This is a genomic window from Vibrio vulnificus CMCP6, assembly GCF_000039765.1.
Classification (GTDB): Bacteria; Pseudomonadota; Gammaproteobacteria; order Enterobacterales; family Vibrionaceae; genus Vibrio; species Vibrio vulnificus_B.
On sequence record NC_004459.3, the window covers coordinates 2,707,424 to 2,822,766 of the forward strand.

A 115,343-nucleotide genomic window follows, 5' to 3' on the forward strand; every position below is an offset into this window, starting at 1 on the left:
GGTACCTCAGCAATCCGCCAGCCGTCTGGCCGACAATTGGACGCCAGTGATCAAAGCACTCAGCGAGGATATCGGGCTCGAGATTGTTTTTGCCACCGCCCCCGACATTCCGACGTTTGAAGCACGCCTCAATGAGGGCCATTACGACATCGCTTACATGAACCCTTATCACTATGTGGTGTTCCACCAGCAAGTTGGCTACCAAGCCATCGCCAAAGCCAAAGATACGTTGATTTATGGCTTAATTGTGGTGAATGCCAATGACGCCATTAACACCATTGCTCAGTTGAACGGACAAACATTGGCGTTTCCGTCACCAGCCGCTTTTGCTGCGACGATACTGACGCAAGGGTATTTAAACCAACAAGGTATTGAATATCAGCCCAAATACGTTTCATCCCACGACTCTGTCTATCTCAATGTAGCGCGTGGCTTATTACCTGCTGGCGGTGGCATTGCCAGAACACTGAACGCCGCTCCTGCCGATGTTCGTCAGCAATTAAAGATACTTTGGACCAGCGATGGCTACACGCCACACCCTATCGCCGTAAAACCGAACCTTGATGCAAACACCGTATTGGCGCTGCAAAACGCCCTGCTCAATCTCAATCAGCGCAACGGGAGAGAGTCATTGTTGAGCCCACTCAAGATTTCTGCGTTTGTCGCGGCGCAAGATTCTGATTGGAACGATATTCGCCAGCTCGATATTAAGTTACTGACGGACTAAAGGTATCTCGCCAGGAGGTCATTATGTCTTTTCGAATTAAAACCATCATCGGCATTGCCTGCATTGAAATCATCATGTTGATGCTGCTGGTTTTCAGTGCCATGAACTTCATGCGCCAATCAAATCAAGAGCAGTTTATTCAAAAAGCCAATGCCACCTCACAGATGTTTGCTCGTGCATCCAAAGATGCCCTACTTTCCCTCGATCTCGCCACTTTGGATGATTTGACTCAAGAAATCCTCTCTCTTCCAGACATCCTCTATGTGGATATCCGCAACAACGATCAGCAACTGGCGTTTGCAGGTGCTTTGCCAAAAGTGAGTGCCGATTGGCAAGCCGATGACCACGTCAGCTTAGGCGATTTGGTGTTTGATGTGAGTGAAAAGATCACCGTCGATGGCCTAACCTATGGTGAAATTCGCATGGGTTTTAACACCACGGCGATTCAAACCGCGCTTGATGAAGCGAGCAAAGCCATCGTCCTTATCGCCGTATTAGAGATCATTCTTGTTGCTCTCTTTTCCTATTTTTTAGGGAGTTATCTCAGCCAAAATCTCTATCAACTCACTCGCGCGGCAGAGCGCGTTGCCAATGATGGCCCCGGCTTCCAACTTCAACTCAAGGCGAAAGATGAAATCGGCAAAGTGGCCGCCGCGTTTGACTCCATGTCGCATAATCTCGCCACCAGCTACCAAGAGCTTGAGCAAGCCCGGACCCAAGCTGAGCTCGCCAATGAATCGAAAAGCCGCTTTCTGGCCTCCATGTCTCATGAAATTCGCACGCCGATGAATGGAGTGCTTGGGCTACTCGGCATTTTGGGTGAAACCAAACTGGACAACCATCAGCAAAACCTTGTCCATACGGCGAAAGAATCTGGCGAGCTGCTGCTTTCCATCATCAACGACATTCTTGATTTCTCTCGCATGGAAGCCAATACACTGATTCTTTACCCTCGCCCGTTTGAGCTAAAAAGCTGCGTTGAGGAAATCGTCAACAGCTTTGAACCCCTCGCCAAAACCAAAGGGTTGTACTTGTCTCTCACCTTCAACGATGAGTGTGACTACGTGGTGGTGGGTGACTCAAACCGCTATCGCCAAGTGCTGCTTAACTTGCTCGGCAACGCCGTCAAATTTACCCAAAAAGGAAGCGTGTCCCTTCATGTGACGACACAAAACGAAGGCGATAAGCTCTATATCCGCTGCGAGATCAACGACACCGGTATCGGTATTGCGCCCGATGCCATGGCCATTTTGTTCGAAGAGTTCACCATGGTCGATCAGGGCTATTCACGGACTCGCGAAGGCTCGGGGCTTGGCCTTGCGATTTGTAAACGTCTTGCTCAATTGATGGAAGGTGAAATCAACGTTGAAAGCGAAGTGGGAAAAGGCTCTTGCTTTGTGTTTAGTGTGGAAATGCCACTGGCAGAACATGACACTGTCACGCAACAGGCTCAGCCTGACAATGATAGCGTCTGCACATTGCTTCAAGGCAAACGCATCTTGGTAGCGGAAGACAACACCGCGAATCAGATGGTGATTAAAGCCATGTTTGAGCGCCTTGGCGTGGCGATCGACTTAGCCAACGATGGTTATGAAGCGGTGAGCATGGCATCAAATCACCACTACGACATTATTTTTATGGATATTTCGATGCCTGGCAAAGATGGCATGCAAGCGTGCAAAGAGATTCGTCAATTGCCCGATGCCAAACAAGCAGCAACGCCCATTATTGCGCTTACCGCACACGCGCTATATGGCGATAAAGAGAAGTTTCTTCGCTCTGGCATGAATGGCTACCTCTCTAAGCCGCTACGTAGCCGTCATTTAATTGAGGAGTTGAACAATATTTTAAGCGCATCCAATCACCACGATACTGCTCATAAGCCCCTTGAAACGGAGAAAACCAATCATATGCAGATCACCTTAACGTCAGAAAAAAACACCACCGCCCCATTGGTGGATGAATTGATCATTCAACAAATGATTCGTGACACCAGTGCTGAGGTGATGCCGATGCTCATTGAGCATTACATTGAAGAATCGGAGCGGCGCTTGGTGAAGATTGATCAGGCGATCGCTCACAGCGATTTTCAACAACTGGAGTTTGAGTTACACACGCTAGGCAGTTCATCACTGGCGCTGGGCAATCGACGCTTATCCAACCTAGCCAGAAAGCTTGAGCGGCTGTGCGTGGCAAAGGAGTATGACGCTGTGATGGAAGACGCGTCTGGTATTGCTCAGCTAGCACACGATTCGCTGTCTGCACTAAACGAGCGCAAACAACTTGGGTTTGTAGAGCCAAACTCAATTTAACGCGTTGAATATTGCTGTCCTAATACGAGATCGCACAACAACGATTTGAAAAAATTTCAATCAAAAATAGTCGCTTAACCCAGCAAAGCGCCACCCATGTGCTAAAACTATTATTAATATACGAGCAACAGACGGTGACATGGGTAAGGAGAAGAGATGCGAGCAAAAGTACTGTTAGTCGAGGATTCCACTTCACTTGCCATTTTATATAAGCAATACGTCAAAGATGAGCCCTATGATATTTTTCACGTAGAAACCGGACGTGACGCGATTCAGTTTATTGAGCGCAATACGCCTCAACTGGTGATTTTGGATCTCAAGTTGCCCGATATGTCCGGGGAAGATGTGCTCGACTGGATCAACCAAAACGATATTCCGACCGCGGTTATCATCGCCACCGCTCATGGTTCCGTTGACATCGCCGTCAGCTTAATGAACAAAGGGGCGGAAGATTTTCTCGAAAAGCCAATAAAAGCCGACCGTTTAAAAACATCCATTGCCGTTCATCTAAAACGCGCCAAGTTAGAGCATTTGGTTGAGAACATGCAATCTCGCTTCGACAGGCCACGTTATCATGGCTTTATCGGCGCGTGCCTGCCAATGCAGGCCGTTTATAAAACCATTGATTCCGTGGCACCAACCACCGCCAGTGTTTTTATCAACGGAGAGAGTGGCACAGGGAAAGAAGTGTGTGCTGAAGCGATCCACAAACAGAGCCTACGCAAAGAGCAGCCCTTTATCGCAATCAACTGTGGGGCGATTCCTCGTGACTTAATGGAAAGCGAAATCTTTGGTCACTTAAAAGGGGCGTTTACTGGAGCGACAACCGACCGCAAAGGTGCGGCAATGCTGGCCAACGGCGGCACGTTGTTTCTCGATGAATTGTGCGAAATGGAACTGGAGATGCAGAAAAAACTGCTGCGTTTTCTTCAGACTGGTACCTTCACCCCACTCGGCGGCAGTAAAGAAGTCAAGGTGGATGTTCGCATCATCTGCGCCACCAATCGCGATCCCCTCAAAGAGGTCGAAGAAGGCCGTTTTAGGGAAGATCTCTACTATCGTGTCCATGTGGTTCCCATTGAAATGCCGCCACTTAGAGAACGAGGTAATGACATTGTTGAGCTGGCCAATCACTTCCTCAAAACTTACGCCAAAGAAGACGGCAAAAAATTCAACTCAATCAGCAAAGAAGCGCAATCAATACTCAAAAAATACAACTGGCCGGGCAATGTTCGTCAGTTGCAAAACATCATTCGCAACATTGTCGTTCTCAACGATGACAACCAACTGAATGTGGAACATTTGCCGGCTCAGCTCACCACCAAACCGCAAACCGTCAAAGAACCCGCTAAACTCTCAACCCCACCTCAACCTGCTCAAGCGGTCATACACGAGATGCACAACGGACATGAGGCGTTAAACCATCATTCGCTTGAGACGCAAACATCCAAGGCCAATCCACTCACCCACAATGCGTTCCACCATTCTGACGGCAGTATCCGTCCAATGTGGCAAATCGAACGCGAAGCGATTCAAAACGCTATCGCCTTTTGCGATGGCAACGTGATCAGTGCAGCGGTGATGTTGGAACTAAGCCCCTCGACGGTGTATCGCAAAAAACAAGCGTGGGAGGCAGAAGAAAATGCCTGACGACAACAAAGCCACACTCGGCAAAAAACGCCCAGCCAAAAGTCATCGCGTCGGGAAAGAGATATGGCTGCTGCTCGACTCTCTCGTTTACGGAGGGATTGAAAGCCATGTGATTGAGCTCGCTTCGGCACTCAAGGCTCAGCATTATTCGGTACGTGTTTTATTAACCAACAAATATGTCCGTCGCCCACCGATTATGCAGCAGCTCAGACAGCGAGGGATCCGCGTTAACTACATCTCTCAGTTATCCGGTAATCACCCCATGCCCATTATGCAGTTAGCCGTTGCGCTAAAGCGCTATCGACCCATCGCCGTACATACCCATGGCTACAAAGCCAATATCTACGCGCGCTTAGCACGAATGATGAGCTTTCCGCATCTGCGTTTAGTCAGCACCTATCATGCAGGAGAAAGTAAAACGGGTAAGCTGTGGTTGTACGATTGGGTCGATCGCCTGACCAGCTTCATTAGCGATCATCGCTTTGCCGTCAGCGATGCTATTCTTCACTCTTTGCCTTTTGCTGGAGAGCGAATCAACAATTTTGTCCCGGTATCAGAGCTGGCAAAATCGCATCAGAATTGTTCGCAACACATCGGCTTCGTTGGCCGTTTGAGTTACGAAAAAGCCGCCGATCGTTTTGTCGAATTGGCGGAGCACTTTCCTTCCCTGATCTTCCATCTGTACGGTGACGGACCAGAACGCGAGCCGTTGGAGACGTTAGCGAACGACAACGTCGAGTTTTCTGGGTTTGTCAGCGACATGACGAAGGTTTGGCCTAAGATTTCCGTGTTGATCATCCCTTCTCGCTTTGAAGGCCTACCCATGGCAGCGTTAGAAGCCATGGCAAACGGCGTCGCTGTCATTGCGATGAATGTCGGCCAATTAGGCCAACTTATCGAACATGGTCAAAACGGTTTTATTGCACAAACAGAAGCAGATTTGGTGGCGCATTTGCAGAGTTGGTTGGAGATGCCGTCCGCGGAACAGCAACGCCTACTGTTTCAGGCGCGCGAGACCATAATGCAACACTATTCGCCTCAAGCTGTTTTGCCGCAAATTCTCTCGTCCTATCATATCGACAACGCTTTTCCCAATTTGAGAATCAAATTGACGCCTCACCATTAGCCAACAAGAAATGCTCGATTTTTCAGTGAGATAAATCGAGTATTTCTTTGGCACTGCCATTGCACTCCCTAGCTAACATGAGAATAAATCGTGGATAGGGAATCACAATGACAACAAGAACACCCATTTTATTTGTCCACTATGGGGATAACTGGATCCGAGGCAGCGAGACAACACTCATCCATCTACTGGCAACGTTAGACACCCAACAGTTTGAGCCTATCGTATGGTCAAATTGTCAGCCTCTGCTCGATCATTTCGCTCAATGTGGTATCACCACCTATCAAGACCCATTTTCGGTATTGGGTGTCATAGGGGCAAACAAGTTTAACCCCCTCAACACGATGAAATTGGTCGCCCGGGCGATCACCTTAATACAACGCCACCATGTTTCGCTTATCCACGTCAACAGTGGCGCGCCTTGCCAATGGATGAGTATTGCTGCACGACTTTGTCACTGCCCACAGCTGCTTCAACTCCATGGCGACTACCCACTCCGCGAGCGCTTTTTAATGGGCTTTCATCTCGCCGATAAAATTGTTTGCGTAAGTAACGCCATTAGCCAAGCAATGCAAAGTGAAGGGCTCACACTGCCTCAATTGAGTGTGGTGCACAACGGCGTGGGTTTGCCTTCCTCATCACTTGACACTTCCCTCAAAACTCAACTTTCGATTCCACGCCAAGCCTTTACCTTCATCACGATTGGCTCCTTGATCGCGAGAAAAGGCGTGGATCGTTTGCTCAAGGCGCTCTATCTGCTGAAAAAAAATGGCGAGAAAGCCCATTTAGTGATCATTGGCGATGGCCCTGAACGTATAACCCTTAAGCACTTGAGCGAGACATTGGGACTAAGCGAGCAAGTGCACTGGTTAGGCGAAAAAGCCAACGCCGCCATGTGGCTGAAATCCGATGCGGATGCTTTTGTTAGCGGCGCTTACCAAGAGGCGTTTGGATTGGTGATTGCAGAAGCCATGATGGCGGAGTTGCCTGTGATTGCCCCACGCACTGGAGGCATTCCCGAATTCGTTTCTCATAACCGAAATGGGCTGCTGTATCACAACAGCGGCGTATTTTCACTGGTGCAAGCCATGCAAACGCTGATGCTGAATCCGGCGCTGAGTCACAAGCTCAAACAAACTGCCTACGTGGATGCGCATGAAAACCTGACGATTCACTGCAACACCCAAACGTTGCAAGCGCATTATCTCGCCTTGATGAAGCGCGACCAACCCGCCCCTCAATGGCGTGCGATGCTGCGTCCCCTTCTTTACTTCTTTCGTCGTAAGGAGCTGCTGTCATGAAACAGAACGTGTTAATTTTTGATCCCATAAGCTATCTAGGCGGGTCTAAAATCGCCACACAAGAGATGCTGCACGTCGCCAAACAGCGCTCAATCCATTTCTATATCGTCACCGCTAATCGCGATAACTGGCAAAGCGCATTGGCTCATGGCAATTGTTCAGTCTATTCATACCCGACGATAGCCATGTTGCTCGCGGAACAAGGGTTAAAGTACTGGCTGCTGCAAACCTATCATTGGCTGGTTTTGCTGGTGATCACTTTGCGTTTGCCTAAGATCCATCGGCTCATGGGCATTTCTGGCCCAGGGCTTGATATGCCACTTTATCTTTTCAAACTCATGTTCAAAACACCGATTACTCAAGTGATTCATGGCAAAGTGGCGCGGTCGCGTTCAATTGGCTATTGCCTCTCGGTAGCGGAAAAGGTGTTTTATCTGCCTTGTGCGAAAAAAAGCCTCTTCGGGGCGCTGTGTCGCTACTACGAAAAAACAGCCCCCTCAATGGCCAACACAGACCGAGCTAGAATGGTGTTTGAGCGCAACAACTTTGTCCCTTTTACCAATGGATTAAGTGCAGAGCAGTGGCCAACAGAGTGCGATGCACAATCGGATCAACTCTTTTGGGCGGCGTCATTACTCAAATGGAAGGGGCTTGATTTGCTGGTTGAGGCATTAAAAATTCATCCTCAAGACATCGACTGCCACGTTTGCTATATCCAACCTCAGCAGACTCAACTGGCGGTAAGTGAACCGGATCTCACCCTCACGCGCTGCCATTGGTATCAACAGCCAAGCCATCTTGATCATATCCGCTCACAGTGCTCAATCTTTATTTCCACCAGCCAAAATGAGCCTTTTGGCTTATCCATTCTCGAAGCACTGGCTGCGGGTCTGTGTGTGATCATCCCCGACGATGGTGCTTTCTGGGCTGAAAAACTGACAGATGGCGAACACTGCATTAAATACCAACCCAATAGTGCAAAAGATTTGCGGCAGAAAATTGAGCTGCTGCTCGCCTCACCCTGTAACCGTCAACGTTTATCACGCAATGGCAGAACCTTAGCCAAGCTCTATCGTTCCGATCTTTGTTACCAGCCAATCATCGATTCATTAGGGGGAAAACTCACACGCAATGTCATCCCACTTAGCCGTACTCGACAAAAAGGTGCGCTATGAGATTACAACAACTGCGCCACTCCCGTTCACTGCAAAATATGTCACTGTTTGGCGTGGCTCTGATTTTACAAAAAGGCGCGGCACTGTTGATGCTGCCCATTATGGCGCACTATCTTTCCACCACTCAGTTGGGCACGTTGGAGTTATTGGCGTCCATTGGCACCTTTTCCGCGCTGATGGTTTCGCTCTCCTTGCATGAAGTGCTTTACCGTTTCGCAGCCCCCTGTGAATCGATGAATGAGAAAAAGCAGGTGGTGAATCAGGTCTACTCGCTCGCAGCGATCATCGCGCTGACGTTTTTCTTACTCGCTTTCGCCATCGTCCAAAACATCGCGTGGAATGGAGAACTCAACAGCATCACACTGTCACTTCTGTTCGCCTGCATCAGCCTTGAATGTTTGATTGCCATCGGCACCGCTTGGTTAAGAATTCAAGATGACAAAGCCAAAGCGCTGGTCACGATAACGCTGAGTGCGCTCGTTCTCCAGCTCTCTTGTGTATTGCTGGTGCTGCACTATCGGCCGAGTGTCACTGGACTATTGCTTTGCAGCTTACTCAGCGCACTTTATCAATGCGTAGCGCTGCACTGGCTAAATCGCTATCGGATCGCTTCCATCTCATCGGCGCAGCTTAAGCGCTGGTTGCACTACGCCGCACCGCTGATGCTCTCCGCATTGCTGGCTTTTACGTTAAATGGGGCAGAAAGATGGTTTATTGGTGGGTTTTCTTCTCTTGCTCAATTGGGTATTTACGCGATTGCCGCGAAATTTTCGCTCGCCTTGTGTATTTTGGTGCAGCCTTTTGGCATGTGGTGGATGCCAAAACGTTTCGAATGCCTTGCCCACTCAGGCGAGACGAAAGCCGTCAAGATCAGTCAATGTGGGCTGGTGTATATCTCACTGCTTGCGGTCGCGGTATTTGCAATTGCAAAAGTGTTTGTTCTCTACGCCTTACCCAGCAGCTTTGCTTCTGCGATCACCTTTTTAGCATTGCTCATCCCAGCGGCGATGTTCAAAGAAAGTTATGAGCTAGTGAATCTCGGCCTACTCTATCGTCATCAAACTCGGCAGTTGCTGATACTGAATCTGGTCTGTGCGCTGTTGGCCGTGAGTTTGTTTTGGGGGCTGTCATCCTTTGGCGTGGTCGGTGTCTGCTTTGCCCTTGCGATCACGCAAGGTGTGCGAGCTATTGGCGTGATGGTGTTAAGCCAACGAGCCTTTGCTCTTCCATGGCAGTTTTTCCGTCTGGCGATGATTTTTCTCTGCGCGTTAATTGGCGTTGGCGCACTCTATTTCGCAAGCGACTGGCTAACGGGGGCTGTTTCAATCTTACTCTGCTTGGGCGTGATCATCGTGTTGGCATGGCCGATTCTGCACTTTCAATCCACCCCACGAGAATCCACCCAACAAGGCTTGCAGGCAGCACCGTCATTGAACGCCCATGAGGAGGCGTTATGACCGTCACCCCTCGCTACCCACATCTGGCGTTTGTGCTGACACTTTGTATGGTGGTGGCGCTGGTATGGGCTTGGCAACCCAACCCACTTGTGGTGGTAGCGCTTTGCTTACTCCCTATCGCAACGCTTTATGTGCTCAATCAAACCTTTTGGTTGGTACTGTTGTTTGTGGTGTTCTCTTTTTTTCGTATCCATGAAGCCATTCCACAGCTCTATTCTCTGAAAATTCCCTTATTGCTTTCATTTGGCGCTTTGGCGGCATTGGGCTGGCATCTTATCATTACACGACAGTTGAAGCCCTACTGGCACCCTGTGATGAACTGGTTAGTCGCCTTTTGGCTTGTGGTTGTCATTGGTCTTTTCTTTGCAGGCAATCGAGGAGTGGCATTTGGCGCTTTTTCCAGTGTCTACTGGAAAATCATGGTGATGACCTTAGCCATCATGTGGCTCGTCACCAGCGCTAAACATCTCAACATTATTTCGATTACCATCACGCTCTCTGGCTTACTGATTGGTTGCGTGGCACTGAGTAACGCCATGCAAGGGATTGGCCTAGTGGAAGGCTCACGAGTGACCATCGGGCGCGATCTGGGTTCTATGCTTGGTGATCCAAACGACCTGGCGTTAGTGCTGATGTTTCCATTTGCGTTTAGCGTTAGCTTAAGTTTTCATCGCAGAACCCACGTGGCGGTGCGCCTTCTCGCGGGCGTGACGTGTGCGATCCTTTTCCTGGCACTACTGGAAACACAAAGCCGTGGTGGGTTGCTCGGTGCCATGGCGGTTCTGGGTTACTTCGCCAACAAAACCATTCGCAATAAAACGGTGCTGATCCTCCTTGGGTGTGTGGCCAGTTTGCTTCTCTATGCGGTGGCGGGGATATCCGATCGCGCTTCTGGCGGCTCAGCCGAAGAAGGCATTGATGCTTCAGCCATGGGGCGACTCTACGCTTGGGAGGCCGCTTTCAAAATGGCATTGGCCCATCCTTTACTTGGCGTCGGGTTACAAAACTTTTACTACAACTATTTCTTCTACAGCCCGCACTGGGATGGGCTCAATCACGCCGTACACAGCACTTGGTTTGGCGTACTTGCCGAAACAGGGTTTGTTGGCCTAACTCTGTTTCTTGGTCTCATTGTTTGCTTAATCAAAACCTCTTTGCACTCTATTCGGCAAATTCACTGCCAAAAACCGACCGCCATTGATATTGCCGCCAACGCGGTCTTTGCCGGGCTTTTGGGAACGATCGTCTCCGGTACTTTTCTCACCCAAGGGTTTACTTGGCCAATTTATATTCTTACCGCCCTCACTATCGCCATCAGCCACATCATTAAAATTGATTCTCAAAATGAGAATGCCTAAACACCAACGCAGCAGCAAACGCTAAGCTATTGAATTATCGATAATCTCCAAGTGGCATAGTTGTTGATACAAAAGCTTAGAGAACAAATAACATTCAATGTTCGGTAGGAGGCGTTATGTTGGTGAATAAATCACAACTCGGAGTCAAACCAGATAGCGAGAAAAACACGAAAACCTTTCAAGGAAGCGACGTAAAATCTTGGCTCAAACATCATCCCAATCCTCTTATGCGAGCGCTTTTTCGCACACTCAAACAGATCCGTTGTGCCAACTTACCCACACCACATTTTTACAATGCCTTGCTCTACCGTTTGATGGTGTTGCTTCGCCAATCAAGCGACTATGTGTATCGCACCTTCATCACCACGCCAGCATTCAAAGGCAGGGTCAAGGCATGCGGCAAACAGCTCTACTTGTATGGCGGATTACCGCTCATCACCAACAATGTTCGTATCTCCATGGGCGATGACTGTAACCTTTCCGGTCAAGCAACCATCACAGGCTGCAGCTCTGTCAAAGAGCCTCGATTGAACATCGGCAATCGTGTCTCGATTGGCTGGCAAACCACCATCGCGGTGGGCGACCTGATCACGATTGAAGACGACGTCGCGATCGCCGGACGCTGCATGTTTTTTGGTTATTCAGGCCACCCCTTAGATCCCAAACGTCGTGCCGCGGGTGAAGGCGATGATCCCAGCCAGATTCGCCCAATTACCCTACAACGCGGCAGCTGGATTGGCAGCAACGTGATGATCATGGCGGGCGTCACCGTCGGAGCTGGCAGTGTGATCGCCGCAGGCAGTGTGGTGACACATTCTATTCCTGAAGGTGTGATCGCAGGCGGTAATCCCGCCCACGTGATTCGTTCATTGAACATACCTCGTTGAGGAGAGCATCATGAATGACATGATTGTTTTTGCTGAAGACTTTGGAGGGCTGCCCTCTTCAACGCAGCACATCGTGCGACAGCTCGCTAAGCGCCATCGCGTTTTGTGGGTCAATTCGATTGGCCTTCGTCAACCCAAGTGGAGTTTAAAAGACGCCAAACGTCTTTTGGCCAAACTGTTTGCCATCGCGTTACAAAAACGTCAGCCCTTTGTCGAAAACGATGGGAATGGCGAAAACGGCGAAAATAGCGAAACGTTTGATGAGCCCAATACGGTTTCAAGCAACATCGAGATCGTCTCTTTCCTGACTATTCCTGCTCCCTCCAGTCGCTGGGCTCGCTGGTTGGCGAAAAAGATGCTGACGCTACAGTTGCAACGAAAACTGAAACAATTACGAATGCACGATCCGATCTTTTGGACTTCACTGCCAACGGCCGCCGATTTACTCGACAGTTTTCCGCTGTTTCGCTCGGTCTATTATTGTGGTGATGATTTTGCATCGCTGGCTGGCGTAGATCATCATACGGTGAGCCAACACGAAACGAAGCTCGCACAGCGTTGCGACTGCATATTGGTGGCTAGCCAGCGTTTGTTGGAAAAATTCCCGGCGCAGAAAACCTTCTTACTCCCTCATGGCGTCGATCTTGAACTCTTTACTCGCCCAGCCCATCGCGCCGATGATTTGCCCACAGGCTTTACCCATTTATGCGGTTTTTATGGCTCACTCTCTCAATGGCTGGACTACCCCTTAATTGAACGCGTTGCCTCTCAGCTACCACACTGGGGCTTTGTGTTCATTGGCCCCTGTGAATTTGATAGTAATCCGTTACCCAAGTTGCCAAATGTGATTTATCTCGGGAAGAAAGCGCACCATGCACTGCCTCGGTATTCACAACATTGGGATGTCAGTTGGTTGCCTTTTGTCATCAACCAGCAAATCAAATACTGCAATCCATTAAAGTTATTGGAATATTTGGCGGCAGGCACGCCTGTACTGAGTAAAAACTTTCCCGCAGTAGAGAAGTTTTATAGTCATCTTTGGTTGGCTGAAAACGCACAAGAAATGGTGACGCTACTGCTCACATTACAAAGCCAACCCAAAGCACGCCATCCACTCGATAAGCAGCTAAGCCAGCAAAGCTGGGAAGCGCGCGCTCGTTACGTTGAACATTTGGTGGAACAGCTATGATGGGACTAAAACTGCGCCTCTATTCCATTTTGGTGGCCGCATGGCGACGTCGATACGTTATTGTAACGCCCATTGTGATTTTGCCAATCGTCGGTGCGTTGATTGGTATGACTGCGACGCCGATTTACCGCTCACACACCAGCATGCTGATCCAAGAAACCGCCAAAATGAATCCGTTTCTTGAGGATATTGCTGTCTCCACCATGCTCAAAGATCGCCTAAGTGCCCTCAGCACCTTGCTAAAAAGCCGCCATGTACTCTATTCCGTGGCCAAACAAGAGGGGCTGATTGATGACAACATGACCACCGCCGAGCAGGACCGCATCATTCATCAACTCGCTGGAAAGCTCAACGTTCAGCAGTTAGGCAAAGATTTTATCCAGATTGAACTGGTCGCCAACTCGCCCAAAGGCATGGCTTCACTGCTCTCGGCAGTCAGCGATCAATTTATCGACCAACTGTTGGCTCCAGAGCGTTCGTCCATCCGCGATTCCAGCGAATTTCTCACCGTACATATTGAAAAACGCCAACAAGAGCTGTTCGCGGCTGAGCAAGCGTTGGCAGACTTTCAAAACCAATATTCTGCCGACACACCAGCGATGCAAGCGCAGAACTTAACGCGCTTGGCTTCTCTTAAACAGAGCCTTGCAGAGAAAGAAGCCGAGCTTGCTGGTGTGGAAAAAACCTTAGGTTCGCTTGACCAACAATTGTCGAAAACCAACCCTGTGATTGGCAAAATTGAAGAACAAATTATCACCATCCGCAGTGAACTGGCCTTGCTAAGTGCTAAGTACACCGATCAGCACAGCTCTGTTCAAGCCAAAATGCGCGAGCTTTCGCGCTTGGAACAAGAGCGGCATCAACTGCTGAGTAACCGCAGTGTAACGCTCAATAGCGCTCAACTATGGGATATCGCCAGTAGCACCATCAACGATACCAATGACAGCCAGCCGCTTTTGGTCACTCAGCTGCAGCAGTTGCAGGTGATACGAGGCCGTTATGAAGCACTGAACGAAGAAACCCTCAGCCTCGCAAACATGATTGGCGAGCTGGAACAAAAAGCCAATCACTTCGGCAATACCGCGAAAGACATCACACGGCTGGAGCGCGACGTCACCGTGAAGCGCCAACTGTATGAAGAATTGGTTCAACGTTATGAAATGGCGCAACTGACAGGCTCATTAGGCATTTTTGAGCAAAATAAACGTGTGAAAGTGATCGATGTCCCCTACACGCCATCTTCCACCGCCAACTTGCCTGTGATTCTCTTCGTGCTGGCAGGGCTATTTGGCGGCATCGCACTCGGCGCAGGCATGGCGATCTTCTTTGAGATCTTTGACTCAACCATACGCAGTCAACAACAGTTACGCAGTCTCATCAATGTGCCCGTTTTAACGGTGATTCCTCGTATTCGTGCCCCGCGTAACTGATCCCACTGAATATCACGCCTCGCCCACCACAGCATCCGCTTCGGTGGGCATTTTTTAATCGCTCGTCAAAGCGATTCTCAATATGAGAACACTACAGCCAATCGACATAACTCCATGTTTTAATTCAACTAAATCGTTGGCACACAACCTGCTAAATCCCTTAAGCACTACGCGACGCTTTACGTTAATCAGTTGAAATGGGGATAGGCCATGAACAAAGATAAGCCGAGAAAAACCATTTTTCATGTTGTTCAACATCTCGCTCCCGGCGGCTTAGAAACGCTCGTCCTGGACATGATGAATGTCTGCTCGACGGATCACGATGTCTACATCATTAGCCTAGAGGGCACAAAGCAAGATGCGGTATTGCATTGGCCTAAGCTGCGCAAGTACGCTCGCCAATGTGTCTTTCTCGACAAAGGGACCGGTATCCGCGTTCAGACCATTCACTATCTCGTTAAGTTGTTTCGCCAGTTCTCACCCGATGTGGTTCATACCCATCATATTGGTCCGTTACTGTATGGAGGGATCGCGGCTCGTTTAAGCGGCGTTGCTTGCCGCATTCATACTGAGCATGACGGTTGGCACCTTACCCAGACCAAAAACGCGTTATTGCAAACATGGGCGTTAAAACTGGTTCAACCCATCTTGGTGGCCGACGCAACCGAAGTAAAACTGAGCATTGAACAACATCTGCATCATGAAAACATCATTACCATTAAAAACGGTATTGATTGCGATTACTTTGCCCCTGCAGATAAAACGTGGGCTCGTAAGCAGTTAGATCTGCCATTGGACAAGCGTATTGTCGGTTGTGCAGGAAGGTTGGAATCGGTGAAAGGTCAGCAGTGGCTGATACAAGCGCTGCCCATGCTGCCTCACAATGTGCACTTGGCGATTGCTGGTCATGGCTCTTTACGCCAAGAGTTAGAGCGTTTGGTATTTACCATGCAACTGCAAGATCGCGTGACGTTTCTTGGCCTTTGCTGCACGATGCCGACTTTTTATCAATCGCTTGATCTTTTCTGCTTACCGTCACTCAACGAAGGCTTTCCTCTTTCGACGCTAGAAGCGCAAGCGTGCAACGTTCCGGTGGTTGCCACCAGCGTAGGCGGCACCCACGAAACCTTATGCCCCCATTTAAGTCGGCTCTGCCCTCCTGCTGACGCCGCTGCGTTAGCGCAAGAAATCAATGCGTTATTGGTCATGGACCGATCTGCTTTTGCCCACACTTTGCGTGATTTTGTCGTTCGTCATCATAATATTCGTCACATGGTGGCGCAGTACAACCAATTGGCATTAGGAGCATCTCTATGATGGCAACATTGAGTTTCTTTGAGTGGATGATGGCGGGCATTTTTGCAACATCAGCCAGCTTGATTGTTTACCACCACGTCGGCTATCCGGTTTTACTTAAATGGATGGCCGGACGAAAAAAACAGGCGTCGAACCTGAGTTCAAACACTCTCCAACGCCATTATCTCGTGCAGCAAAAAGACAAGATGTTACCCAGCATTACGATTGTTATTCCTGCCTATAACGAAGCGCATTGGATCGCCGACAAAATACGTAACCTTGCGAGCCTAGATTATCCAGCCGACAAGCTACGCGTGGTCATCGCATGTGATGGATGCACCGACAACACCGTTGATATTGCTCAAGACACCATCCAAGAAGCGATTTGTTCCGAGATGCTGTTCGAAATTCACGACTATCCCGTCAACCGAGGTAAGGTGGCGGTGATTAATGACGAAGTTGCTCAAATCAGTAGCGAGATTACGGCGCTCAGTGACGTCTCAGCATTGATTTCCGTCGATGCATTGCTGCTGGCCGCCGCGCATTTTGAACAGCAAGAAACTGGCGTGGTCAACGCCAGCTATCGCATTTGGTGCCATGAAAATTCGGCAGAGAATGCCTATTGGCAGTATCAAACTCGCATCAAGGCGACAGAGTCTTCAATCGGTTCAAGTATTGGTTCACACGGCGCCTTCTATCTTTTTCGCACTAAGTTATTTACACCCCTGAGCAGCAATACCATTAACGATGATTTCATTTTGCCAATGAGCATCGTGAAACAAGGTCATAAAGCAGACTATGAGACGGAAATGGTGGCACTTGAGCTTGAACGCAGCGAGCTTCAACAAGATTATGCGCGCCGTTTACGCATTTCTGCGGGCAACATGCAACAATTGATCGCATTGGCGGCGTTACTCAATCCAAAATTTGGGGGAACCGCTTTTACCTTCTTTTCTGGCAAAGGGCTCAGACTGCTTACCCCTTACTTAATGCTGCTGTGTTTGATCACGTCATTGTGGCTGATGCAGCATGTCATTTTTGCCGCGTTATTGGGTTTACAGTTGGCCATCTATCTCGGTGCGATGCTTGGCCACTGCTGGCCGACTGCGGCCAAATTCAAACCAATCAGACTGATCCACTACCTCGTCACAGGCCACCTTGCCAATTTACTCGGCGGCTTGCGCTATCTGCTGGGTAAAGAAAATGGACACTGGACTCGAGTTCATCACGATGGAGAACGCTCATGAAACGTAACGGCTTATTTGAATCGCACATCTTTCGAGCAAAACGTCTGTTCGACCTAGTGTTTGCCTCGTTAGCATTGCTCGTGACCTTGCCTCTCTTTCCTCTGATTGCACTGGCAATCAAAGCCACCTCGAAAGGCAACATCATCTATAAACAGTTGCGTGTCGGACGCTCGACCCCCGAGAAAATGGAACTGTTCGAGATCATGAAGTTTCGCACTATGTACTGCGATGCAGAATCACGCTCTGGCGCAGTGTGGGCAACGGAAAACGACCCAAGAATTACCCCTGTGGGCCGATTTTTACGCAAAACGCGCCTAGATGAATTGCCGCAGCTATTTAATGTTTTAAAAGGTGAGATGTCTCTGATTGGCCCAAGACCTGAGAGACCCGATTTTTATCAGCGCCTTGAACAAGAGATCCCCTATTTTGCCGATCGCACCTATGGGGTTTTACCCGGAATAACAGGGCTTGCACAAATCAATCAAGGCTACGACACCAGTATTGAAGATGTTCGCCGAAAAGTGGGGTTTGATCATAGCTATGCGTTGAGCCTCAATTCCTTCTCTAACTGGCTGCAGACAGACATAGCCATTATCGTCAAAACCATCATTGTGATGGTGGATGGACGAGGTCGTTGAGCTAGTTTTGCCAGCGCTGACGCATCTTTTCTATCGTCTGTGCTGGCACATCATGAATCGAGCCATATTCACCTGTGCAGACAAGAATCTCCACGCTGAAACCATGGCGCTCTGCAAAACGCAAGTAAGACTTCATTTCCCAGTGCTGAACAAAGGTATTGCTCACAATCACCGCTCTGCCCTGTTTGAGGTATTGGCACACTTTGTTTAAACACCAACGATGGGCTTGCTCTAAGCGCGTTGGGTCAAATTGATAGCGGCCTTGCTGATCGACAAAATACATGTCTGTCTCGAGATGAACGGCATGCGTTTGCTTCGCAAGTTGTTGCGCCAGCGTACTTTTACCAGAACCTGGTAATCCGCGAATGAGTGTCAATTTGGCTTGTTGAGACATAGCGAGTAGAGATACAGAGAGTAGAAATAAAGCATAAGGCGGACATATTATCAGTTTTTGTCGCGGTATTCTCGTTAACAAACAGAGAGCGTGCCGCTGTGAAGTTCATTTGGGGTTATGGAAATAAACGCGTGCCTTCAGTGTGGCTAAACGCGCTTGGCTGCGCGCCAATATTTCCTGCTGCTGCGCTGCGTTCGATTGCGTCCAGCCTAAGATCTCGTTTAGGTGCCGACCGCAACCTAAACAGACATCTTCCTCATTCAAACAACAGTGCCGAATGCATGGATTATCGAATCGTCGCTCTTCCATATCCGCGCCACCTCAATTGCAAACCTCACTAAAGTATCGTTCAATTTTGGCACCACGTCTTTTTCATCCACCAGTTCGAGCTAAGCCATTGCTCAAATAGTGTCTCAATGCTCAATAAAAGTGTGATCAATGGCTGCACTTTAAAAGATAGCGTCTCCTCATGCCTTGTATTTCAGTATGTGGCCCCAATAACATGTGCAAGCGAGATAAAACAAATGCTTTGTCTACTTGAGTAAAAGTAGCTTATCCAACGATTTTTGATTCACCGCAATGCGGTGCTTCGCTAGCCAGATTTAGTATTACGCTTCATTTTAGAAGCCATTTTCAAAGGTAAATTTTATGTCTGATGCACCTACTACCGTTGAATACGCAGTAGAAACTGTTCAACCTGTTGTTGAATCTACAGGTTCAGTTTGGGGTTATGTGATTGGCGGTATCGCGGTTGTCGCGCTGATCGGCTATTTCGGCTTCAAAAAGCTCAACAAGCCTGCTTTCATCATCAAGCAAATGCGTCGACGCAACCAAAAAGAGATGAAAAAACAAGGTATCGAAAGCGCAGAAGCCATGGTCGACCTTGATCTTCTTTTAGATGCCGTTGAGGAATACGCAACAGAGAAACAGATGAGTGGTACTCAGATGGTGCAACTGCTTGCGCCTATGAATGACAAGTCAAAGATCAAATCTGCGACGGATTTGTACAACTCAATGGCGTACATTGCTAAGAGCATTGATAACGTCTCACTTGCAAAATCCCTACAAGGCAAAGGCAAACAAGCGCGCTCAAGCTCTGCGCTTATGGCCGGCCTACTTAAACGTGCAGGTGTTTAAGCGACGCCTTATTCGTCAATAAACGAATCACAAAGACAAAAAGGCATCTTGTTAGATGCCTTTTCTATTTAATGAGAGCGCAAAACAATTCCACTACTGCATAGAATGTAAGCCGATCATATTGCCTTCCGAATCCTGCACTAACGAGATAAAGCCGTACTCGCCGATGGCCATTTTCGCTTGAACGACAACGCCACCATGTTGCGTTGCTCTCTCCTGTTCAACCGCACAGTCTTCACAAGAAAAGTACACCAGCGTACCGCCTGCTCCGGCGCTAATACCGTCCATTTTCACTAATGCTCCACTTGCGCCATAGCTTTCCATATCCGATGGGAAGAACCACATTTCTATATCTGTTCCTGTCGGATCCATCATTTGTTCAAACGTGACTTGAAAAACCGATTGATAAAAATGTTTGGCTCTCTCTACATCATCAACATAAATCTCAAACCAACCGATGGGATTCTTATCCATTTTGCCTCCTACACGTTGTTATGTTCGCCATAACACTAGTCGATGAGGACCTAATTGCCAGTTTTCTACGTCTTAATAATGAGCATCCCGCCTATTACATTCATACATTCACTTAAACTAATATAACCATCAACAAAGCGCTGCTTAGAACAATTACGCTCGCTATGAACATTGCAATTGAACATTGTTTTATTAATTGTTAAGGTCGCCTTCTCGATTCACCATCTTCATAGAAAGTACAATGAAAAGAAAAACATTGACCACAGTAGCACTGCTACTGACCCTTAGCGCAGCTGCACACGCAAACTCTTTTGGCAAATACTCTTACATCGGTGTCGGTCTGCAATACAGCGAGCAGAAGAATGACAGTCTAGGATCATTTCTAGGCTCTGAGTTCGATGGTAAAGGCTCAAGAGATCTTTTTGGTGTTAACTTCACTGGTAGCTATTCACCCGTTACCATGGATGCTTATGTCAAATACGAGTTTGAAGGTACCACATCAGGAAATACCGACATCTCCAGCTCGTTTGCTGGCTTAGGCGGTTACAACAATTTCAATACCACTTCGCTTTTCTACACAGTTGGTGTCAGTAAATACGACGTAGAGCGTGAATACAGCTCCCGTGAAGGTTCTGCGAGGTTCCGAGAGTTTGGCCCGGCAGCCGATCTCGGCGTGAGTTTCCAGCTTGCGCCCTTTTTAGCCCTCACGCCAAGATATCGAATTTCTTATCTTGACCAAGATGTAATGAATGACTTCAAACTCACTGGGCAGTTTATGTTTGGATCGACTTTCTCGTTAGAGGTATCAGCAGGCTACAATACCTACCGAGATTCTGAACAGTTTAATGGGCAAACCGCGGTAAAATTTGCTTTTTAGCGGCAAGATCCAACGCACTCTTCGCACGCGAAAGACAAAAAAAGAGCACCTCGATGGGTGCTCTCTCATTATGAAACCTAGCCGTTATAGCCCGCCTTCCTGCTGAGCTTGCTTTACTAATGCCTGACGTTGAGTTTCCTTATCTGTTACCACTTTATTTTCCTTTTCCTGAGTTTGTTCAACAGCTTGTGGAACAAATACAAAGTACTTATTAATAGTCATCTTAAGAACCTCGGTTGTAATTTAAATCACCTTCCCGGTAAGCATTTAACAACATCGACTCACAAACGAATCGACTCCATGTTGGCGGTTTCAAAAAATAGAGGATGTTTAAATATTAAACATCCTCCATATGCACGCTAATTATAGGATGAGTTCAGGGGCGTAGATAGACAAAGTGAGACTTTTGACAACATTTTTACGAAATACCGCCTTTCATGTTGAATAAAAACACTACCTTCATCAAAGATGTACACTTTTTGAGATTTATTTAGCCGACATTTTATGTATCCATCCCCACCAACTGACATTGTAGGCAGAGACAAACAGAAACCATTGGAGGTTCTTATGCAACAGAAACTCGGTCATGTCATGTCATTCAGCAGAATGTTCTCTTTCGTCGCTTTTCTTACCGCAACGTTTGCGTGGATATTGAGTATGTATGCTCTGTTTACGGTTTCTATCGTTGCTTTAGTTGTGAGCTTATTGCTCTACCTTCGCGACAAGTTCATCGAAAAATACCATTCCAGCACATCCAAAGAAAAGCGTGCGTAAGCTTGTTCATTAGCTTTAAAAGTCATTCAAGAAAAAAGGATGTCACTTGGACATCCTTTTGCGTTTTATTGGTTTACTAACGATCTATTAAACGTCGTAAGTCGTCGACGCTGTGTTACCGCCGGTACCGGTCCAGTTGGTGTGGAAGAACTCACCACGCTCACGGTCGATACGCTCATAAGTGTGAGCACCGAAGTAGTCACGTTGTGCTTGCAGTAGGTTTGCAGGTAGACGCGCAGTTGTGTAACCGTCTAGGAACGTCAGTGCAGACGTTGTACATGGCATTGGAATGCCCGCTTCTAGCGACTTCGCCGCCACTTTACGCCATGCCACTAGGCTGTTTTGTAGGATGCCTTTGAAGTAGTCATCAGAACCTAGGAACGCAAGATCTGGGTTCGCTTCGTACGCATCACGGATATTGCCTAGGAACGCAGAACGGATGATACAACCACCGCGCCACATGAGTGCCACGTTGCCGTAGTTGAGATCCCAACCATTTTCATTAGACGCTTCACGCATCAGCATAAAGCCTTGAGCGTAAGAGATAATCTTAGATGCTAGAAGCGCTTGACGAAGTGCGTCAACCCACTCTTTCTTGTCGCCTTCCACTGGAGTAATGGTCTTGCCAAATAGCTTCTCAGCTTCAACACGTTGATCTTTCAGTGCCGATAGGCAGCGAGAGAATACTGACTCAGAGATAAGCGTTAGAGGAATACCAAGATCCAGTGCGTTGATGCCTGTCCATTTACCAGTACCTTTTTGGCCAGCCGTGTCGAGGATCTTTTCTACTAGTGGCTCGCCATCTTCGTCTTTGTAGCCAAGGATGTCAGCGGTGATTTCGACTAGGTAGCTGTCTAGCTCAGTCTTGTTCCAATCTGCGAAAACGGCTTGCATCTCGTCTGCAGACATACCAAGGCCATCTTTCATGAACTGGTACGCTTCGGTGATCAGCTGCATGTCGCCGTATTCGATGCCGTTGTGTACCATTTTAACGAAGTGACCTGCACCATCGTTACCAACCCAATCACAGCAAGGCTCGCCAGCGTCAGTTTTTGCAGAGATACCTTGGAAGATAGGCTTAACCGCTTCCCATGCTTCAGGAGCACCGCCAGGCATAATAGAAGGGCCGAAACGTGCGCCTTCTTCACCACCAGATACACCAGTACCGATGAAGTGGATGCCTTTTTCACGCAGCGCCGCTACACGACGGTTGGTGTCTGGGTAGTTCGTGTTACCACCGTCAATGATGATGTCGCCTTTATCAAGAAGCGGTACAAGTGCATCAATAAACTGGTCCACTACCGCGCCAGCACGAACCATCAACATCACTTTGCGTGGTGTTTCCAGTTTCTCAACCAGTTCCTCAAGTGAGTATGCGCCAATGATGTTGGTGCCTTTCGCTGGGCCTTCTAGAAACTCATCTACTTTCGCCGCAGTACGGTTGTGAGCCACCACTTTAAAGCCGTGGTCGTTCATGTTCAGGATAAGGTTTTGACCCATTACTGCTAGGCCAATTACACCGATATCACCTTTCATTGTTTCTCTCCAATATATTTCTTTCTGCGACGGTTAAGCGATTTTCGCTGCTGCGTCTAAATCTAAATACCATTCCGTCAGCCCTGCTTTCGCATGAATTTTTGCTGCCGGGTAAGGAAGTTCTTCCGCTGGATTGCTGTTGATCTCTTCAACAATGTCCGCTTTACCTGCACCCAGTACTAAATAGCTAATGCGTTTAGCCGCTTCCAGTACACGTGCCGTTTTCGAAACGCGAATTTGTCCAGATTCCGGATGAGAAGCCAATACTGACAGGTTCTCATCGTCATAATTCGTTTGACCTGGGAAAAGCGACGCCGTGTGACCATCTGCGCCAACACCAAGCAAAATCCAATCGAACACAGGTGTGCCATTATCGGTTGGAATAACGTCTGCCATTTCTTTTGCAAAACGTGCCGCTTCCACTTCTGGCTGTTCTTCGCCACGGATGCGGTGGATGTTTTCTGCAGGAATGCTCACTTGGCTCAATTCTCTTAGTTTAGAGAATAAAAGGGCATTCGCTTCACCGTAGTTGCTCTCAGCATCGTCTGGTGCCACGCAGCGTTCATCGCCCCACCAAAAATGAAGATTTTGCCACTGAATGGAGGTTGCGTACGTCTCTGATGCCAAAAGCTTAAACAGCATTTTAGGCGTGCTGCCACCAGAAAGTGAGATATGAACAGGTCGGCCCATTTCGCTAAACGCTTTCATGTCGTTTGCTAGGCTTTCTACTACCTGCTCTGCTGTTTGGTAGATCTTGTGATTGATCATAGTTCGCAGTAGTCCGTATCTGTTAGGTTTTTGCATGGGAAACGCCACGCGCGATCATCACGCTGCAGCAAATCGTCCGACTCTTTTGGCCCCCAAGTACCGCAAGCATAACCAAAGAGTGCTTGTGGATCTTGTTTGAAATCGAGGATAGGTTGAACGTATTTCCAACACGCTTCGACCGCATCGCTGCGAGCAAACAGCGTTGCGTCGCCGTTTAACGCATCAAGAAGCAGACGCTCATAGGCGGTCAGCATTTGCGTCTCTTGCAACGAAGCATAATGGAAGTTCATCTTCACTTCTTTGGCTTTAAAGCCTGCACCGGGTTCTTTCAAACCGAAGCTCATTTGAATGCCTTCATCAGGCTGAATACGAATGATCAGTTTGTTTTCTGGAGCGTTTTGGCCAAATACCGGATGCGGTGTTTGTTTGAAGTGGATAACCACTTCTGTCACGCGAGTTGGAAGACGCTTACCCGTGCGCACGTAGAATGGTACGCCATTCCAACGCCAGTTATTGATGTACGCTTTAAGACCAATGTAAGTCTCGGTACGAGAATCGTCCGCTACGCCGTTTTCTTCACGGTAGCCAAGCAGATGTTGTCCGCGCACGTCTGATGCGGTGTATTGACCCAAAACTAGGTTGTTACGCAGATCATCTTCCTCAAGCGGTTTTAAACACTGCAGAACTTTCACTACTTCATCACGCATGGAATCGGCGTTAATTTGTGCTGGCGGCTCCATGCCCACCATCGCCAACACTTGCAGTAGGTGGTTTTGGAACATATCGCGCACAGCGCCGGAGCCGTCGTAATAACCACCGCGCTCTTCCACACCAAGGAATTCGGCACCTGTGATTTCCACATAATCAATGAAGTTGCGGTTCCACAGAGGTTCAAACATGGCGTTAGAGAAACGGAAAACAAGTAAGTTTTGTACGGTCTCTTTTCCAAGGTAGTGGTCGATGCGATAGATCTGATGCTCTTGGAAGCAATCGTGTATTTCTTTGTCGAGCTGACGTGCCGAAGCCAAATCATAACCAAACGGTTTTTCAATGATCAGGCGCTTCCAACCATCCTCTTCACTATTGAGACCGTGATGAGCAAGGCTTGCAGGAATAACACTGTAAAGGCTTGGCGGTGTGGCCAGATAAAACAGTGTATTACGTTGTTCGAACTGGTATTGAGCGGCCAATTCATCTAAACGTACAACCAACTTCGCGTAGTCTTTTGTGTCTGACGTGTTGATGGCTTGATAGTGAAGATGGTCGATAAATGAATCCAGAATAGCTGGTTCCGTTTTCTCCATTTCCTGAAGAGAGCGCTTTAACTTTTCGCGATAAGATTCATCGCTGTATTCAGTGCGGCTGACACCTAAAATAGCAAAGTTTTCTGGTAGCTGCTTACTTGCGTAGAGGTGGTATAAAGCAGGGATCAACTTGCGATATGTTAAATCACCTGAAGCACCAAAAATTACGATGCTGCTGTTTTCTGGTATTACCATCATCTTTCCCTTAAAAACGAGGTACTTGTTGTGTGCCTGGATACGGCTTAAAGGATGAGCCCACCCTATCAGTGACACCTAAAAATTGATAATCGGCCCTGCCTATTCCACTAATAGACAAAACCTTACAAAACAGTGAGTGTGGGTTGGTAATAAGAATGATTTGCCCGACACGGGGGCGTATTGTCTACGACAATTTGACATACATCAATAGTTAGAATCGCAATCGTTTAAATTATGACTCGAAAATGACATATCTATTTGTTATTAAAAGATTATTTAATTTAAAACTGATTAGACCAGTTTAATTGAAATGTGGGCAAATAATCAGCAAATATCCGCCCAAATGTAATCCATTGCACGATAAGTAACAAAAACACCGCTCACATATTAAATTTGCCGCATAACCAGCAAATTAACGATGAACTTTGCGATACGTTCGTTCAGGGCGACCAACCGTACCGTAATTCAAATCGGCAGCAAGCTCACCCGAGCTGATCAAATATTCAAGATAGCGCCTTGCCGTGGTGCGACTGGCCCCGATTTGCTCCCCCGCTTCGTCTGCAGTATAGGAAACCTCGCCTTGAAATAAGGTTCGAATTTTATCAAGGGTAACCCCATCGATACCTTTGGGTAGCCGATTGGATACGCTTTCCTGCGTACTGCTTGCTTGCAGCATTTTATCCACCAAGCCTTGATTAAGGTCGGACACGGTTCCCAACTGCACTCGTTGCGCACGGTATTTGTTCAAAGCACTTTCCAGCCGCGGAAACATCACGGGTTTTAACAAATAGTCCACCACACCGCCACGCATTGCGGTTTGTAGCGTTTCCACATCTCTTGCTGCGGTAATCAAAATAACGTCACAATGACGATTGCTGCCGCGAATTTGATTGAGGATCTCCAACCCACTGCCATCAGGAAGGTAAACATCGAGCAAAACCAAATCAGGCTCGAACACGGACAACTGCATTTCGGCTTCGGCTTGTGTGGTCGCAATGCCAATCACCTCGAAACCATCCATTTGCTGCAAATACTTATGATGAAGCTGAGCAATCGCCATATCATCTTCAATTATCATCACTCGGGTATCGGCATTCATCTTTGTTCTTCCTTGGGTAAATAGACCGTCATTCTTGTGCCAAATTTGTCATTCTCAGCCATCTCTATCGAGCCGCAATAACGTGCGGCTAATTGATTGACTAAGTAGAGCCCAACACCCCGAGTGCTGGTCGCTTTGCTCGAGATCCCTTTCTCAAGCAGCTGCTCGGTGGAAAATTGTTTGGGCAAACCACAACCTTGATCCTGCACTTCAAGAATCACTTCCGTTCCGTAGTCACTGATGGAAACTTCAATGGTTCTGCGTGAACGGGCAAAATTGCCTTCTTGCGCGATCGCGCTCATGGTCGCGTCAAAAGCGTTATCAATCAGGTTACCGAGTATTGTCGTGATGTCTTCTGGGTTCAGCCAAGCACTTAGCGGCTCTAAACGAGCCCCTTCTTCAACCACTAACTCTAAGCCAAGCTCACGCGCGCGTTCCGTTTTTCCTAGCAGCATGCCCGCGACCAACGGATCTTTGATGGTATCGCGTAGAAACTCGATCAACCCCTGATAGTGCGCCGTCTCCTGCCCGATAAGCTGTTGAACCGCATCAAGCTCGCCCATCTGAACTAGGCCACTGATGGTATTAAGTTTGTTGCGATGTTCATGCGTTTGTGAGCGTAATAAATCGGCATACTCTTTGGTTTGAGAAAGCTGTTCAGTGAGCTCAGAAATTTCATCACGCAAACGAAAACTGGACACCGCGCCGACAATCTTTCCCTCTACGTAAACCGGGCTTCGGTTGGCAATCAACCTCTTTTGGTTGAGGTAAAGTTCAATATCGTGATCTTCTTGTCCCGTTTCTAATACACGGTACAGATCACTGGCGGGCAACGCATCAGAGAGCGGTTTGTTCAGCACTTGGGCCGGATCTAACCCGAGAATCTGCGCTGCACTGCGGTTGATGGAACGCAGCACGCCACTCGAATCAATACTTAACACCCCTTCTTTAATGGTGCTCATGGTCACATCAAGCTCACCATATAACCGACCAATTTCTTCCGGTTCAAACCCCAAAATCGCTCGCTGAAATTTACGAGAAGCGTAATTGGAAACCAAGGCATTCGCAGCAACCACCAGTAACGTCATAGCAATTAAAAACCACGCAAATGGCTCTATTCTGTCTTGTAATCGATCCAGCAGATAACCCACAGAAACCACACCGATCACTTCACCCGCCGAGTTAAAAACCGCTGCTTTGCCACGCACCGAATAGCCCAGTGAACCTCTTGCTGTCGAGATATACGCTTCGCCTTCTTCCAATGCTCGGGCGTTATCACCACCACGCATCGGCAAACCAAGGCGTTCATCAACGGGGTGGATCAACCGAATACCTTCACGATCACCCACCACAATGAAGGCTGCGCCCAATGCTTGGGTTAGTTCTCGAAATTTTTGCTGATAGGTGACATCGTCACGATTTTCGATCAACTCGATAACCGTCGTAGAGGTAGCAAGAAATCGCGCGACACCGAGTGCCTTCTGCCCCATTTCTTGCTCTTGCGAGTATTTGAGGTAGGCAAAGCCCGCTGCTACGAGGATAAGCAACTCAATTAATCCGGAGAGCGTCATAATGACCAGCATTCTTTTACGAAAACTGATGCTTTGCCACGTCATGCTTACCTCTTTGCACCACTTAAAAACATCGAAAACTCAGTTAACTTAACACCGTTTTAACATGCAAGCTCTTACCACCCTCCGGAAGTGTGAATCGCAAGAAATAAATCCTCGTGAAATGACTATTTATTATCCTGCAAGTAATACCTCTCAAATGTGAGAAGTGGATTTTAAATAAACAACAAGTTACATAACCATCGAACCAGTTATTGATCTAGATCACTGCGAATTTAGCTAAATTTGAGGTCTTTTTAGGGCGTAGGGCGTATACTTTTTGGGCAATGAAGCAACATCAAACTTGATTACAATAATAACGACAAGGTGGTGTCAATTGATAAGGAACGATCAATATGGAACGCGATACCTTTGGAATTTGTCTGAATAAGGCAATGCTGTCGAAGAATATGCATTCAACATTTACACACGTCAGGGCTTATGAAAAAGACGAACGGAGTCCGAGTGACCTGAAAGTCCTTTTATCATTCCCGCAAATGAGCGGACGGGATCTGTTGCAGACCATGCAAGGTTCTCGACAACTTGAATGGAGAGCAGAATTCTTCTGCCCTTCCATGAAGTAAGATAGCTCGCCTCTACGCAAAATAGCACAGCTTTCGGGTTGTGCTTTTTATTATCTGTACCTTGCCCATAATAAGTTCCAATTTGCATAGGTGAGGCTTCATGTTTTAATAGACACATTTCCTTACCAAGATAGCAACTGCTCATTTCGCAATCTTGGCGAAAAGATAAACCCACAACTTAACAGTGGATCACAATTACTATATATTAGAGTCATTACTCTATTTTGCGATATCCATCATGAAACGACACAGTAAGCTATTGATGATTGGGCTGCTCTCGAGCTCCATATCGCTCGCCTGTCAGGCGGCACCCATTACCTTCCAGCAGGCATGGCAACTTTTGCAAGAAAACAACCACTCTCTTGCAGCGCAACGCGCCAATGTTGAAAGCCAGCAACATATGCAAAGCGCCTCCAGCAGTTTAAATCTGCCTTCTATTAGTGTTGGCGCTAATTACACTCGACTAGACACCGATGTCACTGTATCTGGACAACAACTTCTCGACAGCACAGGCCAACATATTGCGGTTCCACCTGCCTTTCAACCCATTTTTGGGGCGTTGGCCAATACGACGTCTACCATCACAGAGCGAGATATCTTTACTTCTTCGATCCGTGCCATTTGGCCAATTTTCACTGGCGGTCGAATTTCCGCAGCACAAACAGCAGCGGAAGGGAAAACCGATGAAGCCAGAAGCCAACTGGCGATGGAGACACAAGCGAGATACGAGGACTTAAGTAAATACTATTTCTCGGTCGTGTTAGCCAAGGAAGTCTTACAAACACGTCAAGCGGTGGAACAAGGCTTAACACAGCATCGAGATTTCGCTATTAAGCTCGAAAAACAGGGCCAGATCGCCCATGTTGAACGCTTACAAGCAGAAGCGTCACTGGATAAAGCTAAGGTCGAGACACGAAAAGCCCAAAGTAACCTCGATATCGCACAATCAGCCTTGAGCAAAATCTTGGCACAAAATGACATGGTCGAACCCGCGGAAGGGCTCTTCATCAACCAACATCTTCCTCCACTCACCGCCTTTACTGAGCAGACACTCGCCACCTACCCAGGCTTGGATTTACTCAGTGCAAAAGAGAAACAAGCCAGCGCGCTGATCAAGGCTGAAAAAGGGAAATACTACCCTGAGGTCTATCTTTACGGTGATTACAGCCTTTACGAAGATGATTCGTTAGCCAGTGAGATGAAGCCGGATTGGCTGGTTGGTGTGGGCGTGAATATTCCACTATTGGAAAACACTGGCCGCAGCGACAAAGTGAAAGCTGCCAACAGTATGGTCTCTCAAGTTCAATCTCTCAAAGCACAAGCAAAAGAAGATCTTTCGGTACTGGTACAAAAAACCTATTTGGAAGCGCAACAAGCCATCGACGAAGTTATCGGCCTTGAATCAAGTATTCGCCTAGCCAAAGAGAACCTAGATTTAAGAGAAAAAGCGTTCAAACAAGGCCTATCCACTTCTTTGGAAGTGGTTGATGCGCAGCTCTATTTCGCGAGCGTCGAAACCCAGCAATCTGCTGCACGATTTCGCTACCTACTCTCTTTGACCAAGTTATTGGCGCTCAGTAGCGAAATGAACAGCTTCAATCAATATCAATCTTCTGCTTACCAACCGACTCAAGAGGCGTCGCTATGAAATCATTTAAACCTGTTTTGCTGTCACTGTGTGCTGTCGGTGTCGTGAGCTGGGTCGGTTACAGCTTTTATCAAGCCTATCAACCAGAACCAGTCCGCTTGCAAGGCATGATTGAAGCACAACAGTACAGTATTTCGTCTAAAGTACCAGGCCGTATCGACCAAGTCTTAGTACGGAAAGGGGAAAATATCACCAAAGGCCAACTGGTTTTTACCCTGCATAGCCCAGAAATCGAAGCCAAGCTCGAACAAGCGAAAGCCGGTGAAAAAGCGGCTGACGCCCTCGCTCAAGAAGCCGAAAAAGGGGCTCGTAGCCAACAGATTCAAGCCGCGAAAGACCAATGGCTAAAAGCCAAAGCCGCTGCAGACTTGATGGAGAAGACCTACCAACGCGTCAACAATCTGTATAACGATGGTGTTGTTGCAGAGCAAAAACGCGATGAAGCCATGACACAATGGCAAGCCGCCAAGTACACCGAAAGCGCAGCATTTCAAATGTACGAAATGGCAAAAGAAGGTGTCCGCGACGAGACCAAACTAGCAGCCGCTGAAAAAGCGCGCATGGCAGCAGGCGCTGTAGCGGAAGTCGAAGCCTACGCCAACGACACTCGCATCGAGAGCTGGTTTGATGGTGAAGTATCACAAGTGCTATTGCAAAGTGGCGAGCTTGCACCTCAGGGCTTTCCTGTCGTCACAGTGATCGATACACAAGACGCTTGGGCGGTGCTGAATGTTCGAGAAGACCTACTGAAACACTTCCAAAAAGATCAAACCTTTTCAGCCTACCTACCTGCGCTGGACAAAAAGATCGAGTTTAAGGTGAGTCACATCGCTGTGATGGGTGATTTCGCGACATGGCGCGCAACCGATGCCTCCAAAGGCTTTGACCTGCGCACGTTTGAAGTCGAAGCGCGTCCAGTAACGCCGGTAAACGATCTGCGCATGGGCATGAGTTTAGTGGTTGAGCTGTAAAGGTTAGCCAATGAAACCACAACTCTCACAATTGCATGTGTTGAGACACGACAAATGGTTGTTGTCGTGTCTCACTTGGATCCCTATCCTGCTAGCGCTGTTGATTTGGGGCGTGTTCTCAGCGGGCATCGCTCGAGATTTGCCTATCGGCGTGGTGGATAACGCACACAGCACACTCTCGAGAAAGCTAACTCACATGCTGGATGCGTCATCCACGATGAGTGTCGACTATCAGTTTAGCGATGTACTGCAAGCCAAAAATGCCATGATCGAAGGAAAGGTTTATGCCTATGTCATCATTCCGGACCATTTCGATCGCGATATCTACCTGAAACGCGCACCACAAGTCTCGGTGTTTTATAACAGTCAATACATATTGATTGGCCGTTTGATCAATTCTGCCGTAGTGCAAGCCCAAGGCTTCTTTAATGCAAGCCTTGAGACCATGAAATCCTTGAGTCATGGCAATAGCACGGTACAAGGCGCTTTGGGGAACGCTGTCACCATTTCCACGCAAATTTCCCCTTTATTTAACCAAAACACCAACTATGCACAGTTTTTGGTTTCTGCTGTCGTACCGGCGATTTGGCAAATCATGATCGTTGTCTGTTCCATTCTAATTCTCGCCGCCAATTTGCGTGTGTATGCGAGAAAACCGGAACATCTTGATCGATGGCTGGGTACTCAACCATTCAAAGTCATCAGCAAAACACTCGCGGCTTACCTGCCCATCTTCCTCTTGCATGGTTTTGCTTTCCTATTTTGGTTCTATTTCATGCTTGATTGGCCATTCCAAGGCCATTTACTTCCGATCATGATCGCCCAGTTAGCCACCACCATCGCTTGTATGATCATGGGCGCATTCTTTTTCTTCATGACATTGGATGCAGCGCGAGCCATGAGTTTCGCGGGCGCGTTTACTGCCCCAAGCTTAGCGTTTATGGGCATTACTTTCCCAGTTTCAGACATGGGTTCATTGGCGCAATTTTGGCGTAGTTTGCTGCCTATCAGTCACTACATCGAAGTACAAGTCGCACAAGCCAGCTACGGGACGAGCGCGTTAACTTCGCTCACTCATTTGCTACCTATGGTCGGTTACGTACTGCCCGCCTTTTTGGCTGTGGCGCTGGCAAAACGCCATCTAAAGAAAACGGAGGCGACAAATGTCCCTGTTTGAGTTGTTCAAAGCGGAGATAAAAGCCCTTTTCACCAACCCGGTGGTGACACTCACCGTCTTTGGTGGTGTGGTTTTCTATTCATTCCTATACCCGCTTCCGTACGCGAATCAAACCCCTCGGGAACAGACAATATCCGTCGTAAATCTCGACATGAGCGCCACGAGTCTCAAGCTGGAACGTATGGTCGATGCAACACCACAAGTGCATGTTGTCCGTCGCGACTATACGATTGAAGCGGCAAAACAAGCGTTCCTAGAGGGAAAAATCAGCGGCATATTGGTAATTCCAGAGCATTTTTATCGTGATTTGTTGCTTGGAAAAAGCCCGACACTCTCCTATGCAGGCGACGCCTCTTACTTTTTGGTCTATGGCACGGTGGTTGAAGGTCTGGCCCAGACCGGAGGCACTTTAGCTGCACAAGTGAAAGTCTCCAAACTGATCATGGACGGTGTGCCCCTTTCTCTGGCAGCCAACCAATACAGTGCGGTAAAGCTAAATCTGAAACCGACCTTTAACCCTACCATGGGATACGTTGAGTATGTTGTGCCCGCGGTGTTTGTGCTGATCCTTCAGCAGACCTTAATCATGGCGGCGGGTTTGATGGTTGGCACGCAAAAACATGGTCACGGATACTGGACTAGCCAACCTCGTTGGAAGCTACTCGCTGTTAGAACTCTGGTATTGGTTGGTGTGTACTACCTTTTAAGCGCGTACTATTTTGGTGCCAGCTTTACCATGCATCAGGTCAACACTTTAGGCCACGCTACCCAGCTGTTGGCGCTCTTGTTACCCTTCCTCATCGCGTCGTGTTTGGCTGGCTATTGGTTGGGCGAGCTGTTGCCGCGACGAGAGCTTGTCACCCTCGTGGTGCTGATTAGCTCAATGCCACTGATCTTCTTAGCAGGTTTCATTTGGCCTGTAGAGATGATACCAACACCGCTACTATGGCTAGCACAACTGAGCCCAAGCACCAACGCGATCAAAGGATTCTTAGCCCTCAATCAAATGGGCGCGAGTTGGCAACAAATCGCCAACTATTGGAGCACCTTGTGGTTAGTGGCCGCGTTTTGGTTGGTACTTTGTCTCTTCCAAACCGTTCAACAACGACGCGCAGCTAAAAGACTGGTTTAACGGTCTAACACCCGACCATTGATATGCAAAAAGGCTCACTAATTTGAGCCTTTATCAATTGTGAGACAGGTAAAGATCGAGTGACTTAACACTTCTCACAGTAAAAACTTCGATCCATTGAGAATATCTATAAGTTATAAACCACACATAATGATAAGTAGAAGAGCGACCATTTTTTATGGAAAAGGATATCCATTCATCGATTAGTCGTTTTAGCCAACTTATTGATTCTCTCTACCAAGCTCCTGTTCATCCTCGTGGATTCGAACCGTTTCTAGAGCAAATGGTGGGCGAATTTCGTTTGGCCGACGCAGTCTTTCATATTCAGTCAAACTACCGCGGAGAGCTGGTTTCAGGCTGGATGGCCGGCCCACAAATTGATGCCGTCATTGAATACATAGAGCAAGACCTCGCGCGCGGCAATATCATTAACGACTTCATCGCCACAAACCCCATCGGGCGATTTTATTCTTTAGATAAACATATCGGTAGACAACACGACTTAACCCCGCAAGAGCAGAAAGTCGAAGACTGGTTTGACCGCCACGGTTTTTGCGATGTTGCTACCGCTTTGATTGGCCATGCAGATGGCAACATTGCCTTCCTCACTGTGCATCGAAACCAAAGTGAGTCACCACTGGATGAAACCGAACTTTATCTATTGGAAAAGCTGGTCCCTCACATTCAACGTGCCTTTACGCTTTATCAGCAGTTCAAAACCTCACAGCAATACACTAATAATCTTACCCAAATCATCAGCCAGTTGCCTCACGCAGCGCTGCTTTATGACAGCAAAGGCGCTTACGTTGCCGCTAATCACAAAGCGAAAGATCTCATCGCGTTGCAGGAAAACGTTAAGTTGTTACCTAGTGAGCTCAGCTTCCGTGACGCCAGATTACGCCATGAGTTTCTGCTCAATATTCAAGAAACACTGCATCTTGTCAGAGTCAAAAACCAGGATGCGTGTAAGGTGATGCATCTGTCTTCACAACGTGGTGGGCTAACGCTACTGTTTGTCGCAATCGGCTTGGAAGCGCAAACTATTCCACAAGGCTATCCTCTCGCCGCGGAATCCAATCAGCTTATGGAAGAAGGCATTGGCTGCATCATTTATCTCTACGATAGAGAAAAAAGTGCGACACTCAACCCGACTCTCCTCAAGCCGATTTTCAATTTTACCGATGCGGAAACCGAAGTTTGCCAATTGTTGACGTTAGGCTACAGCCGAGATGAAATTGCTCAACTCAGTTACCGCTCTCCTCACACCATCAAAGATCACATCAAATCTATCTACAGTAAAACCGGCACAGGCAAACAATCTGATCTGATTGCCACCATTCTGACCAGTCCAGCACATACCCCCTAAATGGGGGATGTTTCATATTGACAAAATGAATTAATGTAAGTGCAAATATTCACTGATTTTTTAGCGTAGATGGCTGGAAATTGAGCAAGGATGGCTCATTTGAAGAACTCACATTTCGCTCTGGATATTGGGTTCTACTCTAAGTGGCTCCGGCACAGAGCCACTGAATTTTTTCTTGCCATGAAATAGATGTGAATGACGAATTTCCGCACCTTCGTATTGCTGCCTTACTCCATCATCAATGTGACATGGAAGACAAGTAGCCAAGCATAAAAATAACACCGTCATTGGCTAGCGGAATAAACAAGGCCCAGCGTTACGCTGGGCCTTGTTGTTTCTGTTGGTATCAAAAAGAAAATTACTGCAATCCTAAATCTTGCGTAATGGTTCGAATTTGTTTCAAATCCATTTTGTACACTTCGATAAGCTGATCGATCTGGCTTAAACGGGACGACGCTTCATCTTGTTTGTCACACGCATCTGACTTAGCATCCCAGGATTTCCCAGCCAAATAGACTTCACATTCACTCTTCAGCTTGTCAAAAGCGGGCACCAAAGTCTCGCGCTCTTTTTCCAACTTCTCAAGATCTTGGCTAATCTCCATCTCACGACGAAACAGCTCGCGAGATCGCTCAAACATATTCGCCTGCATATCCGCTTGACGGTTGAGTTTTTCATTCTCAACTTGGGTAGAATCAATGCGAGACTGTTGTGTTTTCAATTGCCCTTCCAGAGCGATGTTAAGCTTTTCCATCTCTGTTAGTTGATTCTGCAACTTTTCGATTTCTGCCTGATGCTCTTTCTGACGAATTGCAAGTTCACTCTCCAACTTCGCATCCAGTTCTTTATCTAGCTCGGCTTCACGCGTTTGCAAATTTGCCACCAGCGTACTTCGATCATCAACGGTCGACTTATATTGCTGTTCTAGCGTCTGGTAATTTGCTTCCCATTTCTTGGCAGTAAAATGTGAGCCGAGTAATCCACCAAAGGCCATGCCTAAAATGGCTGCAACCGCTATATAGACAACCGTTTTGTTATCACGCTCTTCAATCACGACCACATCATCTTGATCGTCATGATGATTATTTGACGATGTCACCACATTTCACTCCAATATGAATTACTAAGCTACTTAATCAGCTCGCTCGCAACCAGAACAATCGTATAGACGGCAAATATCCCTAGCAACGTCACAACAATCCCTTTCTGAATTTTTTCGTTGGTGCGATATCTCAGCAAAAAGTAAGCCAATACAATGAGAACCACAATTGCTATCAGTCTTATCATTCTTCATCCTTACCGAACAAAACCAATCTATTAGCCTTTGCATTGTACTCTATTTCTCGCAGTGAACACGTCAACTTCCGGTAGTTTTTTCTCGATTCGCGTAATAATTACTCAAACGATATTTTTGTTGATGACATCACAAAAGTTATTGGTTAGGATTCGCCTACAGATTGCCTGAATAGTTCAGGCAATTGTTCCGATGAAGGCTACAGGAGAGTGGTAATTAACCATATTTTAACATTTGGTTAGTCATACCCGCCGAAGAAGTAAATCTTTCAGGTGCAATATTCTTATTGGTTATATCAAGAGAATATGCGAGGACTGTAGTTGGAGGAACCTCTGGAGAGAACCGTTAAATCGGTCGCCGAAGGAGCAAGTCCTGCCCATGTGCAGGGTGAAACTCTCAGGCAAAAGGACAGAGGAGTGGAAAGTTATACCCCAACATGCACCTTTTCTTTTGTGGCTTGAGCTTTCGGCCGCAATGTTTTGCTTTGTTGGCCCATTTTAGATCCTCGATCTTTACCTTTCCCTCTTCTCCTTATTAGTTGTTTTATTAAGGGGAAATCATGAACGACCTTCAATCTTTACTACAAACTATCGATAGCTTTGTCTGGGGACCACCTTTGCTGATTCTTCTGGTCGGCACCGGAGTCTATTTCACATTTAGCCTAGGCTTAATTCAGTTTAAGCACCTACCGACTGCACTTGCGATGGTGTTTAGTAAAGACAAATCCACACAACAGCAAGGTGATGTTTCTAGCTTTGCCGCGTTGTGTACCGCCCTTTCTGCCACCATTGGTACAGGTAATATTGTTGGCGTGGCCACCGCGATTAAATTGGGTGGCCCTGGTGCTCTTTTTTGGATGTGGCTCGCCGCTTTGTTTGGTATGGCGACCAAATACGCGGAGTGCTTGCTGGCGGTTAAATATCGCAAAGTAGACGATAAAGGCCAAATGGTTGGTGGCCCGATGTACTACCTTCAATACGGTGTCGGCTCTAAAGCATTAGCAATCATGTTTGCTATTTTTGCGCTAGGCGTTGCTTGTTTTGGTATCGGTACTTTCCCACAAGTTAACGCGATTTTAGACGCGAGTGAGATTTCACTGGGCGTATCTCGAGAGATTTCTGCGTCGGTACTGACTCTGCTTGTCGCATTTGTCACATTAGGCGGCATTAAATCTATCGCAAGCGTCGCGGGCAAAGTGGTTCCAGCCATGGCACTCTTTTATGTGTTGGCGTGTTTGAGTGTCATCATCATGAACGCCGATCAATTGCTCAACGCGATTGAGTTGGTCTTGGTTTCGGCATTTACCTCCACGGCGGCCACGGGTGGCTTCTTGGGCGCGAGTATCATGTTGGCCATTCAATCGGGCATTGCTCGTGGTGTATTCTCAAACGAATCTGGTTTAGGAAGTGCGCCGATGGCAGCAGCCGCAGCCAAAACTGACTCTTGTGTGAAACAAGGTTTAATCTCAATGACAGGCACCTTCTTCGACACTATCGTTATTTGTACGATGACCGGTCTTGCTCTTATTTTGACGGGTGCTTGGCAAAGTGACTTTGCTGGTGCCGCGATGACAACACATGCCTTTGCTGTGGGTTTACAAGCAGATACCTTGGGACCAATGTTGGTGTCAATTGGCCTGATGTTCTTTGCATTTACCACCATTTTGGGCTGGAACTATTACGGTGAGCGTTGCGTCGTATTTCTACTTGGTACCAGAGCAATCCTGCCTTACAAGATCATCTTTCTCGCATTGGTGGCTTCAGGCGCGTTTATGCAATTGGATATGATTTGGATCTTGGCCGATATCGTCAATGGTCTTATGGCAATTCCTAACCTTATTGGTTTGATCGCGTTGCGCCATGTGGTGATTGAAGAAACGAAGCTGTTCTTCAATCCCTCTTCTCAGTCAGACGACTTTGACGCCGTTAAAGCCTAATCGTTAAGTTCTAACACAAAAAAGCCCGCTGTCACTTCGTGATCGCGGGCGTTTTTATTGCTGTTGTGGATAGATGCTCTCAAGCACAATCTTGTCTGTTTAATCTCTTAGCCACTGCTCCACCTCAACGCCCTGCTTTTTGAAAAACGTCGGATGTTGCTGTTTAAATTGATCCGCTTTGATTTCGTTAATCGGCCATTGTGCAAAGCTTTCGATAATGAAGTCATCTTCAAAGCCAAATTCCAAGGACTTCAACTTGTTCCCAACATGGCGAAAGAGATAACCGTCACCACTAGCCTCACACTTCAACGGGACGTGCGTCATAGGCGCCCCATTTACCGAAACCGAGGCCCACTCACTAGAAGTCGCGTTACACTTAGCCGCTTTAAACACGTCAATTTCGAACTTGTTGTCCAACGTGGTTGAAACAAAAACCGCAATGTCATCTTCCAAATAGACTCGCCTCAATAGCAATTGTTTGGTGTCTTGAGTCCGAGTCTGTTGAATGCCATTCGAGAATGGCAGGAAATACGCCCAATGCCACTGCCAGTCCATACCTTTCGACGCAAAATTTAACTGAGGCACAGTTTTCAAAGCGACAAAGGCAGCAAAGCCACTTAGAAAGATCACCGATACCAAAGAAACACTGGTGAGTAAACGCATCAGACTGGCTTTTCAACCAAAAGTTTAATACCAAGAGCCACCAAAACGGCCCCTGTTGCGCCTTCCATCCATTTCATGAACTGCGCATTTTTCAAAAGATTTTTCGCTGAGTTCAACGCACCAGCCAACCCACATTGCCACACCATCGCTATGACGAAATGAATTCCCGCCATCGTCATTGATTGTAAGAGAGGTGAACCCTCTGGATTAACAAACTGTGGCAAAAACGCCAAATAGAAGACCGCCGTTTTAGGATTGAGCACATTCGACAAAAAACCTTCTCGCAACGAGCGTTTTGCGTCGTAACTTTGCTGTGCCATCTGCGCGACGCTTAACCCTGCACCACTTGTCATCAAAGACTTCAAGCTACTAAAGCCCAGCCAAATAAGGTAAGCCGCCCCGATCATTTTTACAAATTGAAACAGCTCCGCTGACTGCGCCAAAATGGCTGAAATCCCAATGGCAGAAAACAGCGCGTGCACAAACAAACCGCAGCAAATGCCTAAACTCGTCATGCAGCCATCTTGCAAGCCAGCACGAGTCGTATTGCGAATGACCAATGCCGTATCTAGCCCCGGAGTTAACGTTAAGATGGTAATGGCGATTAAAAAGGCTTCAAAATTTAAAATGTCCATATATTGTCTGAATTATGTTGGAAGTGTGAAGATCAATACTCTTTATTGATTCGTTACGCAAGCAAATCAAGGAACACGGCGTTGCCAGAGTGTTGTATAAATGAGATGAATTATGGAAAATGCACTTTTCGCTTTAAGTTATAAGCTTTAAAGCGTTACAGGAACCCTAATCACTCAGCGAAAACGCGCACAACGTAATTAGGGAGATATGGAAAGAATAACGATAAAGAGACGTCACATGAGCGCATTTCAACAACTCCTAGACCACTCCCAGAAGGTCTCTCACTTTGAACATTTAAGTGCCATTGTAGGATGGGACCAAGCCGCAGTCATGCCATCCGGAGGCGCTGAAGCGCGCTCAAACGCAATGGCAGAGCTGTCAGTACACATCCACTCTCTAATGACCCAACCACAGCTTGGTGATCTTTTTGCTAAGGCAGAAGAAGAAAATCTCTCTGTCGAACAAAGCGCGGTATTGCGTGAAATGAAACGAGACTGGCAACAAGCAAACCTGCTGCCAGAATCCTTAGTGCAAGCGCAATCTCTAGCGGGTTCTAAGTGTGAGCACGCGTGGCGCACTCAGCGTGGCAACAACGATTGGCAAGGTTTTGAAAAAAACTGGGCGGAAGTGGTGACATTGTCACGTGAAGAGGCACAAATTCGTGCTGAAGCAAAAGGCGTATCGGCTTATGATGCAATGCTGGATATCTACGAACCTGGCACCACCACAGCGTCACTTGACCAATTATTCAGTGATGTAAAAACGTGGTTGCCATCGATGATTGATCAAGCCATCGAAAAGCAAATATCCGGTCAGATCCAATTGCCAAATGGCCACTACCCTGCAGAAAAACAGAAAGCACTTGGCCTCGATGTAATGAAATTGCTTCAGTTTGATTTCGAACACGGGCGTCTCGATGAGAGCGTTCATCCTTTCTGTGGCGGCGTGCCTAGTGACGTGCGTATCACCACTCGATACGACGAAAAAGAGTTTGTGCAATCACTGATGGGCATTGTGCATGAAACGGGTCACGCTCGGTATGAGCAAGGTTTGCCCAAAGCGTTCGCTGGAACATCCGCAGGCCAAGCACGCTCGATGGGCATTCATGAGTCACAATCACTGTTTTTTGAAATGCAATTGGGCCGTAGCCCTGCATTTGTTGAGCATTTAGCACAACTCGCCACCAACTACTTCCAAGGTGACGAGTTCAAAACCGACAACCTTGCTAAAATCTATACTCGTGTAGAAAAAGGCTATATTCGTGTCGATGCCGACGAGCTGACGTACCCAGCGCACGTGATTTTGCGTTATGAAATCGAACGAGATTTGATGAATGGCGTGATTAAGCACACCGACGTGCCAGAGCTTTGGAACGAGAAAATGAAGTCCTATCTCGGCCTATCAACCGAAGGCAACTACAAAAATGGTTGTATGCAGGATATCCATTGGACAGATGGCTCATTTGGCTATTTCCCTTCATACACATTAGGGGCGATGTATGCGGCCCAGTTCATGGCAGCGATGAAGCAAAGCGTTGATGTAGACAGCGTTGTTCGTTCTGGCGATTTGACACCCATCTTCACGTGGCTATCAGACCATATTTGGAGCAAAGGCAGCTTGTTGACCACGGACGAACTTGTTAAGCAGGCAACCGGAGAAACACTCAATGCGAAGTTTTTCCAAGCACACTTACAAGCTCGTTATCTGTAGCTGATCCCCTTCAAAGAGCAGCCATCGCTGCTCTTTGTTCTATGCACAAACAAAACCTATTATTTTCATTACGTTGCCATCCTTCTGTTAATCATTTTACCAATAATCTTCTTACTCTAATTCTTTTACCTTCGTTACAAAAATGTGAACAAATTACTTTATTAGAGCGATTACTTTAGTAGACTGCGAGCAAATCTTCTCATATCAGGGGGCCTCTTGCTCGCATTCATTCGCATTCTACTTGCCGCGATCTTTGTGGTGGTCACAACACTCTCCGCACTGATCTACTGCCTTTTTAGTCCAAGGGATCCCAAACACGTGCATGTGTTTTGTCGCTGGTTTAATCAACTGCATAAAATCGTTGGAATGACCTTGATTCAGCGTGGCGCTGAACATGCTCGCCAAGATGGTCATGCCGTCTACGTTTCCAACCATCAAAGTGTTTTTGATTTTGTCACCTCGCCTGGGATGTTACCTCCTCGAACGGTGACGATCGGCAAAAAAAGCCTACTGTGGGTGCCGTTCTTTGGCCAGCTGTACTGGATAACCGGTAACATTTTGATCGATAGAGAGAATAAGTCGAAAGCTCGCGATACCATCGCGCAAGTGGCAGAGGCAATTCAAACGCGGGATTTGTCTGTGTGGGTCTATCCTGAAGGAACTCGTAGTAAAGGCCGCGGGTTACTCCCTTTTAAAACGGGAGCCTTTCGTATGGCGATAGAAGCTGGCGTTCCTATTATTCCAATGTGTGTCAGCACCACGCACAACAAAATTGCGCTCAATCGCTGGAAAAATGGGGTTGTCATCACTGAAATGTTGCCCCCCATAGACACAAAGGGCTACACCCTCCAGCAAGCTCGTCAGTTGGCTGATCATTGTCATCAAATCATGGAGACAAAAATACGCGAACTGGATGAAGAGGTGGCAAAACTCGAAGCTGAGCAAAGATCACCGAGAAATCAAGCCAACGCTTAATGTGAACATAATGAGCCCATCAATTAGGATGGGCTCATTATTATTAACGGCAGGATTGTTTTAGCGTAACGGACGTTACGCCTTGTCTTTGTCTTTGAAGCGATGTGTAAATACCAGCACGTTCTCGGGGCAAACATCAATACAACGTCCGCAACTGATGCAGTTTTGATCCATGACTCTTCTGTCCCCTTCTTTTAGTGGCTGCCGTAATACCTCTGGCTCTGGGCAAACATTGTAGCAATCCATACACTTGGTGCATGCTTCTCGATTTTCCGCTGAGATTCTCAGAACACTTTTTCGTCCAATCACGCCATAAGTTGCACCGAGTGGGCACAGATGGCCGCACCAACCATGATCGACCAGCAGAAGATCAAGCACAAATACCAACAGGATCAGCACCCAGCCAGCGCCCATTCCAAAAAGAATGCCTCGATGCAGCGTGGCGACAGGATCAATCCAAGCCCAAAGCACACTGCCTGAAGCTGCGCTGCCAATAAGCAGTGCGCCCAGGAGCCAATATCTCAGTTGAGCGTTCCAACGAAAGCTCGCCTTGATTTCCAGCTTACGCTTTAACCAAGCTGCAAGGTCTGTAACCACATTAAGCGGGCACACCCATGCACAAAATGCTCTAGGGCTGATGATGGCGTAAAAGACAACGACAATCAGAACGCCGAGTAGCGCATTGAATTCTGGAATATGCCCAGAAGCGACGATTTGTAAGAAAATCAGAGGGTCAGTCAGTGGAATGGTGTCAAACAACATACTCGATGAAAGGTTGCCTTTAAGTATGTTTACCGTTGGGCTGAGTAAAAACAGACCAATAATGGAGAACTGAGCCAAACGTCTTAATATAAGGAAACGGTGAGCATGCCACCAACCTAACTTCTGTCTTGCTTCACAACCTGCATCTTTTGCTAAATTCTTCGCCATTATTTTGATCCTCCCAAGGTTTCCAACGCGCCAGTTGGCATATCACTGGTATCTGGGGCGGTGTTTTGCAATGGCTTGGTAATCTCCTCCCATCCAAGCTGGTAGTGGTCGCCTATTTTTCCTTGGGCGAGATCATGCGGAATGACTTTGATCGCAGCGACTTCGGTAATGCACGCCTGCTCACATTTACCGCAGCCAGTGCATTTATCCGAATGAACGGTCGGGATCAACTTCGCGTGATAACCGGTTCTTTCATTTCGAACGTGCTCCAGCGTAATGGCCTCGTCGATAACAGGGCAAACTCGGTAGCAGACATCACAGCGCAATCCCTGCCAGTTCAAGCAGCTTTCATGGTCAATTAAGACTGCTAACCCCATACGAGCATCATCAATATCCGTGAGATTCGGATCAAGCGCTCCACTTGGGCAGGCGACCACGCAAGGAATGTCTTCACACATTTCACATGGGATCTCCCGTGCATGAAAATAAGGTGTGCCCGACTCCACTGGGGAGAGTAACGTCGCCAGCTTCAAGGTATCATACGGACACGCCTGAACACACAAACCACAACGGGTGCAGGCTTTTTCAAATTCCCCTTTGGGTAAGGCACCTGGCGGGCGAAGTGGAACGCCAGTACCACCACGAGCCTGGCTTTGCTTAGATTGCAGGCCGAGAACGGTGGCCGCTGCGCCAACGCCGGCAAATGTTCTAACGGAATCGCGAAGAAATCGTCTTCGACTTTCGGATGTTTTTTTGCTGTTGCTTACACTCATTGCTTCACCTATCGCCTTCATGTGTCGCACTTGTTTTATACTAGTTGTCCGCGCACAAAATCGCTGAAGATATAGGCGTAATGTAACTGGATGGCGTTCGTTTTCTATCACCCCAAAAGGGTAATCAAACACTTGATTGAGTTAGATCAAACGTCATTATTCAACTCTGACACTAAGCTCACGATTTTTGCCTGCTAAAGATGAAAGCCGCGAGCATTAAAACGGGTGAAGGAATGTTGCAATCAATCCACTAGAGCAACACCGTAAGGCATTCCGTCATGGTGTCGTCGCCGTGGATTGAAGGATTGAAGGAACCAGCAAGAGCAAAAGCACTGCGATCAGATAATCAGATCACCTTGCTGAAGAAAGCTGAATTCTTGGCTGTTTTTAGCAAATAACACGCAGATTTTAATCGGCTCGAGCTTCGCTTGTTGAATCTTTTCCGAGAGTTGTGCCGGAGTTTCATAACTCAAACGTTGGGCATCTCGACGCACCATTTCTAGAAAAGCAGGATGAATCTGCTCTGGTGCCAACACAAGCTCCGCTTTTTGCATATAACGAAGGGCTTTAATAGGTAACAGCTCAACATCTTCTGTGCAACCAATCCATGTGCATTGCGCAGTTCGTTGAAGCTCCCCTTTGATTGCCTGTGCAAACAAGGTTTCAAGCTCTCTATGATTTTGTGACGATTTGACCTCTGGTAAGTCAAAAAACAGCTCCCAAAACATGCGACGTTCTTCGACTGTCGGGAATCGCTCTTTAACCGCCACACGTTTTGACTCGGCGAACTCCGCCAGCAAACTAAGATTTTGTGGCAAAACCGCTTCTAATGATTCTCTGAGATTACGAATCAACACAGGGGAAGCACCACCACTGGATATGGCAATTTGCACTCGCCCACGCGAGATCATTGAAGGCGTAATGAAGTCACAATACGGTTTATCATCCACGACGTTCACCAACAGATTGCGCTGTTTAGCGTCACGGTATACTTGATGGTTGAGAGACGGATTGTTGGTTGTCGCCCAGACTTGAACATAGGCCCCATCCATCAACTCAGATGAATAGAAATTTTTCACCCAGTAACAGCGGTTTTCCTCCACCCAACGGTGAAGCTCATCCACCAATGTCGGCGAGACGATCGTTACTTTCGCCCCGACATTTAACAGCGCTTCAATTTTACGACTGGCAACTTCCCCTCCTCCGACAACAAGTACGGGTTTGTTTTCTAGATCCATGAAAAGAGGAAAATATCGCATTTAAATCCCTGTTTGTTCTTTATGACTAAAGCGCTCATCGTAGCAGATTTGGTGCATAAATATCATCACAAACCGATGTAACAAATAATTTTTGTTCGAATTTCAAACACAAAGCAGTGAATAACTCCAAACAACAACCGCCATACAGCCCTTGATTCCATAATACTATTAATATAATTGACAAAAGCTCTCTTGCACTACTTCAGTAACCAATTGCACTATTTACATTCAGTTAACATTTGGTCATTCTAATTACCACAGGGTTTGTGATTCCTCTCAAAAATCTTTTTAAATTATACAGTTGAGAAATCAAAAATCCTTTCCTACGCTTATAAATAATTGATTTCCGAACAGCCGTTTTGAACGGAGGTCAATCAGTTAGGACACACACAACAACAATTGAGCACGTTGTATCAGGTGTTACCTGGTTTAACTTGGATCATACAGGAAGGATACAAATGGCAAATAAACTCACTATTCTGGCTTCATTGGTAGCGGCATCTACTGCTATGTTGTCGTCAAATGCATTCGCTGCTGAAAGCACTCTAGACAAAGTGACAAAACAAGGTTTCTTAACTTGTGGTGTCAGTACTGGCCTACCAGGTTTCTCCAACCCTAACTCAAAAGGTGAATGGGAAGGTATTGACGTTGAATACTGCCAAGCGATTGCGGCGGCAGTGTTGGGCGACAAAACGAAAGTGAAATATGTTCCCCTCACTGCTAAAGAACGCTTTACCGCTCTACAATCGGGTGAGATTGATGTTCTTTCGCGTAACACGACATGGACGCTACACCGTGATACCGCGCTTGGTTTGAACTTTGTTGGCGTGAACTACTACGACGGCCAAGGTTTTATGGTGAAAAAAGACCTCGGCATCAAGAGCGCCAAAGAGCTTGATGGCGCATCCGTTTGTGTTCAATCCGGTACCACCACTGAACTTAACTTAGCGGACTACTTCCGTAATTCAGGTATGAGCTACAAGCCTGTTGTATTTGATACGGCAGCTCAAACCTCAAAAGGTTTCGACGCTGGTCGTTGTGACGTGTTGACGACAGACCAATCTGGCCTGTATGCACTTCGTCTAAACCTGCAAGATCCAAACTCTGCGGTCGTTCTTCCTGAAATTATTTCTAAAGAGCCTCTAGGCCCTGTGGTTCGCCAAGGTGACGATCAATGGTTCAACATCGCGAAGTGGACACTAAATGCGATGATCAACGCAGAAGAGTACGGCATCACCTCTAAAAACGCAGAAGAGATGCTTAAGTCTAATGATCCAAACGTGAAACGTATCCTAGGTGTTGATGGGCCGAAAGGTAAAGGCCTAGGCATCCGTGATGATTGGGGTTACCAAGTCGTTAAGCAAGTTGGTAACTACGGAGAGAGCTTTGAACGTACTGTCGGTACAGGTTCTCCTCTGCAAATCTCTCGTGGTGTTAACGCACTATGGAATGCTGGCGGCTTCATGTACGCGCCACCGATCCGTTAACAGTTATCTGTGATGAAATGGGCGGACCAGTGCCGCCCTTTTTTCTAAAAATGGATTAGAGGTTATTGTTGTATGAAACCCGATAAAAACACGTCTTCAGGTGTTAGTGCCAAACCGTCTTCGAGCACCAACCTGCTTTATAATCCCACTTTTCGCTCGGTCGTCTTTCAGGTCATCGCCATTCTGGCGCTGGTATTTTTCTTCTACACCATCGTCAATAACGCGTTAACAAACCTAAATGCTCGAGGCATTGCCACTGGCTTTGATTTTCTTTCGCAAGAAGCCGGATTCGGCATTGGTTTAACGCTGATTGAATATGATGAAACCTTTTCTTATGGTCGAACGTTCGTTATCGGCCTCCTTAATACGGCCTTAGTGTCATTTCTTGGCATCATATTAGCAACCGTACTCGGTTTTGTTATCGGCATCGCTCGTTTGTCTTCAAACTGGTTGGTGAGTCGATTTGCGGCGATATACATTGAAATTTTCCGTAACATCCCGTTGTTACTGCAAATCTTCTTCTGGTATTTCGCAGTGTTGCAAGCGTTACCTTCGCCAAGACAAAGTATCAGTTTAGGTGAAGCAATCTTTCTTAATGTTCGAGGCTTGTTTTTCCCAAAACCGGTTTTTGAAGCGGGAAGTGCGTTTATTTTTGCCGCACTATTCGCGGGCATCATTGCGACAATATTTATTGGCGTGTGGGCCAGAAATAAGCAAAAGTTAACCGGACAACAAACACCGATGGGGCGAATCGCTTTAGCCTTAATTGTCGGTTTACCTGCGCTTGTTTACTTTGTTTCTGGAATGCCAGTCTCAGCGGAGTATCCTGCACTGAAAGGCTTCAACTACCAAGGTGGCATCAGCATCATCCCTGAGTTGGCAGCACTGTTGGTGGCGCTGAGCATTTATACTGCAGCGTTTATTGCAGAAATTGTTCGTTCAGGTATTAATGCTGTAAGCCATGGTCAAACTGAGGCAGCGATGTCCCTTGGCCTACCAAGGACTCGCACCCTGAAACTGATCATCATTCCTCAAGCGTTACGAATCATCATTCCACCGCTGACCAGTCAATACCTTAATTTGACCAAAAACTCGTCTTTAGCCATGGCAATTGGCTACCCAGATTTGGTTTCTGTTTTTGCTGGTACAACGCTCAACCAAACAGGGCAAGCGATCGAAATCATTGCAATGACGATGGGGGTATACCTGACGCTAAGTTTGGTCACATCAGCACTGATGAACATTTACAACAAGAAAGTTGCTTTGGTGGAGAGATAAGATGAAAGTACATCAATTTCAACCTGATCTTCCACCGCCAGCAAACACCGTAGGTGTTATCGGTTGGATGAGGAAGAATCTATTCAACAGTCCGGTCAATTCTGTACTGACGCTGGTGTTGGCATACTTTGCTATCAGCACTTTATGGTATGTCGCCGATTGGGCTTTTTTAAGTGCTGACTGGGTCGGCTCCACACGGGATGCCTGTACTCGAGAAGGGGCTTGTTGGGTATTCATCAGCGTGCGTTGGGAGCAATTCATGTATGGCTTCTATCCTGAAGCCGAACTGTGGCGCCCTCGCCTGTTCTACATTACGCTGGCGATTTTCACTCTGCTACTCGCCTATGAGAAAACACCAAAACGAATGTGGATTTGGCTATTCTTTGTCAACATCTATCCATTTATCGTTGCTGCGCTTCTTTACGGTGGTGTGTTTGGACTAGAAGTAGTAGAAACCCATAAATGGGGCGGCTTGCTGGTCACCTTGATCATTGCATTAGTGGGTATTGTGGTTTCACTACCGATTGGCGTCGCTTTGGCACTGGGTCGTCGTTCAGATATGCCAATCATTCGTAGCTTATGTACGGTGTATATCGAAGTATGGCGTGGTGTTCCATTAATCACCGTGCTGTTTATGGCATCGGTGATGCTACCTCTGTTTCTCTCTGAAGGCTCAGAGACGGATAAACTGATCCGCGCATTGATTGGTGTGGTGATGTTTAGTGCCGCCTACATGGCTGAGGTGGTTCGTGGTGGCTTACAGGCCATACCAAAGGGCCAGTACGAAGCGGCCGACGCACTAGGGTTAACGTATTGGAAAAAAATGGGCTTAATTATTCTGCCGCAAGCGTTGAAAATTACCATTCCGTCCATCGTAAACACCTTTATTGGACTCTTTAAAGACACCAGTCTTGTGCTGATCATCGGTATGTTCGATGTGTTGGGCATTGGACAAGCCGCAAACACCGATCCCGAGTGGCTTGGTTTTGCTACAGAAAGTTATGTATTTGTCGCGTTAGTGTTCTGGGTATTTTGTTTTGGCATGTCGAGATACTCGATATGGCTAGAAAATAAACTACACACCGGTCACAAACGATAATTCAGAAAACTCAAGGACGTATTATGACGCAACAACAAGATTACATGATCCAACTGAAGGATATGAATAAGTGGTACGGTGAGTTTCACGTACTAAAAAACATCAATCTGAATGTTAAAAAAGGCGAAAAGATTGTTATCTGTGGCCCATCTGGTTCCGGTAAATCCACTATGATTCGCTGCATTAACCGATTGGAAGAACACCAAGCAGGGCAAATTCTGGTCTCTGGTACTGAACTAACCGAAGACCTCAAAAACATCGAAGCAGTAAGGCGAGAAGTCGGCATGTGTTTCCAACACTTTAACCTCTTCCCTCACCTAACGGTTTTGGAAAACTGCACGTTGGCACCAATTTGGGTAAAGAAAATGCCTAAAGAAGAAGCGGAAGCCATTGCAATGAAGTACCTTGAACGGGTTAAGATTCCAGAGCAAGCAGATAAGTACCCAGGCCAACTTTCCGGTGGTCAGCAGCAGCGAGTCGCCATTGCACGCTCACTCTGTATGAGCCCTAAAGTCATGCTTTTCGATGAGCCAACATCTGCACTCGACCCAGAGATGGTACGCGAGGTATTGGATGTCATGGTTGAACTGGCAGAAGAAGGCATGACCATGTTGTGTGTTACCCACGAAATGGGCTTTGCCAAAGAAGTAGCGGATCGCGTTATCTTCATGGATGCCGGTGAAATCATTGAAGAAAACAATCCGAAAGAGTTTTTTGAGAACCCTCAATCCGATCGTACGCAAAACTTCCTTGCACAAATTCTGCATCACTAATGTGAGCACGACTGAAAAGAGGCGTCTTCAACGCCTCTTTTTTTCGTCTATAGTGGAAATAAAGTGTTACAAACTGGATAATGCATAACTCATTATTTCTACTATCATTTTGGCTAGTAACGAATAAAGTCAGGCTTGATTTTTGGAACGATCGGCCTCATATATAGACATATAAATTAAACATACTCTCAAGAGGAAGATTATGAACAGTCCTATGTTTACCCGTACTTCTACACAAGAAAGTGCTCTACAGACAAACAAAGTACTACGTAACACTTACGCCCTACTTTCTATGACTTTACTTTGGTCAGCTATCGTTGCTGGTGTCGCTATGGTGATGAACCTCCCTCACCCCGGTATAATCATTACATTAGTTGGCTTCTATGGCCTACTATTCCTAACAGAGAAGAACCGCAACAACGGTCTTGGCCTTGTATTCACATTCGCACTAACCGGTTTTATGGGTTATACACTTGGACCAATCCTAAACGCTTATGTGGGCGCAGGAATGGGTGATCTTATCGTAACAGCACTAGGCGGTACCGCTCTTTCATTCTTAGCGGCATCAGCTTACGCACTGACAACTAAGCGCGACCTATCTATGATGGGCGGTTTGATGCTTTCACTATTTGTAGTTTTGATTGTTGGTATGATCGCAAGCATCTTCATTCAGTCAACAGTACTTCACCTAGCCTTAAGCAGCTTGTTCATTGTTTTCTCTACAATGGCAATCTTAATGACCACTCAAAGCATTGTTCGTGGTGGTGAAACAAACTACATTTCAGCAACTGTGACTCTATACGTATCAATTTACAATATCTTCGTCAGCCTACTTCAAATCCTCGGCATTATGAACGACGACTAATTGTTTAGTGTTAAATCAATTCAAAGCCCGGAGCATTGCTTCGGGCTTTTTCTTGATTTGCGATAGGAAATCTAGGCTTGATCGACCGCAAGAACAATCACTTCATCCGCAGGCGGGTTTTCTCTAAAGCGCCTCACTTGAATGGTCTCCTCTCCCAACATGATTTTCTTAGCAATTCGATGCATACCATCAAAGACTTTGTAATCGCTGGTTAAAATCACAGGGTACGACAAGTCAGCGTTGTTAATTCTTTGGCAGTGCTTTGCTATCTCTCGACATGTAGGCATAGGCCCTTCCATGCTAAACCAAGTCACTTCATCTGGCCCTTTTATCTCATCAATGGGGAGCTCCTCTACAGGAAGTGATTCAGCAAGTGCCCAAATGCGCTCAATAGACCAAATAGATTTCTCGTTGTCATTAATTTCAATGTAACGCTGTTTTGACATGACTGACTCCTTGTCATAATTTCCATTTATAATATCGAATGAAATTTATAACAAAAACAAAAGAATAGCGACCCACTATTACAAACACAACGAAGTAAGCAGCCTATACTGCAATAAAGTGCTCTTTATCTGAGACATCACATGTAAACGAGATCAATAAACATGAATAAATCTTACTAGGCATGCAAATTTTTCATTACCCGCCCCGACAATTTTCTAACACAGCGCATAATTATTTAGCTCCTTGAATAACGACGCATTGCGGCTATGTGGTCAACGGTTAATAAAAATCAATCCGGGATTGGATGCTTTTGCTTCGCTCGGTGTGATAATGGGATTCTTTTGTTGAGAAGCGCCTTACGTGTACGCTACCCTATACCCATCTTTATTGACTCGATGGATATAGCGCATGTTCGTTTACAACGGCAAACAAATTGAAACCGATGCTCAAGGCTACCTACTAGACCACACTCAGTGGGAAGAAGGGATGATTGAGATACTTGCCGAGCAAGAAGGCATTGAGCTCACAGATGCTCATCTAGAAGTGATCCACTTTGTGCGTGACTTTTATGAAGAATTCAATACCTCACCAGCGGTGAGAATGCTGGTGAAAGCCATGGAAAAATCGCACGGTCCTGAAAAAGGCAACAGCAAGTATCTTTTTAAGCTTTTCAAAGAAGGACCAGCAAAACAAGCGACCAAACTTGCAGGTTTACCCAAACCGGCAAAGTGCCTCTAACTCCCTATTTTTATCCTGTAGCGCTCAGCTACAGGATTTCAAACCCTTGATATTCACGACAGGTAATTTCTTCTCTTTTAAGCTCATCAACGCGAGCCGTTTTGGGTCCCTGTTCTAACCATTTGGCAAACTCTTCTATCTTCAGTGGTTCACCACAGGCTATCACTTCGACATCTCCGTTATATAAATTCTTTGCATAACCGACTAAATTTAGCTTTAGGCCTTGATGTGAGGTGTGGTATCGAAATCCAACCCCTTGAACTATGCCAGAGACCACAAATTTTTCGCATCTTATTGCCATCCGTATACCTCTCCGTTTTTTTGAGTGATATATTTATTAAGTCTATTCACCCCACAAAGGACCGTGGGTTACTAAGAGCATAATAATTATGAAAGAAATACCATTTCGTTGGATTGATAAATATCTCATCCATTTAAAAATTCAAGAAAAGTTCTATCTGCTTTTCCTACTTCCTCTGATTGCATTACTTATCCTTACGCTCGTTCTTGATAACGCGGCAGACGCCATGCTCAATCATCTCTATCAAGATGAGTTGATATTGATGAAAAACTTTATCGAAGCCGGCAACTTATCACGCTCTCAAGTGATGGATATTTTGGCTTCATCCAATACCATTGCATTGGGCTCTGGCGCAGGCTCAGTTTCTGTTCTCAATGGCTCATTTAACTTGGTGGCCACCCACGAGCAAGACTTGTGGACTGCCCTTTCCAGCGTCCACTGGACCATTATTTCTGTCTCTCTCTTCATTGTTGCACTCGCGGTTTACTACATTATGACGTTCATTGGTGGCGCGATGTTCACAATGAACAAAGCATTGAGTACGCTTGCCAATGGTGATCTCACAGCGAGAATGAACTTTTTCCAAGTCAGGGATGAATTCAGTACCATCGCTATCACTATAGACAAGGTTGCGGAGCGAGAGCAAAAGATGGTGCTGTCGATCCAAGAGTCTGTCGCTTTAATGCAACAAATAAGCTCAGATCTTAATCAGTCTATTTGCAGCAGTTCTGATATTTCAAACTCACAACAAGAACATTTGAACTCATTGGCGAGTGCCACTGAACAGATGGCCTCGACGATTCGCGAAGTGGCCAACCTTGCCCACGATTCGAGCACACAAACGGAAGATGCTCGCAGTGTTGCGCAATCTGGCCAGGTGAAAGTGGCAAATACCTTGAATTCGATTTCTCAACTCTCCTCTGAAATCCAATCCGCTTCTCAGGCGGTAGAAGAGTTGGATGCCAACGCAGCGCAAATCGATGAAGTTGTCACCACCATCAATGGTATCTCAGAGCAAACCAACCTACTTGCATTAAACGCAGCAATTGAAGCAGCCCGTGCAGGCGAACAAGGTCGTGGTTTCGCCGTGGTTGCCGATGAAGTTCGTGCTCTAGCCGGACGAACTCAGCAAGCAACGGTTGAGATCCAAGCGATGATTGAAGCATTACAACGTAACAGTCAGTCACTCACCAAACTAATGGAAGTGACGGTAAATAATGCTAACCAAGGTCAAACCTTGATGTCGGAAGTCAATCATGAGATTGCTTCTCTAGCAGATAAAAACCAAACCATTTCAGACAGCAGCACTCAGATTGCGACCGCCGCTGAAGAGCAAGGTGTGGTTGCCGATAATATCGCAGCAAGCGTGGAGGAAATTCGGATGCAGTCCAATAACGTATGCGAAATGATCAACATGACCTCGCGCAATGTCGAGCAACTAAGAAATCAGAGTGATGCAATGGAAAGCTTACTCACCGGGTTGAAAGCATAAACCGCGATAAAACTGAGCAAAGGCCGCCAATGCGGCCTTTTTGCTATTTGCTTTTCTACTCTGATTCCTTGAAAATACCCCACTTTCATTTTTGCTTAAGAGAATTTCAATGTCTGCTGCCATCTATTTAGTCAAAGGTCGTGAGAAGTCTGTTGTTAGACGCCACCCTTGGATCTTTTCTCGTGGGATCGATAGGGTCGAAGGTAATCCACAATTAGGAGAAACCGTTGATGTTTATGGTCACGATGGCAAATGGTTAGCCAAAGCAGCCTATTCTCCTGAATCTCAAATTCGAGCTCGCGTATGGAGCTTTGAAAAGCAAGATATTAACAGAGCGTTTTTTGTAAAACGCATCCAAGACGCTCAACTTCTTCGCGAAGATGTGATTGAGCGAGATGGCTTAACTGGCTACCGCCTTATTGCAGCAGAATCTGATGGCATGCCTGGTGTGACCATCGACCGTTACCAAAATTTCTTCGTCTGCCAACTTCTCAGTGCTGGCGCCGAACATCAAAAGCAAAATATTGTTGACGCATTAATTGAAGTTTTCCCTGACTGCAATGTGTACGAGCGCTCAGATGTTTCCGTACGTAAGAAAGAAGGTCTCCAAGAAACAACCGGCGTTTTACATGGTGAAATGCCACCAAAATCTGTTGTTATCGAAGAAAATGGCGTCAAAATTAGCGTTGATATTGTCGGTGGACACAAAACCGGTTTCTACTTAGATCAGCGTGACAGTCGCCAACAAGCGATGAAATACGTCAAAGACAAAGAGGTTCTCAACTGCTTCTCATACACTGGTGGTTTTGGCCTCTATGCCCTAAAAGGTGGCGCAAAGCGCGTGATTAACGCTGATGTCTCTCAACCAGCACTCGATACGGCAAAGTTTAATGCTGAGCTCAATGAATTCGATATTTCTAAGAAACGCGCTGTTTTCCTAAACGCAGATGTCTTTAAACTTTTGCGTGAATATCGAGATCAAGGCACCAAATTTGACGTGGTGATCATGGATCCACCAAAGTTTGCTGAAAGCAAAGCGCAGCTCAATGGCGCATGTCGTGGCTATAAAGACATCAACATGCTAGCCTTTGAGATACTCAAATCCGGTGGTACATTGCTGACTTATTCATGCTCTGGTTTGATGGATTTAGCTCTTTTTCAAAAAATCATTGCTGATGCCGCAGTTGACGCGGGTCGTACTGTAAAATTTGTGGAACGTTTCGAGCAAGCTGCGGATCACCCAGTTGATACGGCTTATCCAGAAGGTTTTTACTTGAAAGGCTTTGCATGTAAAGTTATTTGATGTAGGCATACCATTGTAAACATCAACATGTTGGCCATGCAAATACTGAATCCAGGCGGTACTCTACTAACCTACTCATGCTCAGGCTTGATGGACCAAGTGCTATTCCAAAAAATCATCGCCGATGCGGCGGTAGATGCAGGCCGCAGTGTTAAATTTGTCGAGCGTTTTGAGCAAGCTGCCGATCACCCAACCGACACCGCTTACCCAGAAGGTTTCTACCTCAAAGGCTTTGCGTGTAAGGTGTTGTAAATTCTGAATCGCACTTTAAGCAAAAAGAGCCTCGACAAAAATCGAGGCTCTTTTTTATTGCTTGCTTATATTACCAGTTGCTTAGACCAAATTGCAGACAGCACAAAAAACCGGAGCTCTTACAAGCTCCGGTTTTCGTTATTTTAGTCCTTTAAATGGTTTAGGTTATCCATCAAGCTGCTGGTGATATCCGCTGCCGACGCACCATCAAAGTCAATCGTTAAGGTTTGCCCTCCTTTGACGATAGTGAGGTGTGATGCACTCGCATCATCGGAAACGCGAATAGACACGTCTCCTACCGCCCCTTGATTGTCACCACTACCGAGATCGGCCAGCAAGGTATCGATATCCGCTTTAGACATATCGTCAAAGAGATCCGCTAGGTCCAGCTTGTCGCCTTGCGACGCGTTGAAGTCCGTAACACGATCTCTCGCCGTTTCCATATCAACCCACTTAAAGATATCCGCACCATCGCCACCGGTTAGGATGTCATTACCAAGACCGCCGATAAGAAGGTCACTTCCTGCACCGCCAAACAAGAGGTCATCACCAAGGCCACCATCAAGGACATCGTTTCCAGCATGTCCTAGGATAATGTCGTTGTTGTCTGTACCTCGGATTTGGTCATCTCCAGTAGAAGCGTTGAACGATGAGGTTGCTGCAGCATTAGACTCGCCATTTGGACTCACATTGAGTGTTACTAGCTGTTCTGATTCAACACCACTCACATCCTTGACTGTCATTAGCACTTCAAAGGCCACTGATTGACCAGTGTTAATCTTCGGAGCACTTGAATCAGGCTGGAAGTAGTAAGAACCATCTTGTCCAATACGGAAGTCACCATACAGAGTGGAAACAAGTAACTCATTGCTAACGCTATCCACACTGAATGACAAGCTATCAGGCATATTGATTACAGAAGAGTCAGTGTCAATCATCTGAATGACTTGCGCTTTCGTCGCATCAATAACCACTTCTGTTGCATCATCACCCGAAACCGACATCAACAATGAACCAGCGGTACCAATAGTAGGACGAAGTTTCGGCAAATCGGTAACTAACTTCTCGTCTGGTATGTAAACTATATTATCTGCACTTCCAGATACTTGAATCAAACCAGATGATGGAACATTGGCTTCACTACCCACGCCAACAGCTGTTACATCTTTCCCTTTGATGAACGCAGCCCAATCACTTCCTATTGTTCCTTGGTTTTGAGCCCCGTCACTCAAGAAATAGATCACATCGTTTGTATCACCAGTAATACCTTTAACTGTAGCATCTTGATAGCCCGCCATAACGGCGTCAACGCCTTGGTCGTAATTTGTCCAACCTTCCGCATCGAAAATACCGTTGTAGTTATCATTGTCAACATTAGCCAAAGCACTATTCAACACAGAAATAGCTTGAGTGACCGTCATCCATACACTTGATGAGCCATTCGTTGCATGAGTCGCATCAGTATCAAAGTCAATCATTTGTACTAATACGCTTTCGCTACCCTGTTGAGACTTAACGTTTTTAAGCAGCTCAATAGACGCTTCCAATACATACTCAATCCTTGATTCTGTTAGACCAGTCGGCTTAGAAGCCATTGAGCCCGACGAATCAATCACAAGCGAAATAAGCGTCGTTGGAACCTCACCACCTTGATCAGCAAGCACATCATTGCTTGCAGCCGCATTGACTTCCGTACTTGCACCCACATCTGATTGCGGTAGCGAATTCTCTTTAGCCACAACATGAACATCGACGTCTAGCGCTTCTGATGAAGGAGTACGAACCACCAAATTATCGTAGTTGATGCTTTGCGTAGAATTACCTTCTATATCGATGACCCAAACTTGCTCACCATTTATATTTTGGAAGCCACCTAAAGTTTCGCCTGTGTCTTTATCGATAATCATCGTTCCATCAGGAAGTCCTTTAATTTGGACTTCATCAAGATACTCACTGCCGTCACGATCGGCGACTGATGCAGATAGGTTCAGCACTGTCTCTGTGATCTGTTCTACGTGATAGGTACCATCTGGATTTAAAGTCACTATCGCATCCGAGAACACTAGTCGTTCGATTTCATAAAGATGATCACCCGTAAGCTCCCAAGACGTTCCTGTTCGAGCAGACGCGTCTTTACCTGTTGAGTCAAATACAGCCCATTGATCAACTTTCCCACCAAAATCACCATTGTTAACCAAGGTATAGTTAGATAACGGACCTGAGTAGATAACGGTGTCAACGCCATCATGATCAGTTGTGGACAAAGAGTCGTCACCGTCAATCTTGTCATCACCGGCCCCGCCAACAAAGACATCATTACCATACTTTCCGTACATAGTGTCAGCTTGAGCACTACCGAATAGAACTTCTGAGCCATTCGTTCCGGTAGCATTTCGGTTTACTTCAACAACTACCCCTGTAACACCCAATGCAGCTTTATCAGCTTCAGACAATACTTGACCATTAACCAGTTTAGTATGAAGGGTAGAGTCCATCGTTACGTTAGTTGTAACGCTATCACCGAACACTACCGTTACATTAGGCGCATCAGCCACCGCTTTTACTTCCAACATCACTGTTGCAGTATCCGTTTTATGACCATCAGAAACCGTCACTGTAAATGGCACATCATCAAAGTGTTTGTTTTCAGCTGGTTTAAACACTGCACTTGTCACTACACCATTTGCATCATGTGTTAGCACTAAGCTTCCGTAGCTTGGGTCGACACTGACATTACTAATATAAACTGCGTCACCATCAGGGTCGGTCGGATTCAATGCACCCAAATTGAGCGAAATCTCAGTATCTTCCGTGCCTACCTCACTAAATCGAGTGTCTGCAAGATGTGGTGCATTGTTGGTCGATGTTTCTGTAGAGTCAGTAACGAAATCAATCGTTCCTTTATCGGTACCCTTATCGCTATCAGTCGCTTCATAAACAACCTCTTCAGACACAGCAGCATCAACAACTTCAACTGACTGCAATGTGACATTGGAGTTGCCGTTGTCGTTTGGATTATCTGTGCCATGAGTGGTGTAGACTCGAATTTCATCAAATCCACCATCGACTTTGATGTTGGCTGTAAAGACACCCGAACCGTCATAAATAGGCTGTTGATCATCATCGTAGATAAACTCTTGAACCACTTGCCCATCTTTAAAGACAAGCACATGGATTTGAGCATCCGCCGAACTTGTGTCGTTGTAATTCCCCCAAACGCTACCAAAAGTAACATTGGCTTCTTTTACCAAGACATCCGTCTTTCCTTGTGAAATTTGAGAGAAATCTACACTGATGTAATCTTTCGTGCTGACATCAAGTTCAGAGCTACCAACACCAAGGCCTTTTTCATTATCCGCATTATCGAAAAATAGTTCATCCGGGGTTAATGAACTGTCTGTATCTGGTCTTGAACCCGTATAGTGTCCGCCAGAGATAATGACGCCGCTATCAAGAACAAAGCTCGTTACGGTATCGTCTGCATATACCCCTTTGAAATCAGTTTGAGCATCAAAGCTCAGCTTGTCATTGACATCATCATGTAAATCGTACTCAAGCTTATCCGTCACTTTTACAACTGTGTCTTTCGTGACTTCTGTACGGCTGCCATCGCTGTTGACAACGTAAACGGTTCCCAAAACAGGAAGAGAATCGAAACTGATCGTTGTTTCTTTTGCGTCCGTTGAGTTGGCATCATCTTCACGATCCGTAACAACATCAATTTGCTGGCCATCTGCTGTGCTTTCAGTTTCAAAGTCAAAACCGATAACAGAAGAATCAGGAGATAATGTAACAACGAAGTCATTACCCTGAGGCCCCTCATTGACGGCTAGCTGGTCACTATCTTTAAACTCCAAATGACTTGGCTGATTGCCATAGGTAATTTCAGCTGAGATTGATAGCTCGTCACCTACGACTGAACCAGAGTCAATAGAACCAGAGATCGTCCCTGCTGCAATATGTTCAGGTTCTAGCGCAAAGCTTTGTGTTACACCCTCAATAACTATCGTGAGCATCGCACCAACAACAGCGCCAACAGGCAACGTTATCGTATAGCCCACCGTAGAGCGATCACTGTTGATCACGTCATCCTGATCTCTTTCCAAACTCACTTTAGGCGCAAACAACTCTGAAGTCGTTTTCGTACCATCGGTAAACTTAAAGTTTTCAAACTCAATGAAAGTGTTCACATCACCATTGGCTTCAGTGATTGTGACAGAGCCATCGGTATTAAGTGCAACCGAAGCGTTTGTAGATGCGAAATTCAACTCAGCTGTATCATTACCAGCACCACCATCAACCACTAACTTGTTGTTGGCATCATCTTGGTTTGATTTGAATAGATCATCACCGCTACCAAGTAATACAAAGTCATCCGTTGATTCTGCAAGCGCTGGATCATAAGTACCATGGTAGTAATGAACCGTATTAGACGCTTCGCTGACATTGCCAAAAGAGTCTTTCTCTTTTGCATACAAGAACTCGTTATCATTCAGTGGAATGGCTGATTCGTTCGAAATATCCAGTGTCCATGACAAGTCTTGTTGAACAGTTGCTGTTCCAATAGTGACATATACACCGTTAGCATCTTTAGCAAATACTTCAACCTCATTACCAGGTTCACTACCGGTGCCATGAAGAGTAACGACAGAATAGTCAGACCCAGATGAATCATCAGTGACTTTTGTGATAGTTGGCGCGTCTGGTGCATCTATATCAAAGAAATACGGTTCAGTTGTAGTCGCGACAAACGTGTTTCCTGCAACATCAGATACAGTCACCTTAGCTGTAAGAATTGCTCCACCATCTACTTCTCCATCCGGGATCAAGTTAGAGCCTTTGGTTACAAACTCAAATTTATACCCAATCTGGTTACCATGAGCATCCAAATGAGGCTCGTTAGATACGAAACCTGAACCAATAAGCTCTCCATTTACGTAAAAGTCGATTTTATCATTAGGCTGAGCATCCTTATTAACATAACCAACAACGGTCACATCGGCATTAGACTCATCAGCACTTATCTTGTGGTCACCGGCTATGTTTAGGATGTCGATTTCGGCGAGGACGATAGTATCTAGGATCGCACTGTCAGTGCCTTTCTCTGACACGTTGCCCGCTTTGTCGGTGATGGTCGCTTCAACGGTCAACGTCGCGCCTTCTGCTGGCGCCGCTACCGTGGTCAACACTTCGCCCGCGTCGATTTGCGCTTGAGTCAGTTCGATGTCCGTGCCGTTCACCGTCAGGGTATCGCCTGCTACCGCATTGGTGCCCGTTAGGGAGATGGTCACATTCACGTCACCAGATAGCTCTGCCGCGCTGATGTAGCCGTCGTTGTCCCCATCTTCTGTGATGGTCACGCCTGGCGCTCCCGCCGCGGTCGTATCTAGGATCGCACTGTCAGTGCCTTTCTCTGACACGTTGCCCGCTTTGTCGGTGATGGTCGCTTCAACGGTCAACGTCGCGCCTTCTGCTGGCGCCGCTACCGTGGTCAACACTTCGCCCGCGTCGATTTGCGCTTGAGTCAGTTCGATGTCCGTGCCGTTCACCGTCAGGGTATCGCCTGCTACCGCATTGGTGCCCGTTAGGGAGATGGTCACATTCACGTCACCAGATAGCTCTGCCGCGCTGATGTAGCCGTCGTTGTCCCCATCTTCTGTGATGGTCACGCCTGGCGCTCCCGCCGCGGTCGTATCTAGGATCGCACTGTCAGTGCCTTTCTCTGACACGTTGCCCGCTTTGTCGGTGATGGTCGCTTCAACGGTCAACGTCGCGCCTTCTGCTGGCGCCGCTACCGTGGTCAACACTTCGCCCGCGTCGATTTGCGCTTGAGTCAGTTCGATGTCCGTGCCGTTCACCGTCAGGGTATCGCCTGCTACCGCATTGGTGCCCGTTAGGGAGATGGTCACATTCACGTCACCAGATAGCTCTGCCGCGCTGATGTAGCCGTCGTTGTCCCCATCTTCTGTGATGGTCACGCCTGGCGCTCCCGCCGCGGTCGTATCTAGGATCGCACTGTCAGTGCCTTTCTCTGACACGTTGCCCGCTTTGTCGGTGATGGTCGCTTCAACGGTCAACGTCGCGCCTTCTGCTGGCGCCGCTACCGTGGTCAACACTTCGCCCGCGTCGATTTGCGCTTGAGTCAGTTCGATGTCCGTGCCGTTCACCGTCAGGGTATCGCCTGCTACCGCATTGGTGCCCGTTAGGGAGATGGTCACATTCACGTCACCAGATAGCTCTGCCGCGCTGATGTAGCCGTCGTTGTCCCCATCTTCTGTGATGGTCACGCCTGGCGCTCCCGCCGCGGTCGTATCGACTACATAATCACGCTCACCCGAGCCGCTAAACGGATTACCCGCCCAGTCGTCTCCCGTTACAGTAGCGGTAACTTTGTCGTCCTGAGCTAAGTCAGATCCTGAAACAGACACTTCCCATGTTTTATTACTCAATACCGAAGTAGTGTAGGTTACACCATTCACCACAACGGTCACTTGATCACCAGGCCTTGCATCGCCTCCAACGGAGCCCGTTACTTTTACTAGGCCTTCGCTTTCTGCTTTATTGACCACATTGTCATCTGTGATTGGGTCGATCTTGATCGTTCCACGTGCAAACGTATCCACTAGGTAGAATTCCGTAGAAGTCGCTGAGCCAATATTACCCGCCGTGTTTACAACATCTACTTTGGCATCGACGACATTATCTGAATCTGCGCTTAAATCTGAGCCCTTAACTTCTATACTGTATTTACCGTCGACAACTTCACCAGTGTATTCAACGCCATTGATAGTGAGAGTAACAACGCCCGACGAGAAAGATTCACCAGTTACCGTACCGGTCACTGTGACTAAGGAGTTTACTTCTTGGGCATTAATCACAGAGTCAGAGGTGATTGGATCAATGTCGATGTTCACGTTAATTGGCGTGTCATCAAATCTATGAACTGACTCACCTTTAGACGTGACTTCGTTACCTGCTGCATCAGTTGAATTAACGGTAACTTCAAAAGCTGTGTCGACAGCAAGGTCTGAACCACTTACTGATAGCTCCCACGCGCCGTCTTCAGAAACGCTACCTGTGTACTCTTTACCGTTAATGATTGCGGTAACAATATCTCCAGTTTTGATGTCACCACCAGTCGCAGAACCAGTCACTGTAATAGTTTGGTTTTTCTCTGTTTCTGTAATTACATCATCTGAGGTAATTGGATCGACAGAAACCGTACCTGCCTGAGCTGTCGTATCTAGTGTAAACGTCAGTGTGCTGCTGCCAGAAGTGTTGCCTGCTGTATCTGTTTGACGAACGATGATCGTATTGTCGCCTTCCACTGGTGTTGGCGCGGTAGTTGTCCATTCACCATTGACAAAGTACTCCACCGTCGCGCCTTCTTCGGTGCCTGTAACGGCGAAATCGCCTTTATTGGTCAGGAAGTCGTCGGCCAAACTGCCACTGTCAATATCGAGCGAAATCTGCGGTGCATCTGGCGCTGTGGTATCGAGAGTAAACGTCAGTGTGCTGCTGCCAGAAGTGTTGCCTGCTGCATCGGTCTGACGAACGATGATCGTATTCTCGCCTTCCACTGGTGTTGGCGCGGTGGTTGTCCATTCACCATTGACAAAGTACTCCACCGTCGCACCTTCTTCGGTGCCTGCAACAGTGAAATCACCTTTATTGGTCAGGAAGTCATCCGCCAAGCTGCCACTGTCAATATCGAGCGAAATCTGCGGTGCATCTGGCGCTGTGGTATCGAGAGTAAACGTCAGCGTGCTGCTACCTGAAATGTTGCCTGCCGCATCTGTCTGGCGAACGATGATCGTATTATCGCCTTCCACTGGTGTTGGCGCGGTAGTTGTCCATTCACCATTAACAAAGTACTCCACCGTCGCACCTTCTTCAGTGCCTGTAACGGTGAAATCGCCTTTATTGGTCAGGAAGTCGTCGGCTAAGCTGCCGCTGTCAATATCGAGCGAAATCTGCGGTGCATCTGGCGCTGTAGTATCGAGAGTAAACGTCAGTGTGCTGCTGCCAGAAGTGTTGCCTGCTGCATCGGTCTGACGAACGATGATCGTATTGTCGCCTTCCACTGGTGTTGGCGCGGTGGTTGTCCATTCACCATTAACAAAATACTCCACCGTCGCACCTTCTTCGGTGCCAGCAACAGTGAAATCGCCTTTATTGGTCAGGAAGTCATCCGCCAAGCTGCCGCTGTCAGTGTCGAGCGAAATCTGCGGGGCATCTGGTGCTGTAGTATCGAGAGTAAACGTCAGCGTGCTACTCTCAGATGAATTTCCTGCGTCATCGGTTTGGCGAATAATAATGGTATTTTCACCTTCAACAGCGACAGGTTCAGTTGTTGTCCATTCACCATCCACAAAATATTCAACAGTTGCGCCATCTTCGATATCTGTGACCGTGTATGAACCATCATTTGTTAAAAAGTCATCAGCTTTGGAGCCACTGTCCGTGTCTAGTGTGATAGTCGGCGCCGATGGTGCAATGGAGTCAATGTCTTGTAATGCTGTGTTAGCATCATTTAGTAGATCAAATAGAGAGAGGCTTTGTGCTTCGTTTAAGCCCAGCGCTTGTAATCCTTGAGTGCTAAAGTCCGTACTTGCCAAAGATTCTGCACCAATACGCGAAATCGTTCCGCCAGCCACTAAGCTTGAACCACCTGTTTCGCCTGCGGCCGTCGCAAAATCGTCACCCAGTTGCGTCGGGTCCTGTCCTTCTTCTAAGGCAGCAAAAATCTGTTGAATGTCATCAGTGATGTTGGTTTCACCAGCATCGGTTGCAATGCGAAATTGGGGTACATCTGTTTCTTCCAGCGTTTCAATAACCAATTCGCCCGGAGCAATGGCTTGTCCTGGCGCAAGAATTTTAATGTTGCCGTTTAAATCCAGAACAACAATACGACCAGCAGTGAGAGACGCTCCTGCAAGGAAGGCTGTGAAATCCATAAATAACCTCTGAGATGACTGTAGTACTTTCGTCAATTTTTTGACTGGCAGACTAGTTCTATTTTCTTACCCTATAATATATCAAACCGACATAGATGTGACATCTCAAAATCCCGTCCAATTTACATTTACGTCACTTATTGGCGACTTTGATCACGCAGTCTCATTTTTGAAGCAGAATCACAGTTTGATTCGCTTCGTTAAAAAAGCCAAAACGCTATATAATTCAATTTCAATAAGTTAGAATTTGATCAATAAATCCACTACAATGTCAGAAAATGAGACTTTTCATCTCTTTTGGCATATTCACACAAGTAATACTAGTGTTAAAAAATTGACGATTTGCTTTAACAATCTCAAAATTAAGACAGTTAATGCTTTAGAATTAGTACAAATAGATTAGTAGGAGAAACACAGTGAAGTGGACCCAAATAAATGCATTTGCCTTAGGTGCAATGCTGACACTTCCTGCTACAGGGCAAACTCTGGAGCAAGCTATCTCGATTACATTAGCGACCAATCCTGAGTTAAAAAGTGCATTTAACGAGTTTGTGAGTAAACGCTATGCCAATGAAGCCTCATCCGGCGCGTACTTACCTCGAATCGACTTAGACGCTGGTATTGGTTACGAATCCATCAATCCAGCAGAGGGAGAATCTACCGATCTCACTCGAAAAGAAGCCTCTTTAACCTTCACCCAGTTGATTTGGGATGGTTCGTCGACGCTAAACGATATGGATCGCACTGCGGCCGAAGCCGAGTCTCTTCGTTACCAGTTACTCGCAGATGCTCAAAACAAAGCGCTTGAAGTAACAAAGGTTTACTTAGATTCTGTTAAAGCGTATGAAATTCTTTCCCTTTCAGAAAGTAACCTCGCTACCCACAAACGTATCTATAGTGATATTAAAAAGCGCGTGAATTCTGGTATTGGCTCTACTGCCGATCTGTCACAAGTTGAAGCTCGACTAGCAAAGGCACACGGAAACTTGGCAGCAGCTCAAAATAACTTATTTGACTCACACACCATGTTCACGCGTCTTGTTGGTCAAACGCCGCAATCGCTTATTTTTCCGCGCGCCGACCAAACTCAAATTCCATTCACTTTGGATGAAGCGGTCAGTCAAGCGTTTAATCAACACCCTGTGATTAAAGTTTCGCAAGTAGATGTCGATTCTGCTCGTTATCAGTACAAGCAGACCAAAGGTCGCAACTACCCAACGTTTTCTTTTGAAGCCTCACAAACTTGGCGTGATGACGCCGGCGGCGTAGAAGGAAACAGCGATGAGTTAACCGCAATGTTGCGCATGCGTTACAACCTATATAACGGCGGAACTGACTCTGCAAACTCTGAAAGTGCAGCTTACCAACTCAACAAAGCGAAAGATTTACGTGAACGCACATTTCGTAGTGTTGAAGAAGGTTTGCGTCTCGCGTGGAGTGCCTTGGATTTAACTCTGCAACAAAAAGAGTTCTTATCTGATCACGTGGACTCCGCGTCAGATACTGTTATTGCTTATGAGAAACAGTACCGCATTGGTAAACGAACATTGCTGGACTTGCTCAATACTGAAAACGAGCTATTTGAAGCACGTAAAGGTTACTTGGATGCGAAGTATGCCGAGCAATACGCTAAGTTCCGTGTGATGAATGCAACTGGCCAACTGTTAAATGCACTGCGTGTGGATATTCCTAAAGAATGGGTTGAAGGAGTGGAGTACTAATATGAAAGCATTTATTTTGCCTCTCATTTGTTTAACATTTGCGGCAACGCCCGTGATTGCAAGCGATAAAGCTGATGAGTACGACTACTTGGCGACACCACGCGCCGATCAACTTGCCGATCTGCAAGACCAAGATCGAGACGGCGTGATCAACGCGAGAGACTTGTGCCCTGATACACCAAGTACTGCTGAAATCGATAATGACGGTTGTGGCACTTACGTTAAAACCTCGCAGCAGATGCAAATCCGAGTTTTGTTTGCGAATGACTCAGATAAAATTAATCCTGTTTTCCGTAAACAGATTAAAGAGATGTCAGAGTTTTTGAAGCTTTACCCATCAACTTCAATCGAACTACAAGGCTACGCAAGCCGCACAGGTAATGCAGAACATAACTTAGATCTGTCAAAGCGCCGAGCTAATAACGTACGTGAAATGTTGATTGGTTATGGTATTGCTCAAAGCCGAGTACGTATCGTCGGCTTCGGTGATAGTGCCTTAGCCAATGAAGGGACGGATGAAGTCAGTCACGCACTTAACCGACGTGTCGTCGCCTCTGTTGTAGGATACAAAGGGGACGTGAAAGAAGAGTGGACTATTTTTACTAGCATACCGAAAGCGAAGAAGTAGTTTTTCACGTAAGGGGCATTTCGCCCCTTTTCTTTTACTCAGAAATTAATCTCGCATTGGTAACTCTTGGATTAAGTGATACTCTTAGCGACGGTTATTCATAACGAGATTTTACAATGAGCAAATTGACCGCAGATACCCAAGCAAACCTAGAATTATTTATTGAAGAGACTCAAAGCACCAAGTTGGTTTGGGGTTTGCGTAACGAAGAAGGATGGCTAGCTTGTGACTCAACAGAGTTTGAGCAAAGTGAAGTTATGCCATTCTGGTCAACCAAAGAAGACGCTATGGCACATAACGTTGAAGAGTGGGCTGACTTTGAAGTGTTAGAAATTCCTCTAGACATCTTCGTTGAAGATTGGTTGATCACCTTAGATGAAGACGGTGTTCTTGTTGGTGTTAACTGGAATGCTCAACTTGAAGGTAAAGAAATCGAACCGTCAGAATTGGCAAAAATGTACCTGTAATCTTCAGATTCGTTTCATTTATCTATTTCAGACCAGCATTACAATGCTGGTCTTTGTACATTGGAACATTAAATCTCTTCGCTCTATCGAAAAACACTGAAATCATATGCATATTTTATTGTTAGTTATCGAGTGGATCACACCGTTCTCCGTACGTAAAAGATAAGATAGACGACTGGCTTCCCCTTTCTAGCACCATGTTTATACGTAAATTACTTTTATGGATCGTTCTGCTGTTTTGTTCCGTACCCGCTTTCGCAGAAAGCAGCAGTTTTCATCATTGGTATCAGTTCTATCAACAGAAACTAAAAGCCGATGACGGCGCAGCCTTTGACTTGCTACAAGAGCGTTACTCAGCACTATTGCCGAGCGCCGAGAAGCTCTACGTCAGCGGGCTACTGTTTGATTACCTTTCAAATAGAGATCAGCCCTACTATGGTGCAAGTCAGCATCGAGATAGCCACTTTGCTCGCCAAGAAGCTCTCTATGTGGATGCAATGTATTTGCGCAAAGAGGGGCAATACGATTCTGCCGTTGAGAAATTCCGAGCCGTATTGAATCATGCCGCTCAACTCGATGAAAAAAACACCAAAGAACTCATTTACTATCAGCTTTGCTACACGCTGAACGAGCAAGGTGAACTCCACAAAGCGAAACACTTCTGTTCAAAGCTGCAACAGCAGATAGATAGCAATGACAGTACATTACTGCCGAAATACCTGAGCTATCGTATCATCGCCAACAATTTCAGCTACCGAGGCGAGCCCCATCTTGCGCTAGCAAACTACCAGAAGATGCTGCGCACCCTACCCGCTAACGCCGATCGTTCAGGCGCTTTTAATGATATTGGCAACCAGTTGCGTGAAGTCAGCCAATTTCAACAATCAGAAAACTACCTTCTCGATGCTTTGGCAATTAGACGAAATGCAAGTACGCCAACAGAGCTCGCTCAAGTGTTACACAGCCTCGCGCAACTCTATGCTGATTGGCATAAACACGAGCAAGCGGAGAGTTATTATCAACAAGCACTTGCCCTATTACGTAAAGACCAGCATACCTTCGGTCTCGCGATGACCTACTCCGGACTTGGCTCTCTGTATATTGAACAAGGGGAATTCGCTAAAGGGAAGGAACTGCTTAATCAAGCGCTAAATGAAGCCAACTTAGGTCAAAATCACCGTTTAAGCGCGGAAATTCATTATCGCTTTAGCCTTGCCTACTTACAGGCAGGGGAACTTCAGGCGTCACTTTCTCATGCCGACCAAGCGTATCAATCTGCGGTTTCAATGGATTTTCTTTCGCTTCAGGCAAAAGCATCACTACAACTTTCTGAGACTTATAAGGCACTGGCTGATTTTCCCCGAGCCTACGAGTGTTACCACCGATATGCCGAGATCGAGTTTCGATTAAGAGACAAAGACACTACCAGTGCACTTGAAGCGTTGGATCTTGCTCAGCAGCAGTTTGAATACCAGTTGCGCATTGCACAGTTGCAAAGTGACAACGACAAAAAACTGATTGAGCTGCAAAACTACCAACAAAAAAAATCACTTTATAGCTTATTGATCGCGGCAGCGCTTATCGTTGTTGGGTTATTTTTTCTCACCAGTCAGCAAAAAAGAAAGCAATCTCAGCTCGATATGATGACGGGAGCATTGAATCGTGGCTCAGCGATCAAAGCAATTAAGCAAGCCAGCTCAGCAAAGCGTCCACACAGCAAAAACGTTTTGATTCTGTTTGATCTCGATAACTTCAAATGGGTCAATGATCAGTTTGGTCATCCAACGGGAGATAAGCTGTTAATCACTATTTGCAAAACTTTGCTTGGGGAGCTGCAAAGAGGCGATATTCTTGGCAGATTAGGTGGTGAGGAATTTATCTTGTTGCTGCGAGAAGTCGAAGATATCGATGTGCAATTTCGCGTTGAAAAGTTACATGACCTGATTAGTGAGTGTCGTGTCGCTTCTCCATCAAATACCGCAGTGTCTGCTAGTGCTAGTTTCTCTTTTCTCGCTACTCCTAGAGCGCTTTCAGATTTCGATGAGCTCTATTCTATCTTGGATCAAGCGCTTTATCAGGCGAAGAAAAACGGCCGTAACACCATCATTGATGCCTACAACGCCGCGATTTAAACCCATATTTGATTGAACAGAAAATGAAAAAGCGATAATTCCTGTGCGCTAAAGGCGCCAGAGAATTATCGCGACTCAACAGCAATGCCGTCATCTTGTGTTTCGTTTATTAAGATTCGGCGTGCTGCTTTTCAACTAGAGAAGCCATGATCGCCTCACGGTTGTCTAAATAGTCATTGAGACCCACTTTACGTAAGTGACAAGAAGGACAATCACCACAACCATCACCAATGATGCCGTTGTAACACGTTAAGGTTTTTTCTCTGACCAATTGCAAAGCGTTATTTTGATCCGCAAGCGCCCACGTCTCTGTTTTATTGAGCCACATGAGTGGTGTTTGGATCACTAATGGCTTATCCATGCCCTTCACAAGCGCACTGTTCATCGCTTTGACAAAGTCATCACGACAATCTGGATAGCCAGAAAAATCGGTTTCACACACTCCAGTAATGATCGTCTGTGCGCCAATTTGATAAGCGTAAATGCCCGCCAAAGTGAGGAAAAGAATGTTACGACCAGGAACAAACGAGTTGGGTAAACCATTCTCCTGCAGTTCATGAGATACAGGAATATCGTCGCGAGTCAGTGAACTGATGGCCAACTCATTGAGCAGCGTCACATCCATCACTTTGTGTGCAGCCACACCCAGTTCTTTCGCCAGATTTTGCGCCACTTCGATTTCAAGACGGTGACGTTGGCCATAATCAAACGTGATGGCATGCACTTCATCAAATTCATTGAGTGCTTTGACTAAACAGGTCGTCGAATCCTGACCACCACTAAAAACCACAACGGCTTTGTTCATAAACAATCCCTCTTACGCGATACTCAGGTACTTATGTGTTTGAATCGACAAACGCCAATTGCGCTTAATACAGGTGTCGATGCACAACTGAGTGGCTCTCTCTTTTTGACTAATAGGTTGCAGTGCGATCACCGTTGTTGCAGGCACTTGAGCGCGAAGCAGTAAAGCGTCTAACTGGTCGATGTCTTTCTGGGTACCGACCGGATGTTTGATCTCGTTGGCTCGTTGTAATGCACTGTCTAAGATCGGCAACTTACCTTTCATCGCGACTTTAGGCGATACCGTCACCCAAGTGTTTTCGCTTGCTTTGACTTCGTAAGTACCACTGGTCTCTATCTGACATTGGCAGCCAATGGCTTCAAATGCTTGTGTCAGCTCAGTGAGATCGTACAAACAAGGTTCACCACCAGTAATGACGATGTGCTTGGCGCTGTAACCTTGACGTTGGTACTGCTCAACAATAGCTGCGGCATCCGCTTGACACCAAGTCGGACTGTCCCCTGTTTTAACGATGATCTCAGCAAAGCTTTGTTCATCTTGCTCTGCTGCTTCCCACGTTTGCTTGGTATCACACCAAGAGCACCCTACAGGACAAATCTGCAAGCGCACGAAAACCGCTGGAACACCAGTAAACACACCTTCGCCCTGAATGGTTTCAAACATCTCGTTAACTTTGTACAACGTCACTACAACCCTAAAAATTTTTCGCAAGGCGCAGACCTTAAATGAGACTCGCCCCGAGGTCAAATGAATCTCTTCTCAACGAAAAAATTCATTGTTAATTTGGCTCATTTTATAGTTTCATACGCCTCATTATTCTTTTCTCTTTTTCATTTTCATTAAGTGTAGGTAAGCATGTACAAGTTGATTGCGCTGGATATGGACGGCACATTACTCAATAGTGACAAACAGATCTCTGAACCCAATAAGGAAGCGATTCGCCAAGCTCGCGCTGCAGGCGTGACCGTGGTACTTGCTTCAGGCCGCCCGTTAGAGGGGATGCAAAGCAAACTGGAAGAATTACAGATCGATTCAGACAAAGACTTTGTTCTTTTTTACAACGGTTCGATGGTTAAGAACGTGGCAACGGGTGAGATCATCCATGAGCAGATCATCGATGGCAAAGCGGCGAAAAAAATCGCTCGTTTGGCTGATAAACTGGGGGTATTTGTACACGCGTTCAGCAAAGAATTTGGCCTGATTACTCCGCAAAACAATCCTTACACCGATATTGAAGCCAACATCAATGGTCTCAGTATTACCGAAATGAATTTTGATGCCTTAGCGGATGACCACCCAATCATCAAAACCATGATTGTGGCGGAGCCCTCAGAGCTCACCAAAGCCATCGCCGCCCTACCCGCCACATTGCATGATGAGTTCACCATTGTTCAAAGCGCACCATTCTTCCTCGAGTTTTTAAACCCAGCCAGTAATAAAGGAATTGGCGTGGCTGCGATTGCGGAATATCTCGGCATTCGCGCGGAAGAAGTGATTTGTATGGGGGACGCAGAAAACGATCACCACATGTTGAAATACGCAGGGCTTGGCATTGCTATGGCTAACGCGATGGAAGAGACCAAGCAAATCGCAGATTACATCACTGACAGTAATAATGACCATGGCGTCGCAACGGCGATTGAGAAGTTTGTCCTGCAAGCCTGATGAGTGCTAGAGAGGGATTGTCTCCCTCTCTACTACCTTCAAACTGGGAGCAGGTTAATACTTTATCCTTTTTTACTTAATTTTTACCGTACAATTAGCCGGTAAAGTGATAGCATTAGTGTGATTACTTTAATCTCAACAAAGTGAGCACTAAATGTTTGTTAATCTTTCAATAAAACAAAAAATTATCTTCCCTGTTTTTCTTATTATTTCTCTATTCGCCATTAGCTCTGTGTTGAATATTCTCGCTTCTCAAAAGCAAACCGAGCTTACTCATACCCTTCGTGATGACATCATGCCAACGCTCTTCACCATTGAAGATGCGTATCGTGATATGTATCAGGCGACGTCCGCGATCCAAGGTTTGGTTCTTTCTGATACCAAACAAGAAATTGAACGCGAGCAGTTTGAATACAAAGACAACGCACACAAAGCTATTCCTCGTATGAAAGCGGCGCAAAAGTTAATCGATTCAGGACTTTTGCCTTCCAGCGCGCAACGTGAGCTCGACGTGTTAGTCACACTGGCCAATAGCTGGCTAAAGGATTACGAAACGTTACTCAGCCTACCTGAGGATCAGTGGTTTACGTATTACGATGAAAACAAGGGCACATTCGATAAGAAGTTTTCAGCGACTCGTAAACAACTCAATGTCGTGAAAGAGCTGATTGAAGCATCACAACAAGAGTTACAAAAGCAAGTTAATGATGCCTCCGCACAAGCTGAACGCACTTTGGAACTAGGCACTCTATTTGTTATTGCCCTTGCGACTGCGATGTGTTGGTTCCTTATTAAAGCCATCGTGACGCCAATTGAACATATTCGTACCGCCATGGATGAAATTGCCTCTGGTGATGGCGATTTGCGTCAACGCATCGAAATGGATAGCAATGATGAAATCGGCCAACTTGCTGGCGCGTTTAACGTGTTTGTCAGCAAAATCCAAGCAACCATTGAGCAGGTGGTGAATACGACCAATAATGTCCGTAGTGAAATGAACCAGCTAACGGAAATCACTCGCTCTGTTGCAGATTCAACCTATCGCCAACAACAAGAAAGCGAAGTGGTGGCCGCTGCCGTGCATGAAATGCAAGCAACCAGTCAAAGCGTGAGTGACAACGCAACGGATGCCGCAACAGAAAGCCACAACGCTGATCAAGAAGTGCAAAACACCAGTCAAATTGTTGATAGCACTGTGGACGCGATCCGCCGCCTTGCTGACGATATCAACAACGCAAGTCATGTGATCCACACACTTGACGATGATGTGAGTAACATCGCTTCTATTTTGGACGTGATTCGTGGCATCGCAGAACAAACCAACCTTCTGGCGCTAAACGCAGCCATCGAAGCGGCGCGTGCTGGTGAGCAAGGCCGTGGATTTGCCGTTGTCGCAGATGAAGTACGTTCACTCGCGAGCCGCACTCAGCAAAGTACAGGTGAAATCCAAACCATGATTGAACGCTTACAAGGCGGCGCGCGCCAAGCGGTATCGGTAATGGAATCAAGCAAACGCAGCAGTGACTCCACTATTGAGTCAGCGCAATCTGCAACTCATTCTCTGCAAGAGATTTTGCGCGCGATTGCCAATATGAGTGAGATGAACACACAAATCGCCACCGCAGCGAATCAACAAAGCAGCGTAAGTGAAGAAGTCAACGCCAACGTTCAACGCATCGCAGACAACAGCAGCGCGATTGTGAGTGTGGTTCAAAATGCCGAGACCGCCATTCAACGTCTATCACAGCAATGTGGTCAGTTGGATAGCCTTGTGTCGCAGTTCAAATGCTAATTTGCCAAGAGTAAAAAAAACGCCTCGGACAAAAAACCGAGGCGTTTTTATTTCTTCACTTAATTCTGTTGATTGAAACGCTTTGCTAAAACTGCAAACAATAAGGCGATGAGTGGATAACGAAGAGTCTCGACAATGAAAGAATAGAGACCACTGTAAGCGATAACACCTTGAGCCAAAGTGATGATCAAGTTGAAGGAAAGCAACGCCACAACAATGATCAACGTATGACCTTGAGAGAGTGATACCTGCGTGGTTTTGAAGAACACCACCAACAGTGAAATCACAATTAATGTGGCTAACCAAGCGGAAAACACCGGTAATGGCCACATAGCGGTTAACACCGCAGCCAACACGGCCATCGCAATCCAAACGCTTTTTGCGCCAAGCAACTGAGCGACGTTCACATTCGGTTTGCTATCCAAACGAATGATGTGCCACGCCACTAAGCCACCGAGCAAACCACCAATCATCATATCGGCGATAAACGCGGCGCCAGAGTAGAATTTGCCAAACATCATCACGCTGATCACTAACGAAGTCAATCTTAGTGCTCGTCCACTTCGCAACCAGCCTAGTCGGCGTAAAATCAAAGCAGATAAACACGCCCAAACCGCAATAGGTAAGCTCGGAAAACCGAAACCATAACTTTGCGTCATCTCAAGCACTGGCCAATAGACATGTGGCCTAGGAAGAGCAAACCCTTGTTGAGCAACCAAGCAAAGCAGTGACGTAGCAACAACGGCAAAAAACAATTGATAGGTAAAATCTCGGCCAAAACGCCACATAGCTAATGGCATTACCACTAAAAGTATTTCAGGCGAAGTCAGATAAATCGCGAAGTAGCTGAGCAACAAACCCAATGCGCTCAGCACTGGAGACGATGCAACAAACGCTTGTAGTTGCATTAACCAACCCAGCTCCACTTGATGATAACTTGGCGCCGATTCAACCAAATCATTGACGTAGGCCACCGCTTGATCCGTCGCTTGCCCAAACATCTGTTGCACCATTGGCCATTGTTGCGGATAACGGTATTGACTCGCTTCAAGCGCCAAAGGAGACAGTAGCATTGCAGAGGCAATTTCGACGCCGTAGTGTGGGGCGAACCAAACCGGAAGCTCATTACCATCTAAACTATTGTTGAAGTTGAACGCCACTACCGATGAATCAGAAATACAGTCATAGAATACCGCCTGTTCATTGTAGCCAAGCACTTTACCTACGGTAACCACCAGCCCGGTTTCTTCCCAAGTTTCTCTTTGCGCGGTAAGCGCAGGGTCCTCACCCGCAATGATCGTTCCTCCAGGAAGAGAAATTTGATGAGTTAAGATCTCATTGACTAAAACCAACTTGTCATCTGCACGGACGATACACAGCGCCCCTTTCAATCCCTCAGGTAATGAGGTTGAAGAGGTCGCAAAAGAGAAAGTGGAATACACCAATGAAATAATGAGACTGAATACAACGAAAAATGACCGCTTATACACGCCAGACAACCTTTACTTTACCTATTGTTTTATTTGTATCTTTTGAGAACGAAGCCATCGATTCGTACACCGAGATCTCTTTACTCAAAAGAGTTGGCGCAATAATGACAGGAAACTCGATATTTTTCGACCTAAATTAACTTCAATCTGCGAGATGAAAGCCGTATTGAACGTCGTATCTATCGTCCCAAACCATAGCCACGTCTCTCGGTTGACACCCTACTTCACTCCTTTGTGTCTTTAGCCGTTAAAAAGAAACAAGCCTCGCAAACGAGGCTTGTGGGTAAGTTAAAGTTTTGTCCAAGCTTGTTGCCAATTAGTGCCCACGCCTGGCTCATAGGCACTCGGGGTTGAACCACACCATAAGTTATAAGGCCATGACTTACACTGGTATGTCGAACCTACATTAGTCACGACGTCACCCGCACTGTAGTTTGTCCCCGCCACATAAGCATTGGCATCGGTTGGCGGTGTTGGCTCTGGTGTTGTTGGCGGTTCGGGCGTCGTTGGGGGCTCTGTTGGTGTGGTGCCAGAGCCCGAACAATCTGAGCTACCGACAACTTGCCATACTCCCCACGGGCCAGAGTCAGACGGGTTATCCCCTTGAGTCCACCAGCCGGCTTTCCAAGATTGACCAGCCCAGCTCACCACGTCACCCGTGTTGTAGACTTTGCTTGCCTGCCATTCGTTAGCGCACGTGCCATCTGGTGGTGTGGTGGTATCTTTCGCGCTTGCCGAGACTTCCGCGCGATAGATCGTTGAGGTTTTGTCGATTTCAAATGATAACGCCGCTTTGGCCGTACCCGCGGAGCTTGCCCCGAACTCAATAGAGACACGACAGGTTTGACCATTAGAAAGCGTCGATAATGTACAGAGATCACTACTGATCACTGGCTTGGTGGCAACGCCAGATCCGGTCACACTCAAGCGGCCAACCGTAAAGCTGCCTGTGCCTGTGTTTTTGATCGTGAAAGTGTGATTTTTCAACTCACCAACATTGAATGCCGTGAGTGTTTGAGAAGGCGTATAGCCAACAGAAACGGTCTCTGAAGGCGGTGTAACATTACCGACAATGCCATCGACAAAGCTGCGAAGCGCAGCAATATCACTGTACACGCCGTATTTACCTGGGCGAGCGCAGCCAATGCCCCAACTGACGATGCCAAGTTGCGTAATGGAACCCGCTCGATTGATAACGATCGGTCCGCCGCTGTCACCTTGGCAAGAATCTATGCCACCTTGTGGCACGCCAGCACAAAATGCTACGTCTCCCACATTGGCGTAACTTCCCCCCGCTTGGCGACACGTGGCATCCGATATCAATGGAACATCCACTTCTTGCAATACCGTTGGTGAGCTGCCACCTTCTGTCGTACGACCTAGCCCCGCCACCGTCAGCCAGTCACCCACCGCAGCGTATTGAATCAAACTGCCCGCCGCAATATCAACCGCCGTCACACCCTGCGGTATTTGACTAAGTTTGAGTAGTGCAATGTCATTTTCAAAGGTCGATTTGTTGTAGGCGGGATGCATGTAGATTTGGCTGACGTTGGATCGCACCCCATCCGTACCGTTGTAAACCACGCCACCGATTTTGACGGCGATCTGGCTTGGTAAATCGCCATCAACACAGTGAGCAGCCGTCAGCACATAACCATTGCCAATATAACTTGCCCCACAATAAGAGCGGTTGCTGTTACGGCTGACAATTTGCGTGTAGAACTTCCATTCACTCGCATTGGCGGGAGTACCGCCAACGATACGAGGCTGAATGTCATTCTGTTGAAAAACGTCTGTTTGCGTCTGTGAAAGAACCTCTGCACTGACCGATGCTGACAACATCATCAAGCTGAGCAGAGTAAGTTTCCCTGTCGATTTCAATGTCATTTCCTCTTGTTTAATCGGGCGCTTATTGCGCCACATATTAGACAAGCAGATAAAAACCGACCTCCCAACTCGATTTATAAATTATTTATAGAGCTTGCGAGAGACGTGCAACATTCGAGCTAAACATCTTGTTACATTCACACAACAAAATGATCCGTTTCACACATTTATCTTACAAATCAATCAGTAATAGTCTTTTCATAAGCGAGACTGTTGCAATAACAGCGCAAAAGGAGTTGATCTCACCCAGAGTAACCACTCAGTTTTTCAGCGATTTTCTCAACCAGTGGATATGCGGCTGAAAGCCATTCTTCTCGTACAAGGCAATCGCAGTTTGGTTGAAATCCCACACTTCAACAAACACTTGTTCAACACCATAATCACGGAAAGTTTGTTCGATTTTGGCTAATAGCGCCTCAGCAATCCCTTGTTGGCGAAACGGCTTACCAACGTATAACTCATCGACACTGCCCATAGGTAAAGGGCGGCTCACTGTCGAAATCAGCTCGCAAAAATGCCCTGACACAAACCCCACCACTTCCTCATCTACTTTGGCGACAAACACCAAACATTCAGGGTCATCGAGATAGCGAGCAATACTTTTCTCTTGCTCGATCTCTTCTGCGCTTTTAAAAAATTCAGGGCACTGTAGATGATGCTCATCATGCAAATCGAACATCAAATCATTAAGGGCTTCAAGGTCTGAAGGACGTGCCGCTGATAAGACGACTTTATTCATGGCTTATCTGCTACATATTCATAAAGTCTACATTGTAGTGAAACTGAGCGTAAAAATCCTTCTTAAGCACTTGAACTGTTTGCTTGTAGCCTGCCTTGCAACCGTTTTTCGAATCTTCAGTCGCGTTATCAATCTATCCAGCGATGAACATCATTTAAACCTTCGCTTGATGGCAGATTAACGAATAGATCTTGTGCTCGCTTTTGATAAACAACGCACAGTTCCGCTTAGGATCGAGTAAAGACAAATATAATCACGAAAACTGAAAAATCGTGAATTGCTCAAAAAGTCCTATCTCTCGTAAAAATATACAAGCATCGCCACCTTATAAAGTAATTTTATAATCAGATAATATTGACAAATGCAACATTAACCATTTGTGTTGTTTTTTCGAGCTTGAGGCCAATTAACAATTAAGTCATTTAACAACTTACCTTTATATTGATAATTTCATTTCGTTGTCCATTCAGATTCAAATAATAAGACAAAAATTAAAACAATACTGTTGCAATAAATAATGTCGAAAATTAAACAAGTCAAATGCAAGCTATTAAGTAAACGTAAATTTTACATAGCAATACATTTGAACGATTAAAATCAATTTATTTAATCTTAATAGGAAACTAAAATGAAGAGTTCATTTTGTTACACGACGTTATCTTTGATAATATCAGGATGCCTTTTCTCAACCGCATCTTATGCTCAAAAGCCCGTAGAAGAAACAGCCACATCAACAACTATTCGTGCCGTCAATAAGGTAGGTGGATTTGTCGCTAATATCAGCGCCTATACAAGTAATATCACACCCTATAAAGTTTCGTTTATTTCAGGAAAAGCCGGAGCGTTGGGTGCATCGTTAGGCGTTGTTAATACACTGACTAAAATCATTGTCGAGGCGTCGATTGAAGCTCAATGCCAATCAACTGAAAGTAATGACCAACTTGAAAATTATTGTGAAACACCACCAAGTTTCGTTCAAGATAAATTCTGCATCGCGAATACAGACAATGTTAATAAAAGCGATATTCAGGTTTTAATCTCTGATATTATTGTTCCCCGCTCAAATAATGGCATTCAGCCTCAACAAAGCATCAACGTCCCCCATGGCTCAGAAGCTTGCATCAGCATTCCTAAAGAAGTGGGTAATGTCTCAGTGGTAAATGGCAAAAATCAGATGGTCGTTGACAGAGTGCTACCGATAGACTTTTTCTCTGGTAATTACGGTATGGTGATAAAAAACGGAAAACCATGGTTGAAAAAGAAAGCACCGAGAGCTTTCTATAATATGACTCTTGCTCATAAGGCTTGCTACAGCATCATGCTCAACAGCTCATTTGATCTCGATGGCGGCGTGAGAAAATGCATGGATAAACTCGCAAATGGCGACCGAGCCAAGCGCGCAGAGTTAGAAAAAATCTTCACCATCACAATGGACCACGCAGATTATCAAGAAGTAACCCGCACTTTGAAAAAGCGTGATTTGAATGATTTTTTACGTCATGCAGTCTATCATCAGAAACACCCATCTAATCCGGATATCTTTGTGCTAAGTGGTACTCTGATGATCGACGATAATACATACGCGACAATTGAGCCTATGGATATCTTCCGCGAAAATGGAGAACTCCTGCTTCCTGATAGCATTGCGGTATACAAAATTAATACCACACCGAGAAATGCACCGAATCTTTTAGGTGAATCATCTGCACCCGATCCAGCAGTAATTGTTGATACAAATAGTGGACCGCTTGATTTTGCCACAGCAACCCCAGTGGACAATAATATCCCTGGTAGAGTTGAATCTATCGATTTTTAATTTTTCACTTGCAAAGCAGCACACTCGTGCTGCTTTAATTTAGTTAATCATCTTAAACATTAAAAGAATAATATTATTTTCTAAACACCCCGTTCATTTAACATTTTTAACAAAGTCATAAGTACGTATTTTTACAATCTCAAAAATTTAACAACACCAACAAACCCAGCAATTATAATTTAAAAACATCTCAATTTTGCAATAAAAACTCAAACACGAACCAATATAAATCGAACAAAAATCATATGGCAATCATAAATTAGTTTTATCACACGATAAGCCCCACCCAATATCGCTATAAATATTGGGTGGGAATCGTTTATTTTTCTGGAAATAATCTGATCAACTCATTAAGACTGGTCGGATCGTCAATGGTGGATGGCACAGCGTATTGTTCACCATCGGCAATTTGACGGATGGTACGGCGCAAGATCTTGCCTGAGCGCGTCTTAGGTAAACGCTCCACCACCAAGGCTTGTTTAAAGCAGGCAACGGCGCCAATTTCATTACGCACTTTGCCGACGAGTTCTTGCTCCAGCTCGGTTGGGTCGATTTTCACCCCATCTTTGAGCACCACAAACCCTAGTGGCAACTGCCCTTTGAGCTCATCGTGCACGCCAACCACGGCACATTCCGCAACGGCAGGGTGCGCGCCAACAATCTCTTCCATTTCGCCGGTAGAGAGACGATGCCCAGCCACGTTAATCACATCATCAATGCGACCCATGATAAAGAGATAACCCTCTTCATCCAGATAACCGCCATCGCCCGAAACATAGTAACCCGGGAACTGGCTCAGATAACCCGATTCAAATCGATCATGATTGCGCCACACGGTTGGCAAGCAGCTTGGCGGCAAAGGCCTTTTCAATGCGACAAAACCTTGCTGCATCGGCCCAGCTCTTAACCCCATTTCATCGAGAATGTCCACTTGATAACCCGGAATAGGCATGGTGGCCGACCCCGCTTTGACGGGCATTAGCTCAATACCCACCATGTTGCCTGCAATCGCCCAGCCGGTTTCCGTTTGCCACCAGTGGTCAATCACGGGCTTGGCCGTTTGGCTTTGAACCCATTCCAAGGTTGGCGGGTCAAGCCTTTCTCCCGCCATAAAAATCGTATCAAGCTTGGAAAGGTCATAGTTCTTTAGATGCTCGCCTTGCGGATCTTCTTTTTTAATCGCTCGGAACGCGGTTGGCGCAGAGAAAAGAACATTCACTCCATACTCTTCACATACGCGCCAAAATGCGCCTGGATCCGGCGTGCGCACTGGCTTCCCTTCAAACAAGATCGTGGTGCAACCATGAATTAAAGGGGCATAGACGATATAAGAGTGCCCGACAACCCAACCCACGTCAGAGGCGGCCCAAAACACGCCATCCTGCGGCATATTGTAAATGGCGCTCATTGAATACTTCATGGCCACGGCATGGCCACCGTTGTCACGCACCACCCCTTTCGGCTTGCCCGTCGTGCCTGAGGTGTAGAGGATATACAGAGGGTCCGTTGCCAATACCGGAACACAAGCATGTGGTAGCGCGTTTTCAACCGCTTGATGCCAATCAAGATCGCGTTCGCTGTTGAGCTGGGCATCACACTGAGGACGTTGCAGTACCACCACTTTTTCCGGTTTCCAGCGGCTGTCCATGATCGCTTTATCCACCATAGGCTTATAGGCGATGACTTTGTTGATTTCGATACCACAAGACGCTGTCAGCACCACTTTGGGCTCGGCATCTTCAATGCGCACCGCCAGCTCATTTGGGGCAAAGCCACCAAACACCACTGAGTGAATCGCCCCCAATCGTGCACAGGCAAGCATCGCCATCGCCGCTTCTGGGATCATCGGCATGTAAATCACCACGCGATCACCTTTCGTCACGCCTTGGTCAGCCAACATGCCAGCGATACGAGCCACGCGATCTCGCATTTCGAAATAGCTGTAGACCTTCTTAGTTTCGGTCACAGGTGAATCATAGATCAGCGCCGCTTTATCACCTCGACCTTGTTCACAGTGGTAATCGAGTGCCAACCATGAAGTATTGAGCAGTCCATCGGGGTACCAACGCTCAATGCCATTGGGATCATTGGCAAGAATGGTTTTAGGGAACTCAAACCAATCGATGTTCTTTGCTTGGGCTTGCCAAAAGCTTTCCGGTTGCTGCTTCGCCCATTGATATTCTTTCTGATAAGCAGACATAGTGCTTCCTCCAGTATGTCTTAACGGTCCTTTTCACCTTGCTCTTTGAACAAGTAAGCTAAGATTTATTCAAAGAGATCGGAGGGAACACGCACAAAGCCCTCCATCAGTATGCGAGCGCTGCGGCTCATAATGGCTTTTTCTACCACCCAACCTTGTTCAGTGGCTTTTGCTTGAGCGCCGACTTTGAGCGTCCCAGACGGATGGCCAAAGGTGACGGCTTGTTTCTCGCCACCACCGGCAGCCAAGTTCACTAAAGTGCCCGGCACGCAAGCGGCTGCGCCAATCGCGACCGCTGCGGTCCCCATCATGGCGTGATGCAGCTTGCCCATTGAAAGGGCGCGAACCAGCAGATCAACCTCTCCTGCCTCCACCACTTTGCCACTTGAGGCTTGGTAACTTTTCGGCTTCGCGACAAACGCCACTTTTGGGGTGTGCTGGCGACCTTCTGCTTCTTCAATCGAAGTAATCAAACCCATTTTTAGCGCGCCATAAGCACGAATGGTTTCAAACTTCGCTAACGCTTGCTCATCATTATTGATCTGCTCTTGCAGTTCCGTCCCCAAATACCCCAACGCCTCAGCATCAAGGAAAATGGTGGGAATGCCCGCATTAATGAGCGTGGCGTTAAAGGTGCCAATACCCGGTACGACAAGATCATCCATCAAATTGCCAGTGGGAAACATGCTCCCCTCGCCATCGGCTGGGTCAACGAAATCCACTTGGATCTCTGCAGCAGGAAATGTCACGCCATCAAGAGAAAACTCGCCCGTTTCCTGCACCAAACCATGTTGAATGGGCACGTGCACTTCAATGGTTTTGCCAATGTTGGCTTGCCACACTTTCACCGTCACCACGCCATTTTGAGGAATGCGTTTTTCGTCAATCAAGCCAGCATGGATGGCAAATGGGCCAACCGCAGCAGACAAGTTGCCACAGTTACCGCTCCAATCGACAAACGGTTTGTCGATAGAGACTTGACCAAACAGGTAATCAACATCGTGATCGGCGCGGCTGCTTTTGCTCACAATCACCGTTTTGCTGGTGCTGGATGTCGCCCCGCCCATGCCGTCAATCTGTTTGCCGTAAGGATCTGGGCTGCCGATCACGCGCAGCAGCAGTTGGTCGCGTTTTTCCCCCGCAATTTGTGCCTCTGGCGGTAAATCCGCAAGGTTGAAAAACACCCCCTTGCTGGTGCCGCCTCGCATATACGTGGCAGGCACTTTCATTTGGCTCATCCGCGTATCGCACCGTGCAGAGCTACGCGTAGAGGATTGTGTAGAAGGTTTCATCGTTACACTCCTTGCTCGGAGAGAAAATCTTGCGCGAATCGCTGCAACACGCCGCCAGCTTGATAGACATGCACTTCATCTTCGGTGTCAAGACGACACGTCACCGCGACATCAAGTTTTTCCCCATTGGTACGAGTGATGACCAGTGCGAGGTCGGCTCCGGGTTTGATTTCCCCCATCACGTCATAGAGCTCGGTGCCATCCAGTTGCAGGCTGTTGCGATTCACACCCGCTTTAAATTGCAGCGGCAACACGCCCATACCGACGAGATTGGTACGGTGAATGCGCTCAAAGCCTTCCGCAACGATCGCTTCTACCCCAGCAAGTCGAACCCCTTTTGCCGCCCAATCGCGAGAGGAGCCTTGTCCGTAATCCGCCCCTGCGACAATGATCAATGGCTGCTTGCGCTGCATGTAGGTTTCAATCGCTTCCCACATGCGAGTGACTTTCCCCTCAGGCTCCACTCGAGCGAGCGATCCTTGCACCACTTGGCCCTTTTCTTTCACCATTTCATTAAACAGTTTCGGGTTAGCGAACGTTGCACGCTGCGCGGTTAAGTGATCGCCGCGATGGGTGGCGTAGGAGTTAAAGTCCTCCTCTGGCACGCCCATTTTTGCCAAGTATTCGCCCGCCGCAGAGCTGGCCAAAATCGCATTCGATGGTGAAAGGTGATCGGTGGTGATGTTGTCCCCCAAAATGGCCAAAGGCCGCATGCCTGAAAGCGTACGCTCACCAGCGAGTGCGCCCTCCCAATAAGGTGGCCGGCGAATATAAGTGCTCATCGGACGCCAATCGTAAAGCGGCGATTCACTACGTTCACTTTCATCCAGTTTGAACATTTGAATGTAGACTTGGCGGAACTGTTCAGGCTTCACTGAGCTGCCCACGACCGCGTCGATCTCTTCATCGCTTGGCCAAATATCGCGCAGATAAATCGCTTTGCCGCTGCTATCCATCCCCAGCACATCGCGCTCAATATCAAAACGCATCGTGCCAGCAATCGCATACGCCACCACCAAAGGCGGAGAGGCGAGAAACGCTTGTTTGGCATAAGGGTGAATACGGCCGTCAAAGTTGCGGTTACCCGACAACACCGCGGTCGCGTAGAGATCGCGCTCGATGATCTCTTGCTGAATCTTAGGGTCGAGTGCGCCACTCATGCCATTACAGGTGGTACAAGCATACGCGACGATGCCAAATCCGAGCTTTTCAAGCTCGGGCAATAACCCCGCTTCTTCAAGATAAAGCTTGGCCACTTTTGAGCCGGGTGCAAAGGAGGATTTCACCCAAGGTTTACGGATGAGACCCAACTGGTTGGCTTTCTTCGCCAACAAACCTGCCGCGACAACATTGCGAGGGTTACTGGTGTTGGTGCACGAGGTAATGGCGGCGATGATCACTGCGCCATCTGGCAGTTGGCCTTCTTTTTCTTGGTATTGCCCGGCAATGCCACGGCTGGCCAACTCCGAAGTGGGCAAACGGCGATGAGGGTTAGACGGCCCAGCAAGATTACGCGTGACCTGAGACAAATCAAACTCCAACACACGCTCATAGTCGACCTGATGCAAATCGTCGGCCCACAATCCGGTGTGTTTGGCGTAGTTTTCCACCAAAGCCACTTGCTCTGGCTCGCGCCCTGTTAAGCGTAGGTAGTTGATTGTCTGCTCGTCGATGTAGAACATGCCCGCGGTCGCACCATATTCCGGCGTCATGTTAGAGATGGTCGCGCGATCGCCAATCGTTAGTGCTTTCGCCCCTTCGCCAAAAAATTCAAGATAAGCGGAAACCACCCGTTGTTGACGCAGAAATTCAGTAATGGCTAACACAATATCGGTGGCGGTAATGCCCGGTTGACGCTGACCAACCAGCTTCACACCGACGATATCGGGCAAACGCATCATTGATGGGCGGCCGAGCATCACGGTTTCCGCTTCTAAGCCACCGACGCCAATGGCAATCACGCCAAGGGCATCGACATGTGGCGTATGGCTGTCGGTACCAACACAGGTATCAGGAAAGGCGATGCCCTCTTTTACCTGCACCACTGGCGACATTTTTTCCAAATTGATTTGGTGCATGATGCCGTTACCCGCCGGAATCACACTGACGTTTTCAAACGCGGTTTTACACCACTCGATGAAGTGGAATCGGTCTTCGTTGCGACGCTCCTCGATGGCGCGATTTTTCTCAAATGCCTCTGGGTCAAAACCGCCATATTCCACCGCCAACGAGTGATCGACAATCAGTTGGGTTTCCACCACAGGATTGACGTTCGCTGGATTACCACCTTGCTCGGCGATCGCGTCACGCAGACCGGCGAGGTCGACTAATGCGGTTTGGCCCAAAATATCGTGGCAAACCACGCGTGCTGGATACCAAGGAAAATCAAGATCGCGACGTCGTTCAATCAACTGTTTCAGGCTGTCGGTGAGCGTGCTAGGTTCACAGCGGCGCACCAGTTGTTCTGCCAATACGCGCGAAGTGTATGGCAAACGCGCGTACGCGCCTGGAGATATCGCCTCGACCGCTTCACGCGCATCAAAGTAATCCAGCGAACTGCCCGGTAGAGGTTTGCGATATAAGGTATTGTTTTTATTGCTCATGGACTTGCTTCCCATGCAAAAGGGCGGAAAACCTCCCCTCGCGACGAGGAGAGGTCAATCTCTAGGCGCTAGCGCTGTTCAATCGGCACCCAATCTTGGTGATCTGGGCCAATGTAGTCAGCACTTGGACGAATGATTCGGTTATTAGCGCGCTGTTCAAACACATGCGCCGTCCAGCCTGTTAAGCGACTCATGACGAAAATCGGCGTAAACAGCTTGGTGGGAATGTCCATGAAGTGATAGGCCGAGGCATGGAAGAAATCGGCGTTACAAAACAGATCTTTCTCGCGTTTCATCACCGCTTCCACACGTTCTGAGACGGCGTAAAGATGGGTATCGCCCACCGCTTCTGACAAGGCTTTTGACCAACGTTTGATCAGAGCATTACGTGGGTCGCTTTCGCGATAAATCGCATGACCAAAGCCCATGATTTTCTCTTTGTTGGCCAACATGCGCAGGATGTTGCTTTCCGCCTCTTCTGGTGTTTGCCAGTTTTCGATCATCTCCATCGCGGCCTCATTAGCACCACCATGCAAAGGACCACGCAAAGTGCCAATCGCCGCGGTTACACAAGAATGAATATCAGACAGCGTTGAGGCGCACACACGAGCGGCAAAGGTAGAGGCATTAAACTCGTGCTCTGCATACAAAATCAGCGAACAATGCATCACCTGCTTATGCAGTTCACTGGGCTCTTTGCCCGTGAGCATTTTGAGGAAGTAACCACCGATGCAATCTTGCGATTGGTCTTGCGTATCGATGCGCACGCCATCGTGGCTAAAGCGATACCAGTAACAAATGATCGCAGGGAACAGCGCCAACATGCGCTCTGTCGCGTCAAGCTGCTGCGAAAAATCGGTTTCTTGTTCTAAGTTCCCCAGCACAGAGCAGCCTGTGCGCATCACATCCATCGGATGCGCAGACGCCGGGATCAGCTCCAGCGCTTGCTTCAACTCCACCGGTAAGCCACGCAGGCCAATCAGGCGAGTTTTGTAAGCATCCAACTCTTGCTGCGTTGGTAAGTGACCGCGTAACAGTAAGTACGCCACTTCTTCAAATTGCGCATGGTTGGCCAAGTCAGTGATGTCATAACCACGATAGGTTAACCCTGTCCCCGTTTTACCGACAGTACATAAAGCGGTGCTTCCAGCGCTTTGACCACGCAGGCCTGCGCCACCTAACTCACCTTTCTTCGTTAAAGAACTAGGCATTTTGAACTCCTTTTCTGTCTGACGTTGCTCTCTAGTGGAGCGTTTATCATCAGACGGTTTCACGTTATTGGATTAAGTTAATTCCGACGGTATTCTTCTTGAACTTCCGTTTTTTGTTTTTCTTATCTTGGGCTTCCCCACTTTGCTCTCATCTAAAAAGCGCGTTGGGATTATTTTCCTTCTGAAAACAGCTGATCGAGCTTGTCTTCGTACGCGTGATAGTTGAGATAGTCATAGAGCTCTTTACGCGTCTGCATGGAGTCGATTAACGCCTCTTGATTGCCCACTTCCAACAAGTGGCGATAGACCATTTCCGCCGCTTTGTTCATCGCGCGGAAGGCACTCAACGGATACAGCACCATATCCACGTTGGATTTGGCCAATTCTTCACAACCATACAAGGGGGTTTGGCCAAATTCGGTAATGTTGGCCAATATCGGCACGTGCTTGCCCGTGGCTTGCGCCAAAGCAGCAGAAAATTGCTGATACTGCTCAAGTTTGTTCATTGCTTCGGGGAAAATCATGTCCGCGCCCGCTTCTACACAGGCAATCGCACGCTCAATTGCACTATCAATCCCTTCCACCGCCAGCGCATCGGTACGCGCCATAATCACAAAGTTGTCATCGACTCGTGCATCCACCGCCGCTTTAACGCGATCGACCATTTCTTGCTGAGAAACAATCGCTTTGTTTGGGCGGTGGCCACAACGTTTTTGCGCCACTTGATCTTCCATGTGAACCGCGGCTGCGCCAGCTTTTTCCATCGCTTTGATGGTGCGCGCGATGTTGAATGCGCCGCCAAAACCAGTGTCAATGTCCACCAGCAGAGGCAAATCACAGGCGTTGGTGATGCGCTCTACGTCCACCAGCACGTCGTTAAGTGTGGTGATGCCTAAGTCCGGCAAGCCGTAAGACGCATTAGCGATACCGCCGCCAGAAAGGTAAATGGCTTGATGGCCGAGGCGTTTGGCCATCATGGCGCAATAAGGGTTGATGGTGCCGACGATTTGCAGCGGATCGTTTTGTTGTACGGCGAGTCTGAACTTCGCCCCCGGAGTTAAGCTCATAACACGTTTCCTCTAATCCTTTAGGATCTGTTGTTCGATTAATTTTCGGCTGCCGGAGATGTGTCTTCTCATCAACATTTCCGACAACTCTTCATCTCGATTGCGAATCGCTTGCAGAATGAATTTGTGCTCTTCCAACGCTTCTTTGGGTCGTGATTGGGCACGCGGTGATTGATAGCGATACATGCGCAGTAAGTGGTACAGCTCGTCACACAGCAGCGCGATCAATTCGCGGTTGCGACTGGCTTTGATGATGCGGTAGTGAAAGTCGAAATCACCGTGTTGATGGAAGTAAGAGGAACCTTCTACTTCATCAATGTGTTTCGAATGTGTCGACAATAGCAGTTCAAGGCTCAACAGCTCTTCTTGGCTGATGTAGCGAGCGGCAAGCCTCGCGGCCATGCCTTCTAGTGCTTCACGCACCGCATACAGCTCCACCAATTTTTCAGGTGAAAGAGTTATCACACGCGCCCCAACATGAGGAACACGTTCGATCAAGCCAAGCCCTTCTAGTCGCATCATCGCCTCACGCAGTGGGCCTCGGCTCACGTGATAATGCTTGGCTAACTCGGGTTCCGAGATTTTGCTTCCCGGTGCGATTTGTCCATTCACAATCGCTTCAACCAAGGATTCGGTCAGCGATTCGGATTTGGTGTTTTCCTTGTCGCTGCCCGCAAGTTTGCCAATGGCTTTGGTGTCTACATTCATATTCAAATACGTTTCCTGACTGCAATCTGTCAACAATGTCTGTCTCTGAATATAAAATAGTCGATCAAATTGTCGACAATCAAGTAAATTGTCGACAATTTAGACTAAGGTATAAGCGCTCACCATCTCTTCTAATTAGCCATTACGCCGCCAGAGTGGCATTAATGTATTTATTGATATCAACGCTATCTATCTGTTTCTCAGGCAAAAACATCTGTGCGTATTCAAGGTAAGTTCCGCTTTTCAAGAACAGTAAGAACAAATCCATGTCCAAATGCTCATCAAGGGCCATTTTGTACATAATGTCGACAGCTACACTGAGTGGTTTGGCTTTCTTATAAGGGCGATCAGCCGCCGTCAGCGCCTCAAAAATATCGGCAATCACAAGGATACGCTCCGGAATGGAGAGCTGATCGGCACTCAGTTTGCGCGGATACCCCGTGCCTTTGAGCGTTTCATGGTGAGTCGAGGCGTAGCGTGGCACTCGCGCAAGTTCCTCGGGGAATGGCAAAGATTCCAACATCTTAATGCCACTGATCATGTGCTCATTGATTTTGAAGCGATCTTCACGTGTTAATGTCCCTGCGCGAATCGAGAGGTTGTAAATCTCCCCTAAATTGTAGAGGTGCTCTGGCACGTCGATGTTGATGCCATATTTGGCATCAAACTGCATCGGTCTGTCGCGCTCAATGATGTGATCAACCCTATCCACCAATAGTGGCTCAATGGCTGGTAGTGGCGCAGACGGTGTGGTGAGTCGGGATTCTTCCAACGGAGACAAACCTAAGCGATCGTCAAAATGGCGCAACCAAGTTTGCGCTGCGATTTGCTCAATTCGCTCAATCGCCTCTTGTTGCATGAATTCACCACCGACATTACAACGGGCAATAAAGGCAAACTCTTCTTGTAACTTTTCTCTGCGTTGTACGAGTTGCGCTTCGGCCTGCTCTTTTGGAGCGCTTCCCGCAATCAGGCGATTGAGATATTCAATCTCTGCATCACGCCACAACACTTCAAAGCGAGTGCGAATTTCATGAATACGGTTGTAGTTGGCTTCGAGCTTAGAACCTTTGTCGACAACATGCTCTGGGGTCGTTATTTTGCCGCAATCGTGCAACCAAGCCGCAATTCTAAACTCTCTACGCTCGGCATTGTTTTTGAATTTAAATGCTTTGAACTTACCTTCTTGACACTCTTCCGCCACTTTCGCCAACATCAGCCCCAACTCGGGAACACGGTTACAGTGACCTGCGGTATAGGGTGACTTATCATCGATGGCTCCAGCGATGAGTTGGATAAAAGCTTCAACAAATTCTTCCTGCGCTTTTTGATGCTTTTTGATTTCCGCCACCATGTCCATCATCGCTTGAGATAACTGCGAGACCTCTTTAATGCGCGTTTCAACTGGCACTACCTCATCAAAACGTCGTTGTTTGATCTTGCGTGTTTGCGCAATCAAAGCAGAAATCGGGCGAACAATTGGCGAGCCAAAAATCCACGATGTTGGCAATAGAATCACCATCGCAGCGATCGTGATCGCCAGTGAGCGCCATAACTGCTGCATCACTTGGCCCATCACCACATCCTCTGGGACCACAACAGCAAGAAATTCTTGGTTGCTGTTGACGGGCACCAAATAGACATAGCGTGCCGTACCGCCAATTTCGACAACGTTCATCTCGCCGTGTAAATCTGGCTGAGCCGCCAGTTCAAGTAGCTCACTGTAAGGGACAAAGCTGTTGTCGCGATAATGGTTGAGCCATTTCTGCGCGAGCCACGCTTTTTGCGCCTCACTGAGCTCGTTTAATGCCTTATTAATCACCTCTAGCAGCGCAGGTTGCGTCTGGTTGAGATAAAGAAACACCGGGACTTTCTCTGCCATCGGCATTTTTTCTAACTGGATGGTTCGACCTAAGCTACTTTCTTTACGCTGTTTCAAAGAGTGATAGCTGTGCACCACACTCCCCACCTCGCCTTGCAGCAACCCGTTTAACGCCAAGGTCAAATCGGCATAGGTACGAATCTCTGTTGACGACTTTTGCAGCGCAAAGTTCTGCCCTTGTACCATGCCGACGCGCGCCTTGGCATCCGAGATTAAATGTCCGCTTTGATTGGTTTCACGATTGAGCGTCGCCACCGCTGGCTCAAAGTAAAACAACGGTTGGCTGGCTAAGCCATTTAACGATTCGGACGCAAACACCGCGTTTAAAATGTCCACCTCACCATCGTGATAACGCTGCTTAAGCTCTGCCGAACTGAAACCGTTAGTGAACTCAAATTGCAACCCCGTCATCGTGGCAATCATTTTCAAAAGATCGACCGCGTAACCTCTTGGCTCACCCGATTGGCTAAAATCAAACGGCATCCAGTTGAGTTGGTTCGAGACTTTAAGCACCCCAGCCGCGACAATGGCCTCTTTTTGCTCGGCGGTCAGTGCAATCGGCGATATGGCTGGCATTCGTTGTTCATCACGTTGCTCTTGACGGCTTTCTGCAATGATTTCGCCTTTGCGATTGAATAAAAACGCCGAAATACCTTGCCCTTCGCTAAGCCCCATCGCTTCTGGCGTCATGTGAGAAGCAACAGCGGAAAGCACGATATCAATACCAATCACCGAATGGCTACTGCGGATGGAATAGGTCTGCCCTGTGATCTTCAAATGCTGGAACAGATAAGGTTCTGTCTTGGTAATGCGATCCGCCTGCGCCGCATCATACCAAGGGCGCTCCGTTGGCAAGTATCGGCTCGGCTCACGAATGGTGCGAGTCACGGCACGATTCACGTCATAGTATCGGGTGACACGCGTGCGCTTAATGCCCTCGCCTCGGATATCCATCACCACCCAACGTTCATTCTCCGTTGCCGACATTTTTTCTCGCACAATGGGGGACGAATTCAGATTGATGATTTGATAGAAATCCTCGTTTTCTTTGCCATAGTAGATGCTGTAGAACATCGGATTGTCCTCGAGCACCTCGGTGATCAAAGTTTGGATTTCTTGCTGAGTGAATTTGTTTTCCGTGGCCATCGCAACGCTTTTTAAGATCCGCGCGCTATTACTGGCACTCAGTTCAATTTCTTTGACATAGTCACTGACATCAGCAGAAGCCAGCGTCAATTTCGACATCACTTGCTCTTGGGACATGGCTTTACCGAAGTGGTACTGCAAAGAAATGGCGACAAGTGCCGTCATCATGGTCGCAATCAAAAACATGCTACCAACGGTAAAACGTATGGAAAACTTTCTAGCCTGACGCAATGAACTCTTCATAATTGCTGCCCTCCATTGGCAAATATGCGAGTTTTAAGCCTATTTATCGTTACTCAACCTTATGCATTAGGTTGCATTTTAGTATTTACTCCACCTCATATAACCACAAGTGCATATTGGTTTTTTGCCAAAGTTTCCGTGAACTTTATGAACAAAATCGACTTTATGACCGTTATTTTTTTTAACTGCCTATTAGAGACAATTCGTTAACACCTTTTTAACCTTTCATCATTCCTAACCCGCCACAGCGAGTGAGGAACCACTGATAACAATAAGTTCGCTTCATCACCGAAGCGCCGACATAAGGAACGTGAAACATGTTTAAGGCACTCAAACCTACACTGGCCGCATCGATCATCGCCGCCTCTTTTTCTTTTAACGCTTTCGCGGCAGAGATCGAAAAAATCCACTTTCTCATCCCCGGGGGTGCCGGTGGTGGCTGGGACATGACCGCTCGTGGTACGGGTGATGTTCTACAAAAAACCAACTTGGTGGAGAATGTCTCTTACCAAAACCTATCTGGTGGTGGCGGTGGTAAAGCCATTGCACACCTGATCGAGACGGCAAAACGTCAAGAAGACACGCTGATGATCAACTCAACGCCGATCGTTGTGCGTTCACTGAGCGGTGTTTTCCCACAATCCTTCCGCGATTTAACACCAGTCGCAGCTACCGTGGCTGATTACGGTGCCATCGTGGTCGCGGCGGATTCCAAATACAATAGCTGGGAAGAAGTGGTCAAAGATTTCGAAGCAAACCCACTGCAAGTGAAAATCGCTGGCGGCTCGGCGCGCGGTTCTATGGATCACCTCGTTGCTGCGGCCGCATTTAAAGGCCAAGGTTTTGATGCGAAAAAGGTACGTTACATCGCCTATGACGCAGGTGGTAAAGCGATGGCCGCGCTGCTTTCTGGCGAGACACAACTGCTTTCGACGGGTTTAGGCGAAGTGCTTGAAATGTCGAAATCAGGACAAGTAAAAGTGCTGGCGATCACCGCACCAAAACGCATCGAAGCGGCGCCAAACATTCCTACTCTAACTGAATACGGCAACCCAACCGTCTTTGCTAACTGGCGTGGTTTCTTCGCCGCACCGGGGGCGAGCCAAGAGAAGATCAACGAATGGAACGCGGCTCTGACCAAGATGTACAACACCGATGAGTGGAAAGTGGTTCGTGACCGTAATGGTTGGATCGACAACTACAAAGCGGACAAAGAGTTCTACGCCTTCCTAGAAGAGCAAGAGAAGCAGATGGGTGACCTGATGCGTGAGCTCGGCTTCCTCAAGTAAGCTCGCAACACCTCATATGGGGTTAGACAGGCTCATTCCATGTACTAACCCCATCCAGTTTCGCCGTTATTGAGGAGCTGCCACGAGCAGTAGAACTACTCCTTTGTTTATTGAAAGTCCTGCTTGCTACTGTGTCCCTGTTATCACGAGTAGCACGCCTTGTTGATGACCCTCTTTTTCATTGACGCTTCAATAACGGCTTTTTCCTCTTTTGTCTTTGCCTCAATGATTGGAGTTGGATATGTCGGATTTACCAACCAGTTCGTTTAAAAGCAATAAGCTGCTCTCAACAGAGTTTCTCCTTAGTCGCGACCGTGTCGGGGCGTTGATTTTTCTTCTACTCTGCTTGGGCTATGGCTACCAAACCTACCAAATCCCATTATTCCCGGGGGATGAATACGAGCCGTTCAACGCTCGCACCCTGCCCTTCATTCTTACCGTGATTGGTATTGGGCTTTCGTTGCTACTGTTAGTGACGGGCGAACCAGACAGCAAAAGTGGTGCTGTGACCAAGTTTGACTGGAAGCTGTTGATCGCTTTCTTGGTGCTGATGGCACTGTATGGCTTCGGCTTAACCTATCTTGGCTTCGTCTTAGCCACGGGATTTTTCCTGTTGGCGGGGTTCTACCTACTTGGCGAACGACGCAAAAGCGTCTTGTTTGGTGCTTCTTTCCCATTCGTATTGGCGTTCTATCTACTGCTCACCAAGGGGTTGGATGTTTACCTCGAACCGGGCTTGATTTTTACCCTTTGGTAATTGGCATAAGGAACTGATTTTATGTTAGACGGAATTTTACAAGGTCTATCGACCGCAGTGATGCCAATGAACCTGATGATGGTGATCATTGGTTGTTTTGTCGGTACCTTTATCGGCATGTTACCGGGTTTAGGCCCAATCTCGGCCATTGCGCTGATGATCCCAATCACCTACGGCCTAGAGCCCTCTTCGGGCATGATTTTGATGGCGGGTGTTTACTATGGCGCGATTTTTGGCGGCTCAACCTCTTCTATTTTGATCAACGCTCCGGGTTGTTCTTCAACCGTAGTCACCGCGTTTGATGGCTACCCAATGGCGCAAAAAGGCCAAGCGGGTAAGGCGCTTGCTTTGGCTGCTTACGCCTCGTTTACTGGCGGTACGCTATCAGCCATCATGCTGTTAGTGGCGGCACCTGCACTGGCCACCGTGTCACTCAGTTTCCAATCCTCAGACTATTTCGCGCTGATGCTGGTTGGGCTTTCTGCGGTAGCGGCTTTTGCTGGTAAAGGACAAGTGATCAAAGCATGGATGATGACCATTCTTGGCTTGATGCTCTCAACCGTCGGTATTGATAAAGGCGTTGGTGTAGAACGATTTACGTTCGGCCTGACTGATTTAATGGATGGTTTCAGCTTCTTGCTATTGGCGATGGCGACCTTCGCTTTGGGCGAAACATTGATGGGCATTCTCAAGCCGGATCAAGACAACAGCGCCGAAGAGCAAGAGCGCATGAGCAACATTGGCTCGATGAAAGTGACTCGTGAAGAGATCAAAGAAGCGGCTCCCGTCTCCATTCGTTCTTCTATTCTGGGCTTTTTTACCGGTGTTCTACCGGGTGCAGGCGCAACCATCGCGGCTTTCCTCAGCTACGGCATGGAGCGCAATTTGGCACCGAAAGAGAAACGCGAAGAGTTTGGTAAAGGCAGCATCCGTGGCCTTGTCGCGCCTGAGTCGGCCAACAACGCCGCCTCAAGCGGTTCATTTGTGCCACTGCTAACGCTCGGTATTCCGGGTTCAGGCACCACGGCCATCATGCTTGGCGCGTTGATCGCTTATGGTATTCAACCGGGTCCTCGCTTGTTTGTTGACCATCCGGATGTGTTTTGGTCGGTGATCATCTCCATGTACGTCGGCAACATCGTACTGCTGATCCTGAACTTGCCGCTGATCCCGTACATCTCGCGCTTGCTGGCAGTACCAAGAACCGTACTGTTACCGATGATCTTGTTCTTCTCCATCACTGGCGTTTACTTGGTGTCATTTAACACCATGGATGTGTTTGTGATGCTGCTGGTGGCGATGGGAGCGATTGCGCTTCGTCTTGCCAACTTCCCGCTCGCCCCTCTGCTGCTTGGCTTTATTTTGGGTGGCTTGATGGAAGAAAACTTACGCCGCGCGCTGATGATTTCGGATGGACAGATCAGCTTCTTGTGGGAACGTCCGCTAACATTGGCCTTTACGGTGATTGCGATTTTGATGGTCAGCAGCCCGCTATTAGGTGCGATCTACCAGAAAATCAAACCCAGCACGGCAAAGTCGAACGTCCCCCAAGCAACCAAATAACAATAACCATCTCCATATTGCACTACGTTATGCCGCCTCAACTGAGGCGGTTTTTTTGTTCGCGTTCGGCCACAAACATGACGACTCAAAAAGCCGTCAGCATGATGGTCATTTCATCTTCATAGCGCCCTTCTCTTGCCGATGGCATAGGCGTATTTTCGAACTGTAAGCGAAAGCGTGTTTCACGCTGCTGATGAGGACGCAAGTAATGTGATACATTTAATCTTAGCGGCTGACCATTAAGAGAAGTGGCATACGGAATTTTATAGCGTGCATTTTTAACGTTGACCATGTCACCTTGGTTTCGCGAATCCAGTTCCAATTTGACACTGCCATTGCTCACCACAATCACATCGAGTTGGCGTTGATTCTTCTCGGTTAAGTTGCCCATATCAATACTGACGTTGGTGCCAGACACCGAGACATGTGCCCCCTGACGGCTTTCCACTCGCGCCCTTACAAAAGGTTTAACTTGGTAATTGAGAGACACGGCTCGACCAAATTCGTTATTAGCCGCCTTAACTTTAAACTCAAAATCACTTTGATATAGCCCAGAAAGTAGCACTTTTCCTTGAGGAATATGTACCCAAAACTCACTTCTCTTTCGCCCTTGGAGTGGCAAAATAAAATTGCCTTGCTGATCACGCTGCAGGCTTTTTCTTTGCCCATCCAATAGGTTAGACGCCACTGCGCCTTGAGGCCCAACAATCGGCTCCTTCCAACCGTTTTTGGCGTGAATCACCAATTGAGGAGAGCAAGCGAGCAGCGCCCCTTCCAACTCAACATAGCCTTGGAACCACAAGACATTATCGGAACTGCTAGCGTTGTCCACCGGATGACTGGACAACTGCACAACAAATTCGCCTTGGCAGGCTTGCGTTGCAGGCTCTGCCGCTGCCAGAGGCTGGGAAACAAAACAGATCAGAGTGCCAAACAACACCCGTGTGATGCGCCGAGTGAGAGAGTTACCCATCTTCTCCTCCTTACCAATTTAATGTGCTGATTTGTCCATCAGCACCACGTTAATCTGACCAAGATTGATCAAGCTGTTGTCTGACTCAGGGATCACAATCCACAAAGTTTCAGCGCTTAAACCTGATAGCTCTAAACGATACTCTCCGGGTGCGATGCCTTGAATGTAGAATCGACCTTGTTGATTGGTAAAAAACGCCATTCGTTTGTCGTCCACTATCAGGCTCGCTTGACGATAGGCGATCGCTTCACCCTCGGTTGTCGTCAAAAAACCCGTTACCGTGTACGAGGCATCCGAGCCCATGATGAGTCGATGCCCTGTCGCAGCCCCTGGCGACACATCGATTTTTCCCGAACCCCAGTCATAACCAAGCGGGGCGTTGTGCACGTTGTACTCGATGATATTGATGCCATAGGGCTGCGAAATCGAAATCAAACCGTTGATACTTGGTGTGGCCAACGCGGTGGCTCTCCCTTCGCTATCCACATCCAAATACGCGGTCGCCTCCGTCAAAGTGGGATGCATGCTCGCCACCATAAAAGGCCCAGAAAGCGCTCGGCCCCATCCCCATTCACCGTCCACCATACCAAGACTGGTCGCGAGCCTAACGGAACCTTGATACTGCGCTTGGTCATCGAGGCGGTTTTGTTTTCGAACAAGCTCGCTTTCCACTCGAAAACGGTTGGCCGTATAACTGAGCATGGCTTTTTGACTCTTGATGCTTTGGTCCTGCTCGGCTTCAATACGCACGCCAATGTCATCGACATAGTTGAGCCCTTCGTTGTTGAAGTAGAGTCGGCTTCGCTCCGTCAAACTGTTGTACGATGCCCCAATACGGTGGCTCTCTTGTTCTGAATACCAGTTGTATTCAAACGTAAACAACAGACGGTTATCGCCCTCAACATATCGCGCTGACTCTTCATACTCTGAACCAAGGCCAACGGTAAGCCCTTTGTGACGCCAGTTAAGCAGCACAGAGGTCTGCACTTCGTCCTCTTTTTCGTCAAAAAGGGTGTAGCGACCTGACAACGTGAGATCGACAGCGTCGCTGATTTGCCAAAAATAGCTGCCCAAAATCTGAGAATACTGATTCCCCTCTTCCCCCACTCTCCACGGTTTGCTTTGAAATTGCTCGGAATACTCATACGCCAGACGCAAATTGGGAGATTGACTCTCCCCATTACCAATCACGCTATTTTCATAGTCCAGAGAAGCTATACGACCTTGCTCTTGATTGTGGCTCCACGAAAAACGGCTGGTGAGATTGCCCAATCCAGTGCTGACCGTGGCCAGCATTCCGATCACGCCGCCCTCTTTGGCCCACAGTGCATTGCTGCCCAAAGTGAGCCAATCTGCCACCCCATACTCTAGATAGCCAGTCGCCAGCCATGCGTTTTCATATTCAATGCCTTGTTCTTGGTAAACAATCGGTCGGCCAACCGAAAAGGCGTAATCCAGCAAACCTTGTTGCAAAAGGCGCGCATTGTAGAACTGAGTAAAGGTCAGTACCTCTTGGCGGCCAGAAAGGTAATTCACCACGACGGTGACCTCGTTCGCACCATTATCTAAAATCAAGTTCTGCAAGTTGTACCTTCCAGCCTCTAAGCGGCCAGAGGAGACTCGCTCTCCATTCACATACACTTCAACTTCTGCCGATTCTTGCAGCAACAACTGTTGGCTGCTTTGGGGGCTGATCGAACGTTCAGGCTGTAAATCGGCATAACGGCTTTCTACGGTAAATCCCCCCAACGCTAATCCATAAAGATGGCCGGACTCACCACTGAACACATCGCCTACCGATGCGCGAAGCGGCAAGTCCGGATCGTCGTAAAACGCCAGCCATTCTCCGCGAACGTAGTCGTGACTCTCCTCATCCATTTGCAGATGATTGGCCAGTTGAAGATTAATGCCAGAGACGCCACCCACGTTCATTTGGCTTAGCCAGTCGATGCTCGAATACCAGCTTTCACTCTCATTTTGCCAATGACGGTTGTAAGCAAAATTGAAGCTGTTGAGCCAGCTGACACTGCCACTCGCCGATGCTTGAAAAGGCGGATATTGTTGTGAAGCATTCAAGGTGCGTTCGCTTAAAGCCTCTTGCGGCAGCGTGAGGTCAATGGTGAGTGACTCTAAGTTGAGGTGAAAATTAACGCCAAGCTCGTTCCATTTGTCGACGTGGATAAAATCACCACTTTGGTGTGCAAATCGTTCACGCCACCAAGCGTCGGAAATTCTGTCTGCCAATAGCACGTTTAGCGCCTCTGCTGACACAGATTTCAGCGTCATGCCTTCAATTTCAATCGGCAATTCGCCCAATTGCGTCTCGGAATACCAAACTGGCAATGAAAGCCGATATTCCGTGCAAAACCCGCTCACCGGGCATAAACAGAGAAATAGGAATGCATACCACCATCGCCGCATGATCGACCTACTTGGCCCCTAAGGCCGTGATTACTTGACCAGCAAAGATTGCACATTAACGACAACACTTTGATTTGGAACCAAATATTGCATTGGCAATAACGGTTCTAACTCAACCCAAGACCAGTTCATCTTCTGATTGTGCCAAGTGACTTCGTGGCTCAGTTTGGTCAGCTCAAGCACACTGGTGCCTTCATTACGAATGGTTAACTGCGCCGCGTCATTCTCGCCTTGAGTCAAATGGCTTGAATAGTCAGTTCGAACATCCTGAGGTGAGACAAAAATCAGTGCGCCAATGCGGAAAAGCATTTGAATGCTGTCGTTACTGGATTCATTTTTTAGTGGCAGTTGGCTGGCAATTAAACGATAGGACTCCGCACTTAGCTTAGGCTCCCCAATGTATTGCACTTTAATGCTCTGCGATTTGCCAGGTTGAATCAGCACTTGTGGTGGAAACACCATTAGCTCATCGGTTTCTGACAAGGTTTCATTGTTGTTGAGCGAGACTTCTCTTTTGATTGGAATGAGTTCCACTGGTAGTGGAGCAAGAGAGGTATTGGTGATTTTGAAAAAAACCGTGGTTCCTTTACCGGCATCGTCCAAAAACTGCACCATAGGGAACAGCTCAAATGCCAGTGTTTGACCATGAAAGAATGAGAACAATATCGTCAATAAGCAAATCCGTTTCATACGACACCTCAATTAAAGGGGGACATGTCGTCCCCCACAAAGTGAATTACATATGGTAGAGCGATACCCACATGTAGCCTTCGTATTTACCCCAACGAGCGCCTTTATGAGGAAGCGATCGGATGGTCAATTTATGTTTGGATGACATTTGCTTATCAAGGCTATTGCTGACATCAATGGTGTCGACGATACGCGCTGCCATGGTTTCCGTTTCTGCATCTTTCACAGACACTTTGTCGTTGAATGAATATTCCATTGGAATTTCATCGCCGTTGCCGTTCTTAAACGCATATGGGTCTACCAGCAAAGTGCCTTTTGTTCCGTAAGAGTTGCACCAAGCTTTAAACGCGAAAGTTTTTTTATCTGACTTTTGCGTCAAATCGAAATTTAGCGTTTCGAGCTCTTCACTTGCTCTCATTTCACAGCGCTTAGGCACTTCACCGCTAAACTTCACCAAAAAGTCAGCGCGTGCTTCGTCACTCACAACCCAAGAATTAGCGGCTGCGCCTGCGGAATAAAGAAGGGTTAACGCGACACAAGTTGCTAAACGTTTCATGATTGTTCTCCTTTACATAGTGTTCCTGCGGTGTAGTTCGTTCGTTGCAAGTTAAATTTACGCACATACGACTTTTTTACCATCGGTCATCTGACCAGTTAGAAACACGCAAAGGGATGAGGAAGGGCTAATTAGAAGGAAAAATTGATTTAAAACAAACAATATACAAAGAACTTGGCAGGAACTCGTCATTCCACTGCATTCTCTTTCTTGGACTGAATCAGAATATGAAGCTCTGAATCCTAGAAATTGAGTCATTTGGGTATATAGAACTACTCAATCATTAATGTCGCTAATTGCGATCGGCTTTGTTTTCCTGTTTTACATAAAATATGTGATACATGACTTTTGACTGTGCTTAAACTGACATTCAACTGTTCTGATATTTCTTTATTGGAATACCCCTGAAGCAAATAAAGAAATACTTTTTGCTCTTTGCCTGACAGTTCATATTTGCTGCCAACCACATCCACTGAACAACTGGATGTAGCTTGAGTACGAACAATATTACGCAGCGCATAAGACATGGCTTCTCGACTGAACCACAATTGACCCGACGCCACCATTCGAATGGCTCTATGTAAGTTTTCCAGCGTTTTTTCTGCCTCTAAAAAGCCAAACCAGCCAAGTGAAATCAGCCCTTTCACGCCATCCAAGTCTTGCTGCGTCGCGTTGGCTAAGATCCACGCACCACCGCGTGTAGTGGGAGAAATTAAATATTGAGAAGGATTTCCTAAGGTGAGGCGGTCATAAATCACCAGCGTATTGTCACTTAATTGCCAAAGCGACTCTAGTGACGACTGCACCAAAAACTCATAATGGATAAAGGTATGTGATAATCCAGCAACCACTAACGTCGACCACTCCGGATCTTTTGAAATAACCCATACCTTATGTGATTCCTTCATCGTAAATCCTTCCTGGAAATGAAAATAAAGTACTATCGAACTATAAGCCGTCTTTATGCATACTACTTTATTAGCAGATTTTGTTTTTGATTATCCTCACAATCCTTTTTTATTTATATAGAACTCATTTGTCATATCGCTTTATTTAAATGAGATTTAATAAAATCAGTTGTAACCCATATTTTTCTCGTCTAAATAAAAACGCCCCCAAACAAGTCGCGTAAATAAAGAGCAGAGTTAAAAGATAAGAGTTAAGAGATAAGAGTTAGAAGATAAAAATACGTGATAACAAAAGACGTGCGATGACATCATTTTTGATGTCATCGACGAAAGAGGTCACTTTACTCATCAATCAGCAAAGCAAAAGAATAGGTGACGTTCATTCACATGCTTTTCGACGAGCTCGCCAAAAGAGCAACAAACCTAAAAGGCTAACCCAATTGACGCTGCCGCTACTTTCCGATCCTGCACAGCCTAGACCCACCTCTCCACCGCCAACACTGGCAGACGTATTGCTCGAACACTCGTTGCTTTGGCCTCCACTCTCAGTGGTATTGTCATCTGGCGTTTCTTGGCTAGCCGTTGTCATAAACGTGGGTTTAGTGATTTGCTGAGCAGGGAGTGTTGCCGAATCTGTGTAAGCACTTATCCAATCGAGATAGGTCACCACATTGGTATACCAAGTGGGATAAGTGACCGAACTACAAACGGTATTGATCAAAGGCGATGCACTGATGATACCCACTTGGAACTGATTTCCCACACCATCCGACCACACTAGTGGCCCACCAGAATCCCCCAAACACGCACCGTGACCGTAGGTTTCATTGCCAATATGAATTAGCTGCTTTGGCAGCGTACACAGTTTGGTCACATCGGCTGAAGAGGCAATATAGAGCGGCAACGTGTTGGCTTGCTCCAACATATCGAAGCAATCCGCAATGGGAACCATCGCGATATCGGCCTGTTTAAGTGGAATCACCTCAGGAATGGGCGGTGGCGTGTCAACACTTGGCGAGTTAGGAATATCACTCCCCCATCCTAATACCAGCGCGTTTTCGTTTCGTATGGCATCGTCCCAGCTTGCCACTTGCGTCAAAAAATCTTGATAACTGGTTGTATTAATTAAGGTGACTGGTGTGGCTGGTAAGTCCCGTTTCACTCTAATAAGCGCTAGGTCATTCTGATAAGCCGTACTGACTAGCTCCTCTCCTTGAGCCGTTTGCTTGGTGGTTCTTAAAGGCATGTAATCTGGATGGATCACCACATGGGAGACATCATAAATGTGTTCCACTTGTGACTGAAACAGGTCGAGAATGCCTGCTCTCACGGTGACTTCTTTTAACGCCACGATCTCGTAATTAGTAAATGACTCGGGGTTACTATCTGACGTTTCTTGAGTCGATTTGGACTGAATTAAGCTGTGAGCCGCGGTTAAGACCCAACGCGAGTTAATGATGGTGCCTCCGCATCTGGATTGCTCAGCAAACGAGCTGGCATCCACACTCACCACATAGTTTTCACTGGAATCGATACCCGCCACAATCGCTTGCGCCATCATAGGCAAGCTCAGCGCTATGACACCAACTGACAGTTTTGTTTTCATCGCATTGCTTCCATATGCATCTTTGTCCATAAAAGAATAAGACAAGGTTGGAAAATTCGCCTGTTGAGATCACTGTTTTTCATAATATTAATGTCTGTTATGTAATCAGTTTGTTAACTTGAGGAAAGCAGAACGTCGACAACGACTCTGCAACGTCAGGGATAAAGGGATAGAAGGATCGCTCACAACACATGGACATCATTTTGCTTTTCTTTGCCGGGGTTTTTGGTGGCATGCTCAACTCTATCGCGGGAGGTGGCAGCTTCATCACCTTCCCAGCGCTTATGGCGGTGGGAATTCCCCCAGTGGTGGCCAATGCAACCAATACGTTCGCCAGTTGTGCTGGTTACATTAGCGGTGCATGGGGATATCGTCGTGAGCTCTATGCGCAAAAAAACATTCTGCTCAAAACCATCGTCTGTAGCCTTCTCGGCGGCATGCTCGGTGCCTTTCTACTGCTCAATACCAGTGAGTCAGACTTCTTAAAAGCCATCCCTTGGTTATTACTGTTTGCGACCATACTGTTTGTGTTTGGCGGCAGAATAAACCAAGCAATCGGTCATCGTGCCGACCGCCCTAAGCATCCAATCATTCTTTGGCTGCCCGCGCTCTTTTTGGTCCTTGTTTCCGCGTATGGTGGATTCTTTAACGCAGGGTTGGGCATTGTCACGTTGAGTTACCTTACGCTTTCTGGACACCGCGATATCATTACGATGAACGGTTTAAAACTGCTGATTTCCACCAGTGTTTCGTTGATCGCCGTGATCATCTTTATCTTCGATGGTTCAATTGATTGGTGGAATGGCTTGATTGTCATGCTGGGCAGTTTACTCGGTGGCTATGTTTCTGCGGTTGTCGCGCGACGCCTCAATAAACTTTGGGTCCATCGTTTTGTTACCGTGACTTCTTTTGCCATCACGGGCTACTTCTTTGTAAAAATCTATGCATAGCGACCATTAATCCTTACACAGCTCCAAGTTATCTCTGCAAACGAATGCAACTTATTTGCAACAATGGCACAGCTCACTTAATATTGAGCCAATTATTAAATTGAACAGCCACTCTACGATGCAGGAATGCTTCGTTTTCATTAATCACTTTTAAGGATGTAAAGTGTTATGACTCCGCTTTCTTTTAAGAACAAGATAATTGCGCTGATTATTGCCATTATCTCGCTCACCATCATCACCTCTTACTTTAGCGCTAACTATTTTATTAGCCGTTACATCCAAGACACTGACAGTAAAAACATCACGCATAATGTGGATCTGATTCAGCGCAAGCTGGAAAACGAACTGAACGGTAAATTGGCGCTGGCAAACAGTCTCAATTTCAGCATGATGGACATCAGTGAAACCAAGGAAAGCTCTGGTTTTGACAAGATCATTAAAATCGTCAATGGCTACGCATTTGATGACAGTGGAAACATGAGCGAGGAAGATGCTCAACAGTACATCAACCTGGCCGAGTCGCATGGTGATGCCACGGTAGTGAGCCCCGTGAGTATGCTCAATGGAGAACCTTCCATTACCTTTTCACTCAAACGTATTGATGATTCGGTTGATTTCTTTGTTCTCAATCTGGGTCAGTTTAGCCAAGTCATCGCCGATTATGCGGCAGAAGGCAGCTACGCTGAATTACTCGCCAATGGCAGCGTTATTTTTAGCAATAAACAAGGCAGCAACTTAACCCCCATCGCCCGACCAGTGGAATTTGCAGGCCAACGCTGGGAACTTATCGGCTACATCGATTTGGATAACATTCAGTCGAATACTGACCAACTCAACTGGATGATCACCCTCGCGCTCTTGGTGTGTGCCGCGGTCATCATCGTCTCCAGCGTCATTCTTTTGCAGGTTTCCTTTAAACCGCTTAGCCGCCTCAACTCGGTGGTGGCAGATCTTTCTCAAGGCAACGGCGACCTAACCCAACGTTTGGCCATTGAATCCAAAGACGAAATTGGCCAAATCTCTCACTCAATTAACCTGTTTATTGAAAAATTACAGCAGATGTTCATTGAAGTGGCCGATTCCTCTAAAGAAATCGACCACGCCGTCGTGAATTTGAGTGAACAGTCGCGATCAAATCTTCACACGCTCAATCAGCATACCCAAGAGACAGAACAGGCCATTACCGCGATTGAAGAGATGAGCGCCAGCGCTAATTCCATTTCGCAAAGCGCCGACAACGCCGCGCACCTGACAGAGACCACCACCCGTTATGCTGATGAGTCAAAACAAACGGTGACGGGTGCAGTGGAGAGCGTGAACGGATTGGTGACTCAAGTGGTGGCAATGTCAGACACCATTACGCGCATGAGTGATGATACCAAGCAAATTAGCACTGTCCTTCAGGTGATTGGTGATATCGCCGAGCAAACCAACCTACTCGCGCTCAACGCAGCGATCGAAGCGGCTCGCGCTGGTGAGCAAGGCCGAGGCTTTGCTGTTGTCGCAGATGAAGTTCGCGCATTAGCAGCGCGAACGCAGCAAAGTACCGCTCAAATTAACGAAATGCTGGCGAAGTTGAAAAACACAACCGAAAACGTGGTTAACGAGATGGGCTCCACTCGCACTCGTTGTGAAGAAACCGCAGAGCGAACCAACCATGTGATGGATTCACTGAATGTGGTCACCGACTCAGTCGCAGAGATCAATAACCTCAATACATTGATGGCAACATCGGCCATGGAGCAACGACAAGTGACACAAGAAGTGAGCAAAAACATGGCAGCGATTCAGGAAATCGTTCGCCTGCTCAACGAAAATGCGGCGCAATCGACCTCCATCAGCGATGAGTTACAAAACACCTCTCATGCGTTGACCGATGTAGTCGGCCGATTCCGCGTACAGTAGCGTCCCCCTCTCTTTCTTAAAGCCCCCTCCACCCGCATTAATGGTGGAGGGGGCTTTTTCTAATTTCCTGATTTCAAAGAAACTGTGCAGAGGTGCACATCATTTTGCATCTCCGTTCTCATTAACCACATTTTCTATGATGAAATTCTAACTTCATGATATTTTTCGTTAATCACATGTAGCATTTTTGATACATTTTCAGCTGTTAGTTGCGAGGCAGGTTCCATTTTTATTTGGAACAGCCTGTAAAAGGAACAGAAGCCCCATGTTAGATTATCTCGCGATGAACAGCATCGCCGCTCAAGATAAAGACATCGTCACCATACTCGATGAACTCTTCCAGCATTGTGTCGAGCGCTATCCCACATTCAGTCGTTTTTCGGTGGCGCTCCTCGGTGACAAAAAAGCCTCCAACTATTATGTGCAGGATCGCCTGCTCTCTAAGCAAACGTCCCAGCAGTTGGATTATGTCGATCATGAGTTGCGCATAGACTCTGCCCTTACTGGTCTTGCGTATAGCAACAGCATTCGTATCGTGGATAATTTGAGCACCATGGTGCAAACCGAGCGTGTCTCTCGTTTATTGAGCATCGGCCACCGTAGTAGCTATACCGTTCCACTGAACTACCGCAATAAAACTCTCGGCTTTATTTTTTACAACGCGGCGACATCAAGCTTCTTTTCAAACGACAATATTCAAAAAGATTTTGCCTTTCTTTCCAATCTTGTCGCGCACCTTTTTATTCATTTACATGAAAACCAAAAGCACTTTCAATCGGCCCTCTCCATTGCGCTGAACATGGGTCATGCACGCGATCCTGAAACCAAAGAACACCTCATTCGCATGGGTAAGATCAGTGAATTGCTGGCACGATTACTGGCCCATCAGAAACCCGAGATTACCCACCAATTCATCCATCGCATTCGCCTTTACGCGCCATTTCACGATATTGGTAAGTATAAAATCCCCGATCACATTCTCTTTAGCGATAAACGTTTTACTGCCGAAGAGCGTCAGATCATGAATATGCACACTATTTATGGGGAAGAGATGATTGAAGAAGTCATCCATTTGGCCAATGCTGAACTGGTTTCCGATGACGAAGTGGCTTTTATCAAACACATTGTTCGTCACCATCACGAAGCCTTTAATGGTGAAGGGTTGCCCGATCAACTCGCAGAACAATCCATTCCACTAGAAGCGCGAATTGTCACGCTGGCCGACGTGTTTGACGCACTACTGAGTCGCCGCGCCTATAAACCCGCGTGGTCGGTGGATGCGGTTATGGACTACATAAGAGCCAACACAGGTCGTCTGTTTGATCCTGAATGCGTTAGTGCCTTAATCGATAATTTGGAACAGTTCCTCGCCATTCGCGATAGGTATCTCGATCAAGAAGAACTCCCTAAAGGATGTGTGGCTTAACCTTGTGTTAAGCCATTTTCTATCCATGTAAAAGCGTATTTTCCCTCACTTTTTGTTTCTTTCTGCTTTCAGTTTTCGCTCTCACTTCATTAAAGCTTCATTTTTCTGCCATCTAGTTTGCACGTTTTTGCAACATTTCTCCGCCAGCATAGCTTCAAACGAAACAACATTAGTCTCGTACGAAAGCAAAAGGAACATTCAAATGAACAAGGTATGGGTTAACGGACTTCTCTGCGCTGCGGTGTCTAGCGGTTTTTCTGCAACAGCGTTTGCGACCACGGAAATTACTTGGTGGCACGCGATGGGCGGCCAACTGGGTGAAACGGTCAATCATTTAGCGACTGAGTTCAACGCCTCACAAAATGAATACAAACTGACACCGGTTTACAAAGGTTCGTACACCGAAACACTCACCGCGGGCATTGCCGCGTTTCGAGCGGGCCAAGCGCCCAACATTCTGCAAGTGTTCGATGCGGGTGCCGCGACCATCATCAACAGCAAAGGGGTAGCCAAACCTGTCCAAACGCTAATGATTGAGTCAGGCTACCCATTCAGCGCACAAGATTACATTGCTGGCGTACGCAACTTTTATGCTGATAGCCAAGGCAAAATGATTGGTATGCCTTTCAACAGCTCAACCCCTGTGCTGTATTACAACAAAGACATGCTGGCCGAAGTAAATGCCAAAGCACCGCAAACTTATGAACAGCTTGAGCAAGTCGCCGCGAAGTTGGCTTCAAAAGGCAAAGCTGGCTTTTCTCAATCGCTCACGCCTTGGATCATGTTTGAGAACTTCAAGTCTCGCCATAACTTGCCTCTGTCCGATCAACAAAACGGCTACCAAGCCCTTTCTACCAAAATCATGTTCAGCACCGACGACATGCTGATGCACGTGAAGAAGTTGAAAGAGTGGTCAGACAAAGGCTACTACAAGTATTACGGCAGTGATTGGGATGCGAACCAAACCCCATTTGAGCGTGGTGAAGTGGCAATGTGGATGGGCTCTTCTGGTTCATTTGGTGGCTTGCGTAATCGCGTGAAGTTTAACTTGGGCACAACGTATCTGCCTTACTGGGAATCCATCACACAAAAGCCGACTCACACCTTTATTGGAGGCGCAGCGCTGTTTGCCTTAAACGGCCATAGCTCCAAACAAGATAAAGGCGTCGCCGCTTTCTTTGATTACCTCACCAAGCCAGAAACACAAATGTACTGGCACAAAACCACCGGTTACGTCCCTGTTACGCAAGCCGCCTATGAACTGACGAAGCAATCTGGCTACTACCAAGAAAACCCAGATGCAGAAGTGGGGGTAAAACAGCTTAGCCTGCCCGATGGCGAGTGGACCAAAGGTTACCGTTTAGGCTACTACCCACAAGTTCGTGAAGTGATGCACCGTGAATTTGACAACATTTTCTCTGGCCGTTCGACGGTAGAAAATAGCTTAAACAAAGTGGAAAACGAAAGCGAAAAACTGCTTAACCGCTTTGCTCGTACCGTGCAATAACCCCTTTGCCGCCGGCTCTCTGGAGTCGGCGGCATTTTTTTATTTCCGTTTTACATAGAGAATGACCGTGGAACGCCGACAACACTTTTCCCACACTCCGCTCCCCTATCTGCTGCTGGCGCCGCAGATCGTGATCATCGGGGTGTTCTTTATCTACCCTGCCGCACAAGCCATTTACCTCTCGTTTATGTTGGAAGACCCATGGGGCCTCTCTTCCACTTTTGTTTGGTTTGAAAACTATCAACTGCTGTTCACATCGAGTGATTATTTGGAATCCTTAGGCTTTACCTTACTGTTTTCCGTGTTGGTTTCGTTTCTTTCGCTCGCGCTCGCGTTGTTGTTGGCGGTGAAAGCAGACAACATCATTCATGGCCAAGGCCCTTATCGCATCACCTTAACGTGGGTTTACGCTGTCGCCCCTGCCGTCGCGGGGATCATTGGCGGCTTTCTGTTTAACCCTCATATTGGCGTGTTAACGGATCTCTTCGAACGCCTTGGTTGGCAGTTTAGTTTTCAAACCGATCCCGTCGACGCCACAATTGCATTAGTGTTGGTTTCGGTGTGGAAACAGATTTCCGTCAACTTTGTCTACTTCTTAGCGGGGCTTCAGTCCATCTCTTACGCCGTGCGAGAAGCCGCACTGTTGGACTGCCAAAGCGACAACAAACGTTTTTGGACCATCACCTTTCCGCTACTTGCGCCAACGGGCTTTTTCCTTTTGGTGATCAACCTAACCTATGCCTTCTTCGAAACCTTCGGCGTGATTGACACCATGACCAATGGTGGGCCAGGCGGCAGCACCACATCATTAGTGTACAAGGTGTATCGCGATGGTTTTGTCGGTGCAGACCTTGGCGGTAGCTCCGCACAATCGGTCGTACTGCTGGTATTGGTGCTGCTGCTGACATGGCTGCAATTTCGTTTTGTCGAAAAACGCGTTCATTACTAGGGAGCAAGTATGAAAAGTAATCGACTCTCTGATCACTTAATTTTGATCGCTGGCGCACTCTTTATGTTGCTGCCACTTTGGCTGATCTTCGCCAGCTCTACCCACAACCCAAACACCATCGTCTCGGAAGGATTGCAATGGACGCTAGGAGACAATCTGCAAGCGGTTTACAGCGAGGCATGGAACAAAAGTTTGGGCTTTGCTAGTAATGTGACCGCTCATACCATGATCGTGAACTCTCTCATCATGGGGCTAGGTTTTGCGATTGGTAAAATCATTATCTCGATGATGGCAGCGTACGCACTGGTTTATTTTCGCCTACCCTATTCCACCGCGTGGTTTTGGCTGATCTTCATCACACTGCTGCTGCCGCTGGAAGTGCGTATCATCCCTTCGTATGAAGTGGTTTCTCGCTTAGGTATGCTCAATAGCTACACTGGTTTAGTGCTGCCTCTTATCGCCTCCGCCACTGCCACGTTTTTCTTTCGTCAATTTTTTAAAACCATTCCTGATGAACTGCTCGAGGCAGCACAACTTGACAATGCAGGGCCGATACGATTTTTTATCGATATTTTGTTCCCTCTGTCCAAAACCATGATGGCCGCCATCTTCATCATCATGTTTATCGTGGGTTGGAATCAATATCTCTGGCCGATCATGATGACCACCGATGAGCAGTACAACACCATCGTCATGGGCATCAAACAGATTCTCAATAACATCAATGAAACCAGCTTACCTCGTTATGACTACGCCTTTGCCATGGTGATCCTCGCCATGTTGCCACCTGTTTTGGTGGTGGTCATCTTCCAGCGTTGGTTTGTTAAAGGATTAGTAGAAAGTGAAAAATAATCAGAACTCCAATATTCATCCGATTCGCCGCTCAATTTCTGCGGAGCCGATAATGCTAGACATTCAACAACTGGTAAAAACATATGAAAATGGCCACCAAGCGGTAAAAGGTGTCGACCTGGCGATCCATCAAGGCGAATTTATTGTCTTAGTCGGCCCATCGGGATGTGGAAAATCGTCAATCTTGCGCTCTATCGCTGGATTAGAAGCGATCACCTCGGGAGAAATTCACCTTGCTGGTCGACGCGTCGATAACGAAAAGCCCGCCAACCGTGATATCGCCATGGTGTTTCAAAACTATGCGCTCTATCCGCATATGAGTGTGTACGACAACTTGGCGTATGGGCTGAAAAATCGTGGCGTCAGTAAAGCCACCATTGCGGAAAAAATTGCCAAAGTCGCCAAAACGCTCAAGATTGAAGAGTATCTCGATCGTAAGCCCGCCAAACTCTCTGGCGGCCAACGTCAGCGTGTGGCGATGGGACGAGCGATTGTTCGCGATCCGCAACTGTTCTTATTTGACGAACCCCTCTCCAACCTCGACGCGGCCTTGCGTGCTCACATGCGGCTGGAAATCAAAAAATTGCAGCGAGAGCTTGGCGTCACTAGCGTCTACGTCACCCATGATCAGGTGGAGGCCATGACCCTTGCCGACCGTATCGTGGTTCTCAAACAAGGTGAAATTGAACAAATTGGCACGCCCGCAGAAGTGTATCACCAACCCGCGAGCACTTTTGTCGCGAGTTTCATTGGTAGCCCTGCGATGAACTTCCTAGCTGCCTCAATCCGTGACGGGAAATTGCAATTGGCGGGAAAACAGTGGTCAGTACCATACGATGCCAACTTAAACTGCAACACACTCACGTTGGGCATTCGCCCCGAACACGCCTCACTACAACCCGTCGACGATGCCATCGAGCTGAGTATCAACATCCAAGTGGTTGAACCCTTGGGCCCAAATCAATTGGTGCATGGCAAAATTAATGGTGAGTATGGTGATGAAGACTTTATTGCGGTTACCGCAGAAATGCCGCTGACCATCGGTGACAATCTGCCAATTTGGGTACGCGTTGAACAGTTGCATCTCTTTGATGAACAAGAAAAACGCATTCCGATCTCAGCTCAATCGCCGTCTGTCGATACGCGTCAGCAACAGAGACAACAGCAATGAGGCTGGCAGTGAGCTTATCCACTCGACAAAAACAGATCCTCGCGTATTTGCAGCAAACCCATGGGGTACTTTCCAGTGCCCTGCTTTCTGAGCGTTTTGATGTGTCGGTGCAAACCATTCGCAAAGATATGAATGACTTGAGCGATAAAGGCATGGTGCGTCGTGTGCATGGAGGCATCTCACTCCCCAGCGCCAATGACAATCTCTCTTTTACCAATCGCGATCTAATCAATCTCTCCGCCAAGCAGCGTATCGCGCAAAAAGTGGCGCTTGAATTGCCAGAAGGCAGCAGCATTTTCTTAGGCATTGGCACCACACCTAAACAGGTTGCGCAGGCCTTGTTGGATCACCCAGGTTTAACGGTGGTGACCAACAATCTCAACGCCGCACTGACACTCAGTCGCAACCCCAACATCACCTTGCATCTTGCTGGAGGATTGGTGCGACACTCTGACGAAGATACGGTTGGCGAAGTGACCACACGTTTTTATCGCCGCTTCAACATCAAAATTGGCATCTTCGGCGTCGGTGGCATGACACACAATGGGCAACTGCTCGACTTCACCCCCGAAGAAGCGAATCTCACTCGCGCCATCATTGAATGCAGCGAGCAATGCTGGTTGGTTGCAGACAAAAGCAAATTAGGGCGCTATGCTCCGGTAGTAAGCGGTGAACTGTCTGAAATGCAAAAGCTTTTTGTGGATGAAATCACACCCGAGTTTCTTCAGCTGTGTCAGGATCACCAAGTTACGCTCATCCCTTCTCGATGAGGTGTGATTGAATTAAGGAAACCCAATGCCTCCAATGATTGTCGGCCACCGTGGTGTGGCTGGTTCTTACCCTGAAAATACCCGAGTTAGCGTCCAAGCCGCGATTGATCTTGGCCTAAGCTGGGTTGAAATAGATGTACAACCGACCAAAGATAATGTGTTGGTCGTCTGCCACGATCATACGATTGATCGCTGCAGTAACGGCAAAGGCCGTGTCGATGCCTACAGTTTGAAGGAACTGCAAGCGTTCGATTTTGGAGGATGGTTCGATGAAGCATTTACTGGCGAACCAATCATGACCTTGGAATCGTTGCTCAATCTGGCGGCAGAATACGATTTAGGGCTCAATATCGAAGTGAAAGTCGACAACCACGATGTGGCTGAAGTGGCTTTGAATCTGAAAAACCTTTTGGATAAAAGCCCCCTGACCGCCGATAAAATTCTGCTCTCGAGTTTTAGTCACGACATCATCTTACAGCTTCATCAGCACTGCCCTGGTTACAAGCTCGGCGTGCTCAGTGAGCGATTGTCCCAACGAGACCGGCAAGTGCTCAAAGAAGTCAACGCATTTAGTTGCAACCTCAACTACCGCTGGATCACAGAAAAACACATTCGCGATTTAAAAACAGGCGGATATCAAATTTGGTGCTATACCGTTAATCAGGCAGATAAGTTCCGCTATCTCGACAAAGTGGATGCCATCTTCTCTGACTATCCCGAACGTTTTATCTAGCGTTCTCCCCTATCGAACCACTCGTTTTCGGATGAGTGGTTTCAAAACATGACCTTACTGTGAACGTTTAAACAGAATTTACCTATCAAAGGAATAGAGACAACGAATTAGATAAAACCCTACATAAGACATAGGATTAGTTTCATCAAGGTGCAGCACTCGTCGTCAACTGATTCTTCGGCGCTCTGACACCTCCCTTAGAATAATGCGACCGACAAGGAGCAACACATGGAACACAAACCTACCCACACCAGCGGCCAATGCCCAGTAATGCATGGCGGCGCCACTTCTTCAAACTCATCCAATGTCGCTTGGTGGCCAAAGGCCCTCAATCTCGACATCCTTCATCAACATGACCGTAAATCCAACCCAATGGGGGCTGATTTCAGTTACCGTGAAGAGCTCAAAAAACTGGATGTTGAAGCACTGAAACGCGATCTCAAAACGCTGATGACTGACAGCCAAGATTGGTGGCCTGCAGACTGGGGACACTACGGCGGTTTGATGATCCGTATGGCGTGGCACTCAGCTGGCTCTTATCGTGTGGGTGATGGCCGTGGTGGTGCGGATACCGGTAACCAACGTTTTGCTCCGTTGAACTCTTGGCCTGATAACGCCAACCTTGATAAAGCGCGACGTCTACTTTGGCCAATTAAGCAAAAGTACGGCAACAAAATTAGCTGGGCTGATTTGATGATCCTTGCCGGTAACATGGCGTACGAATCAATGGGTCTGAAAACCTTTGGTTTTGCCTTCGGTCGTGAAGACATCTGGCATCCAGAAAAAGACATTTACTGGGGTGCAGAGCAAGAATGGTTAGCGCCATCTGGTGCAGAAAACAGCCGCTACTCTGGTGAACGCGACCTAGAAAACCCGCTCGCTGCTGTGATGATGGGCCTCATTTACGTCAACCCTGAAGGTGTAGATGGTAATCCCGACCCACTAAAAACAGCCAAAGACATGCGTGTGACTTTTGCTCGCATGGGGATGAACGATGAAGAAACGGTCGCGCTGACGGCGGGTGGTCACACGGTTGGTAAAGCACACGGTAACGGCAACGCAGCAAACTTAGGTGCCGATCCAGAAAGTGCGGATTTGGAAGAGCAAGGCCTAGGTTGGAACAACCATAAGTCGCGCGGCATTGGTCGCGACACGGTGACCAGTGGTATTGAAGGCGCATGGACGACAAACCCAACACAATGGGATAACGGCTTCTTCCATCTGCTATTTAGCTACGATTGGTGGTTACAGAAGAGCCCAGCAGGTGCTTGGCAATGGGAACCAGTGAACATCAAAGAGGAAGACAAACCGGTTGATGTGGAAGATCCAACGATTCGCCACAACCCCATCATGACCGATGCAGACATGGCGCTGAAACTGGACCCAGAGTACCGTAAGATTTCTGAGCGATTCCACAAAGATCCCGCTTACTTCTCTGAAACCTTCGCTCGCGCCTGGTTTAAGCTGACTCACCGCGACATGGGACCAAAAGCTCGCTACTTTGGCCCAGATGTCCCTGCAGAAACGTTGATTTGGCAAGATCCAGTTCCGACTGGTCGTAAAGACTACGACGTAGATGCAGTGAAAGCGAAAATCATCGCCAGTGGTTTGAGCATCGGCGAAATGGTTTCAACCGCATGGGATAGCGCACGCACTTTCCGCAACTCAGATAAACGCGGTGGTGCCAACGGTGCTCGTATTCGACTTGCGCCACAGAAAGATTGGTTAGGCAACGAACCAGAAAAACTCGCGAAAGTGCTTAATGTCCTTGAAGCAATTGCCTCTGAGTTCAACATCAGTGTTGCAGACACCATCGTGCTTGCAGGTAATGTGGGTGTTGAGCAAGCCGCGAAAGCCGCTGGTATTGCAATCACCGTTCCGTTTGCAGCAGGTCGCGGCGATGCCACCATTGAGCAAACCGATGTGGAATCTTTCGACGTCCTTGAGCCGATTGCAGATGGCTTCCGCAACTGGCAGAAACAACACTATGCGGTCAACCCTGAAGAATTGCTGCTGGATCGAGCTCAATTGTTAGGTTTAAGCGCCCCAGAGATGACGGTATTGATTGGTGGTTTGCGTGTACTAGGTACAAACCATGGCGGTACTAAGCACGGTGTGTTTACCGACAATGTCGGTGCACTAAGTAATGACTTCTTTGTGAACTTGACAGACATGCGTTACACCTGGAAGCCAACCGGTCGCAATTCTTACGACATCGTCGAGCGTAACAGCGGCAATGTGAAATGGACAGCTACTCGTGTTGACTTAGTGTTTGGTTCCAACTCTATCTTGCGTGCTTACGCTGAAGTGTACGCTCAAGATGACAACAAAGAGAAATTCGTGAAAGACTTTGTGGCCGCTTGGACTAAAGTAATGAACGCGGATCGCTTCGATATCTAATCGAATCACTTATCAGACTTGCACTCAAAGCCCCTTAGCTTACATGCTCGCTAGGGGGCTTTTTTTATGAAAACTTACTGCGAAACGCAAAATAGACGGCGCCAACCAAACACAAACCAGCCCACAGGTAATCTAGTTTCAGTGGTTCACGTAAATAGAACACAGAGAACGGCACAAAAACCATCAAGGTAATCACTTCTTGTAGAATTTTAAGCTGGCCTACATTGAGTGCAGTGTATCCAATGCGGTTCGCGGGTACTTGGAGAAGGTATTCAAAAAGTGCGATCCCCCAACTCACCAATGCTGCAATAATCCATGGTTTATTGTTCAACTCTTTGAGATGGGCGTACCAAGCAAATGTCATAAAAATATTGCTACAAATTAACAAGCCAACACTAACAACAATAGGGTTC

General features: G+C 47.2%; 93 protein-coding genes and 1 riboswitch (2 of these 94 running past the window's edge). Of the genes, 55 read left to right on the forward strand and 38 right to left on the reverse strand.

The window, feature by feature from the left end:
• From VV1_RS12685 to VV1_RS12750, 14 genes are all read left to right on the forward strand, one after another.
• Positions 1–727 carry the 3' portion of a phosphate/phosphite/phosphonate ABC transporter substrate-binding protein gene (locus VV1_RS12685; RefSeq protein ID WP_011080504.1) on the forward strand. Its footprint begins 65 nt before the window's first position, so 727 of the gene's 792 nt are visible here — the last part of the coding sequence; its start codon lies beyond the left edge, outside the window; its stop codon occupies positions 725–727.
• 23 nt (positions 728–750) lie between these two features.
• Positions 751–3,039 (forward strand): HAMP domain-containing hybrid sensor histidine kinase/response regulator, encoded by a 2,289-nt coding sequence (locus VV1_RS12690; RefSeq protein ID WP_011080505.1) that lies wholly within the window; start codon positions 751–753, stop codon positions 3,037–3,039.
• Positions 3,040–3,195: 156 nt separating this feature from the next.
• Positions 3,196–4,689, forward strand: coding sequence for a sigma-54-dependent transcriptional regulator (locus tag VV1_RS12695; protein WP_011080506.1), 1,494 nt, complete (start codon positions 3,196–3,198; stop codon positions 4,687–4,689).
• Positions 4,682–5,815: a glycosyltransferase gene (locus VV1_RS12700; protein WP_011080507.1), complete on the forward strand. Its 1,134-nt coding sequence runs from the start codon at positions 4,682–4,684 to the stop codon at positions 5,813–5,815. Before VV1_RS12695 ends, VV1_RS12700 begins: the two co-directional genes overlap by 8 nt.
• Before the next feature lie 107 nt (positions 5,816–5,922).
• Complete coding sequence (locus tag VV1_RS12705) at positions 5,923–7,116, forward strand: glycosyltransferase (RefSeq protein WP_011080508.1); 1,194 nt, start codon at positions 5,923–5,925, stop codon at positions 7,114–7,116.
• Positions 7,113–8,291, forward strand: a complete 1,179-nt coding sequence (locus tag VV1_RS12710) for a glycosyltransferase family 4 protein (RefSeq protein ID WP_011080509.1) — start codon at positions 7,113–7,115, stop codon at positions 8,289–8,291. The genes VV1_RS12705 and VV1_RS12710 overlap by 4 nt, the downstream gene beginning before the upstream one ends.
• Entirely contained in the window at positions 8,288–9,748 is a 1,461-nt protein-coding gene (locus VV1_RS12715) for a lipopolysaccharide biosynthesis protein (RefSeq protein ID WP_011080510.1), read from the forward strand. The genes VV1_RS12710 and VV1_RS12715 overlap by 4 nt, the downstream gene beginning before the upstream one ends.
• On the forward strand, positions 9,745–11,106 hold the full coding sequence (locus VV1_RS12720) for an O-antigen ligase family protein (RefSeq protein ID WP_011080511.1): 1,362 nt from the start codon (positions 9,745–9,747) through the stop codon (positions 11,104–11,106). Before VV1_RS12715 ends, VV1_RS12720 begins: the two co-directional genes overlap by 4 nt.
• Positions 11,107–11,222: 116 nt before the next feature.
• Positions 11,223–11,993 (forward strand): acyltransferase, encoded by a 771-nt coding sequence (locus tag VV1_RS12725; protein WP_011080512.1) that lies wholly within the window; start codon positions 11,223–11,225, stop codon positions 11,991–11,993.
• 10 nt (positions 11,994–12,003) lie between these two features.
• Complete coding sequence (locus VV1_RS12730) at positions 12,004–13,182, forward strand: glycosyltransferase family protein (protein ID WP_011080513.1); 1,179 nt, start codon at positions 12,004–12,006, stop codon at positions 13,180–13,182.
• Positions 13,179–14,612, forward strand: a complete 1,434-nt coding sequence (locus tag VV1_RS12735; protein WP_011080514.1) for a GumC family protein — start codon at positions 13,179–13,181, stop codon at positions 14,610–14,612. Before VV1_RS12730 ends, VV1_RS12735 begins: the two co-directional genes overlap by 4 nt.
• A gap of 210 nt (positions 14,613–14,822) precedes the next feature.
• Positions 14,823–15,929, forward strand: a complete 1,107-nt coding sequence (locus VV1_RS12740; RefSeq protein ID WP_011080515.1) for a glycosyltransferase — start codon at positions 14,823–14,825, stop codon at positions 15,927–15,929.
• A complete protein-coding gene (locus VV1_RS12745) occupies positions 15,926–17,155 on the forward strand; it encodes a glycosyltransferase family 2 protein (protein WP_011080516.1) in 1,230 nt (409 codons plus the stop codon). The genes VV1_RS12740 and VV1_RS12745 overlap by 4 nt, the downstream gene beginning before the upstream one ends.
• Positions 17,152–17,793: a sugar transferase gene (locus tag VV1_RS12750; protein ID WP_011080517.1), complete on the forward strand. Its 642-nt coding sequence runs from the start codon at positions 17,152–17,154 to the stop codon at positions 17,791–17,793. The genes VV1_RS12745 and VV1_RS12750 overlap by 4 nt, the downstream gene beginning before the upstream one ends.
• A gap of 1 nt (position 17,794) precedes the next feature.
• Here the strand turns inward: VV1_RS12750 and VV1_RS12755 are convergent, their stop codons facing one another.
• The gene (locus VV1_RS12755; RefSeq protein ID WP_011080518.1) at positions 17,795–18,187 is read right to left on the reverse strand and encodes an ATP-binding protein; all 393 of its coding nucleotides are present in this window, start codon (positions 18,185–18,187) and stop codon (positions 17,795–17,797) included.
• 105 nt (positions 18,188–18,292) lie between these two features.
• The gene (locus VV1_RS23970; protein WP_080553474.1) at positions 18,293–18,496 is read right to left on the reverse strand and encodes a DUF1289 domain-containing protein; all 204 of its coding nucleotides are present in this window, start codon (positions 18,494–18,496) and stop codon (positions 18,293–18,295) included.
• A 339-nt stretch (positions 18,497–18,835) separates the two neighbouring features.
• Here VV1_RS23970 and VV1_RS12760 point away from each other — a divergent pair, with 339 nt between their 5' ends.
• Positions 18,836–19,324: a hypothetical protein gene (locus VV1_RS12760; RefSeq protein ID WP_011080519.1), complete on the forward strand. Its 489-nt coding sequence runs from the start codon at positions 18,836–18,838 to the stop codon at positions 19,322–19,324.
• Between the two features lie 93 nt (positions 19,325–19,417).
• On the opposite strand, the gene VV1_RS12765 is transcribed toward VV1_RS12760, so the two are convergent.
• Complete coding sequence (locus VV1_RS12765) at positions 19,418–19,798, reverse strand: VOC family protein (protein WP_011080520.1); 381 nt, start codon at positions 19,796–19,798, stop codon at positions 19,418–19,420.
• A 241-nt stretch (positions 19,799–20,039) separates the two neighbouring features.
• On the opposite strand from VV1_RS12765, the gene VV1_RS12770 reads away from it, so the two are divergent.
• Positions 20,040–20,675, forward strand: coding sequence for an outer membrane beta-barrel protein (locus VV1_RS12770; RefSeq protein WP_011080521.1), 636 nt, complete (start codon positions 20,040–20,042; stop codon positions 20,673–20,675).
• 84 nt (positions 20,676–20,759) lie between these two features.
• On the opposite strand, the gene VV1_RS24950 is transcribed toward VV1_RS12770, so the two are convergent.
• Positions 20,760–20,897: a hypothetical protein gene (locus tag VV1_RS24950; RefSeq protein WP_011080522.1), complete on the reverse strand. Its 138-nt coding sequence runs from the start codon at positions 20,895–20,897 to the stop codon at positions 20,760–20,762.
• 345 nt (positions 20,898–21,242) lie between these two features.
• On the opposite strand from VV1_RS24950, the gene VV1_RS12775 reads away from it, so the two are divergent.
• Positions 21,243–21,449: a hypothetical protein gene (locus VV1_RS12775; RefSeq protein ID WP_043877161.1), complete on the forward strand. Its 207-nt coding sequence runs from the start codon at positions 21,243–21,245 to the stop codon at positions 21,447–21,449.
• Positions 21,450–21,536: 87 nt separating this feature from the next.
• Here the strand turns inward: VV1_RS12775 and gnd are convergent, their stop codons facing one another.
• The 5 genes from gnd to VV1_RS12800 all read right to left on the reverse strand — a co-directional run bounded on the left by gnd (position 21,537) and on the right by VV1_RS12800 (position 27,970).
• Entirely contained in the window at positions 21,537–22,985 is a 1,449-nt protein-coding gene (gene gnd, locus VV1_RS12780; protein WP_011080524.1) for a decarboxylating NADP(+)-dependent phosphogluconate dehydrogenase, read from the reverse strand.
• Positions 22,986–23,018: 33 nt separating this feature from the next.
• Positions 23,019–23,753, reverse strand: a complete 735-nt coding sequence (pgl, locus tag VV1_RS12785) for a 6-phosphogluconolactonase (protein WP_011080525.1) — start codon at positions 23,751–23,753, stop codon at positions 23,019–23,021.
• Positions 23,750–25,252 (reverse strand): glucose-6-phosphate dehydrogenase, encoded by a 1,503-nt coding sequence (gene zwf / locus VV1_RS12790; protein ID WP_026050694.1) that lies wholly within the window; start codon positions 25,250–25,252, stop codon positions 23,750–23,752. Before zwf ends, pgl begins: the two co-directional genes overlap by 4 nt.
• A 415-nt stretch (positions 25,253–25,667) precedes the next feature.
• Complete coding sequence (locus VV1_RS12795) at positions 25,668–26,354, reverse strand: response regulator (protein WP_011080527.1); 687 nt, start codon at positions 26,352–26,354, stop codon at positions 25,668–25,670.
• A complete protein-coding gene (locus tag VV1_RS12800; RefSeq protein ID WP_011080528.1) occupies positions 26,351–27,970 on the reverse strand; it encodes an ATP-binding protein in 1,620 nt (539 codons plus the stop codon). The genes VV1_RS12795 and VV1_RS12800 overlap by 4 nt, the downstream gene beginning before the upstream one ends.
• A gap of 350 nt (positions 27,971–28,320) precedes the next feature.
• Between VV1_RS12800 and VV1_RS12805 the strand changes: the two genes are divergently transcribed.
• From VV1_RS12805 to VV1_RS12830, 6 genes are all read left to right on the forward strand, one after another.
• A complete protein-coding gene (locus VV1_RS12805) occupies positions 28,321–28,548 on the forward strand; it encodes a hypothetical protein (RefSeq protein WP_011080529.1) in 228 nt (75 codons plus the stop codon).
• Positions 28,549–28,786: 238 nt separating this feature from the next.
• Positions 28,787–30,196: a TolC family protein gene (locus VV1_RS12810; RefSeq protein ID WP_011080530.1), complete on the forward strand. Its 1,410-nt coding sequence runs from the start codon at positions 28,787–28,789 to the stop codon at positions 30,194–30,196.
• Positions 30,193–31,167: an HlyD family secretion protein gene (locus VV1_RS12815; RefSeq protein ID WP_011080531.1), complete on the forward strand. Its 975-nt coding sequence runs from the start codon at positions 30,193–30,195 to the stop codon at positions 31,165–31,167. Before VV1_RS12810 ends, VV1_RS12815 begins: the two co-directional genes overlap by 4 nt.
• Before the next feature lie 10 nt (positions 31,168–31,177).
• Positions 31,178–32,344 (forward strand): ABC transporter permease, encoded by a 1,167-nt coding sequence (locus tag VV1_RS12820; RefSeq protein WP_011080532.1) that lies wholly within the window; start codon positions 31,178–31,180, stop codon positions 32,342–32,344.
• The gene (locus VV1_RS12825) at positions 32,331–33,476 is read left to right on the forward strand and encodes an ABC transporter permease (RefSeq protein WP_011080533.1); all 1,146 of its coding nucleotides are present in this window, start codon (positions 32,331–32,333) and stop codon (positions 33,474–33,476) included. Before VV1_RS12820 ends, VV1_RS12825 begins: the two co-directional genes overlap by 14 nt.
• Positions 33,477–33,654: 178 nt before the next feature.
• Positions 33,655–34,842, forward strand: a complete 1,188-nt coding sequence (locus VV1_RS12830) for a helix-turn-helix transcriptional regulator (RefSeq protein ID WP_011080534.1) — start codon at positions 33,655–33,657, stop codon at positions 34,840–34,842.
• Between the two features lie 358 nt (positions 34,843–35,200).
• On the opposite strand, the gene VV1_RS12835 is transcribed toward VV1_RS12830, so the two are convergent.
• On the reverse strand, positions 35,201–35,944 hold the full coding sequence (locus VV1_RS12835; protein WP_011080535.1) for a chromosome segregation ATPase: 744 nt from the start codon (positions 35,942–35,944) through the stop codon (positions 35,201–35,203).
• Between the two features lie 26 nt (positions 35,945–35,970).
• The gene (locus tag VV1_RS24955) at positions 35,971–36,129 is read right to left on the reverse strand and encodes a hypothetical protein (RefSeq protein WP_011150215.1); all 159 of its coding nucleotides are present in this window, start codon (positions 36,127–36,129) and stop codon (positions 35,971–35,973) included.
• Between the two features lie 329 nt (positions 36,130–36,458).
• Positions 36,459–36,558: riboswitch (glycine riboswitch) on the forward strand.
• A gap of 137 nt (positions 36,559–36,695) precedes the next feature.
• Between VV1_RS24955 and VV1_RS12845 the strand changes: the two genes are divergently transcribed.
• A complete protein-coding gene (locus tag VV1_RS12845) occupies positions 36,696–38,072 on the forward strand; it encodes an alanine/glycine:cation symporter family protein (RefSeq protein WP_011080536.1) in 1,377 nt (458 codons plus the stop codon).
• Positions 38,073–38,171: 99 nt separating this feature from the next.
• Here VV1_RS12845 and VV1_RS12850 read toward each other — a convergent pair whose 3' ends face one another.
• On the reverse strand, positions 38,172–38,735 hold the full coding sequence (locus tag VV1_RS12850; RefSeq protein WP_011080537.1) for a hypothetical protein: 564 nt from the start codon (positions 38,733–38,735) through the stop codon (positions 38,172–38,174).
• Positions 38,735–39,370: a LysE family translocator gene (locus tag VV1_RS12855; RefSeq protein WP_011080538.1), complete on the reverse strand. Its 636-nt coding sequence runs from the start codon at positions 39,368–39,370 to the stop codon at positions 38,735–38,737. Before VV1_RS12855 ends, VV1_RS12850 begins: the two co-directional genes overlap by 1 nt.
• A gap of 238 nt (positions 39,371–39,608) precedes the next feature.
• Between VV1_RS12855 and VV1_RS12860 the strand changes: the two genes are divergently transcribed.
• Positions 39,609–41,081 carry a carboxypeptidase M32 gene (locus tag VV1_RS12860; RefSeq protein ID WP_181392218.1) on the forward strand — a complete coding sequence of 491 codons (1,473 nt, stop codon included), beginning with the start codon at positions 39,609–39,611 and terminating at the stop codon, positions 41,079–41,081.
• A 216-nt stretch (positions 41,082–41,297) separates the two neighbouring features.
• A complete protein-coding gene (locus tag VV1_RS12865; protein ID WP_011080540.1) occupies positions 41,298–42,056 on the forward strand; it encodes a 1-acylglycerol-3-phosphate O-acyltransferase in 759 nt (252 codons plus the stop codon).
• Positions 42,057–42,131: 75 nt separating this feature from the next.
• On the opposite strand, the gene napH is transcribed toward VV1_RS12865, so the two are convergent.
• The 3 genes from napH to VV1_RS12880 all read right to left on the reverse strand — a co-directional run bounded on the left by napH (position 42,132) and on the right by VV1_RS12880 (position 45,018).
• The gene (gene napH / locus VV1_RS12870) at positions 42,132–42,986 is read right to left on the reverse strand and encodes a quinol dehydrogenase ferredoxin subunit NapH (RefSeq protein WP_011080541.1); all 855 of its coding nucleotides are present in this window, start codon (positions 42,984–42,986) and stop codon (positions 42,132–42,134) included.
• Positions 42,986–43,759: a ferredoxin-type protein NapG gene (napG, locus tag VV1_RS12875; RefSeq protein ID WP_039553533.1), complete on the reverse strand. Its 774-nt coding sequence runs from the start codon at positions 43,757–43,759 to the stop codon at positions 42,986–42,988. The genes napH and napG overlap by 1 nt, the downstream gene beginning before the upstream one ends.
• A gap of 338 nt (positions 43,760–44,097) precedes the next feature.
• Positions 44,098–45,018: a precorrin-2 dehydrogenase/sirohydrochlorin ferrochelatase family protein gene (locus VV1_RS12880; RefSeq protein ID WP_011080543.1), complete on the reverse strand. Its 921-nt coding sequence runs from the start codon at positions 45,016–45,018 to the stop codon at positions 44,098–44,100.
• Positions 45,019–45,476: 458 nt separating this feature from the next.
• On the opposite strand from VV1_RS12880, the gene VV1_RS12885 reads away from it, so the two are divergent.
• The 5 genes from VV1_RS12885 to VV1_RS12905 all read left to right on the forward strand — a co-directional run bounded on the left by VV1_RS12885 (position 45,477) and on the right by VV1_RS12905 (position 50,520).
• Positions 45,477–46,505, forward strand: coding sequence for an amino acid ABC transporter substrate-binding protein (locus VV1_RS12885; protein ID WP_011080544.1), 1,029 nt, complete (start codon positions 45,477–45,479; stop codon positions 46,503–46,505).
• 72 nt (positions 46,506–46,577) lie between these two features.
• Entirely contained in the window at positions 46,578–47,783 is a 1,206-nt protein-coding gene (locus tag VV1_RS12890) for an amino acid ABC transporter permease (protein ID WP_011080545.1), read from the forward strand.
• 1 nt (position 47,784) lies between these two features.
• Entirely contained in the window at positions 47,785–48,882 is a 1,098-nt protein-coding gene (locus tag VV1_RS12895) for an amino acid ABC transporter permease (RefSeq protein ID WP_011080546.1), read from the forward strand.
• 23 nt (positions 48,883–48,905) lie between these two features.
• The gene (locus tag VV1_RS12900) at positions 48,906–49,655 is read left to right on the forward strand and encodes an amino acid ABC transporter ATP-binding protein (RefSeq protein ID WP_011080547.1); all 750 of its coding nucleotides are present in this window, start codon (positions 48,906–48,908) and stop codon (positions 49,653–49,655) included.
• A gap of 202 nt (positions 49,656–49,857) precedes the next feature.
• Positions 49,858–50,520: a Bax inhibitor-1/YccA family protein gene (locus tag VV1_RS12905; RefSeq protein ID WP_011080548.1), complete on the forward strand. Its 663-nt coding sequence runs from the start codon at positions 49,858–49,860 to the stop codon at positions 50,518–50,520.
• A gap of 71 nt (positions 50,521–50,591) precedes the next feature.
• Here the strand turns inward: VV1_RS12905 and VV1_RS12910 are convergent, their stop codons facing one another.
• The gene (locus tag VV1_RS12910) at positions 50,592–50,966 is read right to left on the reverse strand and encodes a hypothetical protein (RefSeq protein WP_011080549.1); all 375 of its coding nucleotides are present in this window, start codon (positions 50,964–50,966) and stop codon (positions 50,592–50,594) included.
• A gap of 409 nt (positions 50,967–51,375) precedes the next feature.
• Between VV1_RS12910 and VV1_RS12915 the strand changes: the two genes are divergently transcribed.
• Positions 51,376–51,705, forward strand: coding sequence for a TusE/DsrC/DsvC family sulfur relay protein (locus VV1_RS12915; protein ID WP_011080550.1), 330 nt, complete (start codon positions 51,376–51,378; stop codon positions 51,703–51,705).
• A 28-nt stretch (positions 51,706–51,733) separates the two neighbouring features.
• On the opposite strand, the gene yccX is transcribed toward VV1_RS12915, so the two are convergent.
• Positions 51,734–52,006 carry an acylphosphatase gene (gene yccX, locus VV1_RS12920; protein ID WP_011080551.1) on the reverse strand — a complete coding sequence of 91 codons (273 nt, stop codon included), beginning with the start codon at positions 52,004–52,006 and terminating at the stop codon, positions 51,734–51,736.
• An 88-nt stretch (positions 52,007–52,094) separates the two neighbouring features.
• Between yccX and VV1_RS12925 the strand changes: the two genes are divergently transcribed.
• The 3 genes from VV1_RS12925 to VV1_RS12935 all read left to right on the forward strand — a co-directional run bounded on the left by VV1_RS12925 (position 52,095) and on the right by VV1_RS12935 (position 55,053).
• Entirely contained in the window at positions 52,095–53,498 is a 1,404-nt protein-coding gene (locus VV1_RS12925) for a methyl-accepting chemotaxis protein (protein ID WP_011080552.1), read from the forward strand.
• Positions 53,499–53,607: 109 nt separating this feature from the next.
• Positions 53,608–54,801 carry a class I SAM-dependent methyltransferase gene (locus VV1_RS12930; RefSeq protein WP_011080553.1) on the forward strand — a complete coding sequence of 398 codons (1,194 nt, stop codon included), beginning with the start codon at positions 53,608–53,610 and terminating at the stop codon, positions 54,799–54,801.
• A gap of 36 nt (positions 54,802–54,837) precedes the next feature.
• The gene (locus VV1_RS12935) at positions 54,838–55,053 is read left to right on the forward strand and encodes an SAM-dependent methyltransferase (protein ID WP_372585676.1); all 216 of its coding nucleotides are present in this window, start codon (positions 54,838–54,840) and stop codon (positions 55,051–55,053) included.
• A 143-nt stretch (positions 55,054–55,196) separates the two neighbouring features.
• Here VV1_RS12935 and VV1_RS12940 read toward each other — a convergent pair whose 3' ends face one another.
• Entirely contained in the window at positions 55,197–64,010 is an 8,814-nt protein-coding gene (locus VV1_RS12940) for an Ig-like domain-containing protein (protein WP_011080555.1), read from the reverse strand.
• Positions 64,011–64,426: 416 nt separating this feature from the next.
• On the opposite strand from VV1_RS12940, the gene VV1_RS12945 reads away from it, so the two are divergent.
• From VV1_RS12945 to VV1_RS12960, 4 genes are all read left to right on the forward strand, one after another.
• A complete protein-coding gene (locus tag VV1_RS12945) occupies positions 64,427–65,731 on the forward strand; it encodes a TolC family outer membrane protein (protein WP_011080556.1) in 1,305 nt (434 codons plus the stop codon).
• Position 65,732: 1 nt separating this feature from the next.
• Positions 65,733–66,359, forward strand: a complete 627-nt coding sequence (locus tag VV1_RS12950) for an OmpA family protein (protein ID WP_011080557.1) — start codon at positions 65,733–65,735, stop codon at positions 66,357–66,359.
• A 116-nt stretch (positions 66,360–66,475) separates the two neighbouring features.
• Positions 66,476–66,826: a DUF2750 domain-containing protein gene (locus VV1_RS12955; RefSeq protein WP_011080558.1), complete on the forward strand. Its 351-nt coding sequence runs from the start codon at positions 66,476–66,478 to the stop codon at positions 66,824–66,826.
• Positions 66,827–67,023: 197 nt separating this feature from the next.
• The gene (locus VV1_RS12960) at positions 67,024–68,958 is read left to right on the forward strand and encodes a diguanylate cyclase (protein WP_011080559.1); all 1,935 of its coding nucleotides are present in this window, start codon (positions 67,024–67,026) and stop codon (positions 68,956–68,958) included.
• Positions 68,959–69,067: 109 nt separating this feature from the next.
• Here VV1_RS12960 and queC read toward each other — a convergent pair whose 3' ends face one another.
• Together queC and queE are read right to left on the reverse strand one after the other, a co-directional pair.
• Positions 69,068–69,763, reverse strand: a complete 696-nt coding sequence (queC, locus tag VV1_RS12965; RefSeq protein WP_011080560.1) for a 7-cyano-7-deazaguanine synthase QueC — start codon at positions 69,761–69,763, stop codon at positions 69,068–69,070.
• Positions 69,764–69,775: 12 nt separating this feature from the next.
• The gene (gene queE, locus VV1_RS12970; RefSeq protein WP_043877152.1) at positions 69,776–70,426 is read right to left on the reverse strand and encodes a 7-carboxy-7-deazaguanine synthase QueE; all 651 of its coding nucleotides are present in this window, start codon (positions 70,424–70,426) and stop codon (positions 69,776–69,778) included.
• Between the two features lie 192 nt (positions 70,427–70,618).
• Here queE and VV1_RS12975 point away from each other — a divergent pair, with 192 nt between their 5' ends.
• Together VV1_RS12975 and VV1_RS12980 are read left to right on the forward strand one after the other, a co-directional pair.
• Entirely contained in the window at positions 70,619–71,428 is an 810-nt protein-coding gene (locus VV1_RS12975; RefSeq protein WP_011080562.1) for a Cof-type HAD-IIB family hydrolase, read from the forward strand.
• Positions 71,429–71,582: 154 nt separating this feature from the next.
• Positions 71,583–73,220 carry a methyl-accepting chemotaxis protein gene (locus VV1_RS12980; protein ID WP_011080563.1) on the forward strand — a complete coding sequence of 546 codons (1,638 nt, stop codon included), beginning with the start codon at positions 71,583–71,585 and terminating at the stop codon, positions 73,218–73,220.
• A gap of 59 nt (positions 73,221–73,279) precedes the next feature.
• Here VV1_RS12980 and VV1_RS12985 read toward each other — a convergent pair whose 3' ends face one another.
• The 3 genes from VV1_RS12985 to VV1_RS12995 all read right to left on the reverse strand — a co-directional run bounded on the left by VV1_RS12985 (position 73,280) and on the right by VV1_RS12995 (position 77,336).
• Positions 73,280–74,710 (reverse strand): bifunctional NUDIX hydrolase/phosphatase PAP2 family protein, encoded by a 1,431-nt coding sequence (locus tag VV1_RS12985; protein ID WP_011080564.1) that lies wholly within the window; start codon positions 74,708–74,710, stop codon positions 73,280–73,282.
• A gap of 288 nt (positions 74,711–74,998) precedes the next feature.
• The gene (locus tag VV1_RS12990; RefSeq protein ID WP_011080565.1) at positions 74,999–76,633 is read right to left on the reverse strand and encodes a trypsin-like serine protease; all 1,635 of its coding nucleotides are present in this window, start codon (positions 76,631–76,633) and stop codon (positions 74,999–75,001) included.
• 223 nt (positions 76,634–76,856) lie between these two features.
• Positions 76,857–77,336, reverse strand: a complete 480-nt coding sequence (locus VV1_RS12995) for a GNAT family N-acetyltransferase (RefSeq protein ID WP_011080566.1) — start codon at positions 77,334–77,336, stop codon at positions 76,857–76,859.
• A gap of 628 nt (positions 77,337–77,964) precedes the next feature.
• Here VV1_RS12995 and VV1_RS13005 point away from each other — a divergent pair.
• The gene (locus VV1_RS13005) at positions 77,965–79,152 is read left to right on the forward strand and encodes a hypothetical protein (RefSeq protein WP_011080567.1); all 1,188 of its coding nucleotides are present in this window, start codon (positions 77,965–77,967) and stop codon (positions 79,150–79,152) included.
• 319 nt (positions 79,153–79,471) lie between these two features.
• Here the strand turns inward: VV1_RS13005 and VV1_RS13010 are convergent, their stop codons facing one another.
• The 7 genes from VV1_RS13010 to VV1_RS13040 form a co-directional block, all read right to left on the reverse strand.
• The gene (locus VV1_RS13010; RefSeq protein WP_011080568.1) at positions 79,472–81,352 is read right to left on the reverse strand and encodes a propionyl-CoA synthetase; all 1,881 of its coding nucleotides are present in this window, start codon (positions 81,350–81,352) and stop codon (positions 79,472–79,474) included.
• Between the two features lie 65 nt (positions 81,353–81,417).
• Positions 81,418–82,644, reverse strand: coding sequence for a 2-methylaconitate cis-trans isomerase PrpF (gene prpF, locus VV1_RS13015; protein ID WP_043921037.1), 1,227 nt, complete (start codon positions 82,642–82,644; stop codon positions 81,418–81,420).
• 2 nt (positions 82,645–82,646) lie between these two features.
• Positions 82,647–85,262 carry a Fe/S-dependent 2-methylisocitrate dehydratase AcnD gene (acnD, locus tag VV1_RS13020; protein WP_011080570.1) on the reverse strand — a complete coding sequence of 872 codons (2,616 nt, stop codon included), beginning with the start codon at positions 85,260–85,262 and terminating at the stop codon, positions 82,647–82,649.
• Between the two features lie 53 nt (positions 85,263–85,315).
• On the reverse strand, positions 85,316–86,458 hold the full coding sequence (gene prpC / locus VV1_RS13025; RefSeq protein WP_011080571.1) for a bifunctional 2-methylcitrate synthase/citrate synthase: 1,143 nt from the start codon (positions 86,456–86,458) through the stop codon (positions 85,316–85,318).
• 170 nt (positions 86,459–86,628) lie between these two features.
• Entirely contained in the window at positions 86,629–87,525 is an 897-nt protein-coding gene (gene prpB / locus VV1_RS13030; protein ID WP_011080572.1) for a methylisocitrate lyase, read from the reverse strand.
• Between the two features lie 12 nt (positions 87,526–87,537).
• The gene (locus VV1_RS13035) at positions 87,538–88,233 is read right to left on the reverse strand and encodes a GntR family transcriptional regulator (protein WP_011080573.1); all 696 of its coding nucleotides are present in this window, start codon (positions 88,231–88,233) and stop codon (positions 87,538–87,540) included.
• A 142-nt stretch (positions 88,234–88,375) separates the two neighbouring features.
• Positions 88,376–91,504 (reverse strand): HD domain-containing phosphohydrolase, encoded by a 3,129-nt coding sequence (locus tag VV1_RS13040; protein ID WP_011080574.1) that lies wholly within the window; start codon positions 91,502–91,504, stop codon positions 88,376–88,378.
• Positions 91,505–91,821: 317 nt separating this feature from the next.
• Here VV1_RS13040 and VV1_RS13045 point away from each other — a divergent pair, with 317 nt between their 5' ends.
• The 3 genes from VV1_RS13045 to VV1_RS13055 all read left to right on the forward strand — a co-directional run bounded on the left by VV1_RS13045 (position 91,822) and on the right by VV1_RS13055 (position 95,113).
• Positions 91,822–92,793, forward strand: coding sequence for a tripartite tricarboxylate transporter substrate binding protein (locus VV1_RS13045; RefSeq protein WP_011080575.1), 972 nt, complete (start codon positions 91,822–91,824; stop codon positions 92,791–92,793).
• A gap of 241 nt (positions 92,794–93,034) precedes the next feature.
• Positions 93,035–93,550: a tripartite tricarboxylate transporter TctB family protein gene (locus tag VV1_RS13050; protein ID WP_011080576.1), complete on the forward strand. Its 516-nt coding sequence runs from the start codon at positions 93,035–93,037 to the stop codon at positions 93,548–93,550.
• Between the two features lie 21 nt (positions 93,551–93,571).
• A complete protein-coding gene (locus VV1_RS13055) occupies positions 93,572–95,113 on the forward strand; it encodes a tripartite tricarboxylate transporter permease (protein ID WP_011080577.1) in 1,542 nt (513 codons plus the stop codon).
• Between the two features lie 85 nt (positions 95,114–95,198).
• Here VV1_RS13055 and VV1_RS13060 read toward each other — a convergent pair whose 3' ends face one another.
• The 6 genes from VV1_RS13060 to VV1_RS13085 form a co-directional block, all read right to left on the reverse strand.
• Entirely contained in the window at positions 95,199–96,086 is an 888-nt protein-coding gene (locus VV1_RS13060; RefSeq protein ID WP_011080578.1) for a hypothetical protein, read from the reverse strand.
• Between the two features lie 18 nt (positions 96,087–96,104).
• Positions 96,105–98,507 carry a fimbria/pilus outer membrane usher protein gene (locus VV1_RS13065; protein ID WP_011080579.1) on the reverse strand — a complete coding sequence of 801 codons (2,403 nt, stop codon included), beginning with the start codon at positions 98,505–98,507 and terminating at the stop codon, positions 96,105–96,107.
• A 30-nt stretch (positions 98,508–98,537) separates the two neighbouring features.
• Entirely contained in the window at positions 98,538–99,197 is a 660-nt protein-coding gene (locus tag VV1_RS13070) for a fimbria/pilus periplasmic chaperone (RefSeq protein WP_011080580.1), read from the reverse strand.
• Positions 99,198–99,243: 46 nt separating this feature from the next.
• A complete protein-coding gene (locus VV1_RS13075) occupies positions 99,244–99,753 on the reverse strand; it encodes a hypothetical protein (protein ID WP_011080581.1) in 510 nt (169 codons plus the stop codon).
• A gap of 272 nt (positions 99,754–100,025) precedes the next feature.
• Complete coding sequence (locus tag VV1_RS13080; protein WP_011080582.1) at positions 100,026–100,661, reverse strand: helix-turn-helix transcriptional regulator; 636 nt, start codon at positions 100,659–100,661, stop codon at positions 100,026–100,028.
• Between the two features lie 379 nt (positions 100,662–101,040).
• Positions 101,041–102,267: a trypsin-like serine protease gene (locus VV1_RS13085; protein ID WP_043921038.1), complete on the reverse strand. Its 1,227-nt coding sequence runs from the start codon at positions 102,265–102,267 to the stop codon at positions 101,041–101,043.
• 191 nt (positions 102,268–102,458) lie between these two features.
• Between VV1_RS13085 and VV1_RS13090 the strand changes: the two genes are divergently transcribed.
• The 10 genes from VV1_RS13090 to katG all read left to right on the forward strand — a co-directional run bounded on the left by VV1_RS13090 (position 102,459) and on the right by katG (position 114,930).
• The gene (locus tag VV1_RS13090) at positions 102,459–103,217 is read left to right on the forward strand and encodes a sulfite exporter TauE/SafE family protein (protein ID WP_011080584.1); all 759 of its coding nucleotides are present in this window, start codon (positions 102,459–102,461) and stop codon (positions 103,215–103,217) included.
• A 168-nt stretch (positions 103,218–103,385) separates the two neighbouring features.
• A complete protein-coding gene (locus tag VV1_RS13095) occupies positions 103,386–105,122 on the forward strand; it encodes a methyl-accepting chemotaxis protein (protein ID WP_011080585.1) in 1,737 nt (578 codons plus the stop codon).
• A gap of 265 nt (positions 105,123–105,387) precedes the next feature.
• Positions 105,388–106,548, forward strand: a complete 1,161-nt coding sequence (locus tag VV1_RS13100) for an HD-GYP domain-containing protein (RefSeq protein WP_011080586.1) — start codon at positions 105,388–105,390, stop codon at positions 106,546–106,548.
• 202 nt (positions 106,549–106,750) lie between these two features.
• Positions 106,751–108,055 carry an extracellular solute-binding protein gene (locus tag VV1_RS13105; RefSeq protein ID WP_011080587.1) on the forward strand — a complete coding sequence of 435 codons (1,305 nt, stop codon included), beginning with the start codon at positions 106,751–106,753 and terminating at the stop codon, positions 108,053–108,055.
• Between the two features lie 67 nt (positions 108,056–108,122).
• On the forward strand, positions 108,123–109,004 hold the full coding sequence (locus VV1_RS13110; RefSeq protein ID WP_011150143.1) for an ABC transporter permease subunit: 882 nt from the start codon (positions 108,123–108,125) through the stop codon (positions 109,002–109,004).
• Between the two features lie 9 nt (positions 109,005–109,013).
• Positions 109,014–109,856, forward strand: a complete 843-nt coding sequence (ugpE, locus tag VV1_RS13115) for a sn-glycerol-3-phosphate ABC transporter permease UgpE (protein ID WP_011080589.1) — start codon at positions 109,014–109,016, stop codon at positions 109,854–109,856.
• Positions 109,846–111,027, forward strand: coding sequence for a sn-glycerol-3-phosphate import ATP-binding protein UgpC (locus tag VV1_RS13120; RefSeq protein WP_011080590.1), 1,182 nt, complete (start codon positions 109,846–109,848; stop codon positions 111,025–111,027). The genes ugpE and VV1_RS13120 overlap by 11 nt, the downstream gene beginning before the upstream one ends.
• Positions 111,024–111,797, forward strand: coding sequence for a DeoR/GlpR family DNA-binding transcription regulator (locus VV1_RS13125; RefSeq protein WP_011080591.1), 774 nt, complete (start codon positions 111,024–111,026; stop codon positions 111,795–111,797). The genes VV1_RS13120 and VV1_RS13125 overlap by 4 nt, the downstream gene beginning before the upstream one ends.
• A 25-nt stretch (positions 111,798–111,822) precedes the next feature.
• Complete coding sequence (locus tag VV1_RS13130; RefSeq protein ID WP_011080592.1) at positions 111,823–112,530, forward strand: glycerophosphoryl diester phosphodiesterase; 708 nt, start codon at positions 111,823–111,825, stop codon at positions 112,528–112,530.
• Between the two features lie 228 nt (positions 112,531–112,758).
• Positions 112,759–114,930, forward strand: a complete 2,172-nt coding sequence (gene katG, locus VV1_RS13135) for a catalase/peroxidase HPI (RefSeq protein ID WP_011080593.1) — start codon at positions 112,759–112,761, stop codon at positions 114,928–114,930.
• A gap of 64 nt (positions 114,931–114,994) precedes the next feature.
• Here katG and VV1_RS13140 read toward each other — a convergent pair whose 3' ends face one another.
• Positions 114,995–115,343 carry the 3' portion of a DMT family protein gene (locus VV1_RS13140; RefSeq protein WP_043921104.1) on the reverse strand. Its footprint extends 2 nt past the window's final position, so 349 of the gene's 351 nt are visible here — the last part of the coding sequence; only part of the start codon is in view: it crosses the right edge, with 1 base visible at position 115,343; its stop codon occupies positions 114,995–114,997.

What these genes read in the sequence shown, in the direction of transcription:
- VV1_RS12690 (WP_011080505.1), top strand. Translation starts at nt 751, where the DNA reads ATGTCTTTTCGAATTAAAACCATCATCGGCATTGCCTGCATTGAAATC.
- VV1_RS12695 (WP_011080506.1), top strand. Translation starts at nt 3,196, where the DNA reads ATGCGAGCAAAAGTACTGTTAGTCGAGGATTCCACTTCACTTGCCATT.
- VV1_RS12700 (WP_011080507.1), top strand. Translation starts at nt 4,682, where the DNA reads ATGCCTGACGACAACAAAGCCACACTCGGCAAAAAACGCCCAGCCAAA.
- VV1_RS12705 (WP_011080508.1), top strand. Translation starts at nt 5,923, where the DNA reads ATGACAACAAGAACACCCATTTTATTTGTCCACTATGGGGATAACTGG.
- VV1_RS12710 (WP_011080509.1), top strand. Translation starts at nt 7,113, where the DNA reads ATGAAACAGAACGTGTTAATTTTTGATCCCATAAGCTATCTAGGCGGG.
- VV1_RS12715 (WP_011080510.1), top strand. Translation starts at nt 8,288, where the DNA reads ATGAGATTACAACAACTGCGCCACTCCCGTTCACTGCAAAATATGTCA.
- VV1_RS12720 (WP_011080511.1), top strand. Translation starts at nt 9,745, where the DNA reads ATGACCGTCACCCCTCGCTACCCACATCTGGCGTTTGTGCTGACACTT.
- VV1_RS12725 (WP_011080512.1), top strand. Translation starts at nt 11,223, where the DNA reads ATGTTGGTGAATAAATCACAACTCGGAGTCAAACCAGATAGCGAGAAA.
- VV1_RS12730 (WP_011080513.1), top strand. Translation starts at nt 12,004, where the DNA reads ATGAATGACATGATTGTTTTTGCTGAAGACTTTGGAGGGCTGCCCTCT.
- VV1_RS12735 (WP_011080514.1), top strand. Translation starts at nt 13,179, where the DNA reads ATGATGGGACTAAAACTGCGCCTCTATTCCATTTTGGTGGCCGCATGG.
- VV1_RS12740 (WP_011080515.1), top strand. Translation starts at nt 14,823, where the DNA reads ATGAACAAAGATAAGCCGAGAAAAACCATTTTTCATGTTGTTCAACAT.
- VV1_RS12745 (WP_011080516.1), top strand. Translation starts at nt 15,926, where the DNA reads ATGATGGCAACATTGAGTTTCTTTGAGTGGATGATGGCGGGCATTTTT.
- VV1_RS12750 (WP_011080517.1), top strand. Translation starts at nt 17,152, where the DNA reads ATGAAACGTAACGGCTTATTTGAATCGCACATCTTTCGAGCAAAACGT.
- VV1_RS12755 (WP_011080518.1), bottom strand. Translation starts at nt 18,187, where the DNA reads ATGTCTCAACAAGCCAAATTGACACTCATTCGCGGATTACCAGGTTCT.
- VV1_RS23970 (WP_080553474.1), bottom strand. Translation starts at nt 18,496, where the DNA reads ATGGAAGAGCGACGATTCGATAATCCATGCATTCGGCACTGTTGTTTG.
- VV1_RS12760 (WP_011080519.1), top strand. Translation starts at nt 18,836, where the DNA reads ATGTCTGATGCACCTACTACCGTTGAATACGCAGTAGAAACTGTTCAA.
- VV1_RS12765 (WP_011080520.1), bottom strand. Translation starts at nt 19,798, where the DNA reads ATGGATAAGAATCCCATCGGTTGGTTTGAGATTTATGTTGATGATGTA.
- VV1_RS12770 (WP_011080521.1), top strand. Translation starts at nt 20,040, where the DNA reads ATGAAAAGAAAAACATTGACCACAGTAGCACTGCTACTGACCCTTAGC.
- VV1_RS24950 (WP_011080522.1), bottom strand. Translation starts at nt 20,897, where the DNA reads ATGACTATTAATAAGTACTTTGTATTTGTTCCACAAGCTGTTGAACAA.
- VV1_RS12775 (WP_043877161.1), top strand. Translation starts at nt 21,243, where the DNA reads ATGCAACAGAAACTCGGTCATGTCATGTCATTCAGCAGAATGTTCTCT.
- gnd (WP_011080524.1), bottom strand. Translation starts at nt 22,985, where the DNA reads ATGAAAGGTGATATCGGTGTAATTGGCCTAGCAGTAATGGGTCAAAAC.
- pgl (WP_011080525.1), bottom strand. Translation starts at nt 23,753, where the DNA reads ATGATCAATCACAAGATCTACCAAACAGCAGAGCAGGTAGTAGAAAGC.
- zwf (WP_026050694.1), bottom strand. Translation starts at nt 25,252, where the DNA reads ATGGTAATACCAGAAAACAGCAGCATCGTAATTTTTGGTGCTTCAGGT.
- VV1_RS12795 (WP_011080527.1), bottom strand. Translation starts at nt 26,354, where the DNA reads ATGAATGCCGATACCCGAGTGATGATAATTGAAGATGATATGGCGATT.
- VV1_RS12800 (WP_011080528.1), bottom strand. Translation starts at nt 27,970, where the DNA reads ATGACGTGGCAAAGCATCAGTTTTCGTAAAAGAATGCTGGTCATTATG.
- VV1_RS12805 (WP_011080529.1), top strand. Translation starts at nt 28,321, where the DNA reads ATGGAACGCGATACCTTTGGAATTTGTCTGAATAAGGCAATGCTGTCG.
- VV1_RS12810 (WP_011080530.1), top strand. Translation starts at nt 28,787, where the DNA reads ATGAAACGACACAGTAAGCTATTGATGATTGGGCTGCTCTCGAGCTCC.
- VV1_RS12815 (WP_011080531.1), top strand. Translation starts at nt 30,193, where the DNA reads ATGAAATCATTTAAACCTGTTTTGCTGTCACTGTGTGCTGTCGGTGTC.
- VV1_RS12820 (WP_011080532.1), top strand. Translation starts at nt 31,178, where the DNA reads ATGAAACCACAACTCTCACAATTGCATGTGTTGAGACACGACAAATGG.
- VV1_RS12825 (WP_011080533.1), top strand. Translation starts at nt 32,331, where the DNA reads ATGTCCCTGTTTGAGTTGTTCAAAGCGGAGATAAAAGCCCTTTTCACC.
- VV1_RS12830 (WP_011080534.1), top strand. Translation starts at nt 33,655, where the DNA reads ATGGAAAAGGATATCCATTCATCGATTAGTCGTTTTAGCCAACTTATT.
- VV1_RS24955 (WP_011150215.1), bottom strand. Translation starts at nt 36,129, where the DNA reads ATGATAAGACTGATAGCAATTGTGGTTCTCATTGTATTGGCTTACTTT.
- VV1_RS12845 (WP_011080536.1), top strand. Translation starts at nt 36,696, where the DNA reads ATGAACGACCTTCAATCTTTACTACAAACTATCGATAGCTTTGTCTGG.
- VV1_RS12850 (WP_011080537.1), bottom strand. Translation starts at nt 38,735, where the DNA reads ATGCGTTTACTCACCAGTGTTTCTTTGGTATCGGTGATCTTTCTAAGT.
- VV1_RS12855 (WP_011080538.1), bottom strand. Translation starts at nt 39,370, where the DNA reads ATGGACATTTTAAATTTTGAAGCCTTTTTAATCGCCATTACCATCTTA.
- VV1_RS12860 (WP_181392218.1), top strand. Translation starts at nt 39,609, where the DNA reads ATGAGCGCATTTCAACAACTCCTAGACCACTCCCAGAAGGTCTCTCAC.
- napH (WP_011080541.1), bottom strand. Translation starts at nt 42,986, where the DNA reads ATGGCGAAGAATTTAGCAAAAGATGCAGGTTGTGAAGCAAGACAGAAG.
- napG (WP_039553533.1), bottom strand. Translation starts at nt 43,759, where the DNA reads ATGAGTGTAAGCAACAGCAAAAAAACATCCGAAAGTCGAAGACGATTT.
- VV1_RS12880 (WP_011080543.1), bottom strand. Translation starts at nt 45,018, where the DNA reads ATGCGATATTTTCCTCTTTTCATGGATCTAGAAAACAAACCCGTACTT.
- VV1_RS12885 (WP_011080544.1), top strand. Translation starts at nt 45,477, where the DNA reads ATGGCAAATAAACTCACTATTCTGGCTTCATTGGTAGCGGCATCTACT.
- VV1_RS12890 (WP_011080545.1), top strand. Translation starts at nt 46,578, where the DNA reads ATGAAACCCGATAAAAACACGTCTTCAGGTGTTAGTGCCAAACCGTCT.
- VV1_RS12895 (WP_011080546.1), top strand. Translation starts at nt 47,785, where the DNA reads ATGAAAGTACATCAATTTCAACCTGATCTTCCACCGCCAGCAAACACC.
- VV1_RS12900 (WP_011080547.1), top strand. Translation starts at nt 48,906, where the DNA reads ATGACGCAACAACAAGATTACATGATCCAACTGAAGGATATGAATAAG.
- VV1_RS12905 (WP_011080548.1), top strand. Translation starts at nt 49,858, where the DNA reads ATGAACAGTCCTATGTTTACCCGTACTTCTACACAAGAAAGTGCTCTA.
- VV1_RS12910 (WP_011080549.1), bottom strand. Translation starts at nt 50,966, where the DNA reads ATGTCAAAACAGCGTTACATTGAAATTAATGACAACGAGAAATCTATT.
- VV1_RS12915 (WP_011080550.1), top strand. Translation starts at nt 51,376, where the DNA reads ATGTTCGTTTACAACGGCAAACAAATTGAAACCGATGCTCAAGGCTAC.
- yccX (WP_011080551.1), bottom strand. Translation starts at nt 52,006, where the DNA reads ATGGCAATAAGATGCGAAAAATTTGTGGTCTCTGGCATAGTTCAAGGG.
- VV1_RS12925 (WP_011080552.1), top strand. Translation starts at nt 52,095, where the DNA reads ATGAAAGAAATACCATTTCGTTGGATTGATAAATATCTCATCCATTTA.
- VV1_RS12930 (WP_011080553.1), top strand. Translation starts at nt 53,608, where the DNA reads ATGTCTGCTGCCATCTATTTAGTCAAAGGTCGTGAGAAGTCTGTTGTT.
- VV1_RS12935 (WP_372585676.1), top strand. Translation starts at nt 54,838, where the DNA reads ATGCAAATACTGAATCCAGGCGGTACTCTACTAACCTACTCATGCTCA.
- VV1_RS12940 (WP_011080555.1), bottom strand. Translation starts at nt 64,010, where the DNA reads ATGGATTTCACAGCCTTCCTTGCAGGAGCGTCTCTCACTGCTGGTCGT.
- VV1_RS12950 (WP_011080557.1), top strand. Translation starts at nt 65,733, where the DNA reads ATGAAAGCATTTATTTTGCCTCTCATTTGTTTAACATTTGCGGCAACG.
- VV1_RS12955 (WP_011080558.1), top strand. Translation starts at nt 66,476, where the DNA reads ATGAGCAAATTGACCGCAGATACCCAAGCAAACCTAGAATTATTTATT.
- VV1_RS12960 (WP_011080559.1), top strand. Translation starts at nt 67,024, where the DNA reads ATGTTTATACGTAAATTACTTTTATGGATCGTTCTGCTGTTTTGTTCC.
- queC (WP_011080560.1), bottom strand. Translation starts at nt 69,763, where the DNA reads ATGAACAAAGCCGTTGTGGTTTTTAGTGGTGGTCAGGATTCGACGACC.
- queE (WP_043877152.1), bottom strand. Translation starts at nt 70,426, where the DNA reads ATGTTTGAAACCATTCAGGGCGAAGGTGTGTTTACTGGTGTTCCAGCG.
- VV1_RS12975 (WP_011080562.1), top strand. Translation starts at nt 70,619, where the DNA reads ATGTACAAGTTGATTGCGCTGGATATGGACGGCACATTACTCAATAGT.
- VV1_RS12980 (WP_011080563.1), top strand. Translation starts at nt 71,583, where the DNA reads ATGTTTGTTAATCTTTCAATAAAACAAAAAATTATCTTCCCTGTTTTT.
- VV1_RS12990 (WP_011080565.1), bottom strand. Translation starts at nt 76,633, where the DNA reads ATGTGGCGCAATAAGCGCCCGATTAAACAAGAGGAAATGACATTGAAA.
- VV1_RS12995 (WP_011080566.1), bottom strand. Translation starts at nt 77,336, where the DNA reads ATGAATAAAGTCGTCTTATCAGCGGCACGTCCTTCAGACCTTGAAGCC.
- VV1_RS13005 (WP_011080567.1), top strand. Translation starts at nt 77,965, where the DNA reads ATGAAGAGTTCATTTTGTTACACGACGTTATCTTTGATAATATCAGGA.
- VV1_RS13010 (WP_011080568.1), bottom strand. Translation starts at nt 81,352, where the DNA reads ATGTCTGCTTATCAGAAAGAATATCAATGGGCGAAGCAGCAACCGGAA.
- prpF (WP_043921037.1), bottom strand. Translation starts at nt 82,644, where the DNA reads ATGAAACCTTCTACACAATCCTCTACGCGTAGCTCTGCACGGTGCGAT.
- acnD (WP_011080570.1), bottom strand. Translation starts at nt 85,262, where the DNA reads ATGGGAAGCAAGTCCATGAGCAATAAAAACAATACCTTATATCGCAAA.
- prpC (WP_011080571.1), bottom strand. Translation starts at nt 86,458, where the DNA reads ATGCCTAGTTCTTTAACGAAGAAAGGTGAGTTAGGTGGCGCAGGCCTG.
- prpB (WP_011080572.1), bottom strand. Translation starts at nt 87,525, where the DNA reads ATGAGCTTAACTCCGGGGGCGAAGTTCAGACTCGCCGTACAACAAAAC.
- VV1_RS13035 (WP_011080573.1), bottom strand. Translation starts at nt 88,233, where the DNA reads ATGAATGTAGACACCAAAGCCATTGGCAAACTTGCGGGCAGCGACAAG.
- VV1_RS13040 (WP_011080574.1), bottom strand. Translation starts at nt 91,504, where the DNA reads ATGAAGAGTTCATTGCGTCAGGCTAGAAAGTTTTCCATACGTTTTACC.
- VV1_RS13045 (WP_011080575.1), top strand. Translation starts at nt 91,822, where the DNA reads ATGTTTAAGGCACTCAAACCTACACTGGCCGCATCGATCATCGCCGCC.
- VV1_RS13050 (WP_011080576.1), top strand. Translation starts at nt 93,035, where the DNA reads ATGTCGGATTTACCAACCAGTTCGTTTAAAAGCAATAAGCTGCTCTCA.
- VV1_RS13055 (WP_011080577.1), top strand. Translation starts at nt 93,572, where the DNA reads ATGTTAGACGGAATTTTACAAGGTCTATCGACCGCAGTGATGCCAATG.
- VV1_RS13060 (WP_011080578.1), bottom strand. Translation starts at nt 96,086, where the DNA reads ATGGGTAACTCTCTCACTCGGCGCATCACACGGGTGTTGTTTGGCACT.
- VV1_RS13065 (WP_011080579.1), bottom strand. Translation starts at nt 98,507, where the DNA reads ATGCGGCGATGGTGGTATGCATTCCTATTTCTCTGTTTATGCCCGGTG.
- VV1_RS13070 (WP_011080580.1), bottom strand. Translation starts at nt 99,197, where the DNA reads ATGAAACGGATTTGCTTATTGACGATATTGTTCTCATTCTTTCATGGT.
- VV1_RS13075 (WP_011080581.1), bottom strand. Translation starts at nt 99,753, where the DNA reads ATGAAACGTTTAGCAACTTGTGTCGCGTTAACCCTTCTTTATTCCGCA.
- VV1_RS13080 (WP_011080582.1), bottom strand. Translation starts at nt 100,661, where the DNA reads ATGAAGGAATCACATAAGGTATGGGTTATTTCAAAAGATCCGGAGTGG.
- VV1_RS13085 (WP_043921038.1), bottom strand. Translation starts at nt 102,267, where the DNA reads ATGAAAACAAAACTGTCAGTTGGTGTCATAGCGCTGAGCTTGCCTATG.
- VV1_RS13090 (WP_011080584.1), top strand. Translation starts at nt 102,459, where the DNA reads ATGGACATCATTTTGCTTTTCTTTGCCGGGGTTTTTGGTGGCATGCTC.
- VV1_RS13095 (WP_011080585.1), top strand. Translation starts at nt 103,386, where the DNA reads ATGACTCCGCTTTCTTTTAAGAACAAGATAATTGCGCTGATTATTGCC.
- VV1_RS13100 (WP_011080586.1), top strand. Translation starts at nt 105,388, where the DNA reads ATGTTAGATTATCTCGCGATGAACAGCATCGCCGCTCAAGATAAAGAC.
- VV1_RS13105 (WP_011080587.1), top strand. Translation starts at nt 106,751, where the DNA reads ATGAACAAGGTATGGGTTAACGGACTTCTCTGCGCTGCGGTGTCTAGC.
- ugpE (WP_011080589.1), top strand. Translation starts at nt 109,014, where the DNA reads ATGAAAAGTAATCGACTCTCTGATCACTTAATTTTGATCGCTGGCGCA.
- VV1_RS13125 (WP_011080591.1), top strand. Translation starts at nt 111,024, where the DNA reads ATGAGGCTGGCAGTGAGCTTATCCACTCGACAAAAACAGATCCTCGCG.
- VV1_RS13130 (WP_011080592.1), top strand. Translation starts at nt 111,823, where the DNA reads ATGCCTCCAATGATTGTCGGCCACCGTGGTGTGGCTGGTTCTTACCCT.
- katG (WP_011080593.1), top strand. Translation starts at nt 112,759, where the DNA reads ATGGAACACAAACCTACCCACACCAGCGGCCAATGCCCAGTAATGCAT.